The sequence below is a fragment of the Mesorhizobium sp. M0174 genome, assembly GCF_040322275.1.
Classification (GTDB): Bacteria; Pseudomonadota; Alphaproteobacteria; order Rhizobiales; family Rhizobiaceae; genus Mesorhizobium.
In genome coordinates, this window is record NZ_JAMYTB010000008.1 from 220,362 (window position 1) to 320,419 (window position 100,058).

General features: G+C 62.5%; 92 protein-coding genes, 2 tRNA genes and 1 pseudogene (1 of these 95 only partly in view). 37 read left to right on the forward strand and 58 right to left on the reverse strand.

All coding sequences use genetic code 11. The annotated features are described in order from the left end of the window. The 6 genes from NKJ13_RS18855 to NKJ13_RS18880 form a co-directional block, all read left to right on the forward strand. Positions 1 to 210: the 3' portion of a glycosyltransferase family 4 protein gene (locus NKJ13_RS18855; RefSeq protein ID WP_352738299.1), read on the forward strand. It extends 915 nt beyond the left edge of the window; the window shows 210 of its 1,125 coding nt (coding positions 916-1,125); its start codon lies beyond the left edge, outside the window; the stop codon is at positions 208 to 210. Between the two features lie 115 nt (positions 211 to 325). After that, a complete protein-coding gene (locus NKJ13_RS18860; RefSeq protein WP_352738298.1) occupies positions 326 to 1,861 on the forward strand; it encodes an undecaprenyl-phosphate glucose phosphotransferase in 1,536 nt (511 codons plus the stop codon). Continuing rightward, positions 1,858 to 3,147 (forward strand): O-antigen ligase family protein, encoded by a 1,290-nt coding sequence (locus NKJ13_RS18865; RefSeq protein ID WP_352703124.1) that lies wholly within the window; start codon positions 1,858 to 1,860, stop codon positions 3,145 to 3,147. Before NKJ13_RS18860 ends, NKJ13_RS18865 begins: the two co-directional genes overlap by 4 nt. Positions 3,148 to 3,183: 36 nt before the next feature. Next, positions 3,184 to 3,260, forward strand: a tRNA-Pro gene (locus tag NKJ13_RS18870). A gap of 827 nt (positions 3,261 to 4,087) precedes the next feature. Next, a complete protein-coding gene (locus tag NKJ13_RS18875) occupies positions 4,088 to 4,282 on the forward strand; it encodes a hypothetical protein (RefSeq protein WP_254817574.1) in 195 nt (64 codons plus the stop codon). A gap of 121 nt (positions 4,283 to 4,403) precedes the next feature. Beyond that, a complete protein-coding gene (locus tag NKJ13_RS18880; RefSeq protein WP_352477180.1) occupies positions 4,404 to 4,595 on the forward strand; it encodes a hypothetical protein in 192 nt (63 codons plus the stop codon). A gap of 38 nt (positions 4,596 to 4,633) precedes the next feature. On the opposite strand, the gene NKJ13_RS18885 is transcribed toward NKJ13_RS18880, so the two are convergent. Further along, positions 4,634 to 5,092: a YbaK/EbsC family protein gene (locus NKJ13_RS18885; protein ID WP_352477179.1), complete on the reverse strand. Its 459-nt coding sequence runs from the start codon at positions 5,090 to 5,092 to the stop codon at positions 4,634 to 4,636. A gap of 119 nt (positions 5,093 to 5,211) precedes the next feature. After that, on the reverse strand, positions 5,212 to 5,490 hold the full coding sequence (locus NKJ13_RS18890; protein ID WP_023674515.1) for a helix-turn-helix domain-containing protein: 279 nt from the start codon (positions 5,488 to 5,490) through the stop codon (positions 5,212 to 5,214). Positions 5,491 to 5,807: 317 nt separating this feature from the next. Here NKJ13_RS18890 and NKJ13_RS18895 point away from each other — a divergent pair, with 317 nt between their 5' ends. Continuing rightward, positions 5,808 to 5,999: a hypothetical protein gene (locus NKJ13_RS18895; RefSeq protein WP_352689378.1), complete on the forward strand. Its 192-nt coding sequence runs from the start codon at positions 5,808 to 5,810 to the stop codon at positions 5,997 to 5,999. Between the two features lie 126 nt (positions 6,000 to 6,125). Here the strand turns inward: NKJ13_RS18895 and NKJ13_RS18900 are convergent, their stop codons facing one another. The 7 genes from NKJ13_RS18900 to NKJ13_RS18930 form a co-directional block, all read right to left on the reverse strand. After that, positions 6,126 to 6,467: a hypothetical protein gene (locus tag NKJ13_RS18900; protein ID WP_352689380.1), complete on the reverse strand. Its 342-nt coding sequence runs from the start codon at positions 6,465 to 6,467 to the stop codon at positions 6,126 to 6,128. A 74-nt stretch (positions 6,468 to 6,541) separates the two neighbouring features. Next, positions 6,542 to 7,084 carry a MerR family transcriptional regulator gene (locus NKJ13_RS18905; protein WP_023674511.1) on the reverse strand — a complete coding sequence of 181 codons (543 nt, stop codon included), beginning with the start codon at positions 7,082 to 7,084 and terminating at the stop codon, positions 6,542 to 6,544. 245 nt (positions 7,085 to 7,329) lie between these two features. Continuing rightward, positions 7,330 to 7,653 (reverse strand): integration host factor subunit alpha, encoded by a 324-nt coding sequence (locus NKJ13_RS18910; protein WP_023674510.1) that lies wholly within the window; start codon positions 7,651 to 7,653, stop codon positions 7,330 to 7,332. A gap of 104 nt (positions 7,654 to 7,757) precedes the next feature. After that, on the reverse strand, positions 7,758 to 8,729 hold the full coding sequence (locus tag NKJ13_RS18915; protein WP_352506495.1) for a beta-ketoacyl-ACP synthase III: 972 nt from the start codon (positions 8,727 to 8,729) through the stop codon (positions 7,758 to 7,760). 9 nt (positions 8,730 to 8,738) lie between these two features. Beyond that, positions 8,739 to 9,809 carry a phosphate acyltransferase PlsX gene (gene plsX, locus NKJ13_RS18920; RefSeq protein WP_352477175.1) on the reverse strand — a complete coding sequence of 357 codons (1,071 nt, stop codon included), beginning with the start codon at positions 9,807 to 9,809 and terminating at the stop codon, positions 8,739 to 8,741. A 122-nt stretch (positions 9,810 to 9,931) separates the two neighbouring features. Beyond that, positions 9,932 to 10,480: a YceD family protein gene (locus NKJ13_RS18925; protein ID WP_352477174.1), complete on the reverse strand. Its 549-nt coding sequence runs from the start codon at positions 10,478 to 10,480 to the stop codon at positions 9,932 to 9,934. Between the two features lie 41 nt (positions 10,481 to 10,521). Beyond that, entirely contained in the window at positions 10,522 to 11,061 is a 540-nt protein-coding gene (locus NKJ13_RS18930) for a ubiquinol-cytochrome C chaperone family protein (RefSeq protein ID WP_352649989.1), read from the reverse strand. Between the two features lie 114 nt (positions 11,062 to 11,175). Between NKJ13_RS18930 and NKJ13_RS18935 the strand changes: the two genes are divergently transcribed. Next, the gene (locus NKJ13_RS18935) at positions 11,176 to 11,709 is read left to right on the forward strand and encodes an outer membrane protein assembly factor BamE (RefSeq protein WP_023674505.1); all 534 of its coding nucleotides are present in this window, start codon (positions 11,176 to 11,178) and stop codon (positions 11,707 to 11,709) included. A 124-nt stretch (positions 11,710 to 11,833) separates the two neighbouring features. On the opposite strand, the gene NKJ13_RS18940 is transcribed toward NKJ13_RS18935, so the two are convergent. Together NKJ13_RS18940 and NKJ13_RS18945 are read right to left on the reverse strand one after the other, a co-directional pair. Then, the gene (locus NKJ13_RS18940; RefSeq protein ID WP_352738297.1) at positions 11,834 to 13,975 is read right to left on the reverse strand and encodes a sodium-translocating pyrophosphatase; all 2,142 of its coding nucleotides are present in this window, start codon (positions 13,973 to 13,975) and stop codon (positions 11,834 to 11,836) included. Positions 13,976 to 14,226: 251 nt separating this feature from the next. Then, positions 14,227 to 14,727 carry a DUF2165 family protein gene (locus NKJ13_RS18945; RefSeq protein ID WP_352477170.1) on the reverse strand — a complete coding sequence of 167 codons (501 nt, stop codon included), beginning with the start codon at positions 14,725 to 14,727 and terminating at the stop codon, positions 14,227 to 14,229. Positions 14,728 to 14,806: 79 nt separating this feature from the next. Between NKJ13_RS18945 and NKJ13_RS18950 the strand changes: the two genes are divergently transcribed. Then, the gene (locus tag NKJ13_RS18950; protein ID WP_352506500.1) at positions 14,807 to 15,040 is read left to right on the forward strand and encodes a hypothetical protein; all 234 of its coding nucleotides are present in this window, start codon (positions 14,807 to 14,809) and stop codon (positions 15,038 to 15,040) included. Positions 15,041 to 15,067: 27 nt separating this feature from the next. Here NKJ13_RS18950 and NKJ13_RS18955 read toward each other — a convergent pair whose 3' ends face one another. From NKJ13_RS18955 to NKJ13_RS19030, 16 genes are all read right to left on the reverse strand, one after another. Next, positions 15,068 to 15,817 carry an ABC transporter permease gene (locus tag NKJ13_RS18955; RefSeq protein WP_352778001.1) on the reverse strand — a complete coding sequence of 250 codons (750 nt, stop codon included), beginning with the start codon at positions 15,815 to 15,817 and terminating at the stop codon, positions 15,068 to 15,070. Then, positions 15,814 to 16,752, reverse strand: coding sequence for an ABC transporter ATP-binding protein (locus NKJ13_RS18960; RefSeq protein WP_352738295.1), 939 nt, complete (start codon positions 16,750 to 16,752; stop codon positions 15,814 to 15,816). Before NKJ13_RS18960 ends, NKJ13_RS18955 begins: the two co-directional genes overlap by 4 nt. Beyond that, positions 16,749 to 17,924, reverse strand: a complete 1,176-nt coding sequence (locus NKJ13_RS18965; protein ID WP_352738293.1) for an ABC transporter permease — start codon at positions 17,922 to 17,924, stop codon at positions 16,749 to 16,751. The genes NKJ13_RS18960 and NKJ13_RS18965 overlap by 4 nt, the downstream gene beginning before the upstream one ends. A 43-nt stretch (positions 17,925 to 17,967) precedes the next feature. Then, positions 17,968 to 18,879, reverse strand: coding sequence for a glycine betaine ABC transporter substrate-binding protein OsmF (osmF, locus tag NKJ13_RS18970; protein WP_352590546.1), 912 nt, complete (start codon positions 18,877 to 18,879; stop codon positions 17,968 to 17,970). 159 nt (positions 18,880 to 19,038) lie between these two features. Continuing rightward, positions 19,039 to 20,256, reverse strand: coding sequence for an MFS transporter (locus NKJ13_RS18975; RefSeq protein ID WP_352738291.1), 1,218 nt, complete (start codon positions 20,254 to 20,256; stop codon positions 19,039 to 19,041). After that, on the reverse strand, positions 20,253 to 20,753 hold the full coding sequence (gene nusB / locus NKJ13_RS18980; protein ID WP_352449306.1) for a transcription antitermination factor NusB: 501 nt from the start codon (positions 20,751 to 20,753) through the stop codon (positions 20,253 to 20,255). The genes NKJ13_RS18975 and nusB overlap by 4 nt, the downstream gene beginning before the upstream one ends. Continuing rightward, positions 20,750 to 21,244, reverse strand: coding sequence for a 6,7-dimethyl-8-ribityllumazine synthase (ribH, locus tag NKJ13_RS18985; protein WP_352449305.1), 495 nt, complete (start codon positions 21,242 to 21,244; stop codon positions 20,750 to 20,752). Before ribH ends, nusB begins: the two co-directional genes overlap by 4 nt. A gap of 130 nt (positions 21,245 to 21,374) precedes the next feature. Then, positions 21,375 to 21,992: a riboflavin synthase gene (locus tag NKJ13_RS18990; RefSeq protein ID WP_352456582.1), complete on the reverse strand. Its 618-nt coding sequence runs from the start codon at positions 21,990 to 21,992 to the stop codon at positions 21,375 to 21,377. Positions 21,993 to 22,022: 30 nt separating this feature from the next. Further along, positions 22,023 to 23,153, reverse strand: a complete 1,131-nt coding sequence (ribD, locus tag NKJ13_RS18995) for a bifunctional diaminohydroxyphosphoribosylaminopyrimidine deaminase/5-amino-6-(5-phosphoribosylamino)uracil reductase RibD (protein ID WP_352738288.1) — start codon at positions 23,151 to 23,153, stop codon at positions 22,023 to 22,025. Positions 23,154 to 23,155: 2 nt separating this feature from the next. After that, positions 23,156 to 23,665 carry a transcriptional regulator NrdR gene (gene nrdR, locus NKJ13_RS19000; protein WP_023674492.1) on the reverse strand — a complete coding sequence of 170 codons (510 nt, stop codon included), beginning with the start codon at positions 23,663 to 23,665 and terminating at the stop codon, positions 23,156 to 23,158. Between the two features lie 153 nt (positions 23,666 to 23,818). Beyond that, positions 23,819 to 24,397 (reverse strand): hypothetical protein, encoded by a 579-nt coding sequence (locus tag NKJ13_RS19005; RefSeq protein WP_352506510.1) that lies wholly within the window; start codon positions 24,395 to 24,397, stop codon positions 23,819 to 23,821. A 69-nt stretch (positions 24,398 to 24,466) separates the two neighbouring features. Continuing rightward, positions 24,467 to 25,780: a serine hydroxymethyltransferase gene (gene glyA, locus NKJ13_RS19010; RefSeq protein ID WP_254817549.1), complete on the reverse strand. Its 1,314-nt coding sequence runs from the start codon at positions 25,778 to 25,780 to the stop codon at positions 24,467 to 24,469. 437 nt (positions 25,781 to 26,217) lie between these two features. After that, positions 26,218 to 27,471, reverse strand: a complete 1,254-nt coding sequence (locus NKJ13_RS19015; RefSeq protein ID WP_352738287.1) for a L,D-transpeptidase family protein — start codon at positions 27,469 to 27,471, stop codon at positions 26,218 to 26,220. A gap of 352 nt (positions 27,472 to 27,823) precedes the next feature. Then, the gene (gene ldtR, locus NKJ13_RS19020) at positions 27,824 to 28,339 is read right to left on the reverse strand and encodes a transcriptional regulator LdtR (protein WP_023674486.1); all 516 of its coding nucleotides are present in this window, start codon (positions 28,337 to 28,339) and stop codon (positions 27,824 to 27,826) included. Positions 28,340 to 28,542: 203 nt separating this feature from the next. Beyond that, entirely contained in the window at positions 28,543 to 28,965 is a 423-nt protein-coding gene (locus tag NKJ13_RS19025) for a DUF6163 family protein (RefSeq protein ID WP_352506512.1), read from the reverse strand. After that, complete coding sequence (locus NKJ13_RS19030; RefSeq protein WP_352506513.1) at positions 28,962 to 30,005, reverse strand: enoyl-CoA hydratase/isomerase family protein; 1,044 nt, start codon at positions 30,003 to 30,005, stop codon at positions 28,962 to 28,964. The genes NKJ13_RS19025 and NKJ13_RS19030 overlap by 4 nt, the downstream gene beginning before the upstream one ends. A 144-nt stretch (positions 30,006 to 30,149) precedes the next feature. On the opposite strand from NKJ13_RS19030, the gene NKJ13_RS19035 reads away from it, so the two are divergent. The 3 genes from NKJ13_RS19035 to NKJ13_RS19045 all read left to right on the forward strand — a co-directional run bounded on the left by NKJ13_RS19035 (position 30,150) and on the right by NKJ13_RS19045 (position 33,255). Then, positions 30,150 to 30,974 (forward strand): DUF8605 domain-containing protein, encoded by an 825-nt coding sequence (locus NKJ13_RS19035; RefSeq protein ID WP_352738285.1) that lies wholly within the window; start codon positions 30,150 to 30,152, stop codon positions 30,972 to 30,974. An 86-nt stretch (positions 30,975 to 31,060) separates the two neighbouring features. Then, positions 31,061 to 32,092 (forward strand): porphobilinogen synthase, encoded by a 1,032-nt coding sequence (gene hemB, locus NKJ13_RS19040; RefSeq protein WP_352506516.1) that lies wholly within the window; start codon positions 31,061 to 31,063, stop codon positions 32,090 to 32,092. 515 nt (positions 32,093 to 32,607) lie between these two features. Beyond that, positions 32,608 to 33,255, forward strand: coding sequence for a dihydrofolate reductase family protein (locus NKJ13_RS19045; RefSeq protein ID WP_352477155.1), 648 nt, complete (start codon positions 32,608 to 32,610; stop codon positions 33,253 to 33,255). 45 nt (positions 33,256 to 33,300) lie between these two features. Here the strand turns inward: NKJ13_RS19045 and NKJ13_RS19050 are convergent, their stop codons facing one another. After that, positions 33,301 to 33,774: a polyphosphate kinase 2 family protein gene (locus NKJ13_RS19050; RefSeq protein ID WP_352738283.1), complete on the reverse strand. Its 474-nt coding sequence runs from the start codon at positions 33,772 to 33,774 to the stop codon at positions 33,301 to 33,303. 280 nt (positions 33,775 to 34,054) lie between these two features. On the opposite strand from NKJ13_RS19050, the gene NKJ13_RS19055 reads away from it, so the two are divergent. Both NKJ13_RS19055 and NKJ13_RS19060 read left to right on the forward strand, forming a co-directional pair. After that, on the forward strand, positions 34,055 to 35,098 hold the full coding sequence (locus NKJ13_RS19055; protein WP_352738282.1) for an aldo/keto reductase: 1,044 nt from the start codon (positions 34,055 to 34,057) through the stop codon (positions 35,096 to 35,098). Between the two features lie 120 nt (positions 35,099 to 35,218). Continuing rightward, complete coding sequence (locus tag NKJ13_RS19060) at positions 35,219 to 35,377, forward strand: hypothetical protein (protein ID WP_352738280.1); 159 nt, start codon at positions 35,219 to 35,221, stop codon at positions 35,375 to 35,377. Positions 35,378 to 35,428: 51 nt separating this feature from the next. On the opposite strand, the gene NKJ13_RS19065 is transcribed toward NKJ13_RS19060, so the two are convergent. Beyond that, the gene (locus NKJ13_RS19065; RefSeq protein WP_023674477.1) at positions 35,429 to 35,686 is read right to left on the reverse strand and encodes a DUF982 domain-containing protein; all 258 of its coding nucleotides are present in this window, start codon (positions 35,684 to 35,686) and stop codon (positions 35,429 to 35,431) included. A gap of 96 nt (positions 35,687 to 35,782) precedes the next feature. Beyond that, entirely contained in the window at positions 35,783 to 36,445 is a 663-nt protein-coding gene (locus NKJ13_RS19070; protein WP_352738279.1) for a GntR family transcriptional regulator, read from the reverse strand. A 181-nt stretch (positions 36,446 to 36,626) separates the two neighbouring features. On the opposite strand from NKJ13_RS19070, the gene NKJ13_RS19075 reads away from it, so the two are divergent. After that, positions 36,627 to 37,886, forward strand: coding sequence for a multidrug efflux MFS transporter (locus tag NKJ13_RS19075; protein ID WP_352738278.1), 1,260 nt, complete (start codon positions 36,627 to 36,629; stop codon positions 37,884 to 37,886). Positions 37,887 to 37,939: 53 nt separating this feature from the next. Then, entirely contained in the window at positions 37,940 to 38,311 is a 372-nt protein-coding gene (locus NKJ13_RS19080; protein WP_352738276.1) for a DUF423 domain-containing protein, read from the forward strand. A gap of 69 nt (positions 38,312 to 38,380) precedes the next feature. Here NKJ13_RS19080 and NKJ13_RS19085 read toward each other — a convergent pair whose 3' ends face one another. Next, on the reverse strand, positions 38,381 to 38,524 hold the full coding sequence (locus NKJ13_RS19085) for a hypothetical protein (RefSeq protein ID WP_352649953.1): 144 nt from the start codon (positions 38,522 to 38,524) through the stop codon (positions 38,381 to 38,383). A 62-nt stretch (positions 38,525 to 38,586) separates the two neighbouring features. Next, on the reverse strand, positions 38,587 to 38,730 hold the full coding sequence (locus NKJ13_RS19090) for a hypothetical protein (protein ID WP_352506522.1): 144 nt from the start codon (positions 38,728 to 38,730) through the stop codon (positions 38,587 to 38,589). 164 nt (positions 38,731 to 38,894) lie between these two features. Between NKJ13_RS19090 and NKJ13_RS19095 the strand changes: the two genes are divergently transcribed. Then, positions 38,895 to 39,977 carry a LacI family DNA-binding transcriptional regulator gene (locus NKJ13_RS19095; protein WP_352506523.1) on the forward strand — a complete coding sequence of 361 codons (1,083 nt, stop codon included), beginning with the start codon at positions 38,895 to 38,897 and terminating at the stop codon, positions 39,975 to 39,977. A gap of 23 nt (positions 39,978 to 40,000) precedes the next feature. On the opposite strand, the gene NKJ13_RS19100 is transcribed toward NKJ13_RS19095, so the two are convergent. Next, positions 40,001 to 41,176 carry an OpgC family protein gene (locus NKJ13_RS19100; protein WP_352738274.1) on the reverse strand — a complete coding sequence of 392 codons (1,176 nt, stop codon included), beginning with the start codon at positions 41,174 to 41,176 and terminating at the stop codon, positions 40,001 to 40,003. Between the two features lie 217 nt (positions 41,177 to 41,393). Here NKJ13_RS19100 and NKJ13_RS19105 point away from each other — a divergent pair, with 217 nt between their 5' ends. After that, positions 41,394 to 42,068 carry an alpha/beta hydrolase gene (locus NKJ13_RS19105; RefSeq protein WP_352689395.1) on the forward strand — a complete coding sequence of 225 codons (675 nt, stop codon included), beginning with the start codon at positions 41,394 to 41,396 and terminating at the stop codon, positions 42,066 to 42,068. A 9-nt stretch (positions 42,069 to 42,077) separates the two neighbouring features. Here NKJ13_RS19105 and sthA read toward each other — a convergent pair whose 3' ends face one another. Then, entirely contained in the window at positions 42,078 to 43,466 is a 1,389-nt protein-coding gene (sthA, locus tag NKJ13_RS19110) for a Si-specific NAD(P)(+) transhydrogenase (RefSeq protein WP_352738272.1), read from the reverse strand. Positions 43,467 to 43,677: 211 nt separating this feature from the next. Between sthA and NKJ13_RS19115 the strand changes: the two genes are divergently transcribed. The 3 genes from NKJ13_RS19115 (at position 43,678) to NKJ13_RS19125 (ending at position 46,070) form a co-directional block, all read left to right on the forward strand. After that, positions 43,678 to 44,148: an RDD family protein gene (locus tag NKJ13_RS19115; protein WP_352738270.1), complete on the forward strand. Its 471-nt coding sequence runs from the start codon at positions 43,678 to 43,680 to the stop codon at positions 44,146 to 44,148. Between the two features lie 138 nt (positions 44,149 to 44,286). Further along, complete coding sequence (locus tag NKJ13_RS19120; protein ID WP_023717252.1) at positions 44,287 to 45,051, forward strand: arginyltransferase; 765 nt, start codon at positions 44,287 to 44,289, stop codon at positions 45,049 to 45,051. 122 nt (positions 45,052 to 45,173) lie between these two features. Next, positions 45,174 to 46,070, forward strand: a complete 897-nt coding sequence (locus tag NKJ13_RS19125; protein ID WP_352778004.1) for a DMT family transporter — start codon at positions 45,174 to 45,176, stop codon at positions 46,068 to 46,070. Here NKJ13_RS19125 and NKJ13_RS19130 read toward each other — a convergent pair. Together NKJ13_RS19130 and parC are read right to left on the reverse strand one after the other, a co-directional pair. Continuing rightward, entirely contained in the window at positions 46,058 to 47,278 is a 1,221-nt protein-coding gene (locus tag NKJ13_RS19130) for an AI-2E family transporter (RefSeq protein ID WP_352506529.1), read from the reverse strand. The two genes, NKJ13_RS19125 and NKJ13_RS19130, sit on opposite strands and share 13 nt — an antisense overlap. Positions 47,279 to 47,557: 279 nt before the next feature. Next, positions 47,558 to 49,810 (reverse strand): DNA topoisomerase IV subunit A, encoded by a 2,253-nt coding sequence (gene parC, locus NKJ13_RS19135; RefSeq protein WP_352738266.1) that lies wholly within the window; start codon positions 49,808 to 49,810, stop codon positions 47,558 to 47,560. A gap of 369 nt (positions 49,811 to 50,179) precedes the next feature. Between parC and NKJ13_RS19140 the strand changes: the two genes are divergently transcribed. Beyond that, positions 50,180 to 51,373, forward strand: coding sequence for an aq_1923 C-terminal domain (locus NKJ13_RS19140; protein ID WP_352738264.1), 1,194 nt, complete (start codon positions 50,180 to 50,182; stop codon positions 51,371 to 51,373). A gap of 76 nt (positions 51,374 to 51,449) precedes the next feature. Here the strand turns inward: NKJ13_RS19140 and aspS are convergent, their stop codons facing one another. The 4 genes and pseudogenes from aspS to NKJ13_RS19160 all read right to left on the reverse strand — a co-directional run bounded on the left by aspS (position 51,450) and on the right by NKJ13_RS19160 (position 56,501). Further along, positions 51,450 to 53,240 (reverse strand): aspartate--tRNA ligase, encoded by a 1,791-nt coding sequence (gene aspS, locus NKJ13_RS19145; protein ID WP_352738320.1) that lies wholly within the window; start codon positions 53,238 to 53,240, stop codon positions 51,450 to 51,452. Between the two features lie 214 nt (positions 53,241 to 53,454). After that, positions 53,455 to 54,272, reverse strand: a pseudogene (locus tag NKJ13_RS19150) (carbohydrate ABC transporter permease). A gap of 19 nt (positions 54,273 to 54,291) precedes the next feature. After that, positions 54,292 to 55,212 carry a carbohydrate ABC transporter permease gene (locus tag NKJ13_RS19155; RefSeq protein WP_352506571.1) on the reverse strand — a complete coding sequence of 307 codons (921 nt, stop codon included), beginning with the start codon at positions 55,210 to 55,212 and terminating at the stop codon, positions 54,292 to 54,294. Positions 55,213 to 55,232: 20 nt separating this feature from the next. Beyond that, positions 55,233 to 56,501 carry an ABC transporter substrate-binding protein gene (locus NKJ13_RS19160; protein WP_352506532.1) on the reverse strand — a complete coding sequence of 423 codons (1,269 nt, stop codon included), beginning with the start codon at positions 56,499 to 56,501 and terminating at the stop codon, positions 55,233 to 55,235. Between the two features lie 257 nt (positions 56,502 to 56,758). Here NKJ13_RS19160 and NKJ13_RS19165 point away from each other — a divergent pair, with 257 nt between their 5' ends. Both NKJ13_RS19165 and rnd read left to right on the forward strand, forming a co-directional pair. Beyond that, positions 56,759 to 58,006: an MFS transporter gene (locus tag NKJ13_RS19165; protein WP_352689404.1), complete on the forward strand. Its 1,248-nt coding sequence runs from the start codon at positions 56,759 to 56,761 to the stop codon at positions 58,004 to 58,006. 73 nt (positions 58,007 to 58,079) lie between these two features. After that, positions 58,080 to 59,231: a ribonuclease D gene (rnd, locus tag NKJ13_RS19170; RefSeq protein WP_352506534.1), complete on the forward strand. Its 1,152-nt coding sequence runs from the start codon at positions 58,080 to 58,082 to the stop codon at positions 59,229 to 59,231. Between the two features lie 12 nt (positions 59,232 to 59,243). On the opposite strand, the gene NKJ13_RS19175 is transcribed toward rnd, so the two are convergent. From NKJ13_RS19175 to guaB, 3 genes are read right to left on the reverse strand one after another with little or no spacing between them, the layout of a single operon-like run. Continuing rightward, the gene (locus NKJ13_RS19175; protein ID WP_352738262.1) at positions 59,244 to 59,663 is read right to left on the reverse strand and encodes an MAPEG family protein; all 420 of its coding nucleotides are present in this window, start codon (positions 59,661 to 59,663) and stop codon (positions 59,244 to 59,246) included. Positions 59,664 to 59,691: 28 nt separating this feature from the next. Next, on the reverse strand, positions 59,692 to 60,231 hold the full coding sequence (locus NKJ13_RS19180) for a hypothetical protein (RefSeq protein ID WP_352738260.1): 540 nt from the start codon (positions 60,229 to 60,231) through the stop codon (positions 59,692 to 59,694). Positions 60,232 to 60,262: 31 nt separating this feature from the next. Continuing rightward, on the reverse strand, positions 60,263 to 61,765 hold the full coding sequence (gene guaB / locus NKJ13_RS19185) for an IMP dehydrogenase (protein ID WP_352458563.1): 1,503 nt from the start codon (positions 61,763 to 61,765) through the stop codon (positions 60,263 to 60,265). A 295-nt stretch (positions 61,766 to 62,060) separates the two neighbouring features. Between guaB and NKJ13_RS19190 the strand changes: the two genes are divergently transcribed. Continuing rightward, positions 62,061 to 63,482 (forward strand): MFS transporter, encoded by a 1,422-nt coding sequence (locus tag NKJ13_RS19190; protein WP_352778005.1) that lies wholly within the window; start codon positions 62,061 to 62,063, stop codon positions 63,480 to 63,482. Between the two features lie 213 nt (positions 63,483 to 63,695). Here NKJ13_RS19190 and NKJ13_RS19195 read toward each other — a convergent pair whose 3' ends face one another. Both NKJ13_RS19195 and NKJ13_RS19200 read right to left on the reverse strand, forming a co-directional pair. Continuing rightward, on the reverse strand, positions 63,696 to 64,406 hold the full coding sequence (locus NKJ13_RS19195; RefSeq protein ID WP_254817516.1) for an RlmE family RNA methyltransferase: 711 nt from the start codon (positions 64,404 to 64,406) through the stop codon (positions 63,696 to 63,698). 58 nt (positions 64,407 to 64,464) lie between these two features. Next, on the reverse strand, positions 64,465 to 65,895 hold the full coding sequence (locus NKJ13_RS19200; RefSeq protein WP_352738256.1) for a Ppx/GppA phosphatase family protein: 1,431 nt from the start codon (positions 65,893 to 65,895) through the stop codon (positions 64,465 to 64,467). A gap of 327 nt (positions 65,896 to 66,222) precedes the next feature. Between NKJ13_RS19200 and NKJ13_RS19205 the strand changes: the two genes are divergently transcribed. Then, positions 66,223 to 67,155, forward strand: coding sequence for a putative bifunctional lysylphosphatidylglycerol flippase/synthetase (locus NKJ13_RS19205; protein WP_352778015.1), 933 nt, complete (start codon positions 66,223 to 66,225; stop codon positions 67,153 to 67,155). A gap of 110 nt (positions 67,156 to 67,265) precedes the next feature. Further along, a tRNA-Gln gene (locus tag NKJ13_RS19210) sits at positions 67,266 to 67,339 on the forward strand. 464 nt (positions 67,340 to 67,803) lie between these two features. Here NKJ13_RS19210 and NKJ13_RS19215 read toward each other — a convergent pair. Then, positions 67,804 to 68,235, reverse strand: coding sequence for a YybH family protein (locus NKJ13_RS19215; protein WP_352703176.1), 432 nt, complete (start codon positions 68,233 to 68,235; stop codon positions 67,804 to 67,806). Positions 68,236 to 68,807: 572 nt separating this feature from the next. Between NKJ13_RS19215 and NKJ13_RS19220 the strand changes: the two genes are divergently transcribed. Continuing rightward, a complete protein-coding gene (locus NKJ13_RS19220) occupies positions 68,808 to 69,230 on the forward strand; it encodes a CBS domain-containing protein (RefSeq protein WP_352703177.1) in 423 nt (140 codons plus the stop codon). A 260-nt stretch (positions 69,231 to 69,490) separates the two neighbouring features. On the opposite strand, the gene NKJ13_RS19225 is transcribed toward NKJ13_RS19220, so the two are convergent. From NKJ13_RS19225 to NKJ13_RS19240, 4 genes are all read right to left on the reverse strand, one after another. Continuing rightward, complete coding sequence (locus NKJ13_RS19225; protein WP_352703178.1) at positions 69,491 to 69,916, reverse strand: hypothetical protein; 426 nt, start codon at positions 69,914 to 69,916, stop codon at positions 69,491 to 69,493. Positions 69,917 to 70,192: 276 nt separating this feature from the next. Next, the gene (locus NKJ13_RS19230) at positions 70,193 to 71,797 is read right to left on the reverse strand and encodes a vanadium-dependent haloperoxidase (protein ID WP_352703179.1); all 1,605 of its coding nucleotides are present in this window, start codon (positions 71,795 to 71,797) and stop codon (positions 70,193 to 70,195) included. A 642-nt stretch (positions 71,798 to 72,439) separates the two neighbouring features. Next, on the reverse strand, positions 72,440 to 73,099 hold the full coding sequence (locus NKJ13_RS19235; protein ID WP_352738252.1) for an acyl-homoserine-lactone synthase: 660 nt from the start codon (positions 73,097 to 73,099) through the stop codon (positions 72,440 to 72,442). 170 nt (positions 73,100 to 73,269) lie between these two features. Next, complete coding sequence (locus NKJ13_RS19240) at positions 73,270 to 73,992, reverse strand: LuxR family transcriptional regulator (RefSeq protein WP_352738250.1); 723 nt, start codon at positions 73,990 to 73,992, stop codon at positions 73,270 to 73,272. A 149-nt stretch (positions 73,993 to 74,141) separates the two neighbouring features. On the opposite strand from NKJ13_RS19240, the gene NKJ13_RS19245 reads away from it, so the two are divergent. Continuing rightward, the gene (locus NKJ13_RS19245) at positions 74,142 to 74,438 is read left to right on the forward strand and encodes an isochorismatase family protein (protein WP_352738248.1); all 297 of its coding nucleotides are present in this window, start codon (positions 74,142 to 74,144) and stop codon (positions 74,436 to 74,438) included. Position 74,439: 1 nt separating this feature from the next. Then, positions 74,440 to 74,745: an N-formylglutamate amidohydrolase gene (locus NKJ13_RS19250; protein WP_352778017.1), complete on the forward strand. Its 306-nt coding sequence runs from the start codon at positions 74,440 to 74,442 to the stop codon at positions 74,743 to 74,745. Between the two features lie 212 nt (positions 74,746 to 74,957). Here NKJ13_RS19250 and NKJ13_RS19255 read toward each other — a convergent pair whose 3' ends face one another. Then, positions 74,958 to 75,692 (reverse strand): hypothetical protein, encoded by a 735-nt coding sequence (locus NKJ13_RS19255; protein WP_352738246.1) that lies wholly within the window; start codon positions 75,690 to 75,692, stop codon positions 74,958 to 74,960. A gap of 198 nt (positions 75,693 to 75,890) precedes the next feature. Here NKJ13_RS19255 and NKJ13_RS19260 point away from each other — a divergent pair, with 198 nt between their 5' ends. Genes NKJ13_RS19260 through NKJ13_RS19285 form a run of 6 tightly spaced genes read left to right on the forward strand, consistent with a single transcriptional unit; the run spans position 75,891 to position 81,841 of the window. After that, on the forward strand, positions 75,891 to 76,517 hold the full coding sequence (locus tag NKJ13_RS19260; protein ID WP_352689420.1) for a DUF4129 domain-containing protein: 627 nt from the start codon (positions 75,891 to 75,893) through the stop codon (positions 76,515 to 76,517). Next, entirely contained in the window at positions 76,514 to 77,713 is a 1,200-nt protein-coding gene (locus NKJ13_RS19265) for a DUF4350 domain-containing protein (RefSeq protein WP_352738242.1), read from the forward strand. The genes NKJ13_RS19260 and NKJ13_RS19265 overlap by 4 nt, the downstream gene beginning before the upstream one ends. Next, positions 77,700 to 78,656: an AAA family ATPase gene (locus NKJ13_RS19270; protein ID WP_352480604.1), complete on the forward strand. Its 957-nt coding sequence runs from the start codon at positions 77,700 to 77,702 to the stop codon at positions 78,654 to 78,656. Before NKJ13_RS19265 ends, NKJ13_RS19270 begins: the two co-directional genes overlap by 14 nt. After that, a complete protein-coding gene (locus NKJ13_RS19275; protein WP_352738239.1) occupies positions 78,653 to 79,960 on the forward strand; it encodes a DUF58 domain-containing protein in 1,308 nt (435 codons plus the stop codon). Before NKJ13_RS19270 ends, NKJ13_RS19275 begins: the two co-directional genes overlap by 4 nt. Then, the gene (locus tag NKJ13_RS19280; RefSeq protein WP_352738237.1) at positions 79,957 to 80,988 is read left to right on the forward strand and encodes a stage II sporulation protein M; all 1,032 of its coding nucleotides are present in this window, start codon (positions 79,957 to 79,959) and stop codon (positions 80,986 to 80,988) included. Before NKJ13_RS19275 ends, NKJ13_RS19280 begins: the two co-directional genes overlap by 4 nt. Further along, the gene (locus tag NKJ13_RS19285) at positions 80,975 to 81,841 is read left to right on the forward strand and encodes an RDD family protein (RefSeq protein WP_352738236.1); all 867 of its coding nucleotides are present in this window, start codon (positions 80,975 to 80,977) and stop codon (positions 81,839 to 81,841) included. Before NKJ13_RS19280 ends, NKJ13_RS19285 begins: the two co-directional genes overlap by 14 nt. A gap of 750 nt (positions 81,842 to 82,591) precedes the next feature. Here NKJ13_RS19285 and NKJ13_RS19290 read toward each other — a convergent pair. Continuing rightward, positions 82,592 to 83,278: a D-lyxose/D-mannose family sugar isomerase gene (locus NKJ13_RS19290; protein ID WP_352703198.1), complete on the reverse strand. Its 687-nt coding sequence runs from the start codon at positions 83,276 to 83,278 to the stop codon at positions 82,592 to 82,594. A 141-nt stretch (positions 83,279 to 83,419) separates the two neighbouring features. On the opposite strand from NKJ13_RS19290, the gene NKJ13_RS19295 reads away from it, so the two are divergent. Beyond that, a complete protein-coding gene (locus tag NKJ13_RS19295) occupies positions 83,420 to 84,478 on the forward strand; it encodes a D-TA family PLP-dependent enzyme (RefSeq protein WP_352778008.1) in 1,059 nt (352 codons plus the stop codon). Between the two features lie 13 nt (positions 84,479 to 84,491). Here the strand turns inward: NKJ13_RS19295 and NKJ13_RS19300 are convergent, their stop codons facing one another. The 6 genes from NKJ13_RS19300 to hutG form a co-directional block, all read right to left on the reverse strand. Then, positions 84,492 to 85,247, reverse strand: coding sequence for a heme ABC transporter permease (locus tag NKJ13_RS19300; RefSeq protein WP_352703203.1), 756 nt, complete (start codon positions 85,245 to 85,247; stop codon positions 84,492 to 84,494). A gap of 260 nt (positions 85,248 to 85,507) precedes the next feature. After that, on the reverse strand, positions 85,508 to 87,277 hold the full coding sequence (locus NKJ13_RS19305) for a glucan ABC transporter ATP-binding protein/ permease (protein ID WP_352738232.1): 1,770 nt from the start codon (positions 87,275 to 87,277) through the stop codon (positions 85,508 to 85,510). Positions 87,278 to 87,641: 364 nt separating this feature from the next. Further along, positions 87,642 to 96,212 (reverse strand): glycoside hydrolase family 94 protein, encoded by an 8,571-nt coding sequence (locus NKJ13_RS19310; RefSeq protein WP_352738230.1) that lies wholly within the window; start codon positions 96,210 to 96,212, stop codon positions 87,642 to 87,644. Positions 96,213 to 96,479: 267 nt separating this feature from the next. Further along, positions 96,480 to 97,067, reverse strand: coding sequence for a HutD/Ves family protein (locus tag NKJ13_RS19315; protein ID WP_352778010.1), 588 nt, complete (start codon positions 97,065 to 97,067; stop codon positions 96,480 to 96,482). Positions 97,068 to 97,075: 8 nt separating this feature from the next. Continuing rightward, the gene (gene hutU, locus NKJ13_RS19320; protein ID WP_352738227.1) at positions 97,076 to 98,746 is read right to left on the reverse strand and encodes a urocanate hydratase; all 1,671 of its coding nucleotides are present in this window, start codon (positions 98,744 to 98,746) and stop codon (positions 97,076 to 97,078) included. 32 nt (positions 98,747 to 98,778) lie between these two features. After that, entirely contained in the window at positions 98,779 to 99,597 is an 819-nt protein-coding gene (gene hutG, locus NKJ13_RS19325; RefSeq protein WP_352738224.1) for an N-formylglutamate deformylase, read from the reverse strand. Between the last annotated feature and the right edge of the window lie 461 nt (positions 99,598 to 100,058).

The following is a 100,058-nucleotide window of genomic DNA, read 5'->3' on the forward strand; positions in this document are numbered from 1 at the left end:
GGCGGCATACCGGAAATCTTCGACACCAGCTCGCCTGCCCTGATCCGGCCCGACCCGCGCGAACTTGGCGACAAGATAAGCGCCGCATTGGCCGATCTCGACACCTACAAGGGCCTGATGCCCGGCATCGCCGACCTCAAGGCACGATTCGGCGCCGATGTGATGGCCGCCGAAATCGAAAAGGCTTATTTCGCCGCGCAAAAAAAATAGGGCAACGGGCTCCACCGGGCTACTCCTGGTGAAAGCGTCTCCAAAGCCATCTGTTGTTTCAAGGGTTTCTTAGCTCTCTTTTGCTATTCACCTGAGGGAAACCTGCGGACGCCCCATGAACGAAATCGACCCCGCGCGCCGTTTTTCGCTAGACGCGGTGCGCAAATTCAACGCCCCTGCCGAGAACAACACGGCCGGCGGCATGAACGACGTCGCCCGCCAGGTCGCCTCGCAATACCGGCGCGATACGATGTCGCCGATCATGGTGAGCGGCGTCCTGCGCATGGTGGAATTCGCGCTGCTGTTGGTGTCAGGTCTTGCCGTCTATTTCTATTACGTCGGCTTTTTCAACTATCTTGCCTGGCAATATTCACTGACGATCGCCGCCACCTCGTTCCTCGCGGTCGTTCTGCTAGACGTCACCGACTGCTACCAGATCGTCGCGCTGATGCGGCCGATCGCCAATTTCGGCCGGCTCCTGCTGGTCTGGGCCGGAACGTTCGCCTTGATGGCGCTCACCGCCTTCACCATGAAAATGTCGGAAGACTATTCGCGCCTGCTCTTCGGCACGTGGTTTGTTGTTGGCTTCGTGCTGATCCTGGGTCTCCGCCTGGTGATGTCGAAGCTGATCCGGCGCTGGGCGCGCGATGGGCGGATGGAGCGCCGCGCCGTCATCGTCGGTGGCGGCAAGGCGGCGGAGGTACTGATCCGCTCGGTCGAAAGGCAGCCCTACAACGACATCCGCATCTGCGGCATCTTCGACGACCGCGGCGACAAGCGGTCGCCGCCGGTTGTCGCCGGTTATCCCAAGCTCGGTACAATTTCCGAACTCATCGAATTTGCCCGCATCGCGCGCATCGACATGCTGATCGTATCACTGCCGCTGACCGCCGAATCGCGCGTGCTGCAGTTATTGAAGAAACTGTGGGTGCTGCCGGTCGACATCCGGCTGTCGGCGCATTCGAACGCGCTGCAGTTCAGGCCGCGCGCCTATTCCTACATCGGCTCGGTGCCGATGCTAGATATCTTCGACAAGCCGATCAACGACTGGGATTCGGTCGCCAAGCGCGCCTTCGACATCGTCTTTTCGATCATCGGCATCATCGTGTTCTCGCCGGTGATGCTGGCGACCGCGATCGCGATCAAACTCGACAGCAGGGGGCCGGTATTGTTCCACCAGAAGCGGCACGGCTTCAACAACGAGATCATCGAGGTCTATAAGTTCCGGTCGATGTACACCGACAAGGCGGACCCGACGGCGAAGCAGACCGTGACAAAGAACGATCCGCGGGTCACCCGCGTCGGCCGCTTCATCCGCAAGACCTCGATCGACGAATTGCCACAGTTCTTCAATTCGCTGTTCGGGTCGCTGTCGCTGGTGGGTCCGCGCCCGCACGCCATTGCCGCGCAGTCGCACAACCTCCTCTACAATGAGGTGGTCGACGGCTATTTCGCCCGTCACAAGGTCAAGCCCGGTGTGACCGGCTGGGCGCAGATCAATGGCTGGCGCGGCGAGATGGACACCAACGAGAAGATTCGCATGCGGACGGAATACGACCTGTATTACATCGAGAACTGGTCGCTCCTGTTCGACCTCAAAATCCTGTTCCTGACGCCGATCCGCCTGCTCAACACGGAAAACGCATATTGAGCGCGACGGCCTATGAATTGCCGGCGGCGGCGGTCAACGCCAAGCTGATCGCACTGATTGCGTCAGGGGCGGTTTTCCTCGGCGTCTTCCTGTCCGGCTTCGTCATTGCCGAGCCGGCACCGTACGACGTCTATATGATCGGGCTGATCGTGGTGTGGCCCTTGTTCGGAATGCGCATACAGCGCGCGGGGGTACCGCTTCTGGTGCTGCTGTTGATCATGAACATCGGCGGCATGATCTCGATGACGCAGATGTCGGACCTCGCCGGCACGCCGCTCTATCTCGCCGTCTCGCTGTTCCTGGCCTTAACCGCGGTTTTCTTCGCTTCGGTAACGGCGGTCCGGCCCAGTCTCTATCGGGTGATCTTCGTCGCCTATGTGGTGTCGGCGGTGCTGACTTCGCTGGTCGGCATAGCCGGCTATTTCCATGCCTTTCCGGGAGCCGAGATCTTCACCAAATACGACCGCGCCGCCGGCGCGTTCCAGGACCCGAACGTGTTCGGGCCTTTCCTGGTGCTGCCGGGCGTCTACGTGCTCTATCTGCTGCTTACCGGCTCGGTCGCGCGCATGCCTGTATTGGCGGTGCCGCTGCTGATCATCACCGCCGGCATCTTCTTTTCCTTTTCGCGCGGCGCCTGGGGCATGTTCGCCGTTTCGGCGGTCCTGCTGACCGGTGCCTTGTTCCTGCAGAGCGCCAGCGGCAAGTTCCGGCTGCGCGTCGTCGTCATGACCATCGCCGCCGTCGGACTGCTGGTCATCGCAATGATCGTCATCCTGCAACTGCCGGGCGTCGCCGAGATGTTCTCGAACCGCGCACAGCTTGAACAAAGCTACGACACCGCCCGCCTCGGCCGCTTCGCCCGCTACACGATCGGCTTTCAGATGGCACTGGAGCATCCGTTCGGCATCGGCCCGCTCGTCTTCGGCAAGATGTTCGGCGAGGACACGCACGACATCTGGCTGAAGATGCTGATGGATTACGGCTGGCTCGGCTTCGTGTCGTTCCTGACGCTGACGTGCTGGACGATCGCCGCCGGCTTCCGCATTCTGCTGCGCGACCGGCCGTGGCAGCCTTATCTTCTATGCGCCTACGTCGCCTTCATCGGTAATATCGGGCTCGGCACCTTCATCGACATCGACCACTGGCGCCATGTCTACCTGCTGCTTGGCTTGATCTGGGGTGCCATCGCGCTCGAATACCGCCACCAGTGGCAGCTGCGGGCGGCGCAGCGACCGGCAATGCCCGTTGCTGTCGCTTCAGGCAGGACAGCAACCGAATTCGGTTGACCGGACCCAGTCTATCACGATACATCGCGACCGGTCCGGAGTGTAGCGCAGCCCGGTAGCGCACTTGACTGGGGGTCAAGGGGTCGTCGGTTCGAATCCGGCCACTCCGACCATTAAAATCCAAAGGCTTAGCCAGTTTTCCCCCAAACTGGGCTGTACAGACAATAGCCGCACTGCAGCCAGCGCAACGTACGCAGGCGCGTGATCTCATCGAAGAATCGATCACGATCACTCGTGCGCGAGGCACGGAGGCTGGCGGCTAGCCAGAAGCCCACCGAGAAACCGCGCGACAGTGGCTAGGCGACGTTTGCTGCGTACGCCAACCTTTATCGTGAGCCCGTATTCCAGCTTCAATAAGAAAAGGTCCCGCCGCACATGCCAGAACGGCGGGACTCGATCAGGCGCCTTGCATCAGGCAGGGGTGACTCGGGGGTTTGGGCATGCCCGGTGCGCGCGGATCGTAGTGAACCCTAGGCCCATCCGCTGCAATGCGTCCACCAACCGTCGGTTGGAAAGAACTAAATCAATCCCGATGGCTGGCCTGGCCTGAACAGGCGTGCTCAAGGCTCAGTTTCTTCCCGCGGAAGAGCTTTTTGGTCAGGACAATCAGGATAGGGCAATTCTTCACACGGAGGGGGCCTGTGGCCAACTCTGCCATAATGTTCCGCGAGTTTTGCGAAACCGTAGGCGAAGGCGAAGAGAAGCGCGAGGATAACCGCTATTCGGACGGCCATACCGTATTGTAGCAGGATCCTCGCATTGGAGCGCGCCGCGTTTTGGTACGTTTGAATGTTGAGTTCGAAAAACGTTGGCTTTATTTGAATTGCCGTCGTCCGCAGTTGTAAGGGCGAGCGGACGCTACGAAGATGCCACGCGCTTTCGCCCTTAGGGGAGAGATGCAATGTCGCTTCAAGGGGTTGCCTGTCCTGCCGAGCTGACCATGTTGACCAAGGCACTTGATGCCCGATGCCGTGAACTAGGCCTCGCTGACGGCGATCCAGGCAGAGAAGTGCTCGGCCGCAGGGTGATGGATTTGTTCGAAAGTGGTCAGCTCAGCGCCGAAGACCTGAGACTGGCTCTGAGCGGCGAGATCTTTAACGCCAAAAATCCTCCGGCCGGAGCCAGTGGGCTTTGATACGGCAAGCGGCTATCCGCGCAGCCATTTGAATTACTGGGCCAGCGTGTGAACAAATGTGATTTGGCCGTTGGTGCCAGACGGGCTAACTTTGCCCATCGAACGAACGAGGAGAATGATCATGAAGACATTCCTCGCAATAGCCGCGGCACTGACCATGTCCATATCAGTTGCCTCTGCGGATTGCCCCGCGCATTCAAAGGTCCAGGCATCGGTCGACACGCAGACGACAGCGAGCGTCGAGAAGGCCGATATGTCGACTGTCACGGACGCTCAGACGATCAAGAAAGAAGAGCCACAGAAGACCGAGTAGCGGTAACGCTCAGCGGATCCCACGACCCGGATAAACGGCTACTGGCACACATCCACCCACTCGGCGTCGACGAGTTCGGCCAGGCGTTGCGGGCTGAGCCGTACGGCGGCATTCGTCGCGCCTGCCGCCGGGACGACCTCGTCAAAGGCGCGCAGCGAGATGTCGCAGTAGACCGGGAGCGGCGCCGGTAGGCCGAACGGGCACACCCCGCCGACGGGATGACCGGTCGCGGCAAGCACCTGTTCGGCGTCCAGCATTCGCGCCTTGCCACCCAACCGGTCCTTGAATTTGCGATTGTCCAGCCTGGAGATCCCGCTGGCCACGATCAGCATCGTCTGGTCGCCGACGCGCAAGCAGATCGTCTTGGCGATCTGCGCCGGCGCTACGCCATGCGCTTCGGCGGCCAGAGGCACTGTCGCCGAGCTGGCTTCCGTGACGATAACGTCGATGTCGGGCGCGTGTGCGGCGAAAAAGGCGCGAACGGATTCGAGGCTCATCTCCGGCAATTTCCGTCTGGCGTCACCGTGGCCGCCGGCAAGTCCACTACCTGGCCGAAAAAACGAAGCCCGCCAGGGCGACCCATGGCGAGCTCGTGGAATAAAAGCATGACACGTCGCTACGACACGGATCGCCTTTTGGCAGGCAACACGGCTTCGTCAAACAGAGCGCTTTCAGGAAGTTGAAGCGCGGAGGCAATACGCCGACGTTTCGAGGGATCGGCATCCTTGCCGCTTTCAATGTCGGCAATCTCATAGGCTGCCAGCCCGCACGCCAGGGACAGCTCTTCGATGCTGTATCCACGGGCTTCCCGGGCGGTTCGGACGGCACTGCGTTCAGGCGTAACCGCGCTCGCCGCCAGTTCGGAGTAAGGTTCGCGTTTTGCTATTTGGGGCATTGGCAACTCCGTGGGATGAAAGAGTTAGATCAAATCATGTTGTTGCCTGAGACGATCGGGAGAATGCCCGCTCGCCGGTGATTTGCCAAGCATCAAAGATAGCGTCACGGCATCGTGAACCGACGCCGGAATGGATGGCGGATGCCGGCGCGCCGGCATCTGGCCGGATCCTCAGCAGACACAGTTCGGAAACAAAATTCTACAGGCCGGAAAAACGGCCGAAAAACTCCAAGGCGATAGTCCCAACCGCACCGATTGGGTCACCGACCTGAATCAGTGACGCTCAATTTCCGCTTGCGCAAAAAGGAAACGATGTCATGAACAAGCCTCTTCTCTCCGCCCTTGGACTTGCAATCGCACTTGCCCTCTCGATGCCGATCATCGGCGCAAGCAACGCGAATGCAACGACGATGCACACCACCGTCAAGAAGCATCACCGCCATCACTACCATCACCGCGTCCACCACTACCGCCACCATCACAAGAAGGTTGTCGCGAAGAAGTACTGAAAACACCCTCGGGCGAACAACCCGCAATCAGGCGTTCTGGTGCTTGATCAAGGGCGGCGTGCTTGCCGGGCTTTCCGTGTCGGCGAAAAATGGCGGCGGTCCGCTGACCACCGCCATTTGCTTATCTCAACGTGCCGATCTTGAACGCGCCCGCGGTGCTTGTTGCTGCCGGCCGCCGAGGAACAGACTGGCGACGAGCCCGACCAGAACCAGTCCGACAGCGGCCGCCGTCGCCGGGTGATCTCGGGCGGTCTTCTCGATCGCCCGGCCTTGCCTTCTGATTGCCGGCAAAGCGTCGCCGAGGCGCTCAGTGATATCCGAATAATAATCCGATGCGGTATCGCGCCCGTCTTCGTAAAAGGCGCCGCCCCGCTTTAACACGGCTTTCTTCAAGGTGGCCAGTTCCCTGGTCAGGGCCGCGACCTGCTTGTTCAGATCGGTGTCGGAGATGCTCGAAAGCGATGGCATGACGTGCTTCCTTCATATGTAGAAGGAAGCCTAACGCATGACCCTGAAGACCGTTCCGGTCAGCCCGGCGGGCTCTAGCGAACCTGATCGAGCAGGCGCTTGCATTCCAGGAGGTCGAACAGTGCCTCCTGCAGCAATGCGCGATTGTCACGGGAAAGCTTTGACGTGTCCGGCGGAACCGGACCTTCCTCGTCGGTCTTGCCGATGCCGAAAAAACGACGGCTGGGTTTCACCCTCGGTTGGCCGACCAGCATTTCGTCGTCCGGGCCGCGCGGCTGCGCCGCTTGCGTCAGCGGTACCGTGTCAGCCTGTCGGCGCTGCGAGATCGCCTCGACCGCCGCCATGTCGCCACTGCCGACGGCGATCAGAAACTGGTTGCCGTTCTCGCGCAACAGCTTCTGCACGCCCTTGATCGTATAGCCCTGGTCGTAGAGCATATGACGAATACCCTTGATCAGTTCGACGTCCTGCGGACGGTAGTAGCGGCGGCCGCCGCCGCGCTTCATCGGCTTGATCTGGTTGAAACGCGTCTCCCAGAAGCGCAGCACGTGCTGCGGCAAATCCAGATCCTCCGCGACCTCGCTGATGGTGCGGAAAGCATCAGGGCTCTTGTCCATGGGCGAATCCTCACGCTAGAGCATGATCGCGAAAGGCGGGAACCGGGTTCGGGCGACATCACACTTAACAAGGAGAGCAGCTTTCCGTCCCGCCGGAACGGATCACACCCAAATACCGATCCGGCGTACCGAATCGCATCTTATTTCAGCGGTTTATGAAACAATATTCAAGCCCGGCGCAAAAGCAGGGTTCGCTTTTCAACCGAAGCCTGGAGCATGATTCTTGGCAAAGGGGGATTGGGCGGCTACTTGCTGCCCTTGACTTTGCTGTTTTGATGGGAGCGCAGGATACGGTTCTTCAGCACGTTCGACGACTTGAAGGTCATCACCCGGCGCGGCAGGATCGGCACTTCCTCGCCGGTCTTGGGATTGCGCCCGATGCGCTCGTTTTTGGAGCGCACGTGGAAGGTCGCGAAGGACGACAGCTTCACCGTCTCGCCGCGAACGATCGCCTCGCAGATCTCATTCAGCACCGCCTCGACAAGCTCAGCCGATTCAGTACGCGACAGCCCAACCTTGCGGTAAACGGCTTCGGCGAGGTCGGCGCGCGTAAGTGTCTTTCCCCCCATACGAACCGTCCCATCAGCTCAAAAACATAAATCGATACAAGCAACGGCAGAACCTAAGTAATTGATCCGTCAAGGTCAAGGACCCGAACCCGATAGTTCGGCACTTACCAGCGGAGCAGGACCGCGCCCCAGGTGAAGCCGCCGCCCATCGCCTCAAGCAGTACCAGGTCACCCGTTTTGATGCGACCGTCGGCGACGGCCGCGGACAGTGCCAGCGGCACGGAAGCAGCGGAGGTATTACCGTGCAGATCGACGGTCACCACCACCTTCCGCTCCTCTATCCCGAGCTTTTTGGCCGAAGCGTCAATAATTCGTTTATTGGCTTGATGCGGCACGAACCAGTCGAGATCGGCGGCGCTGATGCCGGCCTGTGCGAACGTCGCCTCGATGACGTCGGTGATCATGCCGACCGCATGCTTAAACACTTCGCGGCCTTCCATCCTGAGGTGCCCGACCGTTCCGGTGGTCGACGGCCCACCGTCGACGAAAAGCTTGTCCTTGTGGATGCCGTCGGAGCGCAGGCTGGCCGCCAGAACGCCTCGGTCGGCGATGCCGCCTGCTCCCGTGCCTGCTTCCAGCACCATCGCGCCGGCGCCGTCGCCGAACAAAACGCAGGTCGAGCGGTCGTTCCAGTCGAGAATGCGCGAAAATGTTTCCGAGCCGATCACCAGCACCCGTCTGGCCAAGCCGCCGCGGATATAGAGGTCGGCGGTCGTCACTGCATAGACAAAGCCGGAGCAAACCGCCTGCAGGTCGAAGGCAAAACCGTGGTGCATGCCGAGCCGGTTCTGGATCTCAACCGCGGTCGCGGGAAAGGTGTTGTTGGGCGTCGAGGTCGCCAGCACGATCAGGTCGATGTCGTCCGCCATCAGGCCGGCGCTGTCGAGGGCTGCGCGCGCCGCCGCCTCGCCCAGCGAGGCCGTCGTCTCGTCGTCGGCCGCGATGTGGCGCTGGCGAATACCGGTGCGCTGGACAATCCACTCGTCCGACGTCTCGACCATGCCTTCGAAATCGGCATTCTTCATAATGCGGCGGGGCAGCGCGGCGCCCGTGCCGCGCACGACTGATCTGATCAATGCTCTTTCCTATTCCTTTGCGTCGATGACGACGTCGGATTTCCGGATTGTCTGGGCATTCGGATTGCGGGCATGGAACAGGTCGAGATCGGCTTCGATGCGGTCAAGCAGATTGTTGCGTACCATGTCGTAGCCAAGCTCGATCGCCGCCGCAAAGCCATCCGAATCAGCCCCGCCATGGCTTTTCACCACGATGCCGTTCAACCCGAGGAAGACGCCGCCATTGGAGCGGCCGACATCCATCTTCTCGCGCAGGCGATTGAAGGCGGTCTTCGCGAAGATATAGCCGATCCTGGCCATCAGCGTCCGGTTCATCGCCGCGCGCAGGTAGCCGGCGATCTGCCTGACCGTGCCTTCCGCCGTCTTCAGCGCGATGTTGCCGGCAAATCCTTCGGTAACGACGACGTCGACACTGCCCTTGCCGATGTCGTCACCCTCGACAAAGCCATGGTAGTTCATCGAGGCCATGTTGGCCTCGCGAAGCATGCGGCCCGCCTCCTTGACCTCCTCCTGACCCTTGATCTCCTCGACGCCGACATTGAGCAGGCCGACGCTCGGCCGTTCGATGCCGAAAACCGAGCGCGCCATGCCGGTGCCCAGAATGGCAAAATCAACCAGTTGATGCGCATCCGCGCCGATAGTGGCGCCGACGTCCAGCACCACGCTTTCGCCGCGCAATGTCGGCCAGAGCGCTGCGATTGCCGGGCGATCGATGGTCGCCATGGTGCGAAGGCAGAACCTGGACATTGCCATCAGCGCCCCGGTATTGCCGGCTGAGATGCAGGCGTCGGCAGTGCCTGCCTTGACCGCCTCGACGGCCTTCCACATCGATGATTTCCAGCGACCATGGCGCAGCGCCTGGCTCGGCTTGTCGTCCATCCGGACTGCGATCTCGCAGTGGATGAACTCGCTCACGTCCGCCAGCTTGGGGAATTTGGCGAGTTCGGGCCGTACCACTTCTTCGCGCCCATAAATGACGAAGCGTATGTCCGGACGGCGGGTGGCGACAGTCATGAGCGCCGGGATGACCACGCTTGGCCCGTGATCGCCGCCCATGGCATCGATGGAAATCCTGATCACGCGGTGTTATCTCACGGTTGCTTGGCCAGCGGGCTTGCCAAGGTACGGGGCTCGCGAAGGTTCGGCGAAAATAACGGTTTTGGGCTGCCGCACAACCAACTTTTCTCAAATTGGATCAGCTATCAGGATTTTCCCAACAGTGATCTGAGCTTTTGCTGGAATTCATTCTCCACAGGCTCGGCATCGCCGGCGGCCTCCAGCGACACACCGGGCTTGCGCGGATAGGGATCGATCGCCAAGCCAAAGAACTGTTCGGCAAGCGCCCCGACGTCGATGGCGTCGCCGGAAAAGGTCTCCGGGCTGTCCGGCCCTTCGGCGTCGAGCAGGATCTCACCGCCGCCGTCGAAACCTTGCCGCCCGAGCTTGGATTGCTCCGGCAGGAACAGCGCTTCGACCGGCTCGTCGATATGCGCCTTGACCGGGTCGAGGGTGACGATGCAGGCCTGCGTTACATCGGCCTCGACATGGCCGCTGACTTTCACCCCGTTGCGCTTCCAAGGCTCGACCAGGAGTTCGGCGCGATAGTTTTCGACCGAAAGCAGCTCGTGCTCGGCGGCCAGCAGGGCGCGCTGCCCGGCGTCGGCATCGATCACCACCGGCAGCCCCTTTTGCGGCAGCCGAGCGACATTTGCCCGGAATGACACTGGGCTGTGGATATCAGGACGTTTCATGTTCGCCTCCACTTCGCCATCTTCATTCGGCCTGCCGCCGCTCAAGCGTTGGCCACGGGAAATGCCACCGTGCCGGAAACGATCGATTCGGTCGGCTGTTCCGTGAGTTGCCTGGATGCATCGGCGGCATAGAGTGCCAGTTGCGACGCTTGCGGCCAGGCGCCGGCATCCGGCCTGACATTGCGGGCAAGGGCGGCGGCGAGTGCATCATGGTCATTTCGTTGCAGCGCATCATCATAGGCGGCGGTACGGCCATAGAACATCTTCGCCAGTTTGCGCATTCGCTTCGGCACGCCGACGTCGCCAATGCCCAATTCACGCAACGAATGTTCGACATCCATGAAGAACTCGTCGATCAGCACCTGCGCAACCTCCGCCGCGGCACCGCCCTCGCCGCGCAATCGGTGCTGGAACAGGAACATATGTAACGACAGCATCTCGAAGCGGCCAAGCGGCGTGTCCGGCACGTTCCAGGCGGAATAAAACACCGTTTGCCGCGCCGCCGCCACGATTTGTGCGTAAAGCGCCTCGGTGATGGCGCGGTTGGCATGTCGTTCGCGGCCAAAGAGGCGCTGGAACATTTGAGGGTGGTCTCCCGGGACCGTTTGTTGAAGTGGCCTTGTTGCATCGGCAAGCAAGCTGGTTTACCGGTTTTGCGGCCCAGCGCAAGTTGCGGCCAGCTTATGGAGTTGTAGTTGCGCGCGCTGAAATTCAAGTCGACTTTCCTGCCCAGGCCCGGCGGTGCGGTTTCGCTGCTGGTGATCGCTGCGGCACTTTCCGCCTGCAATTCGTCCAAGATGATCGGCGATCTCAATCCGAGCGAGACGCTGACGCAAGGCTACGTCATCGACCAGCAGGCGATCGACCTGGTGCCGGTCGGCTCAAGCCGCGAACAGGTGCTGCTGGCGCTCGGCACTCCCTCGACGAAGGCGACCTTCGATAACGAGGCCTTTTATTACATTTCTCAGACGCGCAAGCGCTATGTCGCCTTCGACAAGCCGCGGCTGGTCGACCAACATGTGCTGGCGGTCTATTTTGGCGATGACGGGCGCGTCACCCAGATCGCCAATTATGGCTTGAAGGACGGCAAGGTGTTCGACTTCATCTCGCGCACCACGCCGACCGGCGGCAAGGACCAGAACTTCCTCAGCCAGATCATCAGTGGCGCCAGTAAGCTGGCGCCTGGCGTTCCCGGCGCCAGCGGCGGCAGCACGCTCGGCGGCACCTGATCCACCCGAGGGTGTCGGCTTCCTTCCGTTCCTTTCGCTTCCCTGTAAGCGGCATATCTCAGGCAATGAAAAACCCGCGGGAGCGATCCCGCGGGTTTTTGTCTTAAGGCCATAGCGACCGAGCTTAGCCGTGCGCGAGAACGGCCAGCAACAGCAGCGCGACGATGTTGGTGATCTTGATCGCCGGGTTGACCGCTGGGCCGGCAGTATCCTTGTAGGGATCGCCGACCGTGTCGCCGGTCACCGAAGCCTTGTGCGCTTCGGAGCCCTTGAGGTGCTTGAGGCCGTCCTTGTCGACGAAACCGTCTTCGAACGACTTCTTTGCGTTGTCCCAGGCGCCGCCGCCGGAGGTCATCGAGATGGCAACGAACAGGCCGTTGACGATGACGCCGAGCAGCGAGGCGCCGAGCGCGGCAAAGGCGGATGCCTTCGAACCGGAGATCAGGAGGACGCCGAAATAAACCACCAGCGGCGCCAGCACCGGCAGCAATGATGGAACGATCATCTCCCGGATCGCTGCCTTGGTCAGAAGGTCGACGGCGCGCGCATAGTTCGGCTTCGAGGTGCCGGCCATGATGCCCGGATCCTCGCGGAACTGCTTGCGCACCTCCTGGACGATAGCGCCCGCGGCGCGGCCGACGGCGGTCATGGCGATGCCGCCGAACAGATACGGGATCAGGCCGCCGAAGATCAGGCCGGCGACGACGTAAGGATTGGAGAGGTCGAAGGAGACGTCGCCCATGCCCTGGAAGTAGGGGTATTTGTCGCCATTGGCGGCAAAGAACTTCAGGTCGTTAGAGTAGGCCGCGAACAGCACCAGCGCGCCGAGGCCGGCCGAGCCGATAGCGTAGCCCTTGGTTACCGCCTTGGTGGTGTTGCCGACAGCGTCAAGCGCGTCGGTTGACTGGCGCACTTCCTTGGGCAGGCCGGCCATTTCGGCAATGCCGCCGGCATTGTCGGTAACCGGGCCGAAGGCATCGAGCGCGACGATCATGCCGGCGAGGCCGAGCATCGTCGTCACCGCGATCGCCGTACCGTAGAGGCCGGCAAGCTGGTATGTCGAGATGATGCCGCCGACGATGACGATCGCCGGCAACGCCGTCGCTTCCAGCGAGACCGCGAGGCCCTGGATGACGTTGGTGCCGTGACCGGTGACCGAGGCCTGGGCGATGGAGTTCACCGGACGCTTGTTGGTGCCGGTATAATATTCGGTGATCACCACGATGAGGCCGGTCACCGCAAGGCCGACAAGGCCGCAGATGAACAGGTTCGTGCCGGTAATAGCCATGCCGGCGACGGTGCCGATCTCCCCCCAGCCGATACATGCCGAAGTGGCTACGGCAAGGCCGACAATCGACAGCACCCCGGTGACGATCAGGCCCTTGTAGAGCGCGCCCATGATCGAGCCGCTGGAACCAAGCTTGACGAAGAAGGTTCCGACGATCGAGGTGAGGATGCAGGCGCCGCAGATGGCCAGCGGATAGAGCATGGCCGCGCCGAGAACGGCGGTGCCGCCGAAGAAGATGGCGGCCAGGACCATGGTGGCGACCACAGTCACTGCATAGGTCTCGAACAGGTCGGCCGCCATGCCGGCGCAATCGCCGACATTGTCGCCGACATTGTCGGCAATGGTGGCCGGATTGCGTGGATCGTCTTCGGGAATGCCGGCTTCAACCTTGCCGACGAGATCGCCGCCGACGTCGGCGCCTTTAGTGAAGATGCCGCCGCCGAGACGGGCGAAGATCGATATAAGCGAGGCGCCGAAGCCGAGCGAAACAAGCGAGTCGATGACGACGCGATCGTTTGGCTGCAGACCCATGAACTGGGTCAGGATCAGGTAGTAGATGGAGACGCCGAGAAGGGCCAGGCCAGCTACCAGCATGCCAGTGATGGCGCCCGACTTGAAGGCGATCTCGAGGCCGGCAGCGAGGCTGTTGGAAGCCGCCTGCGCGGTGCGCACATTGGCCCGCACCGAGACGTGCATGCCGATGAAGCCAGCGGCACCCGACAGAACGGCGCCGATCAGGAAGCCGATGGCGGCGGTAATCGAAAGCAGCCACCAGGCGAGCAGCAGGACCACGACACCGACGATGGCGATGGTGGTGTACTGGCGCGCCAGATAAGCCTGCGCGCCTTCGCGGATGGCCGCGGAAATTTCCTGCATGCGTGCATTGCCCTGATCGGCCGCGAGAACCGAACGTGTCGCCCAGATGGCGTAAAGGACTGAAAGCAGACCGCAGGCGATGACAGCTGAAATTATGGTCATTGCCGAATTTTCCTCGATTGGTGGCCCAAAAGAACCCCTCCCCGGGCCGTTGAGACAGGGGACGAATTTCCGCAACCGGAATCCGTCCCTTCGCAGCGGCTTATGCGAAACAGGGCTCGGAACGTCAAGATATTGTTCGGTTCTTGTCCGGCTTTCGCCCAAAAGATCCCGGTTTCGCCCAAAAGGCTGGACGGCAGTGCGCCTGTCGACACCGCCATCCGGTAAGATCGATTGAAATCGACGAAGGGCCGTCAAGCTTTGCGCGGGTCGCCGTCCGGCTGGACGACGAAGACCAGCACCACCAGCATGGTCATGTAGAATTTGAACGCCGCCTCCTGACCGTTCCATGTCGAAGACTGCCACATGGCAAACCACTCGCCGCCAACGACCATGAAACCGAAATACCAAACGAGGAAGCCCATTGTGGCGGCAATGATGGCGAACTTCTTGGCATCGTTGAAAGCCTGTCCGCTGGCGTTGCGCGCCTGCCAGAGTTGCCAGGCGGCGATCAGGTAGAGCAGGCAGGTCAGCGCCTCGCCAAGGATGATCAGCCAGTAGCCTGCCGTCCACAAGGCCGGGTTGGTGATCGAGCGGTACATCAGTGCGTTGCCGGGAAAGGTCGTGTCCATGCTCAGCACATGCTGGACAAAGGCGAAGTTTGAGCCGTAATCGGTGATGTTGCCAAAGGCGACGAGGAAGGCGAAAGCCGCCAGACACAAACACATGACGATCTTGGAGAAACGCGCGGTCATGGCAAGAACTCCTGCTGAAAGATCGGGGCATCGCACTCATCAATCGCCGAGTCCCGAAGATCGCGCAACGGGTGGCCCAGTGATCATCGTACTCACAGCCATTGCAAGACATTATGCCGGCAAGCAAGACATTGCCGAGACTGTCGAAGCCCTCGATCTCGATAGTGATTGCGCTGTGGGCGACTTGGTCTCTGTGGTTAGAGCCGGTACACAGCACGATTTCGCCGTCATCCGCCGCCGCTGGATCGCCAGCGGGACGGGTATGGCGCTCGAACTGACGCTTGATCATCCGGCGCGTTCGATCGGCCGCTGAAAGGAAACGAAGTTCGCTCGGAGAGGCTTACTCCGCCTCGCGTCCCATGCGCCGCGCGGTGTAGCGCTCGATCGCCGACAGCCCGTCATAGATCAGTACGGCAAGGGCGGCGACGATCAGGCCGCCCTGCAGGATGAAGGCGAGGTTGTTCGACAGTAGGCCGGCGATGATCACCTCGCCCAATGTCCTCGCCGCGACTGTCGAGCCGATGGTCGCGGTGGCAAGGCTGATCACCACCGACAGCCGGATACCGCCGAGAATGATCGGCGCGCTGAGCGGCAGTTCGACCTTGACCAGCCTTTGCCAGCCAGTCATGCCGGCGCCACGCGCCGCCTCGACGACGTTGGCTGGCAGCGTCGTCAGGCCGGTCAGCGCGTTCTCGAAGATCGGCAGCAGGCCATAGAGAAACAGCGCAATCAGCGTCGGCTTTTCGCCGAAGCCGACCGCCGGCACGGCAAGCGCCAGCACCGCCACCGGTGGAAAGGTCTGGCCTATGTTGACCAGGCTGCGCGACAGCGGCAGGAATTCGGCGCCGGCTGGCCTGGTGACCAGAATGGCGAGCGCGACCGCAACGATCGCCGCGGCAACCGTCGCGATCAGCACGGTCCGCAGATGCAGCAGCGTCAACGTCAAAAGGCTGCCCTGATTGTAGATTACCGGCGCGTTGTTCTCTGTCAGCGGCTTCAGCAGCGGTTCGAACCAGCCGGGATTGGTGACGAAGGCAATAAGCACTACCACCAAGGCCAGCCTGAGCAGCGACGGAAGCCAGGCTTTCATGCCGGCCTCGCCGCTCGCTTAACCAGCCCGTCCACAGTGACGCGGCCAAGCGGCTTGCCGTCGGTATCCTTCACCGGAAGTGCCGGGCGGCCCGACCACAGGAGTTCGGCCAACGCGTCGCGTTGGCTGGCGTCACCGGGGATCGCCTCGCCTTCGGCCGTGCCTTTTTCCACCGCGTCGCGCACCCGGCCAAGCGACAACAGCCGGAACGGTTTTTCGCTGGCGCCAACCAGGGTCTCGACAAACGCGCTGGCCGGTTTCGCCAGTATCTCGGCCGGCGCGGCATATTGCACTACTTTGCCGCCATCCATCACCGCGATCTTGTCGCCCATGTGAACGGCCTCTTCCATGTCATGGGTGACGAGGATGATGGTGGTGCCGAAGCGTTTCTGGATCGCCAGCAGATCCTCCTGCGCCTTGTTGCGGATGATCGGATCGAGCGCGCCGAAGGGCTCATCCATCAACAGCACGTTGGGTTCCGCGGCAAGCGCCCGGGCGACGCCGACGCGCTGCTGCTGGCCGCCGGAAAGCTCATGCGGATAGCGTGGCCCGTAGGCTTGCGGGTCGAGCTGGTATAGCGTCATCAGCTCGTCGACGCGGGCCTTGATGCGGTTGGCGCCCCAGCCGAGCAATACCGGCACAGTGGCGATGTTCTGCGCCACCGTGCGATGCGGAAACAGGCCGTGGCCCTGGATGGCATAGCCGATGCTGCGACGCAGCTCATAATCCGGGACCGAGCGGTTATCGACGCCGTCGAGCTTGATCACGCCCGATGTCGGCTCGACCAGCCGGTTGATCATGCGAAGCAGCGTCGTCTTGCCGGAGCCGGAGGTGCCGACGATGACGGCGATGCTGCGCGGCTCGATTACTATCGACACGTCGTCGACGACTGTCGTCTCGCCGTAGCGCTTGGTGATGCCTTCGATCTCGATCATGCCGTTTCAACCCTGCGCTTGCTGGCGCTCATTTCGATCACTGCATCGAGGATGATGGCAGCGGCGAAGGCCAGCACCACCGTGGGAACAGCACCGAGCAGCACCAGGTCCATCGCCGTCTGGCCGACCCCCTGGAATACGAACACGCCAAAGCCGCCGCCGCCGATCAACGCGGCAATCGTGGCGAGGCCGATATTCTGCACCAGCACGATGCGGATGCCGGTGAGGATCACCGGGAAAGCCAGCGGAAACTCGACGCCGAACAGCCGCTCGCGGTCGGTCATGCCCATGCCGCGCGCTGCGTCGTTGGCGGCACGCGGCACACCGGCGAGGCCGACCACGGTGTTGGCCACTACCGGCAGCAGTGAATAGAGGAACAAAGCGACGAAAGCCGGCGCCGTGCCGATGCCGCGAATGCCGAGCGCGGCAGCTCCCGGCACATGCGAAGCGACCCAGCCGAGCGGTGCGATCAAGAGGCCGAACAGCGCAATCGAAGGAATGGTCTGGATGATATTCAGCACGTTGAGCACACCGGCCCGCAATTTCTCGACGCGGTGGCAGAGGATGCCGAGCGGCAGGCCGATGATCACCGCTGCCGCCAGCGAACCCAGCGCCAGCGTCACATGCTTGGAGCCTTCCGCCCAAAAACTATCGGAGCGATTGAAATATTCCTTGAGGATCGACAGGCTGTTCCAGCTTCCCGAGACGAGCAGCAGCCCGATCGCCGCGGCGGCGACAACAAGCACGCCGATCCGTGCCTGCGGCAACAGGTTCAGCCGCGTAAGCACGTCGGCGAGCAGAAGCGTGAAGGCGAAGATAAGCAGCCAAAAGCCCGAAGCCGGCGAGATACGGGCGAAGGTGTTGCCGGCAGGTGTCAGGAAACTGCCGGCAACGCCGATCAGCAGCGCCAGCGCCGCAAGCGCAACCACACTGGCGGCGAGGCGCAGAACAAGCGGCGTTTTCAGCAGCGCAATGAGCGCCGCTGCGACAACAATCGCCATCAACAGCGGACCGACCGTCGCAGGCAAAGATTCGACGATCGAGCGCGTCTCACCGGGTACGATGCGATTGGCGCGGAAGGTGGCGAATGGCGCCGCAAAAGCCGCATAGGCCGATATCGCCGCGATGACCACGCCGAGCTTGTCGAACCGGATGCGCACGCCCTCCCCCATCGGCCGATCCGGCGCACCTCGAAAGCGGAGCGCCGGAATCGCCTTACTTCAGGAAGCCGTTCTTTTTCAAAAAGTCCTCAGCGACGCCCTTGACCGGCTCGCCGCCAACCTGCACGCGGCCATTCAACTCCTGCAGCGTGACAAGGTCGAGCTTGGCGAACACCGGCTTCAGCAGTGTCTCGATCTCGGGATGCTCCTTCAGCACCGCCTCGCGGATGATCGGCGCCGGCTGGTAGACCGGCTGCACACCCTTGTCGTCCTCAAGCACGACAAGGCCGGAGGGCGCGATGCCGCCGTCGGTGCCATAGACCATGGCGGCGTTGGCGCCGTTAGTCTGGTTGGCCGCAGCGGCAATGGTCGCCGCCGTGTCGCCGCCCGACAGCGTGATCAACTGGTCCGGCTTTAGCGTGAAGCCATAGGTCTTCTGGAAAGCGGGCAGCGCGGCCGCCGAATTGACGAACTCGGCGGAGGCCGCCAGCACCACCTTGCCGGCGCCCGAGACATATTTGCCGAAGTCGGAAAGGGTGACGAGCTTATTGGTATCGGCGACCTCCTTGCGCAGGGCGATCGCCCAGGTGTTGTTGGCCGGTGACGGTGACAGCCAGACGATCTTGTTGGAGTCGTAGTCGAGCTTCTTGGCAGTCTCATAGGCCTTGGCGGCGTCTTTCCACACCGGATCGTCGGCCTTCTCGAAGAAGAAGGCGGCGTTGCCGGTGTATTCCGGATAGATGTCGATCTCGCCGGCTGTAATCGCCTTGCGTACCACGGGCGTGCCGCCGAGCTGGATACGGTCGGTAGTCTGGATATTATTGGCGTTCAGCACCAGCTGGATGATATTGCCGAGCACACCGCCCTCGGTGTCGATCTTCGACGACACCACCACCTGGGCACTCGCCGAGGCCAACGCAATTCCGAGCGCCAGTACAGCGCCGGCCAGAATCTTGATTGAAAACATCTCACAAATCCCTTGCTGTGAACCGGAATACGGCTGCCGCATATGAGCATGGCTTCGATGCCCCGTCGGGGTACACGGTTTCATAAGAGGGGGGATGGGCGCAATAATTTTGTTCGGATGTGAGTGAATCCGCTGCCGCGACGTCCCGACAGGGTGACGTCAGTTGGCCGCGCGCAAGCCCGTCATCTTCAACACGCCCAGTGCCACGAAACACAGCACGACGACCGGGAAAATCATCCAGTTCAACATCTCCCAGCCCCAGGCATTGTAGACTGCCCCCGACATCAGCGAGGCGAAGGCGACGGAGCCGAACAGGACGAAATCGTGGAACCCCTGGACCTTGCCTTTTTCGGATGACTGGTAGCTGTCGGCCACCATGGCGGTGGCACCGATGAAGCTGAAGTTCCAGCCAAGGCCGAGCAGGATCAGCGCCGTCCAGAACTGCCACAGTGCCAACCCTGACAGCGCCACTATGGCGCAGCCAATCAGCAGCACCAGGCCGATGGCCACGATCCGCTCAGCGCCGAAGCGATAGATCAGCGACCCGGTGAAGAAGCTCGGCGCGAACATCGCCATGACGTGCCAGGAAATGCCGAGCGTGGCGTCGTCGGTCGAAAGGCCGCAGCCGACCATGGCCAGAGGCGCGCCGGTCATCACGAAGCTCATCAGTGCGTAGCTGCCGATGGCGCAAAACAACGCCGCGACGAAGCGTGGCCTGGTGACGATTTCCGAGAGCGGCCGGGCGTCGCTGTCGGAAATTTCCACCTTCTCGGTTGCCTTGGCTGGGATACGCAACAAAGAGAGAATGGCGGCGCCGACCGCCGCCAGCACCAGGATGGACGCAAACGAGCCGGCAAACTTCACCGGCGAGAATAGATCGCCGGTGAAGATGACGATCTGCGGCCCAAGGATGGCGGTGACGATGCCGCCGGCCAGCACGAAGGAGATGGCACGCGCCTTGAATTCAGGCGGAGCATTGTCGGCGGCGGCAAAGCGGAACTGCTGGACGAAGGCGCCCCCGATGCCGATCACGGCCAAGCCGAAAGCGAACAGCCAGAAGCTGTCATGAAACAGCGCCAACGTGGCGATCAGCCCGCCAAGCGCCGTGACCGCTGTGCCGGTCATGAAGCCGTCGCGCTGGCCGAGCCGGCGGATGATCGCCGCGGCCGGCAGGGAACCGAGCGCCACGCCGACATTGAAGCCGGTGATCGGCGCGGTTGCCAGCGACTTGTCAGCGTCGAGCAGGTACTGCCCGGCCAATCCGCCCATGGAAATGGCGATGGGTGCGGCCGAGCCGATGATCGCCTGCGAGGCTGCGAGGATGAAGGCGGTGCGACGCGCTTCCTTGCCCGCCTCAACGGCGACGACAGCAGTCATGAGGCGTCCTTGCCCCGGCCCTCGCCACGCACCCGGCGCGACACGCGATCAAGCACCGCATTGACCAGTTTCGGCTCGTCTTCTTCGTAAAATGCCTTGGCGATGTCGACATATTCGGAGACGATGACCGCCACCGGCACGTCCTCGCGCTGCATCAGCTCGTAGACGCCGGCGCGCAATATGGCGCGCAACGTCGAATCGAGCCTCGACAGAGGCCAGTCCTCGGTCAGCGCCTGTCGGATGACTGGATCGATGGTCTTCTGGTGCTCGACAACGCCGGCAAGAATGGCGCGAAACCATTGCGCATCGGCTTCGCGATAGAGCGCGCCATCGACTTCCTTGCCGAGCCTGAACGCCTCGTATTCGGCGGTGATCTCAAACACACCGCTGCCGGCGACGTCCATCTGGTAGAGCGCCTGCACGGCGGCCAGACGGGCAGCACCGCGCTTGTTGGCATGGCGAACCGCAGGCTGGCCGGGCGAAGCGGGTTCGCTCACGTTCGCTCTCCCAGCTGTTCCTTTAGAGCGATCATGGTCAGCGCCGCACGCGCCGCAAAGCCGCCCTTGTCGCCTTCCGAACGTCTTGCTCGCGTCCATGCCTGTTCGTCGTTTTCGGTGGTCAGGATGCCGTTGCCGATGCAGACTGCATCCTGCACGGACAGGTCCATCAGGGCACGGCTGGATTCATTGGCGACGATATCGAAATGATAGGTGTCGCCGCGGACCACCGTGCCGAGGGCGACGAAGCCGTCATAGTTCGTCCCGCCTTCGGAGGCACCGTCGAGCGCGAAGGAAATCACCGCCGGGATTTCGAGCGAGCCCGGAACGGTGACGACATCGTATGTCGCGCCCGCTTCCTCGAGGGCCTTTGTCGCGCCTTCGAGCAACGCGTCGGCAAGGTCGTCGTGAAAGCGCGCCTCGATGACAAGAAGGTGGGCCTTCTTCTTCGGACGGATGAACGCTTTGCCGTGTTGGGATGTGCCTGCCATAGATGTCTCCGGGGATCGCCGGTGACTTAGGCCGAAGCCGGTTTGATCGCAAGCGGAAGATTGCCGAAGGAACTTTCAAGGCCAACTCGGCGGCGGTCGCATCAGGGAATGGGCTTTATGGACGAGCGCCTCAAAGCCCCTCTTTAGCCGCCTCCACCAGTCGCGCTGCGTAGCGGGCCATGGTGTCGATCTCGAGATTGACGTGGTCGCCGACCTGCCGCTCGCCCCAGGTGGTGACGCTCAGCGAATGGTGGATCAACAGCACGTCGAAGCGGGTGCCTTCGACGTTGTTGACGGTCAGCGAAGTGCCGTCGAGCGCGACGGAGCCCTTGGGCGCGATGAATTTGGCCAGCTCTCGCGGTGCTTCCAGGGTGAAGCGAACGGCGTCGCCCTCTTCCTTGCGCGCCACGATCTCGGCCATGCCGTCTACATGGCCCGACACGATATGGCCGCCAAGCTCGTCGCCGATCTTCAGTGCCCGCTCAAGGTTGATTCGCGTGCCGGCCTTCCAGCCCATCGCCGTCGTCAGCCTGAGCGCTTCTTCCCAGGCCTCGACCTCGAACCAGCGTGCGTTGGCGCCGTCTTCCGGCAATCCCGTCACCGTCAGGCAAACGCCGCCGCAGGAAATCGAGGCGCCGATGGCAATGGTCTGCGGATCGTAAGCGGTGTCGATACGCAAACCGACGCCTTCCCTGAGCGGCTTCACGGCTGCGACGGTGCCGACATCGGTGACGATTCCAGTGAACATTAGTTTGGCCCCGTGAACATCAGTTCGGTCCTAGATGTCTCTTATCCATTCCGCATATGTATCTTCGCCGAAACGCATGTTGCGCAATTTGCGAAATCCCGGCGGGATATTGTTGGCATCGACTGGCGATGCAATGCCGTCCCCGCCGATCGCATCCGGCCCCTGAAACAGCACGATGCGGTCGACCACTTGTTCGGCGAGGAAGGCCTTGGCGATCTTGGCGCCGCCCTCGATCAGCACGCTGGCCATGCCGAGTGCCGCCAGATCCTCGAGCAGTTCCGGCAGCGCAATATCGCCTTCATACGTCTCAGTGCCGATAAAGCGCACGCCGGTGCGTTCGAGCGCGGCCCGCCGACGTGGATCGGCCTCGGCACAAGCGGCGACATAGAGCGGGACCCGGTCGACGCCGGCGACCAGTTTCGAAGTCTCCGGCAGCCTGATCTGGCGGTCGAGTACGATGCGCGCCGGCGAACGGCTCTCCAGTCCCGGAAGCCGAACCGTCAGCGCCGGATCGTCCTCCAGTGCCGTGCCGATGCCGATCAATATGCCATCGGCTTCGGCGCGCATCAGATAGACTTCGCGTCGGGCGATATCGCCGGTGATGGAGACCTGTCCCTCGCCTTTCACGCCGATCTTGTTGTCGCTCGAAAGCGCAAGTTTCAGGATCACTTCCGGGCGTTTTTTCAGAGATCGAATTAAATAGCCGGCCATCTGCTCCGCGGCTTCGGCGGCCAGCACTTTTTCCACCACTTCGACGCCGGCGGCACGCAAGATTGCATAGCCCTTGCCGGAAACACGCGGGTCCGGATCGCTGGCAGCGCCGACCACACGCGCCACGCCGGCACTGACCAGCGCATTGGCGCAAGGCGGCGTGCGGCCGTGATGGGCGCAGGGCTCCAGCGTTACATAGGCGGTGGCGCCGCGCGCCAGTTCGCCGGCCTCTGCCAAAGCCTCGGTCTCGGCATGCGGCCGGCCGCCGACGGCGGTGACGCCGCTGCCGACGATCATCGGCCCGTCGCCGTCATCGCGCACGATCAGCGTGCCGACGGAAGGGTTGGTCGAGGTCCGCCCGGCATTCTTGCGCGACAGCCTGAGGGCTGCCGCCATATAGCGGCGATCGAGGACCTCTTGCTCAGCCGTGCTGCGTTCGGACCCTGCCATGCTCAGCTGGCGTCCTCTTCGCTCTTCAGCTCTTCGCCCCTGGGCTCGTCGGTTTTGAGCTCGTCGCCTTTGAGTTCGCCCAACACGTCGTGGAAATCCTTGGCCTCGCGGAAATTGCGGTAGACGGAGGCAAAGCGCACATAGGCGACATCATCGAGCGACTTAAGCGCCTCCATGACCAGCCGGCCGACTTCCCCCGAGGCCACCTCGGTCTCGCCCGAGCTTTCGAGCTGGCGCACGATGCCGGTCACCGCCCGGTCGATACGTTCCGGGTCGACATTGCGCTTGCGTACCGCGATCTCGACAGAGCGCAGCAACTTGTCGCGGTCGAACGGCACCTTGCGTCCAGACTTCTTCACCACGACGAGATCGCGCAATTGGACGCGCTCGAAAGTGGTGAAGCGGCCGCCGCAATCCGGGCAGACGCGCCGCCTGCGGATCGCTGCACCGTCTTCGGCAGGGCGCGAATCCTTCACCTGCGTATCTTCGGACTGACAGTAGGGACAGCGCATGGAGAGCCTTCGGTTCGCGATTCTCGTAGTGCGAACGGCTTATAGGTTTTTGCCACGATGGCAAAGTATGGCCGATGACCGATCGCGCCTCAGAGATAGCGAGGCACGAGGAAAATTGCGAGAGTGGCAAGCAGTTGAACGGCAATACGCCAATCAGGGAGCGACGTCGCCGGTCGGGAAGCCGCAGGACGTGCCGAGATAGCGATAGGCCTTGGTGAAGCCGTCCATCGATATGGTCGCGACCGGCTTGTCGGCGAAGCTGACATCAAGGGCGCTCGTACGGCGCATGGCACGCAGTATGGCAAGCGTGGTCTCGGGTTTGTTGTCCATCATCCACTGTCCGTCGGCGATAAGATGAAAACCAGCCTTGATCTTGTCGTTAACGTCGCGAAACACCGCCGGGACGTTGTCACCTTTGGGCAAGTCACTGTTTCTCACGGCGATGATGAGGCTCGGATAGCCTCCGGGTGGCAGTACGTCGCCATTCGAGATGGCCAGCGTAAGGGTACCGGTGGTCCCGTTAGCGTCGAAAAAGACCGTCGAAGCGGCGCAGGTCTTGCGCACATCCTCACCGGTGTTGACCTCGTCCATCGTGGTGGACCACCTGCCGAAGGTCTCTGTCCTTGGCGCTGCCGGCGTCGGCTCGGTCTGCGCCAAGGCGAGGCCGGACAGCTGCAAAATGGCCGATGCCAGCAAGGCACCAAAGCCGGCGACACGGAAAGTTTGCATCATTGAGCTTCTCCGCAGGTGCCTTGCTGTCGCACCGGGATTTTCGCGCACATGGAGGACACTCGGCGTCGGTCAACCAAGATACGGGTAAAGCGGAAAACGATCCGTCAATGCCGCCACCTTGGTCTTCACAACTGCCTCGACGGCCGCATTGCCATCGTCGGAATTGGCGACTTTCAGTCCATCCAGCACCTCGGCGATCAGCTTGCCAATCTCGCGGAACTCAGCCTGGCCGAAGCCGCGCGTGGTGCCAGCCGGCGTGCCAAGCCGAACGCCCGAGGTGACGAAAGGCTTTTCCGGGTCGAAGGGGATGCCGTTCTTGTTGCAGGTGATGTTGGCGCGGCCAAGGGCAGCCTCGGCTCGCTTCCCGGTGGCGTTCTTGGGGCGCAGGTCGACCAACATCAGATGGTTGTCAGTGCCGCCGGAGACGATGTCGAGACCGGTTTCCTGCAGGCTGGAGGCCAGTGCCTTGGCATTGGCAACGACGCTCTCCGCATAGACCTTGAAGCTCGGCTTCAGCGCCTCGCCCAGGGCCACCGCCTTGGCGGCGATGACATGCATCAGCGGTCCGCCCTGCAGGCCGGGGAAGACGGCCGAATTCATCTTCTTGGCAATGTCCTCGTCATTGCACAGGATCATGCCGCCACGCGGGCCGCGCAGCGACTTGTGCGTCGTGGTGGTGACCACATGGGCATGCGGCAGCGGCGACGGATGCATGCCACCGGCGACCAGTCCGGCGATATGAGCCATATCGACCATCAGATAGGCGCCGATCGAATCGGCGATCTCGCGAAAACGCTTCCAGTCCCAGACACGTGAATAGGCTGTGCCGCCGGCCAGGATCAGCTTCGGCCTGGTCTCATGGGCGGTCTTCTCGATCGCGTCCATATCGAGCAGATGATCGTCCCGGCGCACGCCATAGGAGACGACCTTGAACCATTTGCCGCTCATATTGACCGGCGAGCCATGCGTCAGGTGCCCGCCGGAATTGAGATCGAGACCCATGAAGGTGTCGCCGGGCTGCAGCAGCGCCAGGAACACCGCCTGGTTCATCTGGCTGCCGGAATTCGGCTGGACGTTGGCGAAGTTGCAGCCGAACAGCTTTTTCGCGCGTTCGATGGCCAGTTCCTCGGCGACATCGACAAACTGGCAGCCGCCATAGTAGCGTTTGCCTGGATAGCCCTCGGCATATTTGTTGGTCATGATCGACCCCTGCGCCTCGAGCACGGCGCGCGAGACGATGTTTTCCGAGGCAATCAGCTCGATCTCATGGCGCTGGCGACCGAGTTCGTTGCGGATGGCGCCGAAAATCTCGGGATCGGCATCGGCAAGCGTGGTTTCGAAGAAGGATTCGAATTTGTTCGACACTGCCGCTGCTGTTGCCATGGGCTGAACTCCTCAAGGTTCGGGGTCTGTCGCGCCATTAACACAGTTGCTTTCGGCCCGCCACGTTTGGAGCGCGAAATTTGCTGGCCGGATTGCGCCAGAGAGACTGGCGGCCTATTCCCTTGCCCTGCTGAAGGGCCGGCAGGCTTCGGTGAGCGTGATCTCGGTGAACAGCGCCTGCATCGTATGGTCGTTGATCTGGCCGGCGTGATGGCGCCCGCACGCCGGCAACAGAGCCGGCGATCCGGACGCGCAGCCCGAACGGCTCGGCCTTGCGCTTGTGTAATCGCGCCGAGACGCGCGTCGCGATGTCGCCGACCCAGACCCCCAGGAAGCGCAGCCCCATCCGGCGATCGGCCCAGCGAAGCTTGTCGCGAAAGACCCGGCAACGAAAAAGGCCGCCCTTCCGGCGGCCTTTTGCAAATGAACTCAGCTGCTTAGAGCGCGGATGTGATCTGCAGCTCGTTGGCTCCGTCGAGGCCGTAAATGTCGTCACGGAACTGGACCACGCCCGGCCCTGTTGACCAGGCCGAGACGTAGAGAAAATAGACCGGCACCGGGTTGGTGACTTGCACCGGCGTGTTCTCCCCGGTCTTGATCGCCGCCTCGAAATGCTGGCGATCCCAGCCCGGTGTGTCGCGCAGAATCCAGGTGACGAGGTCGCGCACGTTCTGAACGCGCACGCAGCCAGAGGAATCGAAGCGCATCAGCTTGCCGAAAAGGCTCTGCTGCGGCGTGTCGTGCATGTAGACGCCGTCCGGGCTGGGGAAATTGATCTTGACCGAGGCCATCGCGTTGCCGGAACCGGGATCCTGGCGGAAGCGATATTTTTCGGCATCGTCGGTCGACCAGTCGACCGTCATTGGGTCGACCTCGCTGCCGTCCGGCGCGAACAGGCGGATATGGCTATCCTTGAGATAGTTGGGGTCCTTCCGCATCAGCGGAATGATGTCCTTGCGCACGATCGAGACCGGCGCGTTCCAGTACGGATTGACGATGATTTCGTTGATCTTGGAATTGACGATCGGCGTCTGGCGATCGATCTTGCCGACGATCGCGGTGTGGCGCAGCACAACGCGGTCGTTCTCGACAGCCTCGATCTGCGCCGCCGGGATGTCGACCAGCACATAGCGGTTGCCAAGCGTGCCGGCCCGCTCACGCAGCCGTTGCAGATTGGTCTGCAGCTGACCAAGCCGAACCGGCGCCGACACGTTCATTGCCGCGAAAGTATATTTGCCGGTGGTCCCGTCGGCCGGCAAGCCGTGACGCAACTGGAAGCGCTTGAGCGCCGAGTCGACGTAAGAATCGAACGCTTCCGAGAGCCCGGCGCTCTGCGCCAGATCGCCCGATATCATCAAGCGCCTGCGCAGCGGCACCACATCGGGATCCTCGACGCCAAGCTGCAGCTTCTTGGCGTCTGGAACCTGCTCCCAGCCGCCTTGCGCGACGATATTCTGATACTGCATGATCGCCTGCTCGGTGAAGGACACCGTCTGCAGGCTGAAGATCGGCAGCGTCGAGGCAACCTTGCCGCCTTCGCTGGCACGCGCATCGAATTGGTCGTCCCAATTGCCACGCGCCGAGGATTTCAGGATATCCCCGATCACATCCTGTGCACTGGCGCGGCCGGCGACCATTGCGGCTGCGAGCGCGGAGGCTCCTGAAAGGAAGAAACGGCGGCTGGTTCTCATGGATGGTCCAGACATTCTTGCTACAATTCAACCCACCGGGCGGTCTCGCCCGCACTCTAGAGTTGGCTTCTTAACAATTAGCCAACCATGGCCCGCATCACTTCGGTGTAAAAACACATGGGTGTAAAAACACATGGAAGTGACTTGAGCACAGGACAAATGCACGGCTTTGGCCCAGCATCACCCGCATCTTCGGTTCCATTCGAATATGGCGGCAACGTGGCTGTTGCTCGAATTTGGATCGGCCGGCCTGACGAAACGGCAAGACCGGTGCTTTTCGGCACCGGTCTTTGGTCTGCTCCGCGGCAGCACTTCCGTGGTCCAGCTTCAGATCTTGCTGCGGCGGGTGCGATTACATCCGATAGGCGATGGTATCGTTCCAGAACCGATCCAGCCGCTGCAGGGCGCGGTTCATCTGCTTGAACTCTTCCGTGTTGATGCCGCCGACCTGCTCGATCGAGCCGACATGGCGTTCGTAAAGGCCGGCGACGACTTCCGCCACCTCGTTGCCCTTCGGCGTCAGCGAGACACGGACCGAACGGCGGTCGATGCGCGAGCGCTGGTGGTTGATGAAGCCGAGATCGACCAGCTTCTTTAGATTGTAGGAGACATTCGAGCCGAGATAATAGCCGCGCGAGCGCAGTTCGCCAGCGGTCAGCTCCGAATTGCCGATGTTGAACAGCAGCAGCGCCTGGATGGCGTTGATGTCGGAGCGACCGTTGCGGTCGAATTCGTCCTTGATCACATCAAGCAGACGGCGATGCAGCCGCTCGACCAGCTGCAGCGATTCCATGTACAGCGAACGGATCGCCTCGCGGCGGTCATCGGATACGTTGGCGGTCTTCGCCGCCGGACGCGAATTGATCATTGTCTTTGCCTCTCGTTTGTCGCCCGGTGATTTTTTTGTTCTTCACCTTGATCGCGACACTATCGAATACTCATAAAATTCGACTTAAACGCCAAGGCTAACAAGAGCTTACCGGTAAGGGGTTTCGAAAGAGGCTTAACGGACGGTCACCCGAGCAAGGATGATTAACCTAAAGATTTAGCCAACGATCCTGGCCGGAATTGCTATCGCCGGGCTTGCCGCTTCTGGATCCAGATCACCACGCGGAACACTATGTAGAGCAGCGCCACCGCAAGGTGCGAGGCGACGATCAGCGGCCGGCGGCCGAACAAGTCGGGGAAGCCAGCATACATGACGCACTCGGTCACCGCGCAGATGAACCAGATCACCGGCCCCCAGGACGCCAGCATCCACAGGCCGGCGGCAGCGAATGGAAAAAACACCGCCAGCACCACCGCCGCCACCTGCCAGTGCACCGGCATCAGATCGAAGCGCCACAACTGGCCGGGGTAAACGCCGATCAGCCGGATCCAGTACAAGATGCCGAACAGCAGACAATAGCCGGCGATAACGCGCTGGAACCAGGCGAAGATGACCTCGATCGTCGAGGGCTGCAGCACCACGCGTCTCGAGGTGGCCTCGCTCACAGCTTCAGTTCCCGTTCGCCGAGCGATGCGAAATAGGCATCGACGTCGGCGGCGCTGACGTCATCGATGCCTGCCGGCCGCCATTGCGGCGTCGAGCCTTTATCGATGATGGCGGCGCGGATACCTTCATAGAAGTCGTGCCCGACAAGCATACGGTTGAGGATACGGAACTCCATTTTCATGCACTCGTCCATCGACAACGTCTGCCCGGCGCTGATCTGGCGCCACGCGACATGCAGGCTGGTCGGTGAACGTGTGCGGATGGTGGCCAGCGTCTTTGCCGCGAACTCGTCGGCGATGGCTGCCCGCTCCAGGCTGGCGACCATATCGGCCAGTGACGGCTGCGCGAAATGCCGAGCGATGGCTTCCAGCGTCGGCCTGTCTGTCTCGCGTTTGGCCGGGACGAAGCAGCCGCGCAGCACCGATTCCGGGTCGCCGCTTGCCGCCAGCCGGTCGAGAAAGCCGGGCTGGTCCTCCGCCTTGATCGTATGGGTGGCGAGGCCCGACCACAAAGCATCGCCATAGCGGATGCGGTTGCCGGTCAGCGCCAGATACATGCCGAAGCTGCCGCCGAGATCCGGCAACAGATGGCTGGCGCCGACATCCGGGAAAAAGCCGATGCCGACCTCTGGCATGGCAAATTGCGCGTTCTCGGTCAGCACCCGCTGCGAGCCATGGAAGGAGATGCCGACGCCGCCGCCCATGACGATGCCGTCGATCAGGGCGACATAGGGTTTCTTGAAACGGGCGATGCGGGCGTTCAGCCGGTACTCGTCGGCGAAGAACTCGACCGGCGGTTTTCCAGCCCGGCCGGCTTCGTAGATGTGGAGGATGTCGCCGCCCGCCGAAAATGCCCTGCCCTCGGCCTTGACGACGACGACGTCGACACCATCGTCGCGTTCCCAGCTGCGCAGCGCCTTGTCCAGCGCCTTGACCATGCGGTGGGTTACGGCATTGAGCGCCTGCGGCCGCGTCAGCGTGACGACGCCGGCCCTGCCCAACCTTTCGAAGCGAATCTCGTCGCCTCCGCCAAAATCCATCGCCAGAGAATCCCTCCCGCGCCCGCCGGGAGTGAAGTGCTAATGCGTGGCGCATAGCCACGTCAATGGCAGCGCCAATCCCGCCTGCTGGCCCGTGGCCGCAGCCGGTGCTAATGCTGGCGCTTTGAACTGGAAGGTTGGGCCATGCCTTGGTTGCCACGCCTTGCTGTTGTGGTGGTCGGCCTAATCGCTGCGAACACTCCTCCCGTATCGGCCGAAACCGTGGATAGTCTCTACCAGTCGCAGACCATCGTCACCGGCCAGGGCGAGGTCAATCGCCAGATCGGTTTCAAGACATGTTTGGATGCGGTGCTGGTCCGTGTCTCCGGTGATCAGCGGCTGGCGAAAAAACCTGAGGTGGCGGCGCTGCGCGACAAGGCCGGCAGCTTCGTTGCCGAATTCCGCTACCACGACCGCCTTGAAGGCATTCCGGTCCATGACGAACAAGGCACGCACGACCGGCCGCATGATCTCACCTGCCTATACAGGCCCGACGTCATCGATCCGGTGCTTGCCGCGCTTGGCAGCAAGCCATGGCTTGCCGAGCGGCCACGCCTGGCGATTTTTCTGGCGGCGGAGCAAGGCACAAGGCATTTCGCGCTGACTGCCGACGACCAGCGCGGGGCGGCGATGCGCGAATCCTTCGTCAATGCCACCGGTCCGCTGGTCATGCGGATTTTGTTTCCCGAAGCGTCGATGCTGTCGGCCTCGAAGCTTGACGACCGGGCCCTGCGCCATGCCGATATGGCGACGCTGGACCAGCTTGCCCGAAAGGCCGGTGCCGATCAGGCGCTCGCCGGCAGCCTGATCTGGAGCGACAAAGAGTTGGGCTGGATCGCCGATTGGCGGCTTGCCATGAACGGCAAGGCTTATAAGTGGCAAGTGCGCGGTGTCAGCTTCGACGAGGCATTCCGCGTCGCCATGCGGGGTGCTGCGCAGATCCTGTCGGGCAATGGTCAACCAGAATAACGCCCAACAGGACCGCTGGCACAATCGTGTCGCATTGGTCAGCAGCGAAGGCTCGTGGTAAAAGCCGCCCGTCCGGAGTTTTGGCGATGAACAAATTCACACCTGCAAAGCCTGCCGGCGCGCGCAGCGTCGACGAGATCACCGGCAGCCGGCGGCTGCGGCGCATGCGCAAGGCCGATTGGTCGCGCCGCCTTGTCCAGGAGAACCGGCTCTCGGTCGACGATCTGATCTGGCCGATCTTCGTCGTCGACGGCAGACAAGTGCGCGAACCGATCGCCGCCATGCCCGGCGTGTTCCGCCTGTCGCTCGACCTCGCCGTCAAGGAGGCTGAGCGCGCGGCCAAGCTTGGCATTCCGGCGATCGCCACTTTCCCCAATGTGGAGCTCGGCCTGCGCGATCAGACCGGTTCGCACATCCTCGATCCCGAAAACATCATCAACCGCGCCACCCGCGCCATCAAGCGGGCGGTGCCGGAGATCGGCATCATCACCGACGCGGCGCTGGATCCGTTCACCTCGCATGGCCATGACGGCATCTTGCGCGAGGGCATTATCGTCAATGATGAAACGGTGGAGCAGGTGTCGGCGGCGGCCGTCATTCAGGCGGCGGCGGGGGCCGACATCATTGCCCCCTCGGACATGATGGACGGCCGGATCGGTGCCATCCGCGATGCGCTCGACGCCAATGGATTTCAGGATGTAGCGATCATGTCCTATGCGACCAAGTTCGCATCCGCCTTTTACGGCCCCTATCGTGAGGCGGTCGGCACCGCCGGCCTGCTCAAGGGCGACAAGAAGACCTATTACATCGACCACGCCAATTCCGACGAAGCGGTGCGCGAGGCCGAGCAGGATCTAGCCGAAGGCGCCGACATGCTGATGGTCAAGCCCGGCCTGCCCTATCTCGACATCATCCGCCGGCTGAAGGACGAGTTGCAGATGCCGACCTTCGCCTATCAGGTCTCGGGCGAATATTCGATGATCAAGGCCGCCGCCGCCAATGGCTGGATCGACGGCGACAAGGCGATGCTGGAATCGCTGCTCGCGTTCAAGCGCGCCGGCTGCGACGGGATTCTCACCTACTTTGCGCCCGAAGTAGCGGCGATGCTGAAGGGATAGGTGATCGCATCGTTTTGGGACTTTGGTGCATGGGATGGGGCCTGTCGTAAACCTTCGGGATTGGCCGAATCCTCCCTCCCCCTCGTCATCCTGGGGCGAGCAGGAGCGAAGCTCCGTCGCGGAGACCCCAGGATCCATGCCGTGACCTGGCGGCAGTGCTCCGGCGGATCGAAAACCGAACGCAACCATCCGGTTCTCCGAAAAAGTTCGAACCATTCCGGATTGGTCTTCTTGATCTCCATTCGCGTGGTTCGTCGTTCTGGGCCGCTGTGTTCTTCGGCCGATGTCACGGCATGGATCCTAGGGTCTGCGCCGCGTCGCTTCGCTCCTTGCTTCGCCCCAGGATGACGACGGGATGGTTGGTTATGGCCAATCGCCAGCGTTGGGAGATTGGCGGTTGTGGCCCAGCCGTTCATCGCTAGCCGGCGATCCAAAAACACCGCTTGCAAAATGCAATCAGTTAAGCTAACCCGATAACTGCTTGCATGTCACAATTGGTTATCGAGGAGGCTCTCATGTCCAAACTTCGCGTCAGCGCTTTCACCCTGTCGATCGACGGCTTCGGCGCCGGTCCCGACCAAGACCTGAAGAACCCGCTGGGTGTTGGCGGGGAAGCCCTGCACGGATGGATGTTTGGCACCCGCACTTTCCGCAAGATGGTCCTCGGCAAGGATGGCGGGACCACGGACACTGACGAGGCGTTCGCCGCACGCAGCTTCGAAAACGTCGGCGCATGGATCCTCGGCCGCAACATGTTTGGGCCAATCCGCGGCGAATGGCCGGATGACAGCTGGAAAGGCTGGTGGGGTGACAACCCGCCCTACCATGTGCCGGTCTTCGTGCTCACGCATCATCCGCGTGATCCGATTGTCATGGAGGGCGGCACGACCTTCTATTTCGTGACCGATGGCATCCACTCAGCGCTGCAAAAGGCGAAAGCAGCGGCTGACGGCAAGGACATAAGGCTCGGCGGCGGCGTCGCAACGATCCGGCAATATCTCCAGGAAAAGCTCATCGACGAATTGCATCTGGCGATCTCACCGGTCCTGCTGGGCGCCGGCGAGAACCTTTTTGCCGGCATCGACATGCCCAAGCTCGGCTATCGCTGCAGCGAGCAGGTCGCGACGCCGAAAGCCACGCACGTCATCATCGAGCGTACCTAGCTTGTCGCAGGGCGCCACAGAGCAGCGCCCTCCTCGCCGCTTTAGTCAGTACTTCTCCGGCACATACAGTTCGCGCGGCAGTACCTGGCGCTTGTATTCGGGATTGAAGACGCGCTCCGGCAGTGTGATCTCTTCGTGCGGCGCCTCCTCATAAGGCATCTGCTTGAGGAGTTGGTCGATGCAGTTCAGCCGTGCCCGTTTCTTGTCGTTGCCCTCGACGATGAACCACGGGGCGCCACCCTTGCCCGCCGAGTCGCGGCCCTCGAAGACCACGACGAGCTTCTTCTTGTGATAGGCGACCCAGGACTGCAGCTTGATCAATTCGGATTGCAGCGTGATGAGATCGCGAAAATACTGCAGGCGGTCGATCGATGGCGGATGCGCATTCTTGTAGATCTTGGCGATCTCCATCGACAGCGCCGGCTCCGAGATTTCCAGCTCATAATCTTCGTCGAGCGTGTCGGCGAGTTCCGCTTCCAGCCAGTCCCTGGCCGGAGAATTCTGTTTTATCTCGGTCATTTGCGCTGCTCCGCTTACAGTCCTTGACGGCCGCTGTCAGGCGCTCCGCCGCCCGGCCCGGCGGCCGGAAATCGAAGCGCTGAACCGATGTTAGTATAGGCCGGCAATGACGGTTTTTATTGCAGCCACTGCTGCGCTGGCTGTGCGTTCAATCGGAAAGATGTGATCGAGCTTGCCCTGCGGAACTGGCGACAAGCGGAACGAATTATCCTACAAATGCCCGGTTCATTGAGGGCTGTCGTTTGCAACGCCCTTTCCCGATAAATCGTGAGGATACGACATGGAATACCGCACTCTCGGCCGTTCCGGGCTGAAGGTTTCGACGCTGACCATGGGCACCATGACGTTCGGTGGCGGCGGCGCGTTTTCGGCGGTCGGCAAGACCGACCTCGACGAGGCGCGCCGGATGATCGACCTTTGCATCGATGCCGGCGTCAATGTCATCGACACCGCCAACGTCTATTCGAACGGCGTGTCGGAAGAGATCATCGGCGAGGCGCTCGGAGGCAAGCGCAAGGGCGACGTGCTGATCGCCTCCAAGGCGCGCATGCGGATCGGCAAAGGCCCCAACGATGAAGGCTTGTCGCGCTACCATCTGATCCGCGAATGCGAGAGGAGCCTGAGGCGCCTCAGGACCGATGTCATCGACATCTATTTCCTGCACGAGTGGGATGGCCTGACACCGCTTGAGGAAACTATCGCCGCGCTCGACACTCTGGTCACGCAGGGCAAGGTCCGTTATGTCGGCTGCTCCAATTATTCCGGCTGGCAAGTGATGAAGGGGCTGGGGATCAGTGACCGTCATCACCAGCCGCGCTTCGTCACCCAGCAGATCCATTACACGTTGGAAGCGCGCGAGGCCGAGTATGAATTGTTGCCGATCTCGGTCGACCAGGGGCTCGGCGTGCTGGTCTGGAGCCCGCTTGCCGGCGGGTTGCTGTCCGGCAAATACCACCGTGACCAGCCGACCGCCCGCCAGCTCAGCGGATGGTCGGAACCGCCGATCCGCGACGAGGACCGGCTGTGGCGGATCGTCGACGCGCTGATCGACATTGGCAACAACCACGGTGTGTCGGCGGCGCAGGTGGCGCTTGCCTGGCTACTCGGCCGGCCCGCCGTCAGCTCGTTGGTGATCGGCGGACGAACCGAAGCGCATTTCAAAGACAATATCGCCGCTGCAAGCCTGGTGCTTGGCGATGAGGAGCGCACACGGCTCGACGCGGTCAGCAGGCCGCCCGTGCTCTATCCCTACTGGCACCAGCAGTTCACCGCAAAGGACCGGTTCGGTCCGGCCGATCTCATCCTCGACCGCGATGGCGCCTGAAAACAGCCTGAAGCCAGGCTCCCGGACTGCGCCGAGATATGGAGCCGATCGTGCTCTGCGGTGTTGTGTTTGCGGCCCAATGCTCCTAGGCAAAGGCCAAGCACAATGAAAGGAACCGATATGGCACGAGCACCGAACTACGGTCAGGAGCGCAAGGAACGCGACCGGCAGAAGGCTGCCAAGAGGGCGGAAAAGCAGGCTGCCAAGGTCGCAGCCAAGGAGCGATCGAAGCCCGAGGGCGAGAGCGAGTCCCAAACCAAAACCGAAACGGCCGAGTGATGACACCCGGCCTGTCAGGCGGTCCGGGCCTCCGTCAAATCCCGCTATGCCTCAGGCGGGCGCCTTGTCGCTGACGAAGACGTTCACTTCACGAGCTGCGGCAATGAAGGCCCGTCTTGCGTTCATGGCCGGCTTGTCGCCGGCCAGCGCATCATGACAGGCCTGCAGCGCTTCGCGGTGCTTGGGACTGCGCTTGCCGGGCCAATTGTTGAGGAGGTAGTCGGAAGCCTCGCGGGCCGTACGCAAGAGCTGATTGCTTCCCGCCGCGCCCTTGACGGTCACGGGTGTGTCAAATCGGTTGTTTTCCATCGCCGCTCTTACGCCATCGGCATTTGCGAAGCGAGACCGAAAGTAGCATTCTTCGCTCATCTGCCCTTTTCGTGATCAATGGCAGCCGATCCTCACTCAAGCGACGACGGCAAATCCCCTGGCGCGGAGGCCACGCCGGTCGTTGCGCAGCGAGGTCACCAGCCGGTCGCGGCTGCCAATGATGTGGGCTGAAAGCAGGTGGGCGGCGCTATCGGCATCGCCGGCCCGCACCGCCGACAGAATGGCATGGTGTTCGGCCCAGGCACGGCCAAGTGCTGCCTCGTCGCGAACCTCGAGCCAGCGGGCGCGCGACAGGCGTGTCATCGCGTCGCGAACCGCTCTGAACAGGAACTCGTTGCCGGACAGTCGCGCCAGCTCGATATGAAAATCCATGCCGACGCGATGCCATTCCTCGCGCGGCGTCTTGTCGTCGCAAGAATCGAGCATCGCCTCGACGATTTCGACGGCACTCCTGTCCTGCAAGATGCAAGTTATTCTGAGTGCCGCGACCTCGACCGCCTCGCGATAGACGGCAATCTGCTCGAGCTCAGCAAGATTGATAGGCGAGACCGTCCAGCCGCGGCCGTCGCGGCAGATCAGGCCTTCGGTCTCGAGCCGCAGCAATGCCGCCCTGACCGGCGTACGCGAGGCGCCGAAACGGCTTTCGACCCAGCGCTCCGTCAGCCGCTCGCCCGGACCGATCTCGAGCCCGAGGATCATCTCGCGAAGCTGCCTTTCGACGTTTTGCATCTGCGACATTGGCGTTCCGTTTGTTGGAGCCGGTTCATTGGCTCTCTGTTCACCGGCCATTTGTTGCCGATCACTTTGCAGCGGCCGCATTGACAGCGACCAGCCTTGCGTCCATGACGGATACCAATCCGGTATACCAAAATGGGATCCACAACAAGTTTTCATCCAAGCCGGCCGGAGAGGACAGGACATGCCGCAAGACGCCACCCTCGCCACGCAAGGCACGCACAACGTCCACTGGCGTCGCAATCTCGCCGTGTGTTTTGCCGGCTCGTTCAGCACGCTTGTAGCGATGACGCTGCTGTTGCCCTTCCTGCCGCTTTACGTCGAGCAGTTGGGCGCCGAGGGTCACGCGGCGATCGTCCAGTGGTCGGGCATTGCCTACGGCGCAACCTTCCTTGCTGCCGCGCTGGTCGCACCGCTGTGGGGGCGGCTAGGCGACCGCTACGGCCGCAAACTGATGCTGGTGCGTGCCAGTTTCGGCATGGCGCTGTGCATGTCGCTGACCGGCATGGTGCAGACCGTCTGGCAATTGGTGCTCCTGCGCCTGCTGATCGGCTTTGCCGGCGGCTATTCTTCGGGCTCGACCATCCTGGTTGCCATGCAGACGCCGAAGGATCGCTCCGGCTGGGCGCTGGGCGTGCTGTCGGCCGGCATAACCGCCGGTGCCCTGGTCGGTCCGCTGCTCGGCGGCGCGCTGCCGCCGCTGATTGGAATCCGCGCCACCTTCCTGCTCGCCGGCGGCGTCATTTTCCTGGCGTTTCTGGCAACCACCTTGCTGATCAGGGAGGCCCCTCGCCCGGTTGCCGTCAAGGCGGCCTCACAAGAAAACGCGAGAGGCGGCTGGTCGCAGATTCCCGACAAGCGCCCCGTCGTCGCCATGCTGGCGACCGGCATGCTGTTGAGTTTTGCCAGCATGTCGATCGAGCCGATCATCACCGTCTATGTCCAACAGCTCATCGAAGATCAGAGCCAGGTCACGCTGATCTCCGGCATCGTCATGTCCGCGGCAGCGCTCGGCGCCATCCTGTCGGCGTCGCGGCTCGGCAAGCTCGCCGACCGTATCGGCCACTGGAACGTAATCGTTGCCGCACTCGCCGTCTCGGCGCTGCTCCTGATCCCGCAGGCCTTCGTTACGCAGGGCTGGCAACTCGTCGGACTGCGTTTCCTGATGGGCCTGGCGCTTGGCGGTCTCGTGCCCTGCATCACCAGCGTCATCCGCCACAATGTGCCAGACGGCGTCGGCGGCGGTATGCTGGGCTTGTCGATCTCGGCGCAATATGTCGGCCAGGTCGCCGGACCGTTGCTCGGCGGCTTCGTCGGCGGCCATTTCGGTATGCGCTCGGTGTTTCTCGGCACATCCGTGCTGATGGCGGGCGGAGCGGCCTATAACTGGCTGGTCCAGTCACGCCGCGAACGCGCCATGCTGGCGGAAGCCGGCAAATCCTGACACGGTTCGCCGCACTATCTCAGGCGGTCGCCAGGAATCGCGGAGGCGTGGAAATGAGCATGGCTGAACAGACGGCGGGCAGTCGCATTCTGATTTTTGCCGGCGCCCTATGCGGCGGAACCGGCGTGGCTCTTTCGGCGGCGGCGGCACATCTCGGCGGCGCTTTCGTCGGTACGGCCGCATCCTTCCTGCTCATGCATGCGCCGGTCTTCCTTACCGTCGGGCTGCTCGGTGGCAATAGAATCCTGCGAACCGGAAGCCTCATCCTTCTCGTCGGGCTTCTGCTGTTCTCGGGAGATCTTTTGGCCCGCGACTTCCTTGGCTCGCGGCTGTTCCCGATGTCGGCGCCGATCGGCGGCACGTTGCTCATCGGCGGCTGGCTCGTGATGGCCGCCTCGGCGCTGGTACACCCGCGCCGCCATTGATGCGGCAACCAATGGCGGCCGCTGCTCTTTCGCCAGCCGCGCTCGATCCACGAGCTCCGTCTTGCCAGCTCAGTCTCGCGGACGTTCGGGCCGGACTTGGCCGTCGCGCTTGGGCGTCTTGACTATACGCCGTCGCTCCAGCCGTTCGGTGGCCGGCGAGATGCCCCAATAATTGCGATAGATGTCTTCGAACAGATGCTTGATCGGATGCATGGCTTAATCTCCTCTAGCTTTTTGAATCGATCCAACCCGCGGGGACAAAAATAGGCCGCCGATCAGCTCCGCTTGCGTCCTACGAGGAAACGCAGGTCGCGAATCCACGGACCGGTCCTGTCGCGCCCCTTACGGACATCCGCGCCCGAGCGGATGCTCCAGTCGTTCCGGTAAATGTCCTCGAACAGATAATTGACGGGGTGCATGGCGCTCTCCTCTTGTATCGATCCAATCTGCGGATAAAAACCGCTCTTGGATCGATTCAAGAATACGCGTCACATTATAAATGTCAAGCAGAAATTTGAATCGATCCAAGGAAGATGTTAGGTAATCGGCGATACTGTTGGACAGGAGTCCTGGAGACAAACAAATGGCATCACTCACCGAAGGCGGCAGGAGGCCCATCCGGCTGGCGGACATCGCCAAGGCCGCGGGCGTATCGCACGGCACTGCCTCCAATGTCTTCAGCCGTCCCGAAATCGTGCGCGAGGAGGTCCGCGAGCGGGTCAAGGCGGCGGCCGACGCGCTGGGCTACGCCGGCCCGGATCCCAAGGGCCGCCTGCTGCGCGCCGGCAAGGTCAATGCAATCGGCGTCGCCACAACCGAGCCGCTGTCTTATTTCTTCGACGACCCGTTTGCCCGCGTGATGATGGCCGGCATCTCGGAGGCCTGCGACGCCACCGGCGCGGGAATAGCCCTCGTGTCGGCTGGCAACGAGGAAAAACTTGCCTGGAATATCCAGAGCGCCCTCGTGGACGGCTTCATCCTGTTCTGCATCGAGGGCGGTCCGCGTCTCGTTGAGCTGACGCGCGAACGAAAGCTCCCCTTCGTCGCGCTCGAGCTCGGCTCGCAGGACGACACGGTCTCCGCGATCAGTATCGACAATGTTGCCGGCGGCCGGCTCGCGGCGCGCCATCTGGCGGAACTTGGACATCGCCGCTTCGCCGTGTTGTCGCTGGCCTTCGCCGACGACAGCACCGGTCTTGTCTCGCCCGAGCAGGTCCGGACGGCGTCCTATACCGGAACCCGTGATCGCCTCCTCGGCTATTTCGAAGAGCTTTCCCGGTTTGGTGTCGACACCACCAAAGTGCCGGTCTACGAGACCGAAAACGATAAGGCGAGCACAAGGGCTGGCCTTGAAACCATCTTCGCCTCGGCGGAACCGCCGACCGCCATCCTGGCGATGTCGGACCGGATCGCAATGGTGGCATTGGAATGGCTCAACGCACGGGGCATCGCGGTTCCCCGCGATGTTTCCGTCGTCGGCTTCGACGGCGTGCCTGAAGCCGCAACTTGCGAGCCTCCGCTCACCACCATCGCCCAGCCGATCGCCGAGATCGGCCGCCGGGCAGCGCGAAGAATCCTCGACTTCGACGGCACGGTGCGGCGAGAAACGCTCGACGTCGAACTTGTCGTCAGGGCATCGTCCGGACCACCGCCAAGTACAGGCTGACTGGGGCAGATCGGCTCCAAATCTTATCTATTGGCCGCCATGGGACCGATGCCAAAGGATGGACGAACAGGCAGCGCCTCGTTGCGGACCGGCTTGCCCTTGCCGGACCAGCCGATTGCGGACAGCCACTCCAGATAAAAGGCGAGCGCGAACTGCATGGCGATGCCGGCGGCGAGCAGCAGACTGTCATAGGCAATGCCGCCCGGGTTGATCAGCTTCATCACCTGCGCCGCCATGGCAATCACCGTGCCGGCAATGAAAACCGGCAGCGAGCGTTTGCCCAATATGGCGAGCGGATTGTCGCGGCCGGTGCGGAACAGGTTCGAGACGAAAGACAAGGCGACGACCAGATAGCTCATCGCCAGGATGTGCAGCAGCCGCGGCAACGACAGGAACGTCTTGTCGAAACCGGTCAGCACCACCGGCAGGTCGAGCCATGACACATGCCCCCACAGCGGGCTATGCACCCAGACGAGCGCCGTCAGCACATAGGCGGCCGCCGCGCCGACCAGCCATCGATTGACCGGGATGGTGCCGCCGCGCCGCACATGCAACACGCTGGCCATGCCGATATTGAACAGCAATTGCCATGACAGCGGATTGAGGAACCAGAACCCGGGCTCCGGGTAGTTCGGCGGCGCGATCTGGTAGATTCCGGCAACCAGCCAAAGGGCTGCGGACACGGCAAGCGCGGCCAGTGGCCTGTAGCTGATGAACAGCAGGAAGGCCGGCGCCATCAACAGCAGCACCGCATAGACCGGCAGTATGTTGTTGTAACCGAGCTGATGGCCGAGCGTGACGACACCGACCAGGACTTGCGGCGGATTCCTGACGAGCGGCTCGATGTTGATCAGCGTCAGAAGGTCCGGCCGTTTCGCAAACACCGCCGCTGCGCAGAAGATGGCCATGACCACCATCGTCGTGACGATGTGGGTGACATAGAGCACGCCGGCGCGGCGCCACATCTTCAGCGTTGCGACCAACCGGTTTCCCGGCTGGAATCTGGTGCCGTAGGCAAGAGCGACGGACATGCCGGAGATCAGCACGAAGGCCTCGGCCGCATCCGAAAACCCGAAATTCTTGTAGGTCAGGGTTTCGAAAACTGTGCCCGGCACGTGGTCGATGAATATGGTCAGGAGGGCGAGTGCCCGGAACACGTCAATACGCGTATCGCGTTCCGGCGAAACTGGCATGGTCATCGATAAAAGGCCTTAAAGCTGGTTGTTCATGCGCGGTATGCGACCACCCGGGCGACCACCCGGCGCACACTGCTTCGAATCCCTCCCGCGGGGATTATATCGGCAAAGAAACGGACTGAAATGCGCCCGGTTCAATCAACTTTCGCGGAGCTTGAAAATATTCCGTTTTGAAGCCGGCAAATGAATGAAAACATCGTGAAAACAAAAGGATGCAACTATGTCCGAAAAACCTCCGGAAGATGACTTTTTGCGGCGCGACCTGCCATTTTTTTATCGCGTTTACAGGCCCGCAGCACCAACCGGAGAGTGCCTCTTTCTGCTGCATGGATCGGGTGTCGACGAGACGACTCTGGTGCCGCTGGGGCGCCAAGTCTCGCCGCACGCCACCTTGGTGGCGGTGCGTGGCCGCATCGCCCAGGAAGACGGTTTCCGCTGGTTCAGGCGGATTTCGCCGATACGATTCGAGCAGGACAGCATCCGCAAAGAGGCGGACGCTTTCGCTGACTTCATCCCCAAGGCCGCGAAACGCCACGACCTCGATCTCGCCCGAGCCTCCTTTATCGGCTACTCCAACGGCGCCAACCTGGTTTCAAGCGTGATGCTGCTTCATCCGCGGCTGATCGTCCAAGCGGCTTTGCTGCGCCCGATGCCGGTTCTGGACGAGGTGCCGCCGGCGGATCTCAGCAACGCACGGGTGGTAATCTTATCCGGCGCCGACGACCTGATTTACCGGCCCTTCGCACTCGCGCTGGTCGGACTGCTCAGCCGGCATGGCGCCAAAGTCGAGGCCCACACCGTCGCCTCCGGCCATGAAATCGGCAATCCGGACGCCGCGATCGTCAGGCGGTGGCTGGCAGATCCTGCAGCCGCCGTTGCAACGTCAGATCGATAAGCCTCGAAGCTAGCCTCGCCCCATGCGGTTCCAGGCGTCCAGCCCGGCGATCTTGTAGGCTTCGGCCAGCGTCGGATAGTTGAAGGTGTTGTTGACGAAGAAGTCGACAGTGCCACCGAGATTGATGACCGCCTGGCCAATGTGGATGAGTTCGGTCGCGCCCTCGCCGACAATATGGGCGCCGAGCAGACGGCGTGTTTCGATCGAAAACAGAAGCTTCAGAAAGCCGGTGTTGACGCCCATGATGTGGCCGCGCGAGGTCTCGCGAAACCGCGCCACGCCGACCTCATAGGCTGCACCACTCTCGCGCACCTGCTCCTCGGACTGGCCGACAGTGGAGATTTCCGGCACGGCATATATGCCATAGGGAAAGGTTTCGGGCGGCGGCGGCAACGGCACGCCGAACGCGTGGCAGGCGGCCACCCTGCCCTGCTCCATCGAAGTCGAGGCCAGGCTCGGAAAACCAATGACGTCGCCGGCGGCATAGATGTTGGGCGCGCTTGTCTGGAACGTCTGCGGATCGACCTTGATGCGGCCCCTGGGATCGGCCTCAATGCCGACCGCTTCCAAGCCCAGGCTGCCGACATTGCCGGTACGCCCTGCAGCATAAAGCACCATCTCGGAACGTATGGTGCGGCCGTCGGCCAGCATCACCTCGGCATGATCGGGTTTGGAGGCGATCTCCTTGACGGCGCTGCCCAAGCGGATGGTCATGCCGCGGTCGCGCATCTGATGGATGAAGTCGTCGACGATCTCGCGGTCGACGAAATCCAACATGGTATTGCGCGGCTCGACCAGCGTCACCGGCACGTCGAGCGCCGAAAAGATCGTCGCATATTCGACCCCGATGACGCCGGCGCCGATCACCGTCAGCGTGCGCGGCAGGCGGTCGAGTTCCAGCATCTCGTCGCTGTCGAAGATCCGTGTCTTGTCGAACGGCACGTCGCGGGGCCGGTGCGGCCGGGTGCCGACCGCGATCAGCGCATGGGCGAAGCCAACCTCGCTGTAGTCGCCGGTGTCGGTGGTCGGGCTGACCTTGTTGGGGCCGAGGAATTTTGCCGCGGCGCGCGCACTCTTGACCGTGTTGCGCATGAACTGGTGCTGCAGCACCTCGACCTCATGGTCGAGCGTCTTATGCAGGCGCTCGACCAGATCGCCAACTGAAATGTCCTGCTTGACCCGGTAGCCGCGACCGTAAAAGCCGCGCTCGCGCCAGCCTGAGAGGTTGAGCACCGTCTCGCGCAACGTTTTCGACGGGATGGTGCCGGTATGCACCGACACGCCGCCGAGGCGCCGGCCTCTGTCGACCACCAGCACCGACTTGCCGAACTTGGCCGACTGCACCGCGGCGCGGCGCCCGGATGGGCCGCTGCCGATGACCAGCATGTCGTAGTCCATGTCGCCCCGTCCCCTCGGCTTGGCGCTTTTTGTTGCGCCGCAGCAAGCTAACGCTATCCGCGCCACAAATTCAACAAGTCACAGACGGCGCCAAGTGCTCCGTCACCATCTACATGGTGGACGGCTCGATCTTGATTCCGCCGCGAACCTTCACCATTTCATCAACAAGCGGCCCCGTGCATTAACCCGGGTTCGATTACGAGGAAATGACATGAACGCTCGCGTTCTCGACGGCGAAATCATCACTAGCAGGCTCGAAGATATCAGCGCCTATGAGGGCGTGCGCACGCGGCGCATTCTCGCCTTCGTCATCGATTATTTCATCGTGGCGCTGCTCACCATTCCATTCGCGATCCTGGTGTTCTTGTTCGGGCTGTTGACGCTCGGCCTCGGCTGGATGCTGTTTTCCATTCTCGTGCCGGCCGTCGCCATCCTCTACATCTGGAACACGCTCGGCAGTAAAGACCAGGCCACCACCGGCATGAAGATAATGGGCATCCGGCTCGACCGACTCGACGGCAGCCCCATCGACGGGCTGACCGCCGTCGTGCATTCGGTGCTGTTTTGGGCCGGCAATGTCATCCTTTCGCCGCTGGTCCTGCTGGTGAGCCTGTTTTCTGATCGCAAGCGCACGCTGCACGACCTGCTGCTCGGCACTGTCGTCAGCCGCAGCGGCCGCTGAGCAGACTTTTGAAGCGCGGCCGCAGCCTTTGCGCACAAATGTGAAGACGTCCAATCAACCAGGCTTTCACAATCCTGTTGAATTTTTCGGCGTCCGCGCCAAAGGTAGAGCGATTCGCAGGAGTGTTTCCAAGGCTCGATGACGCAGCACCCGACCCAGTCGCCGCAGTTCTTTCTGACCGCGCCCTCGCCATGTCCCTATCTCGAGGGCCAGTTCGAGCGCAAGGTGTTCACACACCTGGTCGGCGACAAGGCCCCGGAAATGAACGATCTGTTGACGCAGGGTGGATTCAGGCGGTCGCAGAACATCGCCTACAGGCCGGCTTGCGAGACCTGCCGCGCCTGTGTGTCGGTACGCATCCTGGCGCAGGAATTCACCGCCAGCCGAAACATGAAACGGGTCATACAGCATAATTCGGATCTGGTCGGCGCCATGCACGACGCCGAGCCCTCCACCGAGCAGTATTCGCTGTTCCGCAGCTATCTCGACGCCCGCCACCGCCGTGGCGGCATGTCCGACATGACCGTGCTCGACTACGCCATGATGGTCGAGGATACCCATGTCGACACCAAGGTCATCGAATACCGTCGCCGCGGACCCGACAGCTTCATCACCGGCAAGGGCCAGGGCGAGTTGATCGCTGTGGCGCTCACCGACAAGATGGCCGATGGCCTGTCGATGGTCTATTCCTACTTCAACCCGGACTTCGAGGACCGCTCGCTCGGCACCTTCATGATCCTCGACCACATCGCCCGCGCCAGGGCGATGGGCCTGCCCCATGTCTACCTGGGTTACTGGGTCAACGGCTCGCGCAAGATGAATTATAAGATGCGCTTCCAGCCGCAGGAGCATCTCGGCCCGAAAGGTTGGGAACGCTACAATCACGAAGCGGTTTCGCGCTGATCTTCGCTTTCGGTATTCGCTCTTAAATTGTTTCGAGGAGGATGCCGCTGGGCTTCCGGCCGATCGGCTGGAAAACCGGGCGGGTCAATTTTGCGCCTCCAAGCCTACGCGAGAATTGCCGCATGTCTTCCCACAACGACCACCAGAGAGGCCTTCTGATCACCGCCATCGGCGGCCTGACGCTAACCGTCGACATTCCGCTGATCCGGCTCGCCGATGGCGAGGCATGGACGATCCTGCTGTTGCGCACCGGCACAACCTTCGTCGCCACGCTCATCATCTGGGCCGTCTGGCGCTCGCTGAGCGCAAAGGCGCCGCAGCTTATCCCGGGCTGGTCAGGGCTCAGCGTTGCCGCCCTCTACGGGCTCGGCTCAATCGCCTTCATCACCGGCGTCTACAGCACCTCGACCGCCAACCTCGTTTTCATCCTGGCGTTCACAACCATGTTCGCGGCCCTTTTGTCATGGCTGTTCCTGAAGGAGAGGCCACGGCCCCTGACGCTTGCAGCGCTGGCACTGATGATCGCCGGCGTGACGATCATTGTCGGCGATTCCGTTGGAACCGGACATCTCTTCGGCGACCTGATGGCGCTATGCTCGGCTTTCATGATCGCCGCGGCCATCACCATCTCGCGCGCAAGCGGCAAGGATATGGGTTTCACGGCGCTGATCGGAGTGGTCCTGCCGCTGGCCGTCGCCACCCTGATGGTTTCCAAGGTGGGTTTCCACGTCAACGCGCCGTGGTGGATCGTCTTCAACGGTGCCGTCATCATGCCGATCTCTTTCTTCTGCCTCGCCAACGGCCCGAAATACATCTCCGGGCCGGAAGTGGCGATGTTCTACCTGTTAGAAACCGTGCTGGCGCCGGTCTGGGTGTGGATGATCTTCGCCGAAGCACCGTCGCGCAACAGCCTGATCGGCGGCGCAATCCTCATCATGACCTTGATCGGCCATTCGCTCTGGCAGTTGCACGAGGGGCGCAAGCGCCGCGCCACGCTCGCCGTCAGTCACCCGGCCTGATTCTTTTTCGCGGCGGCACGTTCGGCGACAATTTCGATCTGCGGCGGCGCGTCATCGTGCTCCGCCGGTTCGGCGGCAGCGAGCTCATCGGTCAGTTCCACTTCGCGCAGCCATTCGCGCCAGATTGCGACCAGCAGGGCCATCAGCACCGGGCCTATGAACAGGCCGAGAAAACCCATCGTCTTGACGCCGCCGATCAGGCCGAAAAAGGTTGGCAGGAAGGGCAGCTTTATCGGCCCGCCGACCAGCTTTGGGCGCAATGTCTTGTCGACGACGAAGAGTTCGACCGCGCCCCAGACGAACAGTGCCAGCCCAGCCATCGGCGAGCCGCTGGCGGCGAGATAGATCGAGACCAGCGTGAAGGACAGGGGCGCGCCGCCGGGGATCAGCGCCATGATGCCGGTCAGCGCGCCGAGCGTCACCGGCGAAGGCACGCCGGCCAACCAGTAAGCGATGCCCAGCACCAGCCCTTCGCCGATGGCGATAACGGTCATGCCGGTCACCGTCGAGGAGATCGTCGCCGGCACCACGCGTGAGATCCGTTCCCATCTGGCCGGCAGGATGCGTTCGCCGAGGCGATCGACCTGTCCGGCGAAATGCTCGCCGTCACGATAGGCGAAGAACAGCGCGATCATCATGAACAGCAGCGTCAGCAAAAGGCCGAAGGCGCTGCCGCCCGCGGCAAGCACGCCGCGGTAGATGCTGCCGATATTGGCGCCGCTGATCAGCTGGATCAGTTCGCCGATACCGCCAGGGTGGCCAACGTTGACCGTCCATTGTTCATTGAGCCATTCGCCCACCACCGGCATGGTGGCAATCCAGTGCGGCGTCGGCGCACCGTAGCGGTTGGTCTCGATCGACCAGTTGACCCATTCGCGCACCTCATTGATGGCGTAGGTGCCGGCAAGCGCGATCGGCACCACCAGGAAGGTCAGGATGAACAAGATCGCAAGCGTCGCCGCGATGGTGCGGTTGCCGCCGACGCCGGCGAGCAGCCGTCGGTAGAGCGGCCAGCTGGCGAAGGCGATCACCAGGGCGGCAAGGACCGGAAACAGGAAGCCGTGGAAGAAGTAAACGCCAGCGGCAACGATCAGCACCAGGAGCCAGCGCGCCGCCGACAGCGGCGGAATGACAGCGGCCCTGAGCGGCGTCGACAGGCCAAACAGGCGCTGCTGCCGCTCCGGCTTCTGTATCCTGACTTCCTTCAAGCGCCCAATTCTCCCTGGCCCATAGCGTCGCTTATGCACTGATATAGTGCAGCAATCGTGACGACATTCCAAATGTTTGGGTAGAGCTGCTAATCTCCCCGCTTGAGGAGGAGATGGCCGGCAGGCCAGGGGGGTCGCCGAGCGTGAGACGCCAGCCTCCTCTGTCTGCGATACGTGAGGCGCCAGTCCCCTCCGTCTGCGATAAGGGTCGTGTCTGGACGTTCCGACCCCCTCTGTCGCCTTCGGCGACATCTCCCCCTCAAGGGGGGAGATACCGCTTCACCCGAACTTCCCCGTGCGCGGGAACCCCTTCGGCACCATGCGGCCGGCCGAGGCGCGGGCGCCAATCCATTCGGCAAGCTCGTCACGCGATTTGGTAAAGGTGCGGTCTGCCGAATCCTGCCAGGACAGGCCGCTTGCGAGCGTGAAGGTCTTGAGGTCGAGGACGCCGCCATCCTTGTACTTCTGCAGGCGCACGCCCTTGCCGCGCCCCATCTCCGGGATCTCGGCCAGCGGGAACACCAGCATCTTGCGGTTCTCGCCGACGATGGCGAGATGGTCGCCGGCGACGCTCACGCAGCGCTGGGCCTCGTCGGGCGCCTTGACGTTCATCACCTGCTTGCCCTTGCGGGTGTTGGCGACGACCTCTTCTTCCGGCACGATGAAACCGTTGCCGTCATGCGACACCAGCAGCAGCTTGCGCTGGGGATCGTGGACGAAGGCGGTGACGATATCCTGGTCGTTGTCCATGTCGACGATGATGCGGATCGGCTCGCCATGGCCACGCCCGCCGGGCAGCCGGTCGGCGCCGATCGTGTAGAACTTGCCGCCGGTGGTGAAGACCAGCACCTTGTCGGTGGTCTGGGCATGGAAGGCGAGCTTGAGGCTGTCGCCTTCCTTGAAGGTCAGGGCCGAATGGTCGGTCAGATGACCTTTCATGGCCCTCAGCCAGCCCTTTTCCGAAACGACCACAGTGACCGGCTCGCGCTCGATCATGGCGTGGGCGATATCGGTCAGGTCATGCTCGGGTGCGTCGGCGAACTCGGTGCGGCGCTTGCCGATGTCGGTGTCGGGCCCGTATTTCTGGCGAACGTTGGCGACTTCCCACTTGATCGTCGCCCACTGCTTGGCGTCGGACGCAAGCAGTGCCTCGATCTGCTTCTTCTCGCCGGTCAGGCCATTGAATTCCTCGCGGATTTCGAATTCCTCGAGCTTGCGCAGCGCCCTCAGCCGCATGTTGAGGATGGCTTCTGCCTGGGTGTCGGTCAGCGACCAGCGCGCCATCATCACTTGCTTGGGCTCGTCCTCCTCGCGGATGATCCTGATCACCTCGTCGATGTTGAGGTAGGCAATCAAATAGCCGGCGAGGATCTCCAGCCGCCTCTCGATCTCGCCGAGGCGGTGCTTGGAGCGGCGGATCAAGACGTCGCGGCGGTGCTCAAGCCATTCCTTGAGCACACCTTTCAGCGACAGCACGTTCGGCACCTTGCCGCGCGACAACACGTTCATGTTGAGCGGAAAGCGGCTTTCGAGCTCGGTCAGCTTGAACAGCGATTCCATCATGATGCCGGGATCGACCGAGCGGCTCTTCGGCACCAGCACGACGCGGATGTCCTCGGCGCTCTCGTCGCGGATATCCTCGAGCAGCGGCAGCTTGCGTGCCATCAAGAGCTCGGCGATCTTTTCGATCAGCCTGGCCTTCTGGACGCCATAGGGAATTTCGGTGACGACAATGTTCCAGGTGCCCCTGCCCTGATCCTCCTGGCTCCATTTCGCTCTGACGCGAAAGCCGCCGCGACCCGTTTCGTAGGCTTCGAGGATCGAGGCTCGGCTGTCGACGATGATGCCGCCGGTCGGGAAATCCGGCCCTTGGACGAAGTCCATCAGCTTGGTGACGGGCGCATCCGGATGATCGATCAGGTGAAGCGCGGCGTCGCAAAGCTCGGCCGCATTGTGTGGCGGGATCGAGGTCGCCATGCCGACGGCGATGCCGGACGAGCCGTTGGCGAGCAGATTCGGGAAGGCGCCGGGCAGCACCGCCGGCTCCTCGTCTTCCTCGTTGTAGGTCGGGCGGAAATCGACCGCGTCCTCGGTGATGCCTTCCAAAAGCAGCGTCGACACTTCGGTCATGCGCGCTTCGGTGTAGCGCATGGCGGCGGCGTTATCGCCGTCGATATTGCCAAAATTACCCTGCCCGTCGACCAGCGGGTAGCGCATCGAAAAATCCTGCGCCAACCGCACCAACGCGTCGTAGATCGACTGGTCGCCATGCGGATGGAATTTGCCCATCACCTCGCCGACGATGCGGGCGCATTTGGCAAAACCCTGGTCGGGGTTGAGCCGCAACAAGCGCATAGCATGCATGATGCGACGATGCACCGGCTTCAATCCGTCGCGCACGTCCGGCAGCGCCCGGTGCATGATGGTCGACAGCGCATAGGCGAGATAGCGCTCTTCTAGCGCCTTCTTCAGATCGACGGGCTCGATATTGTCGCCGCCGCCACTCTCGGGCGGCAAAAGCCTTTTTCCCATGGGCTGCCACTAGCCGAGCGGGTGATTCGCGGCAAGAGGCACCGGTATGCCTCCTCCTAAAGTGCGTCGCGTTCGACCGGCCTCATGCGACGCTTTAGGTCCTTGTTTTGATGCATGTCGTCATCGCAAAACCGCAGCACACTTTGCGCGATGTCCATTATGCAACAGGAATTGGAAGCGTCGCGACGCCGGCCAACATTAACCCGTTACATCCTGCTTCTATCGCAAGCCTGATGGATCGGGTTTGCCTTTGGCCGCGATTTTCCATCATTGTGCCGAGGCCCGCCTTTTTCCGGTCCAGTTCGTCGCCGAATGGTGACGACGCGACGATTTGAAAAGAATTTCAGGACACTCTCAGGGGAGCTCTCGATGACGATCAGACACTCGACACTTATTAAAAGACTGGCTTTTTCGACCTTTTTGCTGACGCTGCCGCTGAATGCGGCATTCGCGCAGGATACCGCAGTCGCCGACCGGCTGAAGGCTGCCCTCGCCGCCCAGGGCGTCGATCTCTCCTGGACCGGAGTAACCGGCGACACCTCCAGCATGGTTCTGCAAGGCGTGGCGGTCAAACCGGCGGCCGAAAAGGAGGCGCTCAAGATCGGCGACGTCAAGCTCGAAGGGGTGACCGAAGCCAATGGTGGCTATCAAATCGCGACCGTGTCGACGTCGCCGTTCGAACATAGCGAGGATGGCGTCACGCTCAATCTCAGCCCCTTCGTCATCCACGACATGACGGTTCCGGCCGAAGGCGCAAGCGGCCCGCTGGGCTCGCTGATGATTTACAAATCGGCCGAGCTCGACAACATGACCGTCAAGGTGGCCGACAAGACCGCTTTCTCGATGGACGGGCTTGCCATCGCAATCACGCCGCCGGCCGACGGCAAGGCCATGGCGTTTTCCGGCACCACGGAAAAATTCACTGCCGACCTGACACTGGTCGAAGATCCGAAGTCCAAGGAAGTCATCAACGCGCTCGGCTACCAGAACATAACAGGCAATCTTGCGATGGAAGGCACCTGGCAGCCTACCGACGGCAGGATGGACTTGTCGAAATACGAAATATCGGTCGACAATGCCGGCACGCTCGGCATGACCTTCGATCTCGGCGGCTACACGCTGGACGTCATCAAATCACTGCAGGAGATGCAGAAGAAGATGGCGGCGCAGCCCGAAGGCGCCGACAATTCGGCGCAAGGCATGGCCATGCTCGGGCTGCTGCAGCAGCTTTCGTTCAACAGCGCCTCGATCCGCTTCGACGACGATTCGCTGACCAAAAAGGTGCTCGATTATGCCGGCAAGCAGCAAGGCATGTCCGGCAAGGACATTGCCAACCAGGCCAAGGCGATCGTGCCCTTCGGCATGGCGCAGCTCAACAATCCGGAACTGACGGCGCAGGTTTCGGCCGCGGTCAACAAGTTCCTCGACGATCCGCAAAGCATCGAGGTCTCGGCCGAGCCGCCGGCCGCGGTGCCGTTCGCGCTGATCATGGCGGGCGCCATGTCCAACCCGCTCGACCTGCCGAAAACGCTCGGCGTGACGGTTACGGCAAACGAAGACTGACCGAGATCCCAAAGCAAAAGCCCGGCAGCGATGCCGGGCTTTTTTATGAATCAGCAGCATCGGTTCGGAGCGTTTTCTAAACCTCTTTCTTCGTCGCCACGACGCGCAGCGACAATTCGCGAAGCTGCTGCGGGCTGGCCTCCGACGGCGCGTTCATCAACAGGTCGTAGGCCTGCTGGTTCATCGGGAACATCGTCACTTCACGCAGGTTCCTCGCGCCGACCAGAAGCATGACGACGCGGTCGATACCGGCCGCCATGCCGCCATGCGGCGGCGCGCCATACTGGAAGGCGCGGTAGAGGCCACCGAAACGCTCCTCGACCGTCTCGCGGTCCAGCCCGACCGTCTCGAACGCCTTGACCATGGTTTCGGGCAGATGGTTGCGGATGCCGCCTGAGGCGATCTCGAAACCATTGCAGACCATGTCGTACTGGAACGCCTTGATGCCGAGCAGATCCTCGCCGTTAAGCGCATCGATGCCACCTTGCGGCATCGAGAACGGATTGTGCGCGAAGTCGATCTTCTTCTCCTCCTCGTTCCATTCGAAGAACGGGAAGTCGACGATCCAGCACAATTCGAAGCGGTCGCGGTCGACAAGATTGAGCTCCTCGCCGGCGCGGGTGCGCGCCGCTCCCGCGAAGGAGACGAACTTCTTCGGATCGCCGGCGACGAAGAAGGCGGCATCGCCATCGGCAAGGCCGAGTTGTTCTCGGATCGCCTCGGTGCGCTCCTCGCCGATGTTCTTGGCCAGCGGCCCGGCGCCTTCGAGCTTCTCGCCCTCCTTGCGCCAGAAGATGTAGCCGAGGCCGGGCTGGCCCTCGCCTTGCGCCCATGAGTTCATGCGGTCGCAAAAGGCGCGAGACCCGCCGGTCTTGGCCGGAATGGCCCAGACCTCGGCCTTCGGATCGTTGGCAAGGATGTTGGCAAATACCTTGAAGCCGGAATCGCGAAAATGATCCGAGACGGCCTGCATCTCGATCGGGTTGCGCAGGTCCGGCTTGTCGGTGCCGTATTTGCGCATGGCGACATCATAGGCGATGCGCGGAAACTTCTCCGTCACCGGCTTGCCGGCGGCAAAGGTCTCGAACACCCCCCGCATTACCGGCTCCATGGTGGTAAACACATCCTCCTGCTCGACGAAGCTCATCTCCACGTCGAGCTGGTAGAATTCACCCGGCAGACGGTCGGCGCGCGGGTCCTCGTCACGGAAGCACGGCGCAATCTGGAAGTAGCGGTCGAAGCCGGACACCATGATCAGCTGCTTGTACTGCTGCGGCGCCTGCGGCAGCGCATAGAAAGTGCCGGGGTGGATGCGCGACGGCACCAGGAAGTCGCGCGCGCCTTCCGGCGATGAGGCGGTCAGGATCGGCGTCGAGAATTCGGTGAAGCCGACCTCGCCCATCAGCTTGCGCATCTCGGCGATGATTTTCGTCCGCGCCACGATGTTCTTGTGCAGCGTGTCGCGGCGCAGGTCGAGGAAGCGGTATTTGAGGCGGATGTCCTCCGGATAGTCCGGCTCGCCGAAGACCGGCAGCGGCAATTCCCTGGCGGCCGACAGCACTTCGATCTCGCGCGCGAAAATCTCGATCTCGCCGGTCGGCAAATTGGGGTTCACGGTGTCGGCGAGGCGCGCCTTGACCTCGCCGTCGACGCGGACGACCCATTCGCCACGCAAGGTCTCCGCGATCTTGAAGGCAGGCGAATCCGGATCGGCGACGATCTGGGTCAGACCGTAATGGTCGCGCAAATCGATGAACAGCAGGCCGCCATGGTCGCGCACGCGATGCACCCAACCCGACAGGCGAACGGTCGAGCCGACGTCGGCCTTCCTCAATTGGGCACAGGTATGGCTGCGGTAACGATGCATTGTCATTCTTAAGGTCCGGATGTTGGGTTGCGGCCAAGGCATGATGGCCCAGCCTGAAAATTTGCGCGAAAAGCACATGAGAGGGTGCATTTGTCAAGGCAAGCGGCGGCTGGGTCGAGTTCGCGTTCTTCCCGCCCCTATCCCACCGGCATCAATTTATGCCAGAGGCGTCAATCTGAGTTCGCTGCTCTGTGCCGGCAGTTCAACTATGCACTCATCCCTTCACCCCGCCCGCCGTGAGGCCGGAGACGATCTTGCGCTGGAAGATGAGAACGAGGACGACAAGCGGCACGGTGACGATCACCGATGCGGCCATGATGTTGCCCCACGGGATCTCGAACTGCGAGCTGCCGGAGAGCAGCGCTATCGCGACCGGCACGGTTCGCTGCTCGTTGCTGGAGGTAAACGTCAGGGCGAACAGGAACTCGTTCCAAGCACCGATGAAGGCGAGAAGCCCGGTGGTCGCCAGCGCCGGCCACATCAGCGGCAGGAAGACGCGGCCGATGATGATCCAGGGCGTGGCGCCATCGAGGATCGCCGCTTCCTCCAGTTCGATCGGCAGGTCGCGAACGAAGGCGGTGAGCACCCAGACGGTGAACGGCAAGGTGAAGATCATGTAGGACAAGATCAGCGCGAACGGCGAATTGTAGAGGCCGAAGATGCGGATTAGCTCGAAAAGCCCGGCAAGCACCGCCAATTGCGGGAACATCGAGACGGACAGGATGATGAGGAGCAGTGCCGAACGGCCTCTGAAGCGGATGCGCGCCAGCGCATAGGCAGCGGTGATGCCGAGGAACAGCGAAATGAAGACGACGGCGCTCGAGATGAACAGCGAGTTCACGAGATTGCGCAAAAAGGTCCCCACACGGTCCTGTAGTTGCTAAAGGTAATCGCCGTCGGCCAATAGTCGATCTGGAAGAGCGCCGTCCCCGATTTCAGGCTGGTGATGATGGCGTAGTAGAACGGGAACACCGCGACAACAACGATAACGGCGACGAGGAGGTAGAAAGCCGTGCGCTTGACGATCCACATGGTCAGTGCTCCCACATGATCAATAGTCCTTGTCCAGTCTTATCCGGCCGAGCCAAAGAACGAGCATGGTCAGTAGGGCGAGGATAAGGAAGAGCAACGTCGAGGCGGCGGAACCGGAAGCGAATTTGTCGAACTCAAACAGGCTCTCGCGGGCAAACACCGACATCGACTTGGTGTGTATGTTGTTTGGCGTAAGCACGTAGATCAGATCGAAGATGCGCAGGGCATCGAGACCGCGAAAGATCATGGCCACCATCAACGCCGGTCGGACGAGCGGCAAGGTGATCTTCCAGAAAACTCTCCACGCGCCGACGCCGTCGAGCTTGGCGACCTCGTAGATTTCTTGTGGAAGCATCTGCAGGCCGGCGAGAATGAGAAGCGCCATGAACGGGGTCGCTTTCCAGATATCGACAACGAGGACGGCGACCATCGCCGTGTCGGCGCTGGCGGTCCAGGCGATTTTTGTACTGATCAGGCCGAGCTTGAGCAGGACGTCGTTGATGATGCCGAACTGGTCGTTGAGCATCCACTGCCACATTTTCGCCGAGACGATCGTCGGGATGGCCCAAGGGATTAGAATCGCGGCGCGCACGATGCCGCGGCCGCGAAACCTCGTGTTGAGCACCAGCGCGACGATCATGCCGAGCACCGTCTCGCAGGTCACCGAAATCACCGCGAAGCGCACGGTGTTCCAGACGGCGCGCCACCAGACCGGATCGGCGAGCAGCCCGTCGTAGATGACGCGGCCGCTCGGCATTTGCACGACGGAGAAATAGTTGGCGAAACCAACCCAGCGGCGGGCTTCGAGGTCGGCGAGCGAGGCATCGGTGAAGCCGAAATAGATCGTGCGCATCAACGGCCAGCCGGCAACGGCGGCGAGCACGATGAGCGTCGGGGCAAGCAGCAGCCATGCCGAGCGCGCACGCTGACGCGCCAGCATCGAGCCTGAGCGCGGCGAGGTCACCAGGCGGTGCCTTTGAGCCTGGTCAAGGAGAACTCCACATCGGCAAGGTTGTCGGCGGCCGTGCCCTCGCCGGAAATGGTGTTGTGGACGGCGGTCCAGAACTCGCTCGATGCCTCATTGTACCTGCTCTTGGCTTGGGCCGAGGGACGCGGCACCGCGTTGAGGACGACTTCCTTCCAGCGCGGAATCACCGGCTGGGCGCTGGCGATGTCGGCATCGTCATAGAGTGCCTGGATGGTCGGCAGATATGCCCCCTTCAAGGCGCGGTACTTCTGCATCTGCGGCGAGGCGATCCATCTGACCAGATCGATCGCTGCATCCGGGTTCTTCGAATATCTGGAAACCGCGAGATTCCAGCCGCCAAGCGTTGCTGCCGGGCGGGCGCCCTCGCCCGACCCCGGCGGCAGCGTGGTCACCTCGAACTTGCCTTTGATGGGGGAGCTTTCGCTGTTGCCAAGCGCGTAGGCATAGGGCCAGTTGCGCATGAAGACGGCGTTGCCGGTCTGCCAGACTCCGCGCGACTCTTCTTCCTGATAGGCCAGAACGCCGGGCGGCGAGATGGTTCCCACCCAGCTCCTCGCCATTTCCAGCGCCGCAACTGCTTGCGGATTGTTGATGGAGATCGTGCCGTCCGGCTCGATAATCTGGCCGCCGCCGTTCGACTTCACCCATTCGAGTGCATCGCAGGTCAGCCCCTCATAGGCGTTGCCCTGGAAAACGAAACCCCACATGTCCTTGTTGCCGGCCGCGCGCTCCTTGTCCATGACAAGCTTGGCGGTATCGGCAAGTTCAGCCCAGTTGGCCGGGACCCTGGCGCCGTATTTGTCGAGGAGATCCTTGCGGTAGTAGAGCGCCGGAGCGTCGGTGAATATCGGCAAGGCGACCAGCTTGCCGTCCACGGTCTGCGATTTGATGATCGATGGGAAATGGGTGCCAACGACATCCTTGGTCGCTTCGGTCAGGTCGATGAACTGCCTTGCAAGCTGGGGGGCCCAGATGATGTCCGTTTGATAGACGTCGACGTCGCTGCTTCCGGCGGCGAGCCAGAGCCGGTATTGGCCAAACTGGTCCGTCGCCGAGGGAGGCAGCGGAACGACGCTAACCTTATTGCCGGTCTTCTTCTCGTATTGATCGAGGATCTCGCGAAGGATTCTCTGGCCGTTGCCGGTATCGCCGGATACCATGGCGAGGTCGACAGCCCGCGCCGGCCCGGCCGCCAGAACTGCGGCCATGGCAAATGCCGCAAATGCGGGATGAAATTTCATGACGGCGGACCTCCCTTTGGAGCTTCAGGCCGGGCAGCAGAAACCACATCGATGCCCAACACCGTCTCCGCACACCGCCAGCTCACAAGACGCGTATTCGCCCCACCAGCACTGAACTACAAAGATACGCCTTGGTTCCAACACGGAGGGTCCGGCGCCACGCGGCAGCCCCCCGCTGGCCCCAACGCCGCCGGGAATTGCCGCTGGTATTGGCGAAGGCGATGGTTCAAGAAGGGATCAACGACAGGCTTTCCTTCATGTCTTCCATCCGCCCGCTGATCCCCCTCCTGATCGCCGCCGGCATCCTGCTCGGCGGCAACGGCCTGCAGAGCACGTTGATTGCGCTGCGTGGTGCGCAGGAGGGTTTTCCCGCTTCGTCGATCGGCTTGATGGGCACGTTCTATTTCGCCGGCTTTTTGCTCGGCTGCCTTGCCGTGACGCGCATCATGAAGTCCGTCGGCCATGTGCGCGCCTTTTCGGCACTGGCGGCGATCGCCTCGGCGGGGACGCTGCTTCTGGTGCTTGTCATCGATCCGGTGATGTGGTGCGCCGTGCGCTTTGCCGGCGGGTTCTGCTTCGCCGGCTTGTTCACAATAATGGAAGCCTGGCTGAATTCCGGCGTCACCAACACCGACCGGGCGCGGGTGCTTGCCATCTACCGGATGGTCGACATCGGCTCGGTGACGGGCGCCCAGTTCCTGATCCCGATCTTCGGCGCCGGCGGCTTTGCCATCTTCGCCATCATGTCGATGATGATCACCGTTTCGCTGGTGCCGGTGTCGCTCGGCGACCGCTCCAATCCGACGCCGCCGGACGACGTCAAGCTCGATTTGGCGCGCGTCTGGCGGATCTCGCCGCTCGGCTGCTTCGGCTGTATCGCCGTCGGCGTCACAAACAGCGCCTTCCGCACCCTGTCGCCGGTCTATGCCGAGCAGATCGGCATGTCGGTCGCCGACGTCGTCACCTTCGTCAGCGTCGGCATTTTCGGCGGCGCTATAATCCAATACCCGCTCGGCTATCTCTCCGACCGCTGGGACCGGCGCTCGGTGCTGCTGATGACGACGTGCTGTGCGATGGTGGCGGCACTGGCCCTGGCATTCGTGGCAGGCGGCAGCCCGTTCCTCAACTTCCTGCTCGTCTTCATCTTCGGCTGCTTCGCCATGCCGCTCTATTCGCTGTCGGCGGCGCATTCCAACGACCGCGCCGACAAGGGCGAGTTCGTGCTGATCAACGCTGCCTTGATGCTGTTTTATTCCTTCGGCGCCATCGGCGGGCCGTTTGCAGCCTCGACGGTGATGCAATTTTTCGGGCCGAGCGCGCTGTTCGTGTTCAGCGCCACCGTCTATGCGATCTTCGTGGCCGTCATCCTTTACCGGATGCAGGCGCGCTCCGCCGTGCCGGCCACCCATCGCAGCCGTTTTACGGCGCTGTTGCGCACGTCTACGGTTTTTGCCCGGTTGGCGAAGCGGAATGCCGATCCCGATGAACCCGCAAAGCCTGGATAGAGGTGCTTGCGCTTGACGAAAGCGCGCGCGGCTGAAATTGAAAGAGACCCTATCCCTTGCCAAAAGCGATTTGATGCACGTCATCACCACTCAGAAAGAACTCGAGACCGTTATTGCCGCTTTCGAAAAGGCGGAATTCGTCACCGTCGATACCGAATTCATTCGCGAAACGACCTTCTGGCCGATCCTGTGCCTGATCCAGATGGCAGCGCCCGGGGTGACGGCGCTGATTGATCCGCTGTCGCCCGACATCGACCTGAAACCGTTCTTCAGGCTGATGGCCAACGAGGCGATCGTCAAAGTCTTCCACGCGGCGCGGCAGGACATCGAAATCATCGTGCATCTCGGCGATCTTGTGCCGCATCCGGTGTTCGACACCCAGGTCGCGGCAATGGTCTGCGGCTTCGGCGACAGCGTTTCCTACGACCAGCTGGTGCAGCGCATCACCGGCGCGCGGCTCGACAAGTCCTCGCGCTTCACCGATTGGCGCCACCGTCCGCTGTCCGAAAAGCAGCTCGACTACGCGCTCGCCGACGTCACCCACCTGATCGAGGTCTACAAGCATCTCAGCGCCGAGCTGGTGCGGGAAAACCGCGCCCACTGGCTGAACGAGGAGATGGACGTGCTAACCTCGCGCGAGACCTACGATCCGCATCCCGAGGATGCCTGGAAGCGGCTCAAGATGCGGCTGCGCAAGCCGCAGGAACTGGCGATCGTGCAGGCGGTGGCCGCCTGGCGCGAACGCGAAGCGCGCGAGCGCGACGTGCCGCGCGGCCGGGTGCTCAAGGACGATGCGATTTATGAAGTGGCGCAGCAGGCGCCGCGCGACGCTGCGGCGCTGAGCAAGCTGCGTACCACGCCGAAGGGCTGGGAGCGCTCGTCGACGGCGACGGCACTGCTAGGCGCGGTAAACGCTGCCCTTGCCCTGCCCAGGGAAGAGATGCCGAAGCTGCCGAAGAGCTTCCAGCCGCCGGAGGGGTCGAGCGCCGCTGCGGAGTTGCTGAAGGTGCTGCTGCGGATCGTCGCCGAAAAGGAGGGCGTCGCATCCAAGGTACTCGCCTCCAGTGACGACATCGACCGCATCGCTGCCGAGGGCGAGGAAGCCGACGTGCCGGCATTGCAAGGCTGGCGGCGTGCCGTCTTCGGCGAGGCCGCGCTCAAGCTGGTGCGCGGCGAACTCGCCATCAGGTTCGACAAGCGCAAGATCGCGGTGTTCGATTTGTAGCCTTGAGCTTGCTCAGACTAAGCCGAGCAGATGCAGCGCCAGCCATATCCAGCCAAGTGCGAGAACGACCGCGCCCAGGTAGAATGCCCTGCTGCGCAGGATTAGCCGATTGCTGGTCAAGTGGACCGATGCGTGAAGATAGCGGGAGACGACAAAGATCCACATCAGTGCCAAAGTCAGATAATTGACGCCATTGGTCACGTGCAGCGTCAAGCATAAGACGTAGAAAAGCACCGGCAGTTCGAACTGGTTGCTCAGATGGTTGGCGACGGTGATACTGGACCCAGGCTCCGTCGAGCGCGTCTTGAACTGGCGGGTCTTGGCTTCGCCCGATCTGACCGCGCCATGGCGGCGCCGGCCCATTACGACATAGACGATATAGACCAGCAGCACCTGCGCCAGCATCGGCCAGAAGATCGCGGTCTGGTTCAAGACGCCCCCTGTCGTTGTCACCCAGCCTTCAAGGCCGTTTCTGAGCCATCAGAATGAAAGCCGCAATGACGGTCACTGGTATCGCCAGCAGGGCGAATTTGGTGACGATCAGCGCCGAGGCGAAGGATAGCGAATCCGGATTGGCCGACAGAAAATCGGACAAAAGACGAGCCACGGCGATGTTCTGGGCATAGTCGGCAAGCGTGTACGGCAGCACCAGCACAGCTGCAAATGCCGCCTGCGTTTGCGCAGGCAGTGCATGGAAATTCTTCAGCCGCCGGCCCGTGGCCAGGATCAGGCTGACCATCGTCAGCGACAGCAGCGCCGGAAACAGCAGGTCGAAGGTCAGGTAATGCCAGACGAGGATAATCTCGCTGCCGCGCCGGCCGAGAGCCGTTAGCCAGGCCATGCCCTCATCCGGAGTGAAACCGGCATAGCGCATGTCGAGCGACGGCAGACCGCCGCTCAATCGGCGAAAATAGAGGAACTCCATCGCCGTCATGATGATGAAAACCGCCACTGTGGCGACACAGAGTGCGGCCGCGTGGCGCGACAGCCGCAGGATCATTGCCGCCAGATTGCGCCAAGACGCATGACGGTCAGGCTCCGCCAGGATAATTCGGGCTTTCGCGGGTAATCGTGACGTCATGGGCGTGGCTTTCACGAAGTCCGGCATTGGATATCCGCACAAAAGTGGCGCGCTCGCGGAAATCGGCAAGGTCGCGGCCACCGACATAACCCATAGCGGCTTTCAGGCCGCCTGCAAGCTGGTGCAGCACGCCAGACACAGGTCCTTTGTACGGCACCTGCCCTTCGATGCCTTCCGGGACCAGTTTCAGCGTGTCGCGCACCTCGGCCTGGAAATAACGATCGGCGGAGCCGCGCGCCATCGCGCCGACCGAACCCATGCCGCGATAGGCTTTGAAGGAGCGGCCCTGATGCAGATAGACCTCGCCCGGGCTCTCGTCGGTGCCGGCCAGCAGCGAGCCAATCATCGCCGCGCTGGCCCCGGCGGCCAGCGCCTTGGCGAGATCGCCCGAATATTTGATGCCGCCATCGGCAATAACCGAAACGCCCGATTTCTGCGCCGTCTCGACTGCCGACATGATTGCCGAGAGCTGCGGCACGCCGACGCCGGCGACGATGCGGGTGGTGCAGATGGAGCCTGGTCCGATGCCGACCTTGACCGCGTCGGCGCCGGCATCGATCAGCGCCAAGGTGCCTTCCGCGGTGGCGACGTTGCCGGCCAGGATGCGAACCGAGTTGGACAGCTTCTTGGCCCGCGTCACGGCATCCAGAACGCGCTGCGAATGACCGTGCGCGGTGTCGATCACCAGAAGGTCGACGCCGGCGTCGATGAGGCGCTCGGCCCGTTCGAAACCGTCATCGCCGACGCTGGTGGCGGCGGCGGCGCGCAAGCGCCCCTGCGCGTCCTTGGTGGCGTGCGGGTTGAGCTGCGACTTCTCGATGTCCTTGACCGTGATCAGCCCGACGCAATTGCCGTCCCGATCGACCACAACAAGCTTCTCGATGCGGTGCTGATGGAGCAGCCGCTTGGCCTCGTCCTGATCGACGTTCTCCTTGACCGTGATCAGGTTCTCGCGGGTCATCAGCTCATAGACCTTTTGCGCCGGATCGGACGCGAAGCGGACGTCGCGGTTGGTCAGGATGCCGACGAGCCGGCCGACCGTGTGGCCGCCGGTGCCGCCGTTCTCGACCACCGGAATGCCCGAAATGCTGTAGGTGCGCATCAGACCCAGCGCATCGGCAAGCGTCGCCTCGGGACCGATGGTGACCGGGTTGACCACCATGCCGGACTCGAACTTCTTCACCTGCCGCACCTGTTCGGCCTGTTCGGCCGGCGAGAAATTGCGGTGGATGACGCCAATGCCGCCGGCCTGGGCCATGGCGATGGCTAGCCGCGCCTCTGTGACCGTGTCCATGGCGGCCGACAGGATCGGCACGTTGAGGTCGATGTCGCCGGCGATGCGGGTGCGGATGTCGGTCTCGCCGGGCATGACCTCGGAATGACCCGGCTGCAGCAGCACGTCGTCAAAGGTCAGCGCCAATGCGCCGGTGGACGTCTCGATGATTTTTGCCATGGCCAGCCCTCGGAATGCAGGAAAGGCGCTCGCCCTGGATGGACAGCGCCGACTCGTCTTCTTCCCTTTCAGGATTGGCGCTGGCTCGTAACACGTCCCGTGGCCGTTGAAAAGCCGATGGTTGTGTAGTGGCGAAGCTGCATTTTGCCCCAGGGGCTGCGAGACTTGCGGTCGCACAAACGTGACAGCAAATTAATGCGACATCCGGGCCAAGCCATGATAACCGCCCTACCTGTCGGTTTGGCCCCCAGGGCCGGCAAGCAATCGCGACGCACATTTCAAGGCCGGATCCATCGTGAACCGCACCATTCCGCTTATCCTGGCGGTCGCTCTATTCATGGAAAACATGGATTCGACCGTCATTGCGACATCGTTGCCGGCGATCGCCATCGACATCCACACCAGCCCGATCGCGCTCAAGCTGGCGCTGACCGCCTATCTTGTATCGCTGGCGATTTTCATTCCGATCAGCGGCTGGATGGCCGACCGCTTCGGCGCCAAGAATGTCTTCCGTGCCGCGATCGCCGTGTTCATCGTCGGTTCGGTCGCGTGCGCCATTTCCAATTCGCTGCCGGCTTTCGTGGTGTCACGTTTCCTGCAAGGCATTGGCGGCGCCATGATGACGCCGGTCGGACGCCTGGTGCTGGTACGCGCGACGCCGAAAAGCGAGCTCGTCGCCGCCATGTCGTGGCTGACTGTCCCGGCTCTGGTCGGCCCCCTGGTCGGCCCGCCGGTCGGCGGCTTCATCACGACCTATTTCTCCTGGCACTGGATTTTTCTGATCAATGTGCCGATCGGGCTGATCGGCATCTGGCTGGCCACGCGTTTCCTGCCGAAGACCGACGCCGCGCAGACGCCGCCGCTCGATCTCATCGGTTTCGTGCTGAGCGGGCTGGCGGCATCGGGCATCGTGTTCGGCCTGTCGGTGGTCAGCCTGCCGGCTCTGCCGCCAGTTGCCGGCTTTATCACCGTTGCCGTCGGGCTGGCATCGGCGGTGCTTTACCTGCTGCACGCGCGCCGCGCCAAGAATCCGCTGCTGGCGCTCGAGCTGTTTCGCAATCGGGTGTTCCGCTCGTCGGTGCTCGGCGGCGGACTGTTCCGCATCGGCATTGGTGCCGTACCTTTCCTGTTGCCGCTGATGTTCCAGATCGGTTTCGGGCTGACGCCGTTCCAGTCCGGCATGATCACCTTCGTCTCGGCAATCGGCGCCATAGGCATGAAATTCGTCACTGCCCTGATCTTCAGGGTCGCCGGCTTCCGCCGGGTGCTGATTTCAGGCTCGCTCATCGCTGCCGCGTCCATCGCCATCAACGGCCTGTTCACACCCGACACGCCCTATGGGCTGATCCTCGCCATGCTGCTCGCCGGGGGCTTCATCCGGTCGATGTTCTTCACCGGCATCAATGCGCTTGCCTACGCCGAGATTTCGGCCGCCGACACCAGCAAGGCCACGCCGATCACGGCGGTGTTCCAGCAGTTGGCGATCGCACTCGGCGTGGCGCTGGCCGGCGGCATCCTGGAAGTGTCGACCAATATCCATGGCGGCCCGCTGACGCTGAGCGACTTCCACACCGCCTTCTTCATCGTAGCGGCGGTGTCGGCGGCAGCCTCGCTGTCGTTCATGCGGCTGGCGCCGGAGGCCGGCAATGCCATGTCTGGACATGGCCGGTTGACACCGCCGAAGACGCTGGAGCCGGTGAGCCCGCCGGGGAGTTGAGGAGTGGCGCCCTCCACCGCCGGCGGGACGGCACCCCCCCTCTGGCCTGCCGGCCATCTCCCCCTCAAGGAGGGAGATTGGCAGCTTCGGCACTGCACTCACTCTTCACGGTCGAAGGTTTGCGAAGGCCGCGATGACATCCGATCTCCCCCCTTGAGGGGGAGATGTCCGGCAGGACAGAGGGGGGTGCGAAGGATCGCTACAGAGCGACTTTTACGCTGTGCCGTTTCCGCCCTTAAAATCCTTCGCCAGCAAATACAGCTCCACCGATTCGTCGCGTGAGGCCGGCGGCTTGACGTGATGGACCGAGCGGAAATTCCGCTTGAGTCTCGCCAGCAATTCGTTCTCGGCGCCGCCCTGAAACGTCTTGGCGAGGAAATGTCCGCCAGGCTTCAATACCGACAGCGCGAAATCGGCCGCCACCTCGCAAAGATGCATGGTGCGGATGTGGTCGGTCCGTTTGTGGCCGGTGGTCGGTGCGGCCATGTCGGAGAGCACGATGTCGGGCTGGCCGCCCAGCGTCTCGGCCAGCTTTTCGGGTGCCTGCGGATCGAGGAAATCCATCAGCAGCACCGGCGCGCCCGGCACCGCGTCCATTTCCAGGTAATCGATGCCGACGACGTTCGGGTGTTCCGCGGTAGATTTCGTACGTGCGGCGGCGACCTGGCACCAGCCGCCGGGTGCCGCACCAAGGTCGATCACCTTCATGCCGGGCTTGAGCAAATGGTGCTTGTCGTCGATCTCGATCAGCTTGTAGGCCGCGCGCGAACGATAACCGTCGGCCTTCGAGCGCTGGACATAGGGATCGTTGATATGGCGCTGCAGCCAGCGGCGCGACGATTCCTTGAGGCCGCTTTTCTTCTTGATCTTCGTCTTCAGCACGCGAATGCCGGCGGAGCTCGGTCTTTCCGGTTTCTTGGTCATTGCTTGATTACTTGTTTGAGCATGATCTTGTCCGAAAACCGGCAGCCACTTTTCGGGATCATGCTCTGCCTCGCCCGCTGTTGCGCCAGACGCCGTCATCGGCCATCAACTCGCTCAGTATGCCCTCGCGCAGGCCGCGGTCGGCGACGCGCAGCCGTTCGGACGGCCAGACGGCACGGATCGCCTCCAATATGGCGCAGCCGGCCAGAACCAGGTCGGCGCGGTCGGCGCCGATGCAAGGGTTGGCGACGCGCTGCTGGAAATCCCAGCCGACCAGCTTTTCGACCATGCGGTCGACGCTGTCGCGATCCATCCACAACCCGTCGACGCGGCGGCGGTCGTAGCGTTCGAGATCGAGGTGGACGCCGGCAAGCGTCGTCACCGTGCCCGAGGTGCCGAGCAGATGGAATTTCGGGCTGGACAGGAGGTGGCTCAGCCGGTCGCGCCCGTCGAAGGCGCGCAGCCGTATTGCGACATCCTCGACCATGGCGCCAAAGATCTCGCGCGTCACCGTGCGGCCGCCAAAACGCTCGGCCAGCGAGACGACGCCGACCGGCAGCGAGGTCCACGAGACGATGTGGTTGGCGAGCCTTGGCGAGCGTTGGCCGGTGAGGTCGATCAGTGCGATTTCGGACGAGCCGCCGCCGATGTCGAACAGCACGACGCCTTGCGTGTCGCGCTCGACCAGGGAGCCGCAGCCCGACACCGCCAGCCGCGCCTCGGTCTGGCGGTCGATGATCTCGAGCTTCAGGCCGGCCTCGCGCTCGACGCGTTCGAGGAACTCGACGCCGTTGGCGGCGGTGCGGCAGGCCTCGGTGGCGATCAGCCTGGCCTTCCTGACCTTGCGGTTGCGCAATTTGTCGCCGCAGATCTTCAGCGCCTCGACCGCGCGGTCCATTGCAGCCTCGCCGAGCCGGCCATTGGCGGTAAGGCCCTCGCCCAGCCTGACGATGCGCGAGAACGCATCGATGACGCGGAACTGGCCATGGCGCGTCGGCAGCGCGACCAGCAGGCGGCAATTGTTGGTGCCGAGGTCGAGCGCGGCAAACACCGGCAATTCCTGCAGCGGTGGCGGCGTGCGGGCACCTTGCCCCGGCCTTGGCAAGGCTGGAGGCAATTGCGCGATTGAAGCCGATTGCGCGATCGAGGACTGGGGCGCGATCGAAGCCGCTGGCTGGGGCTGGCGAGCGGCCGGGGCCCCGCCGGCGGCGGGCACCGAAGTGCCTGTTATCACCGGACGAGCCTCGTCGCGTGCGAAAACCTTGCGCCCGCGCCGCCGCTTGCGCCGCTTCTTGGGTTTGCCGTTCTGATGCGGGCCGTTCTGACCCTTGTGATCGTGGGACGTGTCGCCAGCCTGTCCATTGCCGGACCGGGGATGCACCTGACGGGCGTAGCGTCCGGCGGCTGGGTTTGCCTGGCCGGATGGCGGCGGCGAACCCCTGGACACGCCCACTTCCGGCGCACCAGCGCCGGCTTCGTGGTCTTCCACTGTCGTTCCTTCCGGCGCCGCGCGAACCGGAGACCGGACGCAGCAGGCGCTTTTACATGTTCAAGTTGCGGCCAGACTATCAGCGCCGGGCCGGATCACCAAGAGTGCAAGGGCCGAATTTTGCCGACGGCATGAAGGCGGCGACGTTGGTGATCCCTTCTCCCCTTCTTGTGGGAGAAGGAAAGACGCCAGCGCCACAGCGCGCCTTCCCGGTTGAATAGCCGGCTTCAATGAGGCATTTCTGAAATGAACCAATCGGGACCGCGGGCGGTTTTCCTGCTGCGAACCGGACAACGGGTACGGGCTGCAACGCATGATCGTCAGGCAATGAACTGGAGCCGCTATTTCTGGCCCGTCATCGGGATCGCCGCGGTGGTGTTCTCGCTGTGGCTGTTGCTGCACGAATTGCGCGGCATCTCGCTCGACGATGTCTGGGACGGCATAGTCGCCATCCCGGCGCGCGGCTGGGTGCTCGCGGCGCTGAGCTCGGTCGTCGCCTATGCCTCGCTCGCCGGCTACGACCACATCGCGCTGCTGCATATCGGCAAGAAAGTGTCGTGGCTGTTCGTCACCTTCTGCTCATTCACCACTTACGCGCTGTCGCACAATATCGGCGGCTCGGTGTTTTCCGGTGCGGTGATCCGCTACCGCGCCTACGGCACCAAGGGCCTGACCGGCCAGGATGTCGGCGTTCTGGTGGCGATCTGCTGGATCACCTTCGTGCTGTCGACGCTGTTCGTCTCAAGCATCGTCCTGCTGCTCGAGCCTGAGGTGATCGACCGGTTTTCCGGCACGCCGCATCACCGGCTGGCGCAGGCGGCCGGCCTTGCCATGCTGCTCGTGGTGGCGGCCTATGTCTTCGGCAGCTGGCTGCATCTGAGGCCGCTGAGGATAGGCAGCTTTCAGCTGCATTATCCGGCGCTGCCGATCGTGGCGCGGCAATTGCTGGTCGGCCCGATCGAACTGCTTGCGGCGGCGGCGGTCATCTTCTTCGCCCTGCCCGCCACAGGCAATCCCGGCTATTTCGTCGTGCTCGGCGTCTTCCTGGTGTCGTTCTCGACCGCGCAGATCTCGCATGCGCCAGGCGGGCTCGGCGTGTTCGAGGTGGTGTTCCTTGCGGGCTTGTCACATATGGACCAGGTCGGCGTACTGGCGGCGCTGCTGGTGTTCCGGCTGTTCTACCTGATCATCCCGCTGCTGATCGCGCTCGGTGTGGTGCTGTTCTTCGAGCACTCGCAATACAGCCGCAGCGAGAATTGAGGCGCTGGAAGACGACGATTGAACCCAGACACAGGGTTGACTATTTTCCGGCGGCGGCTACAAGGGCCGCGCGGCTGCCTGGCGGCCCACCCTGCGCGACAAGCGCCTGCTGGGGAATAGGTTAACGGTAGACCCACGGACTCTGACTCCGTTAGTCCTGGTTCGAATCCAGGTTCCCCAGCCACTTGATTTCACTCACATTCCCGGCTGCTCAGACCCGACCCGCTAGCGTCAGTTGGGCACTTGGTTGGGAATTTTTATTCCCCTCGAGCTTTGCGCTGGCGCTTTTCACCAGCGTCAGATCTCGCACGAGGTAGTGCACACCAAGAGTTGAGCGTACGGAATTACGGTGACAGTGCACTTTTTACCATGTCGCCCCCGCCTCATGATGCACCCTGCCGGCGTTCCCGGTCTGCCGCATCCCCCAGCACCGTACCGGCGAGCCAAAGTGTTTTCACGTCCGAGGTGTTCCACAAGAACTGCTCATCGAGCATTGCCGCGTCGCCGATGTTACGGTTTTTCGATGCACCCGTGGGCCGAGAGCATCGCCGAGGAAATCGGCAAGTGAGAACCCGGAAAACGAGGCACGCGGCGAAAAGAAATTAGAGCACCGTCACCGTAATTCCTAAAACCTCTCCGGCAACCCTTCTACTCCCCGACAACGGACGTCGGCGGGCGTGCCGAGGTTATCGGATCGGCATGACGAAGGACGATCCTCCACGCGCCTTCCTCGCGCCGGAATATGGTGGTGACTCGAAGCGCAATCGGCACCAGTTTGTTGCCACTACCGACCTTGGATTGGAACCGCTCGACCTCGACGATGTATCCCAAATCGGCTGTCGCATACTCCGAGATGCGCTCAAAGCCGATGGCCTTGCCGTGCCGGTAATTGGTGGCGGCCCGTTCCATGGTCTCAGCGGCCTTTCTCCATCCCTTCGCCGGCGGGCCAAAGGGATTGGCAATAATGACGTCGTCCTGTCGCGAGTAGAGGTTTTTTAGGGGCTCAGGATCGCCCTTTACGAAGGCATCCAGAGCCAGATGATCCTGCTCGATGAATTTCGTCAGGTCGGAGGCTAACATCTTAACATCGCCCCATGACTAAAAAGAGAACTCTATCAAGCGCTTCATCCGCCCTTCGCCTAGGCGTTCGCGCTGGTGTCCGGAGTATAGATCAGAATTACGGTGAGTGCACTTTTTACCGTCGCCCCCGGTCGAATGTGCACCTTGCCGGCGTTCCTGGTATGCCGCATCCCCAGCACCGTTCGGGCGAGCCAAAGTGTTTTCACGTCCGACGCGTCCCACAAGAACTGCTCATCGAGTATTGCCGCGTCGCCGATGTCGCGGTTTTCGATGCACCCGTGGGCCGAGAGTATCGCCGAGCAAATCGGCAAAGCCGTGAAACCCGGAAAACGAGGGAGGCGGCAAAAAGAAATTAGTGCATTGTCACCATAATCGCACCGTAATCGCTCGTGGACCGACGCGACCTGCGGCAGGTGATCCTGGCACGAAGAGCCGGGACATGATCGGCTGGAGATGGACGCATGACAACCACCGCAAAATGCGGGTCTGGATGATGGCCTCTGGCAGCCAAACCCCGTCCGCGTTAGAATGGGACAGGGAGACATTCACCAACCCAGCAAGGGAGGTCCGCCATGAAAGTCAAAGACGCAATGCATAAGGGTGTCGACTGGGTCAGCCCCGAAACCGCTGTCACCGAACTGGCGAAAATGATGCGAGCCCAGGATATCGGATCGATTCCCATCGGAGAGAACGACCGACTGATCGGAATGGTGACCGACCGCGATATCGTCTGCAAAGGACTGGCGGAGGATGGTTTCGACGGCCGCACCGCAACGGCGCGCGATGTCATGACGGCCGGCATTCACTGCTGCCGCGAAGACGACGATCTGGCCAAGGCCGTACGGCACATGGAGGAACTGAAAATCCGCAGGTTGCCCGTGATCAACAAGAATATGCGAATGGTCGGCATCCTTAGCGTCGGCGACGTCAGTCAGTCTGCACCGAAGGAAATGGTGTCCGAATACGTCAAGAGCGTTTCCGCCCACCACCACTGAAGGGCGGCTCGCCCGTGCGCTAAGGCCTCAGTCTGCCGCCGCGCTGGCCACAGCGCGCCGGCAGAAATGTCCGGTCATCGAGGCCGACGCCGACACTTCAAGCTACAACTCTAGACAGCACTGCCGAGAAAGAGCGCCGCGACAAAATGGCGGCGTCCATAAAGCAGTCGCCCTGACCTTAATCGCAGCCGTGGCGCACCGGAAAAGCCCGCCGGCCGAAGCCGGCTGGAGCGTCTGCAGTCGCCAGAGTGTGGGTAACTTCATGCAGCCTTCAGGTTAATCACCCGCATCACTGCGACCGCTGTTCCGTTGTTCGTAGCAGCCTCCTTCGTGCTACCCTTGCCGCAACTCCAAACGTCACCCTCTTTGGCCGTGAACTGCATGTCTCCGGCCGTGACCTGCAGCTCGCCTTCAGTGACCGTGCAGACCATATCGTCGGCCATGACATCCCCGAGCGGGCTAGTTGCCTTTGGCTGGTAGACGACGTCTTCCATGGCAATTTTCTTGTACCCCTTGATATGGGAGTCTCGTGTTCCCAGTTCAACGAGCCGAACGCCGGGAAAAATCTCTTTGCCATCAGTCGGACCGTAGGTCTTGGCCGCTACCGGAGTCGGCAATGCAACCAATAGCGGGGTTGACAACGAGGTGGCACCAAGGGCGAGAGCATTACGTCGATTCATCTTCATAACATCCTCCCTGAGTTAGTCCGCCCGACCGGGCGGACCTGATATTTTACGCGCCCGTGCAGGCAAATAGTCAAAACACAATTGGGCAAGCCAACGCCTGGCCTGCGCGCGTTCTGGCGTGCCGCTGTCCTACACCGCCGAAGTGCTTCGCGCGTCTTGGCGGCTCGCTGCGGCTGGCTGCGCATGGCCTGCCTGCCACACCTCTTGACTGTCCGAGCGGGTTAGGCTTCTGCTTGCTTTGTTCGGGCGCGCTGAAGCCGCTCGATGAGACAGAGGCTAGACCTCTGCAAAACCATTCTGGAATGCCCAGTTGCCCACTTTGTTACCAAGCTGGATGCCGTCCTCGCCATCCTGCCGCCAATGAACACCCAACCACACACGGCTGAAGGCATTTTCAAACTCGGCATCCTGCAAAGCCACGAACGAAAGCGGCAAATATCGCCGGGGTTTTGCGTCATTGACCCCTTTGTGCTTGCCGTTGAACTCATCTGACACGAGCACGAAGGGAGTATCGTCGCCGGTGTCCTTGAAAATCATCCGCAAAACCTGGAACAGCGCTCCCCCGAAAGTTGCATGGCCGGACGGGTACGCGGGGAAAGGAGGGGTAAAGTTGGCCTTCTTCGAATCCGTATTGGGCGATCCCAGCGGTTCCCACGTCGGGTCCGGCACATTGGATGCATCCCCCTTTGCATCCCCTTCCACTCCTGGCCAGCGAATGCCAGTTACTGGGCGCCAGTAGCGATGCGTGAATTTGGAATCCCAAGCCGCAATCGCTGCATCGGCCATTGCTGTGTTGCAAAGAGCCAATATCCTAGCCAATTCTGCGGGATCGGATATTTTTTTATCAGTGGTAATAGTCCTCACCAGCTGATTGTATAGACGTGGGGGCGCGCAGAGATTTGGCGTCCCGTCATAGCCCCAGAAGATTGCGCGGAACGTCTCACCCTTCTTTCGCGAGGTGTCCATCGGATAGACGCCCTTCCTTCCGATGTCCTTTACCTCGTCGAACGCCGCAATATACCGCGCATCGTTGAGTTTGGGCGGATCAGGGAGCCGGAACTGATCGCCTTTCATCAGCAAGAACGGTGTCACGTCTTTCCATTTAGCGCCGAGTGCCGTCTCAATCTTGCTGACAGGATCAATCGACCATTTTAGGGGCCCATTGTCTGGTGGCAGATCGGCGAATTTGATCTCTTGGTGGTTTGTCCCGTCATCCTTTCGTTTCTCGATGATGGATTTCGCCGCCGCCTGACCGATCTTGCGTCCAGCCCCAATGTCGATCTTGTCGCCCGTCGGTGATGTACCGGACATGCGGGCAATATCTCTGTCCAGGACACTGCGAACATCAGCTGCCTTGAACGGGTACAGGTGGGCAAGGGCATCATGCATAGCCTGGGCGATCGCACCGTCCAACGATGCGTCCGCAGGCGCTGATGGCGCGCTGCTGAAGCCGGTATAGCTCTGATATTTCTTCGAATTTGCGCTCTTGGGGAACGCATTGATTGCCTCAAAGACGGCTATCTGAGCAACCGCCATTGCGTATGAGGACCGATGCGGACCAAGCTGCTCACCAAACCGGCGCGGGTCCGGTGCGCTCGAGCCGCCGCCGTCCAATTGGTCCGCGGCCGGGGTATGGTCGATCGCGGATATATTGAGCCCTACGTTGTTCCAGTAGTAGACCCGGTCAAGAGGCCCCTCCGGGAGAATCTCGGTATCGGTGATTGCAAAAAGATGGCGTCGCATCTCGTCCTGCGTTGCCAACAGATCTTCGAATTCCCTCCGGCTCGCATCATCAAGGTGTGTTTCCTGTCCATAGGCACTTGCGGCTACGGTAGTAAATCCCGCTGCCGGGAGCACTTTAATAAACGTACGACGGTCCATATTTCCCCTCCCTGGATAGCTAACCTGCGTTCCCGGTCTGCCGCATCCCCCAGCACCGTACGGGCGAGCCAAAGTGTTTTCACGCCCGAAGACCATCCACAAAAACTGCTCATCGAGGATCGACGCCCGCCGATGTCGCGGTTTTCGATGCACCCGTGTGCCGAGAGCATAGCCGGGCAAATCGGCAAGCGGCGAAACCCCGAAAACGAGGCAGGCAAGCGGCGAAAAGATAGTGCACCGTCACCATAATCCGGCCGAGGGTCGGTGCGTCATCGACACAGGCGCCCGGCGTGAGCCTGGCTATTTGCACTCGCTGCATGAACAGCTGCCTCCAGAGGAGCTACAGCTGCAACTCTTTCCAGACTCACAAGCTCTCTCACAGCCAGTTCCGGACGAACATTGCGGCTGGAAATCGCCACTTTTCCCTCCCGTTCTCAACTTATCCCACTCGACTTCTAACTTTCCCATAAGATCCACCATCTCCTGCGTAGGTTGAGATGTTTGAGCGTGACTGGGACCGGACATTAGGAGCGAGGATATTACAATGAGAAAAATCGATATCAATTTCATCTTGCATTCCTCCCAATGGTAAACGTCGAGATGTATTTTTCTAAGACCCAACCGCGCGACACGGCGACCGCTCTAGGCTGATGCGCGCCACAGGACTTTGTTGCTTTCGACAAACGGCGTCTGCATCCCCCGCCGAGCCAGCAGCGAATAGTCAATCCCCAGTATCTTCCGGACGCTCGCCAGTGCCGCCTCGTTCACTTCGATATACGCGACGATGTACCATTCGCCGTTTTCTTCCCTGGCCATGCCCATCGGCTCGGCGCGCCACTTCAGCGCGCCGTGGTGCGGCATGAAGTAGGTTTCCTGGACGCCGCCGACGGCGCTGAGGCCCTCGTCGAGAGCGTATTCCATCACCGCGCAGCACAGCTGCGTCAGCGTGCCCCTCAGTCCGGCAGTTCGTTTGTCGGGAACGACGAAGGTGCGCGTCCATTCGGCCCAATCGGGGCGCCTCGGGACGCCCGACTTTTCGCACATGTGAGAAAAAACCTCCGAAACCATGTGCGGCTCGCTCGTTGGGATCAATCGAGCCGAGGTCACCACGCGACCATCTTCAATACCAAGCAGGTAAGTCGCCGCGTCGGTATCGAATTGGTCTAGCTCGCGACCGTCCGGGCTTGGAGGGCGCCAATGTTTCTGGTGCACGAAGAAGTCGTGCCGCCGGCGCAGAAATTCGTCGAATTCGTTTTCGTAAAGATGCTTGTTGTGCGCATTGACTACGTGGGCCGTTATCATGGCGCGATCCCCCGATCGTTCTCAAAGGGATACTCGCAGTCGCGCTAATATACGTCACCTGTCCGATGGGACAGTTGACGCGGCTAGTAGCAGGACGGTCGTCCTGCTCTAGCTCTTTGTTTCTTCGCATGATCTTATCCGAAAAGTCTGCAACTTTTCGGGATCATGCTCTAGGGGTGGATCAGGCGCCGGCGCACCGCCTCGACGACCGCTTGCGTGGTTGTTGCGACGCCAAAAGCCTCGCGAGCCCGCGTCGAGTGCCATTTGACCGTACGCTCGGTCAGGCCGAGAATCTGTGAGGTTTCCGACGAGGTCTTGCCGGCCGCGGCCCACAAGAGCACCTCTTTTTCCCGATCGGTCAGCAGGCCTTCATCGTCATCATCGTCATTCGCCAAGGCCTGGATCGACATGCCGGCATAGACCGCCATGGTCACCAGTTGGACTTGATGGCGCGGCGACAGGGTGCAGGACTTCGCAGAAGACGCAAACGACAGCACCGATTGCCAATGGTGAATGCTGAGCATCGGCACGGCGAAGCCGCTACAGATGCCGAACTCCGTCGCCTCGCCGGCGACGCGTCGGGAACCTTCCGTATCCGACCACTTTGCCGGAACTTCGGACCAAAGGAACGGCTTCAGGGTTTTTGCCGAGTAGATGCAAACACCATCGACGGCGGCGTGCTCGGCCTCGACATAGCGTTCGAACCAGCCGGCCGGCCAGCCATTCAGTTCAACCATCGGCGCAAGTTTCTGACCGCTGAGGGGCACACCGCTCAGGATAAGGTGCTCGAAACCGAGATTCCTCACGGTATCAAGAAGGTCGCTCAGCAGCGGCCCGGTAGCTGTGTGTTTCCTGCAGCGTTCGACAAAGTCGAACACGTCTGAATCGATCATGACAGAGACCCCCGTCTCCACGCCCGAAAACAAAGTTTAACTCAAATTAGCGACTTCGAATACTCCCAATAAGTGTGTCCGCCACGCAGGACGCGCGGACCAAAATCAGCTAAATCAGCCGGATTGTGATCAGCAACACAGGACCAAGCATGACGCCATCACTGCCGAAACGAAACGAGCCGTTCCGGGCCGGCGAAACCGCGCTGTTGCTGGTCGACATGCAACGTGTCTGGCTCGAGCCCGGCGCCGATCCGGCGCATCCGGAGCGCGGTCCCGACCACTACTTCTACCGGCAGACGGCGTCGCAGACGATCCCCAACCAGGAGCGCCTGCTGGCGGCGGCGCGGGCCAATGGCGTCGAGGTGATCCACACCATCATCCAGAGCCTGACCAAGACGGCCGCTTGGTTCCAGCGGCAGCATTCCGGCGCTGTCGGAGGACATTGAAATCCCCCGTAATATCGCCCTCGACCCGGCGGAACGGAACCGGCGCGCCGAGATCATGTTCGCACCGTTTCATGACCGCGTGGCCGCTCATCTCGACGACCGGGCGAAGCAGGGCAGAGCGACGCGGATCGCGACGATCCACTCCTTCACGCCGGACTTTCTCCGCATTGCGCGGCCTTGGCACGCCGGCGTGCTTTACGACCAGGCAATCGAGTTCGGCCAGACAGCGCTTGCCGGCCTGCGCGCCGACATTGAGCTCAATGTCGCGGCAAACGAGCCCTACGTGATCAGCCGCGACGGCGACTAGGCCATACCGGTCCATGGCGACGATCGCTGCATTCCGGCTGTCCTCATCGAGATCAGGCGAACTGCTGGCGAGCCGCACTAGCATCGAAGAATGGGCGCACCGCCTGGCCGCAGCGTTGCCGGCGCAGCAGACAAAGGCCTTGTGACCAAGCTCGGCTGCTCGAGCGCAACGCGAGAGCCGAGCCGTCGGTGAAAAGCCGGAGCGAACGATCGCTACGAGAAGATTTGCGACAGTTCTTCGACGCTGGTGCCTTCCTTGACCTGACGCAGCTCGACATAGCTGACCGCCGTGGCCACCGACAGCACCATCGACAGTACGGTCGACACCAAGGCTGCCAACACATCTGCAATGATCCCGCCAAACATGACGATGACTGCCAGCATCACCCACTGGATGACCATCGCGATGACCATCAGGATCAGGAAGAGGCCAAATAGCGGCCAGCGGTTGCCCTTGGTCAGCACACGGCTGCGCGACATCGAACCGAACACGCCAAGCCGCTCCTGAATCAGAACCGGCACTGCCACGCACCATCCGAGCCATAAGATGATGCCGGGAACCAGCAAGGCTATCGACGCCAGGCCCACACCCAGGCCGACGAGCAGGCCAATACCAAGGGTCGGCAGCAAATTGCGGATGGCTATCTGAATGCAGTCGCCAAACGTCGGCCGCTTGCCATTCAAGTCCTCGATCGTCGCCCGGACCAGCGCCGACTGGAGCAGCAGCGCGAAAACGAACGATAGCAATCCCGTAATAACCGTAATCCATGAATTCTGAAACATCGTCGACGGATCGGCCGCGGCGCCGGGGTCGCCCTGCAGAACCGCATCTATTTGCGGTTGGCCCCACAGCCGAAGAATAATCGCCGGCAAGCCTGAAAACAGCAGCGCGAGCCCAACGCACAAGCCGATGTTGCGGCCGATTACGGCGAAGCTGTTGTTGAACACCCTGCCGATCTCGAATTTCTCAGGCCGTTCCAGTGTCGTTGAAGCCATGATTTCCCCCCGTGTTTCGCCGTAACAGTATCACGGCGCCCTAACAGTAATTCTGCCAAGATTGACGGTCGCCGTCCAGCCCACTTGCAATTCTTGTGCTGCATTGTCAGTGTCGGCTGGGAACCACAGGTTGCAGGGGAGCGGGTGGCGGTGGCACAGCCAGGCACAGCGGAAGCCGAACGGCTGACCAATCTTCACAAGCAGCTGATCGCCGATGAGTCGATCCAGTTCGACCTGCCGGCCTATATGCCGCCAAAGCCACCCGAGTGGCTGAAGCCGCTGCAGGATTTTTTGTCGTGGCTCGGCCCCTACATGATCTATCTGTTCTGGGGGGCGGTGATATCGGGCGTCGCAATCATCCTGCTTTTGGTCTTCCTCGAGGTGAAAGGCATCGCCTGGCGGCTGCCGTGGCAGCGCGCGCGGCCCGAAGTCGAAGACGAAGAAGCCTGGCGCCCCGACGCCGGCGCCGCGCAGATCCTGTTGTTGCAAGCGGATGCGTTGGCCGCACGCGGCGACTATGACGAGGCGGTTCACCTTTTGCTTCGGCGCAGCGTCGCCGATATTGCCGGCCGGCTGCCGGACTTCCTGCGCCCGTCGCTCACCGCGCGCGACATCGCCAATGCCCCTTCCCTGCCGGGAAGGGCACGCCATGCGTTTACCGAGATCGCCCGCATCGTCGAGGCGGCGCTGTTCGCGCGCCGGCCGGTTGGCGCGGAAGGCTGGCGGCAAGCACGCGGCGCCTATGAACGTTTCGCCTTCCGGGATGCCTGGACGTGAGCGCACCGGCGGTCAAGGCGCAGGAGCCGTTCAATCGAAAGACACTGTTTTGGGGGATTTTCGCCAGCCTGCTTGCGGCCGCCGGTTTCTTCCTGCTGTCCACCTATGCTCCCGATTTCCGGCAACCCGGCAATGGCGGCGCCACGCCGCTGTCGAAAAGCGGCGTCGGCTACGCCGGTCTGGTGGGATGGCTGCGGCTCACCGGCGAAGCGCCCTTGATGGCGCGGACCGAAGACGATCTTGCCAGAGATATACTGCTGATCGTCACCATCTCGCCCGACAGCGACCAGGAGGCGCTTCGCCGCATCCTCAATCTTCGCCAGGACCAGAACACGCTCTTCGTGCTTCCCAAATGGCAGATCCTGCCGCTGCAGGGGCATGAAGGCTGGAACATGAAATTCGGGCGATTGCCCGGTTCGGTGGTGAACGAATGGCTTGGCCGCATCGCCGATGCGAAGATCGGTGCCGGCCAGAGCACGGCAAAGCAACTCGACATCGAAGGCAACATGGTTGCCGCACCCGAAGAATTGCAGTGGGTGGCCGACAAGTACCCTCTCATCGCAGCCGGCAATGACAAGGCTGTGCTTACCGAACTGGACGACAAGCCGTTCTATATCCTGACTGACCCCGACCTGATCAACAACGCCGCCCTCAAGGATCCCGAAAAGGCAGCAGCCGCGCTCGGGCTGATTGCCGTGCTCCAGCCCGATGACGGCCCGGTGATGTTCGATCTGACGCTGCACGGCGCGGGGCGGAAGTATGATCTGGCCAAGCTCCTTGTCGAGCCGCCGTTCCTGGCGCTGACACTGACGATCCTGATCGCGGCGGCCCTGGCGTTCCTGCATGGCCTTGGCCGGTTCGGCCCGCCGCGCGCCGACCAGCGCGCGATCGCCTTCGGCAAGCGTGCGCTGGTCGATACGACGGCGATGCTCATGCGGCGTGCCGGCCGGCTGGACGAGCTGGGAGGCCGCTATGCGGCCTTGATGCGGGTGCGCGCCGGCGCGCTGCTCGGGGCACCGCACGGACTGCAAGGCAAAGCGCTCGACCGCTGGCTCGACTCTCGCGATAAGGAGCAAGCTGGCGGCTTTACGACGCGTTCGCAAGCCGCCGACGAGGCGAAGAACCTGACGCAGATGCAACAGGCAGCAGAGCGGCTGCACGACTGGACGGCAAGGAGGCTCGGTGAACGTCGATGATGTGAAGGCCCTGGCGACACGGATCAGGGAAGAAGTGGCCAAGGCGATCACCGGGCAGCACGATACGGTCGACCTGATGCTGACCGCCTTGTTTGCGGGCGGGCATATCCTGCTCGAAGGTCCGCCCGGCACGGCCAAGACCATGACCGCACGCTGCTTCGCCCAGGCGCTTGGGATCGCCTATGGGCGGATCCAGTTCACGCCGGACCTGATGCCGGGCGATATCGTTGGCTCGAACATCTACAACTTCCAGACCGGGCAGTTCACGCTGACGCGCGGTCCGATCTTCTGCGATCTCCTGCTTGCCGACGAAATCAACCGGACGCCGCCCAAGACGCAGGCCGCACTGCTCGAGGCGATGCAGGAACATGCGGTCACGTTCGACGGCACCACGCATTCGCTTGGCCGCAATTTCATGGTCGTCGCGACCCAGAATCCAATCGAGCACCAGGGTGTCTATCCGCTGCCGGAGGCGCAGCTCGACCGCTTCCTGTTCAAGCACCGCGTCAGCTATCCCGGCCCCGAGGAAGAACGGGCAATCATCGTCCATCACGGCGGCGGATCCGCCTCGCACGACATCGCGCAATACGGCATCAAGGCGCAGACGGACCGCGAGACGCTGCAGGAGGCCCTTGAAGTCGTCGGCTCCGTCACCCTTGTCGACGATGTTGTCGGCTACATAGCGGCGCTGGTTCGGGCTACGCGCGAAAATGCCGATCTGGAAGTCGGAGCCAGCCCGCGCGCCGGCGCCATGCTGGCGCGGGCGGCGCGTGCCCGGGCGGCGCTGGACGGACGCGCCTATGTGATCCCCGACGACGTCAAGGCGCTGGCGGTGCCGGCACTGCGCCATCGCGTCATCCTTTCGCCTGCGGCCCAGATCGACGGCCGCCTGGTCGAGCAGATCGTCTCCGACCTGGTCGACCAGACGGAAGCACCACGTTGATCTATCCCAGCGGCCGAGCGGTGTGTGCAGCTGCTGCCGGCGCGGTGCCGGCCTTCCTGGTCGCGCTGGCATTGCCGTCCTTCTGGTATCTGGGATTGCTGTGGAGTTGCCTGCTGCTTGCCTTCCTGGCGGTGGATGCCGCGGCGGGACGCGGACGGGCATCGCTGAATGCCAGCATCGATGCGCCGCAGCAGGTCGGTGTCGGTGGGGAATTCGGCGTGCAAATCACCGCCCGTCACTCGGGGCCGCGCGCCGCGGAGGCTCGCGTCGGCCACGATGCGCGTCTGGCGCCGGTGAGCGCCAGCGGCGGGACCTTGCAGCCGACCGCCAGAGGCGGGTCGCTCAACCTCCGCTTCCAGGCGCTGCGGCGCGGCGTCGCCAGCTTCGACCGTCTCTGGGTGCGCTGGCGCGGGCCGTTTGGGCTGGTCTGGAACCAGGTCGTGCTGCCGGTGGAAAGAAAGGTTGCGGTGCTGCCCGACGTCAGCAGCGCCCGCGGCGAGGCGATCACGCTGCTGCAACATGCGACGCTTGCCGAAGGCCATGCGCAGCGCCGCGCCGGTCAAGGCCGCGAGTTCGACGCGCTCAAGGATTACCAGCCGGGCATGGGCCGGCGGATGATCGACTGGAAGCGCAGCGCCCGCCACGGCAAGCTGTTGGCGCGCGAGTTCCGCATCGAGGAGAACAACAACATCGTGCTGGCCATCGATAGTGGACGCCTGATGTGCGAGCCGGTCGACGGTGTGCCTAAGGTGGACCGGGCCGTGACGGCCGCCTTGCTGTCGGCGTTCATCGCGCTGAAGGGCGGCGATATGGTCAGCCTGTTCGGCTTCGATGCAAGGCCGCGCGTTTCGAGCGGCGCGGTACGCGGCCCCGCCAACTTTGCGATGATCCAGAAACGAGCGGCGGAGATCGACTATTCCAGCGAGGAGACCAATTTCACGCTGGCGCTGACGACGCTCGCGGCTAGGCTCGACCGCCGCTCGCTCGTCATCATCTTCACCGATTTCGTCGATCCGATCAGCGCGGAATTGATGCTGCGCACCGTGGGCCGGCTCACCGAACGGCATCTCGTGCTGTTCATGCTGATGAAGGACACCGAACTGGAGGGCCTGGCCGATATGCCGCCACGCTCTGGCGAGGACGTTGCCCGCGCGGTCGTCGCCGGAGGGCTTTTGCGCGAAAGGCAGGTCGTCATCGGCCGGCTGCGCCTGCTCGGGGCGCACGTGATCGAAGCTGAGCACAATCGGCTGGGTCCCGCGCTGGTCGAGCGCTATCTGCAGTTCAAGCAGGAGGACTTGCTGTGACGGCGCCAGTCGTCGACAATGCTGCACGTGGCGACGCGGTACGCCAGTCGCTGGCCAGCTTCCGCCGCGAGCGCGAGGCCGACTGGAAGGCATTCGAGGCGCTGCTGGCGCGTGTCGAGAAGCGTGCGCCGCGGACGCTTTCCGAAGAGGAGCTGCTGTCGCTGCCCCTGCTCTATCGATCGGCGTTGTCTTCCCTGTCAGTGGCGCGCGCAACCTCGCTCGACAATGCGCTGGTCGGCTATCTCGAAGCGCTGTCGCTGCGCGGTTATTTCTATCTCTACGGCGCGCGTCGCGGGCTGCGGCAGCGCCTCGCCGATTTCTTCCTGCACGACTGGCCCGAGGCCATTTGCGACCTGTGGCGCGAGACATTGGCGTCGGTCGCGCTGATGGTGATCGGCATTGGTGCAGGCGCCTGGCTGGTGGCATCCGACAAGAGCTGGTTCGACGCGATCATCCCGCCCGGCCTGGCAGGAGGCCGCGGCCCCGACACGTCGGCCGAACTGCTGCGCAACATGCTTTATGATGGCGACAATGGCTTTCTCTCAGGTTTTGCCGCCTATCTGTTCACGCACAACGTCCAGGTCGCAATCCTGGCCTTCGCCCTTGGCTTCGCCTTCGCGGTGCCGACAGTGCTGCTGATGCTGTTCAACGGCTGCATGATCGGGGCGTTGTTCCAAGTCTACTGGTCCAAGGGACTTGGCATGGAGCTCGGCGGTTGGCTGGCCATCCACGGCACCACTGAATTGTTCGCGATCGCTTTGGCCGGCGCGGCCGGCATGCGCATCGGCACCAGCATCGCCTTTCCCGGCGAATTGACACGCATGGCGGCAGCGGCTCGCGCCGGACGCATCGCCGCGAACGCCATGGTCGGGGTCTCGGTCATGCTGCTGTTTGCCGGGCTGCTCGAGGGCATTGGCAGGCAGACCATCACCAGCGACATCACGCGCTACGCCATTGGCGGTGGCATGCTGGCGCTGTGGCTCGGCTATTTCTACCTGTTCCGGGCGGTGCGGCATGGCGATCGGTAGGCGCGCCGCGTTCGCGGCCATACGGCCGCTGATCACGCCCGAAGGCGTCGATCTCCGGATTAGGCTCGCCGACGCCGGCACGCGGGCCTCCGCCTTCCTTCTCGACGTCGTGTTCATCGCCGTGGCTGCAATCGTGATCACGATCGTCGCGCTGTTCGGGGTGGGAGGCCTTGGCAGCGAGGGATTCCAGCCGCTCTTCGTCGTCTGGATCATCCTGATCTTCTTTCTGCGCAACGCTTACTTCATCGCCTTCGAAGCAGGCCGGCGCGCGGCTACGCCCGGCAAGCGGATCGTCGGCATCCGGGTCGCGTCGCGCAGTGGCGACGGCCTGTCGATCGACCAGGTCATTGCCCGCAACCTGATGCGCGAGATCGAGGTGTTCCTGCCGCTGTCGATCATCGCCGGACGCAGCGGGACCGACCTTGCCGACGCACTGACGACAATCTTCGGACTGGTGTGGACGCTGCTGTTTGCCTTGTTCCCGCTGTTCAATCGAGACCGCATGCGGATTGGCGACCTGTTGGCAGGGACCTGGGTGGTCGAGGCGCCGAAGCGCGCCTTGCTTGAAGACCTGTCGGCACGACAGGATTCGGCGGCCGGCGCGTTCCGGTTCAGCCACACCCAGCTCGATGCCTACGGGATTGCCGAACTCCACAAGCTGGAGGAGGTGCTGCGCCGCGACGACTATTTCGCCCTGCGGACGGTGGCCGAAACGATCGGACGCAAGATCGGCGCGGCACCACAAGCCCATGACGCACGCGCATTCCTGACGGCGTATTATGGGGAGTTGCGGGCGCATCTCGAACGCAAGCTCCTGCTGGGCAACCGCAGGGCCGACAAGCATCAGCGTTAGACCAGGAGTGGAAATGCACGAAAAGCGTGCGCAGCCGCCCATTGCCACCGAAGATTGACGCTTGACCAGTGCCATCTTCTCCCGCAAATTCAGTCTCGCGAGGTTGAAATGCCTATCCGTCCGAGGGTGCTCGTGTTCCCTATCCTCTGGCAGTCGCAAGCGGATGTTGCAAGAAGACTCCTCGAGAGTTCCAGGTTCTACGGAAATCAAGCCTCAAGGAGACTTCCTTGGCCACTTTCGTCACTCAATCCACTTTCCAACGAGCTGGCAGCCAAATGGTGTGGTTTTGGAAGCTCGGAACAGGCGATGCCTACTGGGGGTACTCGGTACGTGCGGCGGTTGTCCTTCGCACGGCCACTTTGCGCTGGGAAAGCCTGTATACCTACATCGACGAGACAGGCCAGACCGAGGTAATCCAGACGAACGTATCAGACGATATGCAAATAAGATTCGCGGCGATAAGTTCTCCCTGAGGAGCCAAGACATGCCAATAGCGCTTCACGCGGTATACGATTCCCGAGGGGTCATCATTGCCGCCTCACGAGTCGATCCCGACGATGACAAGTCGGCCCCGGCGCCAATCCCACAGCCGGGCGAGGGCAATTACTACGCGCTAATCCCGCTTGACGAAGCCCACGTCAAAATGCCGCTGGATCAGCTGTGCACAACGACTCGGGTCGACTTGCGACAGAAGCGGCTGATTGCCGAGAACCTTCACTCTCAAGCATAAGTGTTCCTCGCCACCCTGCCTTAACCCACCCACTTCTCGTAATCGGATACCAAGAGGTGCAGCGGTGCTGTGTCCTCGTCGATGTCCGCGAAGCGGCCGATCGGCTCGCGAAAAACGTTGTCGGTGAGATCGTCATTGACGGTCGAGACCTCGCCGATCAGCACGTCCTTGCCCTCGGCCCAGAAGGCGTGCCAGACGCCCGGCAGCAGCGTCACGCTCTGGCCTGGGTCGAGCTTCAGCAATCCACCCGCAGGCAGTCTGTGGATGGTTCCGTCGACAGGCACAGATACTTCGGCCTTCGGATCGATGCCGCCATCGCGGTCATGCATGAACAGCTCCAGCACCAGTTTGCCGCCGCCACGGTTGATGATGTCCTCGGCCTTGATGTTGTGGCGGTGCATCGGCGACAGCTGATCCTTGCGCGAGATCATGATCTTTTCGGCATAGAGCATGCCCATGCCCTTCTTCATGTCCTCGTAGCGGCCGTTGCGAACAGTGAACAAGAACAGGCCGAGCTCGTCGAACTTGCCCTGGCCGTAATCGGTGATGTCCCAGCCGAGCCGCGACGAGAAGATGGCCGCCGAATCCTGCCGGTGCGCCTTCATCTCTTCCGGGGTCCAGTAGGCGAAGGGCGGCATGATGTAGCCGAACGAACGGATGAAGGCGTCGGCGTCGCGGATGATGTCGTTGATGGCGGAGCGTTTCATGATCATGATCCCTTCTTCAGGCGGCGCCTACAGCGCATAACCGAACACCGATCCGGTGTCGACGTAAACCGCATTCTGGCCTCATGACATCGGCGACGATCGGGGCCATAAGTCCCGACAAATTCCCAAAGGTGACATTCCATGCGCAGCATAGACGACCTCGATACGCCGGCAATCCTGATCGACGCCCGCCGCGCAGAAGCCAACATCGCGCGGGCGCAGGCCCATGCCGACCGGCACGGGCTGAAGCTCCGGCCGCACATCAAGACCCATAAGCTGCCCTACTGGGCGAAAAAGCAGGTCGCGGCCGGGGCCATCGGCATCACCTGCCAGAAGATCGGCGAGGCCGAAATCATGGCCGATGCCGGACTGACCGACATCTTTCTGCCGTACAATATCCTCGGGCGGGCCAAGCTGGAACGCCTCAAGGCGCTGCACGGCCGCGTAACCCTGTCGGTGACAACGGACAGTATGGACACGCTGATGGGACTTGCCGCCACCTTTACCGATCCCGGCCACCGCCTGCCGGTGCTGGTCGAATGCGACACCGGCATGGGCCGCTGCGGTGTGCAGTCGGCCGGCGAGGCAGTCGCGCTGGCGAGCGAGATCGACAAGGTCCGAGGGCTCGTGTTCGGCGGCCTGATGACCTACCCGGGGGCTGGCCGCGCTGCCGAGACCGAGGCGTGGCTCGCCGATGCGCAGCAAGCACTTGCCGCAGCCGGCCTTGCTTGCGAGCGCATCTCCAGCGGCGGCACACCCGACATGTGGCGTTCCGGCGAGCATAGCGTCGTTACCGAATACCGGCCCGGCACCTACATCTATCTCGACCGCTACCAGATCGCCAAAGGCGTCGGCAGCCTCGACGATTGTGCGCTGACCGTACTGTCGACGGTGGTCAGCCGTCCAACGCCGACACGCGCCATCCTTGACGCCGGCAGCAAGGCGCTCTCCAGCGACACGCTGGGGCTCGCCGATTTCGGCGAGCTGCTGGGCATTTCAGGCGCAAGAGTGACCAGCCTCAGCGAAGAGCACGGCAACGTCACGCTTTCGGGCGGCGCAGAGCTTCGCATCGGCGAGCGCGTGCGCGTCGTACCCGACCATTGCTGCGTCGTCACCAACCTGTTCGACGAGGTGCATCTGATCGAAGGCGACAAGGTGATCGAGACGCTGCCGGTGGCAGCACGCGGGCGTATGGCTTGATCCTATCGGTTGGCTACCGTTCAGCCTGCCTCGCGGCAACCCGGCGCATCGAAATGACGCGGCGGCGTCGGATCTCGGTGCGCATCGCCATCAGATGCAGGGCGAAGAACAATACTGTGAAGCCGAGCGCCATCACCAGCAACGGCCACAACAAACTGGGGTCGATGGTCGGGCCGCCGAGCCGGAACACCGACGCCGGCTGATGCAGCGTGTTCCACCAGTCGACCGAGAATTTGATGATCGGGATGTTGATAAAGCCTACCAGCGTTATGATGGCCGCGGCCCAGGCGGCACGCCCGGCATCGTCTAGCGCGCGGGTCAGCGCGATAATGCCGAGATACATCAGGAACAGGATGAAAACCGAGGTCAGCCGGGCGTCCCACACCCACCAGGTGCCCCACATCGGCTTGCCCCAGATCGAACCGGTGATCAGCGCAAGGGCGGTGAACACGGCGCCGATGGGTGCCGCCGATTTCAGCGCCACGTCGGCCAGCGGATGGCGCCAGACCAGCGTGCCCAGTGCCGAGACCGCCATCAGCGTGTAGCACATCATGGCAAGCCAGGCGAAAGGCACGTGGATATACATAATGCGAACGGTGATGCCCTGCTGGAAGTCCTCAGGCGCCGTGAAGCTCATATAGAGACCGACAGCGAGGACGACGGCGGCGACGCTCGCCAGCCACGGCACGACCTTGTCGGCAAGCCCGACGAACCGCGTCGGGTTGGCAATATCCATCCAGCCGGAGGGGCGTGAGGTCGTGTCGCTCATGCGGCCTTACATAGACCGCCGGCGGAGTTGCGGCAACCACAGCGGCGGTACGTCCTCTCTTCTCTCCTTGCGTGAGAAGGCGGATCGGCGCGTAGCGTCGAGCCGGACGAGGGGTGCTGGACGGAGTGAGGCGCCAATGATCGCCGTGCGCCGAAGTCTGGATTTTGGATGAAGATTTGAGCCAAGCCGGAGCACCCCTCATCCGACCTCGCTTCGCGAGGCCACCTTCTCCCGCAAAGGGAGAAGGCAAACCGCGCTGCTCAGGCGGCCTCGTTCACCGGGCGGCTGAGGCGGCGAACCTCCTCGTCGTTGAGCAGACCGCCGGCGCGCAGCAGGCTGGCGAAGCGACCGTTGCGCAGCGACAGTTCGGTGAACCCGCCCATCTCGACCACCCGGCCCTTGTCCATGAACACGACCAGATCGGCGTCGCGAACGGTGGTCAGGCGGTGGGCGATGATGAAGGTGGTGCGGCCGCGCCGCAACTCGTCGATGGCGTCCTTGACGCGATCTTCCGTCTCAACGTCGAGCGCGCTGGTCGCCTCGTCGAGAACCAGGATGGGCGCGTCCTTCAGCACGGCGCGGGCGATCGCGATGCGCTGGCGCTCGCCACCGGACAGCTGTCCGCCGCGTTCGCCGACGACCGTGTCGTAGCCCTCGCTCTTCGACAGGATGAAATCCTGCGCGGCGGCGGCATTGGCCGCGGCATGGACCTCGTCATAGGTCGCCTCCGCACGGCCGACGCGGATGTTGTCCTCGATCGAGCGGTTGAGCAAGCCGGCATCCTGGAACACGGTGGCGATCGAATGGCGCAGCGACTTGCGGGTCACCGTGCGGGTGTCGATGCCGTCGATCAGGATACGGCCGCTGGACGGGGTAAAGACGCGCTGCAGAAGGTTGATGAGCGTCGTCTTGCCGGCGCCCGTGGGGCCGACGATGGCGACCGTCTGGCCGGCCTGGACCTCGAACGACGCGTCGTCGACGCCCTGCCCCGAGTTGCCGAACTCGAAGCAGACATTCTCGAAACGCACGTGCCCCGTGACGTTGACGAGCTCGCGCAGCCCATCGGGCTCGACGGCGTCGGATGCAGAGTCCTCGAGATGATAGAATTCCTCGAGCTTGGCGCGCGCCTCGGAAATCTGGTTGGCGAACGCCGACATCTGGTCGAGCCGGGCAATCAGCAGTGTGGCAAAGCCGGTAAAGGCGATGACGTCGCCGATCCGCAACTGGCCGTGCGTCACCAGATAGGCGCCAATCAAGAGCACCACCATCATCGAAATCGTCGACGACAGGCGGTGCAGCGCGTTGGCCATCGCCCACCAGTCGAGCACCGGATTCTGTGCGTCGAGCAGGTTCTTGACGTAGCGCTTCAGCGCCTCGGTCTCATGGCCGATGCGGTTGTAGCTCTGCAGGACGGCGACGTTGCTGACCGAGTCCGTCACATGCGCAAACACCTTGTGGTAGTGCCGCTCTACGGCCGCCTGGCCTTCCTTGGTGCGCCGCATCACCAGCCGTCCGATGCCGACATAGAGCGCGCCAAGCGCCAGCAGCACCATCGACATGCGGATATCCATGCTGAGCGCGGTGGGCACCAGCAGAACCAGCGCAACCGCGGTGGACAGATGCTGCCGCATGAATTCCAGCCAGAGGCTGAACAGGGTCTCGACCGCGCGCAGGAGCGTGTGCAGGGAATTGGAGGTGCCGCGCTGATGATGCCAGGCAAGCGGCATGGTGATCACGCGCTCGAATGACTGGCAGAGAACCTCGCTGCGCCGCTGGTGGGCAAAGCGGTCGGCACCGCGCGCCACCAGCACGAAGGCAATGATGTTGAACGCGCCGAGACCGGCCCACATTGCCAGTGTCGCGAATACCGAGCCGCGGTCCGAAATGGCATCGATCACCCGGCCGAACATAATCGGCTCGAGAATGGCGATAATGGCAAGCGCGACGTTCGCCCCGCAGATAAACGCAACGCGTTTCCTGTCGGCAGCGAGATAACCAAGGGCTCGCCAGTAGATTTGCAGAAGTGACACTTCAGCTACTCCGCCAATTATTTATGGTGCAGTGCGTCATTTTTTGACTCGTATCGGTTGACGCGTCGCAAAACAATGCTCGTCTACCTCTTCCGTTCCCATTCCGCGAACAAAAGATGACGACGCTTCGAAATTTGCCGTGATCGTCTAACAGTTTGAGATAAAAGGTGAAATGTCAGCGTTGCGGCAAAATCATGGCAACTGGAAAGCACTGCCACATTTTTAATCAGCAAGACCCCAGACACGACGTCTAAAGTCGTGTGCAGGCATTCAGCAAGGTCAAACGCAAATATAACCGGTAGAGGCACTTGGAGCGCCCGCGCGTGCCCTGGGGAACCCTGAGCGACGCTCCAAGTGCTTGAATCTAGGTCGGTATTCTAACGACCACCTCGGCATTGTCGCCGGCTTTTGGCTCGAAGGACGAAGATTTGGTCTTCGTGCCATTCACTTCAAGTGAGATGGCCCGGGCCTTTTTGTCGCGGACGACGCGTACCTTGATCTCGGCACCCAGCATCTTCAGGGTTGCCGAATAGCCGTCCCAATGGCTGGGAAGTCGCGGCGTGAACTGGAGGCGCTGTCCGCGGCGCTCTATGCCGAGAATGCTCTCGACCGCAGCGCGATAAAGCCAGCCCGCCGACCCGGTATACCAGGTCCAGCCGCCTCGGCCGCCCTTGTCTTGCCCGGAATAAACGTCGGCCGCGACGACGTAGGGTTCCACGCGGTAGCGCTCTGCCGCGGCTTCATCGAGCGCATGGTTGACCGGATTTAGCATCGAAAGGCAACGGTACGCATCGTCGGTGCGACCCATCTCGGCGAGCGCAATAACGAACCATGTCGCGGCGTGCGTGTATTGGCCGCCGTTTTCACGGACCCCCGGTGGATAGCTTTTGATGTAGCCCGGGTCCTTTTCCGTCTTCGAGAAGGGCGGGGTAAACAGTTTGACGATCTTGAGCTCGTCGTCGACGAGCGCTTTCATCGCCTGCCCCATTGCCGTGGTCGACCGCGCCGGGTCGCCCTCGCCCGAAAGCACGCTCCAGGACTGGGCGATCGAGTCGATCTTGCACTCATCCGACTTGCGCGAGCCGAGCGGCGTGCCGTCGTCGAAGCTGCCGCGCCGATACCACTCGCCATCCCAGGCGGTGCTTTCCAGCGCCCGCTTCAGCACCTCGGCGTGCTTCGTCCAGGCTTGCACGCGCTTTGCATCGCGCTCCGCCTTGGCGACATCGGCAAATTCGCCCAGCGTCTTCAGCAGGAACCAGCCCAGCCATACGCTCTCGCCCTTGCCGTGCTCGCCGACGCGGTTCATGCCGTCGTTCCAGTCGCCGCCGAGGATCAGCGGCAGCCCGGCCGGGCTGCTGCGCTTGACAGCAAGATCGAGCGCCCGCGCGCAGTGGTCGTAGAGCGAGGCTGTCTTCTTCGAGATTTCCGGGATGAAGAACGCATCGTGCTCGCCTTCGCTCAGCGCCTGCCCTTCGATGAAGGGCAGTTGCTCCTTCAGGATCGCGGTGTCACCGGTCACCAGCAGGTAGCGCGCGGTAGCGTGGGCCAGCCAGACCACGTCGTCAGAGATCATGGTGCGGACGCCGGCCTCGGTGCGCGGCAGCCACCAATGCTGCACGTCGCCTTCGGGAAATTGCCGCCGCGCCGCGTTGAGGATCTGATCGCGCGCCAGCTTGGGGTCGTGCGCCAGCAAGGCCAAGGTGTCCTGCAACTGATCGCGGAAGCCGAAGGCACCGCTCGCCTGATAGAACGCAGAGCGGGCACGGATGCGGCAGGCCAGGCTCTGATAGGGCAGCCAGTGATTGACCATGGCGTCGAGGGCCTTGTCCGGCGTCTCGACCTGGATGGTGTCCAGAAAGCCGCGCCATGTGCGCTCGTTGTCGGCCAGCCGCTGATCGAAATCCCTGGAGCGATGGGTCTGCACCAGCGCGCTGGCCTCGTCGGGCGAGGCCGCGTCGCCGAGCAGCCAGAGCAGCGTGACGTCGCCACCGGCAGCGATGTCGATGTCGCGTGCGATGGCCGCGCAGGGATCGTCGCCGGCCTCTACGCGGCCCGACAGGTCGGCGCCGCTCAGCACCGCATGCGGAAACTCGCTCGTGCCTTGCCTGCCGATGAATTCGCCGCGGTCGGCGGTGACGGAATGCACCGCACCGTCGGCGGCCAGAAAGGCGATTCGCTCGCCGAAATCGAGTCCATAGGGATTTTGCGCCAGCAATGCGCCGGTTGCGGCATCCCTCGACGGAACGATGCTTGCAGCGGTGCGCGAGCGATGGCCGCCAAGAACCCATTCCGCATAGGCGTAGACGCGCAGCCGCATCGGCACCGAACCCGAATTCTGGATGCGCAGCCGCGATATCTTCACCGGATCGACGGGATCGACGACATGGGTCAGGTCCATCGACAGCGGCCCGCGTTGTGAGCGGAACGTCGAAAAACCCTGCCCGTGCCAGGTTTCGTAGGTCATTGTCGGATCACGCACCACGGCAGCCATTGGCGAGAACGCCCTGCCACTGGCATGATCGTAGATATAGATGCCCTCGCCCGGCCGGTTGGTGACCGGATCGTTCGACCATGGCGTCAACTGATAGTCGCGGCTGTTGCGGCTCCAGGTGAAGGCAGCGCCTTCAGCCGAAATGTGGAACCCGAACGATGGGTTGGAGATGACGTTGATCCACGGCTGCGGCGTCGTGCGCCGGCCGGCAAGACGCACGACGTAGTGGCGTCCGTCGCCGTCGAAGCCGCCGAAACCGTTCCATTGGTCGAGCCCGCTGCCGTCGACGCGGCCCTCGATCAGTGCCTGGGCGGCAGATGCTTGCGACGTCGGCACCGGCAAGGACGGCTCGCGAAGCGCTGCAAGGTCTGCCGGCTGGAGGGCGGCGTCCCGCGCCTGCAGTGCCGCGGCCTCGGCGCGCTCGATCTGGTCGAAGATGGTGCCGTTGCGCGTATGCAGCACCACCCGAGCGACGGCGAGCAAGGTCCTGTAGGTCGTTTCCTCCATCAGATCGCGGCGCACTGCGAAGATGTGCTGGCGGGGTCCGAGCTCCTTGCCGCGCAACCGGCTGTTTTCGCACAGCGTCTCCACCGCACGCTGCAGGTCCTGCACGTAGGATGACGCCTGCTCGTTGACGACGACAAAATCGATCATCATGCCGCGGGCGCGCATGTATTCCTGGAAGCGAAGCGCCTGGGCGACGATCTCCAGATCGGCGACATCGGCGATCCTGACCAGGAAAATCGGAAAATCGCCGGATATGCTGGTCGGCCACAGGCTAGACTGCCTGCCGAGCCCGGAGACGATGGATTCGCCGGGAAGGCGCAGGAACGGGTCGGGATAGATCAGATAGCGCGCCAGCTTCTGCACATTGGCGGCGTCCGACAGACTGAGGCCAAGGTGCCGGGTCTGCACCTGCGAGCGCGTCCAGGCGAGCATCGCCTGGCGGGCGAAGCTTTCGGGATGGTCGAGCCGGGCGATGGCGGCATCCAATTCGGCGCGATGGGTACCGACGACGGTCCAGAAGGTCAGCGAAATCTTCTTGTTGGCCGGCACCCGCACCTGCCGGCGAAGCGATGCGATCGGATCCAGGGTGAAGCCGGAATGGCCGCCAAGCTTGGCGCCGGGATCAAAGGCAGCCGCCTCGGTGATAGTGCGGCCACGGCCGATGAAGGCGCGCCTGTCGGTTTCCGCCTCGGCGTCGCGCGCCGATCCAGACGGGTCGGTGACGAAATGCACCATGGTGACGTCGGGTTCGTCCTTTTCGCGCTTGCGCCTGGTGGCGAAGATCGCGCCGTTGTTCGGCGCGATCTCGGTTTCCACGAACATCTTCGAAAAAGCCGGATGGGCATTATCGGAGGGCTCGGAGCCCAGCACCAGTTCGGCAAACGAGGTTACTTCGATATGCCGGTCGGCGGGGCCATCATTGTGGAGCGTCACCCGTCGGCCCTCACCATTGCCTTCCGAGATGACGATGCACTCGACTTCCGAACGCAGCGATCCAACCGATTTGACGAAGCTCGCCTTGTCGTCGGAAAACAGCGTCTGCGCCCGCTCGCCGGCGGCGCGCTTCGGCTCGGCGGTGGCCGACCACCAGTCGCCGTTACTGGCGTCGCGCAGGAAAATATAGGAACCAAGGCGGTCCTCGGTCGGATCCGGCTGCCAGCGCGTGACGGCAAGGTCGCCCCAGCGGCTGTAGCCGGAGCCGGTGGCGGTGACCATGACCGAGTAGCGGCCATTGGACATGACACTGGTCGAGCGCAGCGCCCTCAGCGGATCGAGCACGATGCGGGTGTCCGGGCTTTCCAGCTCGGTCTCGTCCTTCGAGCGCTCGTCGGCCTCGGTCCTGACGGTCGCAGTCGGGATGTCGCGCGGCGCCCTTTCCTGCAGCAGCAATTCGGCCGATTCGATCACCGGATCGCTGTGGAAGCGGTCGCGCAGGCGCCCTTCGAAGATCGCATCGGCAACTGCGGCAATCGACATGCCGGAGTGGTGGGCCATGTAGTTGAGCACGACGGCGTGGTCGGTGCCCTCGGGGACGCGTTGCGGCGTGAAATCCACCGCGTCGTAGAAACCGTGCCGGCCCAGCGCGCCCAACCGCCTCAGCCTGGCCAGGTTCTGCACGGATTCATGCGGCGTAAACTGCGCTGCCAGCACGGTCGCGTAAGGCGCAATTACCGTATTTTGGCCAAGGCCGCGCTTCAGGCCGAGCCCGGGCACGCCGAAATTGGTGTACTGATAGGTCAGTTCACGGTCGCGGGCGTTGTAGGCCGCTTCCGAAATCCCCCAGGGTACGTTCTTCGAACGGCCATACTGGATCTGGCGCTTGATGATGAGCTTGCTGGTCTGGTTGAGAATGCTGCCTTGCGGCTCCTTCATCACCAGGGGCGGCATCAGATATTCGAACATCGAGCCGGACCAGGACATCAGTGCGCCCTGGAAGCCGATCTCGACGATCGGCCGGCCGAGCCGGAACCAGTGCTCGGTCGGCAAATCGCCCTTGGCGATGGCGAACAGGCTGGTCAGCCGCGCCTCGGAGGCCAAAAGATCGTAGCAGCTTTCGTCGAGCTGATGCTCCTCGACCCGGTAACCGATCGACAGGAGCTTGCGTTCGGGCCGCATCAGGAACGAGAAATCCATCTCGAAGGCGAAACGGCGCGTGCGCTCGCGCAACGTCAGAAGCTTGGCCCGCAATGCCGCGACGGCGTTTTCGTCGCTGTGCGCGTCGTGCACATGCGCCTCGCAGGTGGCTTCGAGCCTGGCCGCCCAATCGGCGATGGTGTCGCTCTGGGTCGACGCTGCCTCGGTGTGGATGGCTGTCGCGAGCTTGCGTATCTCGCCGGCCAGGACGGCCAGGTTGATGGTACGGATCGACGCCATCTCCGGCTGCGCCTTGATCAATTCGACCGCCCGCCGCATGCCATCGAGACGGTCGGCGAGCCGCTGGCGCAAGGGCCGCAATTGACGCCGGTCGTCGGGCAGTTCCTCAAGGCTTTCGTCGAGGATGGTGACAGTATCGAGGATGCCTTCGAAGTCGCCCTGCACATGCACCGACGGCGCTTCGGCCCATTCGGCGCAGGCTGCGGCCACGGCCACCAGATGGCCGGCGAGATTGCCGCTGTCGACTGCAGAAATGTAAAGCGGATAGAGCGGCTTCAACGTCGTGGTGTCGTACCAGTTGAAGAGATGACCGCGATCGCGCGGCATGCTCTCGATGGTCGACATGGTCGCGTCGATGCGGTTGACGGCGTCGGAGAGGCTGATCCAGCCGAAGTCGCGTGCCGAAATCACCGACAGCAGGTAGACGCCGATGTTGGTCGGCGAGGTGCGGGGCGCCACCACGGGGGCCGGGCTTTCCTGGAAATTATCCGGCGGCAGATGGTGATGCTCGGCCGTCACGAAAGTCTCGAAATAGTGCCATGTACGCCGCGCCACGGTGCGCAGCGCGTGGATGTCGGCGGCCGATATGCGCAGGCGGTCCTCGGTTTCGGCCGAACGGCTGATCCAGCAGGCGATGGCGGGCGAGCCGATCCAGAACAAGGCAAAGAAGAAGGCGACGAAGGCGCCGGTGGAATCGGCCAGCACCGGGACGGCGAGGCCGACGACGCCGATGATCACGGCGCCGTACATGATGCTGTAGTAGGAGCCGAGATCGTTGTCGCTGCCCTTGTGTGCCTGCGAGGCGGTGCGCCATTCGAGCAGGTTCTGGCGGCTGACGAACAGGCGGTAGAGCGTGCGGATGATTGCGTCGCCCATCATCCAGGCTAGGTGCGCCATCAGGACAATCTTCAGCGCCACCAGGGCGGTACCGAAGGCAACGTCGCGTGCCAGTGCCGAGAAATGGCCGCGCGGCGTCTGATCGCCGCTCTTCGGCAGGATGGCGTTGACGATGTCGAAAGTGGGCGCCATGAACAGCGTGAGGATCAGCAGCGCCTGCCATTGCGCGGCCTGCGTGAAGGGCAGCAGCGTCCAGCCGGCGATCGCGGCCATCACCCAGAAGATCGGCGTCACCGAGCGGCGCAGATTGTCCACCATCTTCCAGCGCGACAGCGCCGGCACGTTTGAGCGCGGGCCAAGGATGAAGCCCAGAAGCTGCCAGTCGCCGCGTGCCCAGCGATGGTGGCGCGACGCATCGACCGAATAGCGGGTCGGATAGTCCTCGACCAGTTCGACGTCGGTGACCAAGGCCGAGCGCGCCAGGGCGCCTTCGAGCAGATCATGGCTGAGGATGGTGTTTTCCTCGATGCGGCCCTTCAGCGCCGCCTCGAAGGCGTCGACATGGTAAAGACCCTTGCCGGTGAAGGAACCGTCGCCGAAGATGTCCTGGTAGAGGTCTGACACGGCAAAGACGTACGGATCGAGCCCGCGATTGGCGGAAAAGACACGCTGAAAGAACGATGCCTCGTCGCCGCTGGTCAGCGACGCGGTGATGCGCGGCTGCAGGATGGAATAACCTGCAGTAACCTCGCGCCGTGCGACATCGAAATGCGGACGGTTGAGCGGGTGGCAAAGCTTGCCGGCCAGCGCAGCGACGGCGTCGCGGGTGGTGCGGGTGTCGGCGTCCAGCGTCATCACGTGGACGACGCTCTCCGGCAATGGCACTTCCAACGGCAAGAAGGTGGTGTCGCTGTCGCCGCGCAGCAGAAGGTTCAATTCGTGCAGCTTGCCGCGCTTGCGCTCCCAGCCCATCCAGACGCCTTGCGATGCGTTGTAGAGCCGGCGCCGATGCAGCAGATAAAAGCGCGGCGCGCCTTCCGAGGGATAGCGGGCGTTCAGCCTGGCGATTTCGGCGCGGGCGAATTCGAGGATTTCGACATCCGCCGTATCGATCTCGGTCTTCGAGTCCGGCCAGTCGGAAAGCAGCGCGAAATAGACCTCACCCGCCGTATTGGCGAGGTGATGCACCTCGATGTTGCGGATGTTCTCCTCGACATCGTCGCGCGAGCCGATCAGCGACGGCACCACCACCAGCGTGCGCGCCTCGGGCGGCACACCGTGCCTGAAATCATAGCCGACGAGACGCGTCGGTTTCAAAAACAGCGAGACGACGGTGTTGAAGAATGCGAGCGCGCCTTCGTTGGCCGGCACCGCGAACAGGGCCAGCATCAGGACGATCGACGGCACCGACAGGCCGAGATTGGCAAGCGCATTGCCGGAAACGACCAGAAGCAGGACCGTCAGCGCAAACACCGGCACGACGATGCCCAGCCATCCGGTCTTGCGGAACGTCCGGTTCAGCGTCTTGCCGATGGTCGGCCGGTAGCCGATCGACCGCTCGAGCTCCTGCCGGCGCGGGCCGACCAGAAAGAAGCCGACGTCGGTATGAGCGATCGGACCGCTTTCGGAGCCCGGTGCATCGGCAGCATGGCCGGCGAGCTCGATCGCCCTTTCGGCAACGCGAAATTCGGAGAGGTCGGAACGGCGCGCCAGCTCCTCGATCGCAGTCCGGTATTGGTCGCGCGAAAAGAAATCGAGGGCGGCGAAATCGGTGCGTTCGCGCAGCAAGGTGTCGATGCGGCTGACGCCCTCGAACCACACCGTCCAGTCGACGTCGTTGATCAGGCGCAGGCCGCGGATGATGTTGCCGGTGGTCACGTTGCCGCTGGACAGCGTGTGGTGCTCGCTGAGGATGATCTCCTCGGCGTCGGAGCCGGTCCTTTCCAGCTCGCCCTCCAGCCATTCCAGCGCCCTGCCGGCATTTTGCGAGCCGTCACGCAGCCGGTAGAGCAATTGGGTGGCGAAGGTGGTGTCCTGCGCATGGGCGCTGTAGTGGGAAAGTATCGCCTGCCGGTCGGCGCTGTCGTCCGTCGCCAGCACACGGTCGGCGACCTCGTTGGCGATCTGGCGCAGTTCCCGCGTGCGATTGACGCGGACCGCGATGCGGCGAAGGTTCTCGATCAGGACGAAGCGCAGCAGCGACGGCAGCGCCCATAATTCGCCGATCTTCAGCGGCTCGACGGACTGGAAGCCTTCGACGATCGCCTTGAACATGGCCGACGAGACGGAACTGTCGGAATGCGCGACATAGGTCCACGCGACCGCCAGTGCGCGCGGCACGCTGGATCCATCCGACAGTTTCAGCGTCGGCAACTGGCGATAGAAGCGGCGCGGCAGGTCGCGCTTGACCTGAAAAATGGTCTCCTCGACCAGATAGTTGTTGTCGAGCAGCCACTGCGCCGCGGGCGTGATCGTTTCGCCCCTCGCCTGGGCAGCGTTGGTGGAACGGTAGACATCGAGAATCTTCCTGGCGCTGTCACGAATGCGCGCCTGAAAATCGAAAGGCGTCAGACCGAACAAGTCCTTGGCATCGCCATTGGCAAGGGCTGCGCCCAAAGCGCGCAGCCGATCTTCCGGCAGGAAATGGGAGCGTATCGGCTCGTCGGTGACAGCCGGGAAGCTGGCGCTCGTCTTTTCGATCTGTGCGAGATTGGTCTGGATATTCATCTAAGGTTCCGTGTTGGGGACGCAGTGCGGCGTCACCGCCACGGCAATGTCCCTAAAACCGGTCCAAATGCAATTGGTTGCATCGCAACACTTGGCCGAAAGTTTGTTTCCGCACCACGACAAGATGCTGTCTCTCGACAACTTCCAGGCGAGCACTATGAGCATCGTTTCGGCTTCTGATCGGCGGAAGATTCAGGCTTTTTCGTGATGCAGCGACCAGCTTACGCGATATTTGGCCGGCGTCACGATCATGTTTGGAAACAGACGTTAATCGTTGCCGGCAATGCGGTCGATGCGGATCACGAACAGCCTGGCCGGCCGGACGGGGTCCAGGTGCAGTTCCGGCGCTTGCGCCCCGAGCAACAGCGCGTCGAGCGGCCCCAATTGCATGGGCGCCGCGCCGGCCACGCTGAGTTCGCCGTCGACGCACAGAATAAGTGTTTCATCGGCTTCGGCCTGGATCTCCGTCGAAGCCGGAATCAGCAGGCGCTCGACCGTGTGGGCCGCCCGGGCGCGGCGGGTCATGACGTTGAGGTCGGTGATCGGGCCAGCGATCAGCGTGGCTTGCGTCGGCACGTCGGCCGGAAAGGCAAGCGGTGCGGAACCCTTGGTGATTTCGACCGGCGGCCGGCCGGCGATATCGAGGACCATGCCCTCGCCTTCCAGCAAGGCCAAGGTCCGGTCGACGCCAGCGAAGCCGGAGAACGGGCCGCTGCCCTCGACCAGCGCCATCGAGACACGCCAGTCGAAATCGTCGAGCCCGGCATCTGGCGGCGACACGACAATCTCCGTCGTCACCCCGCCGCCGTTCTTCCACGGCATCGACCGGTATTCGGCTGCCCGAAGGATGCGCAAGGCGCGGCTCAGTCCAAAATGCCGGGCAGGTTAAGCTGGTTCTCCCTGGCGCACTCGATCGCGATGTCATAGCCGGCATCGGCGTGGCGCATGACGCCGGTCGCCGGGTCGTTCCACAAAACCCGCTCCAGGCGCTTGGCCGCCTCGGGCGTGCCATCGGCGACGATGACCATGCCGGCATGCTGCGAAAAGCCCATGCCGACGCCGCCGCCATGGTGCAGCGACACCCATGTGGCGCCGGACGCCGTATTGAGCAGGGCATTGAGCAAGGGCCAGTCGGAGACGGCATCCGAGCCGTCCTTCATCGCCTCCGTCTCGCGGTTCGGCGAGGCGACCGAGCCGGAATCGAGGTGATCGCGGCCGATGACCACCGGTGCCTTCAGTTCGCCCCTGGCGACCATCTCGTTGAAGGCGAGGCCGAGCCGATGGCGATCGCCGAGCCCAACCCAGCAAATGCGCGCCGGCAGGCCCTGGAAGGCGATGCGCTCGCGCGCCATGTCGAGCCAATTGTGCAGATGGGTGTTGCCGGGCGTGAGTTCGCGCACTTTGGCGTCGGTCTTGTAGATATCCGCGGGGTCGCCGGAAAGCGCTGCCCAGCGGAACGGGCCGATGCCGCGGCAAAACAGCGGACGGATATAGGCCGGCACGAAACCTGGGAAGGCAAAAGCATTCTCGAAGCCCTCCTCCTTCGCCACCTGGCGGATGTTGTTGCCGTAATCGAGCGTCGGCACGCCGGCGTTCCAGAACGCCACCATCGCCTCGACGTGCTCGCGCATCGACGCGCGGGCAGCTCTTTCGACGGCCTTCGGGTCGCTGCTGCGCTTCTCGCGCCATTCGGCCAGCGACCAGCCCTTGGGCAGATAGCCGTTGAGCGGGTCATGCGCCGAGGTCTGGTCGGTGACGATGTCGGGGCGCACGCCGCGCCGCACCAGTTCCGGCAGGATGTCGGCGGTGTTGCCGACGAGGCCGACCGATTTCGCCTCACCGGCTTTGGTCCAGCGCTCGATCTTTTCCAGAGCCTCGTCGAGCGTGTCGGCGCGTTCGTCGACGTAACGGGTGCGCAGCCGGAAATCGATGCGGTCGGGATCGCATTCGACGGCCAGGCAGCAGGCGCCGGCCATGACCGCGGCGAGCGGCTGGGCACCGCCCATGCCGCCAAGGCCGCCGGTCAGTATCCACTTGCCCCTGAGATTGCCGCCATAGTGCTGGCGGCCGGCCTCGACGAAGGTCTCATAGGTGCCCTGCACGATGCCTTGCGTGCCGATGTAGATCCACGAGCCGGCCGTCATCTGGCCGTACATCATCAGGCCCTTTCTATCGAGCTCGTTGAATTTCTCCCATGTCGCCCAGTGCGGCACCAGGTTGGAATTGGCGATCAGCACGCGCGGGGCGTCAGGATGAGTGCGGAACACGCCGACCGGCTTACCCGATTGCACCAACAGCGTCTCGTCGTCGCCAAGGGTCTTCAGCGAGGCAACGATGCGGTCGAAATCGTTCCAGGTGCGCGCCGCCCGGCCGATGCCGCCATAAACGACCAGTTCATTGGGGTTCTCGGCAACATCGGGATCGAGATTGTTCATCAGCATGCGCAACGGCGCTTCCGTCAGCCAGGTGCGGGCGTTGAGCTCGCTGCCGCGCGGGCTGCGCACTTCACGGATGTTGTGGCGAGGATCGGTCATGATTGTCCCTTTCGAATGAAGCGCGCCGCGCATCAGCGCTCGGCCCAGGCGATCGCGGTTTCCAGGATCTTTCTCAGCGTGACGCGGATCGGCGCCGCGAATTCGGCATCGTAAGGCACCGGCCAATTGCCGGGTATGCCCTTGCCTTCGGGCTCGCGCAGATAGCCGCGGTTGGACAGCTCTATCTGCAGCGCGTGGACGCCGTTTTGCGGCTGGCCGAAATGGCGCGTGATCCAGCCGCCCTTGAAGCGGCCGTTGACGACGAAGCTCTCGCCGGTTTCGCCCAGAATCTGCCTTACTTCCTCCTGCAGCGTTGGATCGGCGCTCTTGCCGTCGTTGGTGCCGAGATTGAAGACCGGTAATTTGCCTTCGAATAGGCGCGGCAGCACCGAACGGATCGAATGGCAGTCATAGACGACGATCTTCCCATGCAAAGCGCGCAGCCTGTCGACCTCGGCCTGCAGCGCGGCATGATAGGGCAGGAAGAATTTTTCGCGGCGTTCGTCGATCTCCGACGGTCCCGGCTCTTCACCTTTGCGGTAGAGTGGATCGCCGTCAAAGGTCTCGGTCGGACAGAGCCCAGTCGTCGTCTGGCCGGGATAGAGCGAGGCGCCGGACGGATCGCGGTTGACGTCGATGACGGTGCGCGAAATCGCCGTATGCACAACGGTCGCGCCGAGGTCTTCTGCGAAGTCATAAAGCTTGTCGATCCACCAGTCGGCGTCACGGCGACCGAGCCAGGGCGAGATTAGCCGGCTGTCGAGGCCGGCGAGATCGATGCCGGTATGCGGGATCGAAACCAGCAAGGGTGCCGTGCCTTGGGTGACGGTGAGCCAGGAGGGCGAGGTCATCGGAAGTCTCCACGCGACAGAACGCCACTTTGCGACCGTCTTTGAACACCGATCTCGCTTTTTGTCGGTTGCGACGTATTTTGTTCTTGCTTTGTGCCGGCAGCTATGCTACTAATTTGCCTATGGTGCTGATTCAGCCCGACGACCCGCCCTCGAGGCGGGTTTTTTGTTTCTGGCCTTGAAAGTTTCGGTGTTGCCGGGCTGAGGTTGGCGGGACAGCGCCCCCCTCTGTCCTGCCGGACATCTCCCCCTCCAGGGGGGAGATTGGCTATCATCTCTACTTTCGCCAATCTCGTAGGATGCAGAAAGGGCGCAGTCCGCGAAGCTGCCAATCTCCCCCCTGGAGGGGGAGATGTCCGGCAGGACAGAGGGGGGCGCGACGGAACACGACCCATCGCGGCGTAACGCAGCGATAACAGTGTCATGACGTAATCCCCGGCAGCTTCACCGCGCTTGCCGCT

Bases quoted from the DNA above. Each gene is read 5' to 3' on its own strand.
- NKJ13_RS18945 (WP_352477170.1), bottom strand. From the start codon at position 14,727: ATGACCGCGCGTTTCTCCAAGATCGTCATGTGTTTGTGTCTGGCGGCT.
- NKJ13_RS18885 (WP_352477179.1), bottom strand. From the start codon at position 5,092: ATGAGCCTCGAATCCGTTCGCGCCTTTTTCGCCGCACACGCGCCCGAC.
- NKJ13_RS18860 (WP_352738298.1), top strand. From the start codon at position 326: ATGAACGAAATCGACCCCGCGCGCCGTTTTTCGCTAGACGCGGTGCGC.
- NKJ13_RS19195 (WP_254817516.1), bottom strand. From the start codon at position 64,406: ATGACCAAGAAACCGGAAAGACCGAGCTCCGCCGGCATTCGCGTGCTG.
- NKJ13_RS18890 (WP_023674515.1), bottom strand. From the start codon at position 5,490: ATGCCCCAAATAGCAAAACGCGAACCTTACTCCGAACTGGCGGCGAGC.
- NKJ13_RS19295 (WP_352778008.1), top strand. From the start codon at position 83,420: ATGCGCAGCATAGACGACCTCGATACGCCGGCAATCCTGATCGACGCC.
- NKJ13_RS19050 (WP_352738283.1), bottom strand. From the start codon at position 33,774: ATGACCGAGATAAAACAGAATTCTCCGGCCAGGGACTGGCTGGAAGCG.
- ribH (WP_352449305.1), bottom strand. From the start codon at position 21,244: ATGGCAGGCACATCCCAACACGGCAAAGCGTTCATCCGTCCGAAGAAG.
- NKJ13_RS19100 (WP_352738274.1), bottom strand. From the start codon at position 41,176: ATGACCATGCCAGTTTCGCCGGAACGCGATACGCGTATTGACGTGTTC.
- NKJ13_RS19160 (WP_352506532.1), bottom strand. From the start codon at position 56,501: ATGAAATTTCATCCCGCATTTGCGGCATTTGCCATGGCCGCAGTTCTG.
- NKJ13_RS19120 (WP_023717252.1), top strand. From the start codon at position 44,287: ATGACGCAGCACCCGACCCAGTCGCCGCAGTTCTTTCTGACCGCGCCC.
- NKJ13_RS18955 (WP_352778001.1), bottom strand. From the start codon at position 15,817: ATGAAAGCCTGGCTTCCGTCGCTGCTCAGGCTGGCCTTGGTGGTAGTG.
- NKJ13_RS18925 (WP_352477174.1), bottom strand. From the start codon at position 10,480: ATGAAACGTCCTGATATCCACAGCCCAGTGTCATTCCGGGCAAATGTC.
- rnd (WP_352506534.1), top strand. From the start codon at position 58,080: ATGCACGTCATCACCACTCAGAAAGAACTCGAGACCGTTATTGCCGCT.
- parC (WP_352738266.1), bottom strand. From the start codon at position 49,810: ATGGGAAAAAGGCTTTTGCCGCCCGAGAGTGGCGGCGGCGACAATATC.
- NKJ13_RS18990 (WP_352456582.1), bottom strand. From the start codon at position 21,992: ATGTTCACTGGAATCGTCACCGATGTCGGCACCGTCGCAGCCGTGAAG.
- NKJ13_RS19055 (WP_352738282.1), top strand. From the start codon at position 34,055: ATGGAATACCGCACTCTCGGCCGTTCCGGGCTGAAGGTTTCGACGCTG.
- NKJ13_RS19220 (WP_352703177.1), top strand. From the start codon at position 68,808: ATGAAAGTCAAAGACGCAATGCATAAGGGTGTCGACTGGGTCAGCCCC.
- NKJ13_RS18975 (WP_352738291.1), bottom strand. From the start codon at position 20,256: ATGACTGCTGTCGTCGCCGTTGAGGCGGGCAAGGAAGCGCGTCGCACC.
- NKJ13_RS19300 (WP_352703203.1), bottom strand. From the start codon at position 85,247: ATGAGCGACACGACCTCACGCCCCTCCGGCTGGATGGATATTGCCAAC.
- NKJ13_RS18930 (WP_352649989.1), bottom strand. From the start codon at position 11,061: ATGTTCCAGCGCCTCTTTGGCCGCGAACGACATGCCAACCGCGCCATC.
- sthA (WP_352738272.1), bottom strand. From the start codon at position 43,466: ATGGACTACGACATGCTGGTCATCGGCAGCGGCCCATCCGGGCGCCGC.
- hemB (WP_352506516.1), top strand. From the start codon at position 31,061: ATGAACAAATTCACACCTGCAAAGCCTGCCGGCGCGCGCAGCGTCGAC.
- NKJ13_RS18965 (WP_352738293.1), bottom strand. From the start codon at position 17,924: ATGGGGGAGGGCGTGCGCATCCGGTTCGACAAGCTCGGCGTGGTCATC.
- NKJ13_RS19090 (WP_352506522.1), bottom strand. From the start codon at position 38,730: ATGCACCCCGTCAATTATCTGTTCGAGGACATTTACCGGAACGACTGG.
- NKJ13_RS19105 (WP_352689395.1), top strand. From the start codon at position 41,394: ATGTCCGAAAAACCTCCGGAAGATGACTTTTTGCGGCGCGACCTGCCA.
- NKJ13_RS19075 (WP_352738278.1), top strand. From the start codon at position 36,627: ATGCCGCAAGACGCCACCCTCGCCACGCAAGGCACGCACAACGTCCAC.
- NKJ13_RS19070 (WP_352738279.1), bottom strand. From the start codon at position 36,445: ATGTCGCAGATGCAAAACGTCGAAAGGCAGCTTCGCGAGATGATCCTC.
- NKJ13_RS19230 (WP_352703179.1), bottom strand. From the start codon at position 71,797: ATGGACCGTCGTACGTTTATTAAAGTGCTCCCGGCAGCGGGATTTACT.
- hutG (WP_352738224.1), bottom strand. From the start codon at position 99,597: ATGACCTCGCCCTCCTGGCTCACCGTCACCCAAGGCACGGCACCCTTG.
- NKJ13_RS19060 (WP_352738280.1), top strand. From the start codon at position 35,219: ATGGCACGAGCACCGAACTACGGTCAGGAGCGCAAGGAACGCGACCGG.
- NKJ13_RS18960 (WP_352738295.1), bottom strand. From the start codon at position 16,752: ATGATCGAGATCGAAGGCATCACCAAGCGCTACGGCGAGACGACAGTC.
- nrdR (WP_023674492.1), bottom strand. From the start codon at position 23,665: ATGCGCTGTCCCTACTGTCAGTCCGAAGATACGCAGGTGAAGGATTCG.
- hutU (WP_352738227.1), bottom strand. From the start codon at position 98,746: ATGACCGATCCTCGCCACAACATCCGTGAAGTGCGCAGCCCGCGCGGC.
- NKJ13_RS18905 (WP_023674511.1), bottom strand. From the start codon at position 7,084: ATGGACAAGAGCCCTGATGCTTTCCGCACCATCAGCGAGGTCGCGGAG.
- NKJ13_RS19290 (WP_352703198.1), bottom strand. From the start codon at position 83,278: ATGAAACGCTCCGCCATCAACGACATCATCCGCGACGCCGACGCCTTC.
- NKJ13_RS19235 (WP_352738252.1), bottom strand. From the start codon at position 73,099: ATGATAACGGCCCACGTAGTCAATGCGCACAACAAGCATCTTTACGAA.
- NKJ13_RS19180 (WP_352738260.1), bottom strand. From the start codon at position 60,231: ATGATCCTGCGGCTGTCGCGCCACGCGGCCGCACTCTGTGTCGCCACA.
- NKJ13_RS19030 (WP_352506513.1), bottom strand. From the start codon at position 30,005: ATGGATTTTGGCGGAGGCGACGAGATTCGCTTCGAAAGGTTGGGCAGG.
- NKJ13_RS19310 (WP_352738230.1), bottom strand. From the start codon at position 96,212: ATGAATATCCAGACCAATCTCGCACAGATCGAAAAGACGAGCGCCAGC.
- NKJ13_RS19140 (WP_352738264.1), top strand. From the start codon at position 50,180: ATGACGATCAGACACTCGACACTTATTAAAAGACTGGCTTTTTCGACC.
- NKJ13_RS19080 (WP_352738276.1), top strand. From the start codon at position 37,940: ATGAGCATGGCTGAACAGACGGCGGGCAGTCGCATTCTGATTTTTGCC.
- NKJ13_RS19005 (WP_352506510.1), bottom strand. From the start codon at position 24,397: ATGATGCAAACTTTCCGTGTCGCCGGCTTTGGTGCCTTGCTGGCATCG.
- ribD (WP_352738288.1), bottom strand. From the start codon at position 23,153: ATGGCAGGGTCCGAACGCAGCACGGCTGAGCAAGAGGTCCTCGATCGC.
- NKJ13_RS18895 (WP_352689378.1), top strand. From the start codon at position 5,808: ATGAACAAGCCTCTTCTCTCCGCCCTTGGACTTGCAATCGCACTTGCC.
- NKJ13_RS19035 (WP_352738285.1), top strand. From the start codon at position 30,150: ATGCCTTGGTTGCCACGCCTTGCTGTTGTGGTGGTCGGCCTAATCGCT.
- NKJ13_RS19215 (WP_352703176.1), bottom strand. From the start codon at position 68,235: ATGTTAGCCTCCGACCTGACGAAATTCATCGAGCAGGATCATCTGGCT.
- NKJ13_RS18875 (WP_254817574.1), top strand. From the start codon at position 4,088: ATGTTGACCAAGGCACTTGATGCCCGATGCCGTGAACTAGGCCTCGCT.
- NKJ13_RS19240 (WP_352738250.1), bottom strand. From the start codon at position 73,992: ATGATCGATTCAGACGTGTTCGACTTTGTCGAACGCTGCAGGAAACAC.
- NKJ13_RS19285 (WP_352738236.1), top strand. From the start codon at position 80,975: ATGGCGATCGGTAGGCGCGCCGCGTTCGCGGCCATACGGCCGCTGATC.
- NKJ13_RS18910 (WP_023674510.1), bottom strand. From the start codon at position 7,653: ATGGGGGGAAAGACACTTACGCGCGCCGACCTCGCCGAAGCCGTTTAC.
- NKJ13_RS19155 (WP_352506571.1), bottom strand. From the start codon at position 55,212: ATGCTGGCGCGTCAGCGTGCGCGCTCGGCATGGCTGCTGCTTGCCCCG.
- NKJ13_RS19045 (WP_352477155.1), top strand. From the start codon at position 32,608: ATGTCCAAACTTCGCGTCAGCGCTTTCACCCTGTCGATCGACGGCTTC.
- NKJ13_RS18900 (WP_352689380.1), bottom strand. From the start codon at position 6,467: ATGCCATCGCTTTCGAGCATCTCCGACACCGATCTGAACAAGCAGGTC.
- NKJ13_RS19205 (WP_352778015.1), top strand. From the start codon at position 66,223: ATGAACTGGAGCCGCTATTTCTGGCCCGTCATCGGGATCGCCGCGGTG.
- ldtR (WP_023674486.1), bottom strand. From the start codon at position 28,339: ATGATCAATTCGCGTCCGGCGGCGAAGACCGCCAACGTATCCGATGAC.
- glyA (WP_254817549.1), bottom strand. From the start codon at position 25,780: ATGGCAACAGCAGCGGCAGTGTCGAACAAATTCGAATCCTTCTTCGAA.
- NKJ13_RS19065 (WP_023674477.1), bottom strand. From the start codon at position 35,686: ATGGAAAACAACCGATTTGACACACCCGTGACCGTCAAGGGCGCGGCG.
- guaB (WP_352458563.1), bottom strand. From the start codon at position 61,765: ATGGCAAAAATCATCGAGACGTCCACCGGCGCATTGGCGCTGACCTTT.
- NKJ13_RS19085 (WP_352649953.1), bottom strand. From the start codon at position 38,524: ATGCATCCGATCAAGCATCTGTTCGAAGACATCTATCGCAATTATTGG.
- NKJ13_RS18940 (WP_352738297.1), bottom strand. From the start codon at position 13,975: ATGACCATAATTTCAGCTGTCATCGCCTGCGGTCTGCTTTCAGTCCTT.
- NKJ13_RS19125 (WP_352778004.1), top strand. From the start codon at position 45,174: ATGTCTTCCCACAACGACCACCAGAGAGGCCTTCTGATCACCGCCATC.
- NKJ13_RS19095 (WP_352506523.1), top strand. From the start codon at position 38,895: ATGGCATCACTCACCGAAGGCGGCAGGAGGCCCATCCGGCTGGCGGAC.
- NKJ13_RS19165 (WP_352689404.1), top strand. From the start codon at position 56,759: ATGTCTTCCATCCGCCCGCTGATCCCCCTCCTGATCGCCGCCGGCATC.
- NKJ13_RS19115 (WP_352738270.1), top strand. From the start codon at position 43,678: ATGAACGCTCGCGTTCTCGACGGCGAAATCATCACTAGCAGGCTCGAA.
- NKJ13_RS18880 (WP_352477180.1), top strand. From the start codon at position 4,404: ATGAAGACATTCCTCGCAATAGCCGCGGCACTGACCATGTCCATATCA.
- osmF (WP_352590546.1), bottom strand. From the start codon at position 18,879: ATGTTTTCAATCAAGATTCTGGCCGGCGCTGTACTGGCGCTCGGAATT.
- NKJ13_RS19225 (WP_352703178.1), bottom strand. From the start codon at position 69,916: ATGAAGATGAATCGACGTAATGCTCTCGCCCTTGGTGCCACCTCGTTG.
- NKJ13_RS19245 (WP_352738248.1), top strand. From the start codon at position 74,142: ATGACGCCATCACTGCCGAAACGAAACGAGCCGTTCCGGGCCGGCGAA.
- NKJ13_RS19015 (WP_352738287.1), bottom strand. From the start codon at position 27,471: ATGAGAACCAGCCGCCGTTTCTTCCTTTCAGGAGCCTCCGCGCTCGCA.
- aspS (WP_352738320.1), bottom strand. From the start codon at position 53,240: ATGCATCGTTACCGCAGCCATACCTGTGCCCAATTGAGGAAGGCCGAC.